87 protein-coding genes, 1 other RNA gene and 1 other annotated feature (1 of these 89 cut by a window edge) are annotated in these 91262 nt (G+C 59.5%); of the genes, 45 read left to right on the top strand and 43 right to left on the bottom strand.

All coding sequences use genetic code 11. The annotated features are described in order from the left end of the window. Positions 1-47: 47 nt before the first annotated feature. The gene (gene pckA, locus BHU62_RS16280; protein ID WP_073532924.1) at positions 48-1667 is read right to left on the bottom strand and encodes a phosphoenolpyruvate carboxykinase (ATP); all 1620 of its coding nucleotides are present in this window, start codon (positions 1665-1667) and stop codon (positions 48-50) included. A gap of 431 nt (positions 1668-2098) precedes the next feature. Here pckA and BHU62_RS16275 point away from each other — a divergent pair, with 431 nt between their 5' ends. Both BHU62_RS16275 and BHU62_RS16265 read left to right on the top strand, forming a co-directional pair. After that, complete coding sequence (locus BHU62_RS16275; RefSeq protein ID WP_073532923.1) at positions 2099-3442, top strand: 2-hydroxycarboxylate transporter family protein; 1344 nt, start codon at positions 2099-2101, stop codon at positions 3440-3442. 333 nt (positions 3443-3775) lie between these two features. After that, the gene (locus tag BHU62_RS16265) at positions 3776-5194 is read left to right on the top strand and encodes a serralysin family metalloprotease (protein ID WP_078062077.1); all 1419 of its coding nucleotides are present in this window, start codon (positions 3776-3778) and stop codon (positions 5192-5194) included. Between the two features lie 146 nt (positions 5195-5340). On the opposite strand, the gene BHU62_RS16260 is transcribed toward BHU62_RS16265, so the two are convergent. Further along, positions 5341-5550 (bottom strand): hypothetical protein, encoded by a 210-nt coding sequence (locus BHU62_RS16260; protein WP_073532920.1) that lies wholly within the window; start codon positions 5548-5550, stop codon positions 5341-5343. Between the two features lie 158 nt (positions 5551-5708). Here BHU62_RS16260 and BHU62_RS25270 point away from each other — a divergent pair, with 158 nt between their 5' ends. Further along, complete coding sequence (locus BHU62_RS25270; RefSeq protein WP_171971327.1) at positions 5709-5861, top strand: hypothetical protein; 153 nt, start codon at positions 5709-5711, stop codon at positions 5859-5861. A gap of 27 nt (positions 5862-5888) precedes the next feature. Here BHU62_RS25270 and yniD read toward each other — a convergent pair whose 3' ends face one another. Beyond that, the gene (gene yniD / locus BHU62_RS25450) at positions 5889-5981 is read right to left on the bottom strand and encodes a small membrane protein YniD (RefSeq protein ID WP_016928013.1); all 93 of its coding nucleotides are present in this window, start codon (positions 5979-5981) and stop codon (positions 5889-5891) included. 337 nt (positions 5982-6318) lie between these two features. Here yniD and BHU62_RS16255 point away from each other — a divergent pair, with 337 nt between their 5' ends. Beyond that, a complete protein-coding gene (locus BHU62_RS16255) occupies positions 6319-6711 on the top strand; it encodes an ASCH domain-containing protein (protein WP_019454863.1) in 393 nt (130 codons plus the stop codon). A 4-nt stretch (positions 6712-6715) separates the two neighbouring features. Continuing rightward, on the top strand, positions 6716-7315 hold the full coding sequence (locus tag BHU62_RS16250; RefSeq protein ID WP_073532919.1) for a hypothetical protein: 600 nt from the start codon (positions 6716-6718) through the stop codon (positions 7313-7315). 55 nt (positions 7316-7370) lie between these two features. Here BHU62_RS16250 and BHU62_RS16245 read toward each other — a convergent pair whose 3' ends face one another. The 11 genes from BHU62_RS16245 to yebS form a co-directional block, all read right to left on the bottom strand. Beyond that, entirely contained in the window at positions 7371-7610 is a 240-nt protein-coding gene (locus BHU62_RS16245; protein WP_073532918.1) for a DUF1480 family protein, read from the bottom strand. 135 nt (positions 7611-7745) lie between these two features. Further along, positions 7746-8678, bottom strand: coding sequence for a spore coat protein U domain-containing protein (locus BHU62_RS16240; protein WP_073532917.1), 933 nt, complete (start codon positions 8676-8678; stop codon positions 7746-7748). 19 nt (positions 8679-8697) lie between these two features. Continuing rightward, positions 8698-11181: a fimbria/pilus outer membrane usher protein gene (locus tag BHU62_RS16235; protein WP_415915715.1), complete on the bottom strand. Its 2484-nt coding sequence runs from the start codon at positions 11179-11181 to the stop codon at positions 8698-8700. Between the two features lie 22 nt (positions 11182-11203). Further along, on the bottom strand, positions 11204-11971 hold the full coding sequence (locus BHU62_RS16230) for a molecular chaperone (RefSeq protein WP_073532916.1): 768 nt from the start codon (positions 11969-11971) through the stop codon (positions 11204-11206). 20 nt (positions 11972-11991) lie between these two features. Then, positions 11992-12507 (bottom strand): spore coat U domain-containing protein, encoded by a 516-nt coding sequence (locus tag BHU62_RS16225; protein WP_236720683.1) that lies wholly within the window; start codon positions 12505-12507, stop codon positions 11992-11994. Positions 12508-12527: 20 nt separating this feature from the next. Further along, positions 12528-13040, bottom strand: coding sequence for a spore coat U domain-containing protein (locus BHU62_RS16220; protein ID WP_236720682.1), 513 nt, complete (start codon positions 13038-13040; stop codon positions 12528-12530). Beyond that, on the bottom strand, positions 13034-13570 hold the full coding sequence (locus BHU62_RS16215; RefSeq protein ID WP_073532913.1) for a spore coat U domain-containing protein: 537 nt from the start codon (positions 13568-13570) through the stop codon (positions 13034-13036). The genes BHU62_RS16220 and BHU62_RS16215 overlap by 7 nt, the downstream gene beginning before the upstream one ends. A gap of 297 nt (positions 13571-13867) precedes the next feature. Next, on the bottom strand, positions 13868-14404 hold the full coding sequence (locus tag BHU62_RS16210; protein WP_073532912.1) for a spore coat U domain-containing protein: 537 nt from the start codon (positions 14402-14404) through the stop codon (positions 13868-13870). A gap of 269 nt (positions 14405-14673) precedes the next feature. Further along, a complete protein-coding gene (gene rsmF / locus BHU62_RS16205; RefSeq protein ID WP_078062075.1) occupies positions 14674-16110 on the bottom strand; it encodes a 16S rRNA (cytosine(1407)-C(5))-methyltransferase RsmF in 1437 nt (478 codons plus the stop codon). Between the two features lie 102 nt (positions 16111-16212). After that, a complete protein-coding gene (locus BHU62_RS16200; RefSeq protein WP_073532931.1) occupies positions 16213-18843 on the bottom strand; it encodes a PqiB family protein in 2631 nt (876 codons plus the stop codon). Further along, a complete protein-coding gene (gene yebS, locus BHU62_RS16195; protein ID WP_073532911.1) occupies positions 18812-20059 on the bottom strand; it encodes a membrane integrity lipid transport subunit YebS in 1248 nt (415 codons plus the stop codon). Before yebS ends, BHU62_RS16200 begins: the two co-directional genes overlap by 32 nt. A gap of 255 nt (positions 20060-20314) precedes the next feature. Here yebS and BHU62_RS16190 point away from each other — a divergent pair, with 255 nt between their 5' ends. The 4 genes from BHU62_RS16190 (at position 20315) to htpX (ending at position 24883) form a co-directional block, all read left to right on the top strand. Further along, positions 20315-20812 (top strand): GAF domain-containing protein, encoded by a 498-nt coding sequence (locus BHU62_RS16190; RefSeq protein WP_073532910.1) that lies wholly within the window; start codon positions 20315-20317, stop codon positions 20810-20812. A 96-nt stretch (positions 20813-20908) separates the two neighbouring features. Continuing rightward, positions 20909-21619 carry an RNA chaperone ProQ gene (gene proQ, locus BHU62_RS16185; protein ID WP_073532909.1) on the top strand — a complete coding sequence of 237 codons (711 nt, stop codon included), beginning with the start codon at positions 20909-20911 and terminating at the stop codon, positions 21617-21619. Positions 21620-21638: 19 nt separating this feature from the next. After that, complete coding sequence (gene prc / locus BHU62_RS16180) at positions 21639-23687, top strand: carboxy terminal-processing peptidase (RefSeq protein ID WP_073532908.1); 2049 nt, start codon at positions 21639-21641, stop codon at positions 23685-23687. A 311-nt stretch (positions 23688-23998) separates the two neighbouring features. After that, positions 23999-24883, top strand: a complete 885-nt coding sequence (htpX, locus tag BHU62_RS16175; RefSeq protein WP_016927998.1) for a protease HtpX — start codon at positions 23999-24001, stop codon at positions 24881-24883. A 56-nt stretch (positions 24884-24939) separates the two neighbouring features. On the opposite strand, the gene BHU62_RS16170 is transcribed toward htpX, so the two are convergent. Beyond that, a complete protein-coding gene (locus BHU62_RS16170) occupies positions 24940-26328 on the bottom strand; it encodes an MFS transporter (RefSeq protein WP_073532930.1) in 1389 nt (462 codons plus the stop codon). 231 nt (positions 26329-26559) lie between these two features. Between BHU62_RS16170 and kdgR the strand changes: the two genes are divergently transcribed. Continuing rightward, complete coding sequence (gene kdgR, locus BHU62_RS16165; RefSeq protein ID WP_073532907.1) at positions 26560-27351, top strand: DNA-binding transcriptional regulator KdgR; 792 nt, start codon at positions 26560-26562, stop codon at positions 27349-27351. 46 nt (positions 27352-27397) lie between these two features. Here kdgR and BHU62_RS16160 read toward each other — a convergent pair whose 3' ends face one another. The 5 genes from BHU62_RS16160 to phnR all read right to left on the bottom strand — a co-directional run bounded on the left by BHU62_RS16160 (position 27398) and on the right by phnR (position 32115). Next, positions 27398-28201 (bottom strand): ABC transporter permease, encoded by an 804-nt coding sequence (locus tag BHU62_RS16160; RefSeq protein ID WP_073532906.1) that lies wholly within the window; start codon positions 28199-28201, stop codon positions 27398-27400. 2 nt (positions 28202-28203) lie between these two features. Then, positions 28204-29067 carry a 2-aminoethylphosphonate ABC transporter permease subunit gene (gene phnU, locus BHU62_RS16155; protein ID WP_073532905.1) on the bottom strand — a complete coding sequence of 288 codons (864 nt, stop codon included), beginning with the start codon at positions 29065-29067 and terminating at the stop codon, positions 28204-28206. 1 nt (position 29068) lies between these two features. Next, positions 29069-30193 (bottom strand): 2-aminoethylphosphonate ABC transport system ATP-binding subunit PhnT, encoded by a 1125-nt coding sequence (gene phnT / locus BHU62_RS16150; RefSeq protein ID WP_073532929.1) that lies wholly within the window; start codon positions 30191-30193, stop codon positions 29069-29071. An 8-nt stretch (positions 30194-30201) separates the two neighbouring features. Next, positions 30202-31218: a 2-aminoethylphosphonate ABC transporter substrate-binding protein gene (locus tag BHU62_RS16145; RefSeq protein WP_073532904.1), complete on the bottom strand. Its 1017-nt coding sequence runs from the start codon at positions 31216-31218 to the stop codon at positions 30202-30204. A gap of 177 nt (positions 31219-31395) precedes the next feature. After that, positions 31396-32115 (bottom strand): phosphonate utilization transcriptional regulator PhnR, encoded by a 720-nt coding sequence (gene phnR / locus BHU62_RS16140; protein WP_019454892.1) that lies wholly within the window; start codon positions 32113-32115, stop codon positions 31396-31398. Positions 32116-32269: 154 nt separating this feature from the next. Between phnR and phnW the strand changes: the two genes are divergently transcribed. Then, positions 32270-33373 carry a 2-aminoethylphosphonate--pyruvate transaminase gene (gene phnW, locus BHU62_RS16135; RefSeq protein WP_073532903.1) on the top strand — a complete coding sequence of 368 codons (1104 nt, stop codon included), beginning with the start codon at positions 32270-32272 and terminating at the stop codon, positions 33371-33373. Between the two features lie 9 nt (positions 33374-33382). Continuing rightward, positions 33383-34192: a phosphonoacetaldehyde hydrolase gene (gene phnX / locus BHU62_RS16130; RefSeq protein ID WP_073532902.1), complete on the top strand. Its 810-nt coding sequence runs from the start codon at positions 33383-33385 to the stop codon at positions 34190-34192. Positions 34193-34255: 63 nt separating this feature from the next. Here the strand turns inward: phnX and BHU62_RS16125 are convergent, their stop codons facing one another. The 3 genes from BHU62_RS16125 to hxpB form a co-directional block, all read right to left on the bottom strand. Further along, positions 34256-35647 (bottom strand): L-cystine transporter, encoded by a 1392-nt coding sequence (locus BHU62_RS16125; RefSeq protein ID WP_073532901.1) that lies wholly within the window; start codon positions 35645-35647, stop codon positions 34256-34258. 184 nt (positions 35648-35831) lie between these two features. Continuing rightward, positions 35832-36380 carry a metal-dependent hydrolase gene (locus BHU62_RS16120; RefSeq protein WP_049300228.1) on the bottom strand — a complete coding sequence of 183 codons (549 nt, stop codon included), beginning with the start codon at positions 36378-36380 and terminating at the stop codon, positions 35832-35834. A 425-nt stretch (positions 36381-36805) separates the two neighbouring features. Further along, on the bottom strand, positions 36806-37471 hold the full coding sequence (gene hxpB / locus BHU62_RS16115; protein ID WP_073532900.1) for a hexitol phosphatase HxpB: 666 nt from the start codon (positions 37469-37471) through the stop codon (positions 36806-36808). A 235-nt stretch (positions 37472-37706) separates the two neighbouring features. On the opposite strand from hxpB, the gene BHU62_RS16110 reads away from it, so the two are divergent. Further along, the gene (locus BHU62_RS16110) at positions 37707-38267 is read left to right on the top strand and encodes a YniB family protein (RefSeq protein WP_073532899.1); all 561 of its coding nucleotides are present in this window, start codon (positions 37707-37709) and stop codon (positions 38265-38267) included. A gap of 36 nt (positions 38268-38303) precedes the next feature. Here BHU62_RS16110 and BHU62_RS16105 read toward each other — a convergent pair whose 3' ends face one another. The 6 genes from BHU62_RS16105 to ghoS all read right to left on the bottom strand — a co-directional run bounded on the left by BHU62_RS16105 (position 38304) and on the right by ghoS (position 43390). Beyond that, a complete protein-coding gene (locus BHU62_RS16105; RefSeq protein ID WP_073532898.1) occupies positions 38304-39173 on the bottom strand; it encodes a fructosamine kinase family protein in 870 nt (289 codons plus the stop codon). Positions 39174-39412: 239 nt separating this feature from the next. After that, a complete protein-coding gene (locus BHU62_RS16100) occupies positions 39413-40267 on the bottom strand; it encodes a metal ABC transporter permease (RefSeq protein WP_073532897.1) in 855 nt (284 codons plus the stop codon). After that, the gene (gene yfeC / locus BHU62_RS16095; RefSeq protein ID WP_033638311.1) at positions 40267-41127 is read right to left on the bottom strand and encodes an iron/manganese ABC transporter permease subunit YfeC; all 861 of its coding nucleotides are present in this window, start codon (positions 41125-41127) and stop codon (positions 40267-40269) included. The genes BHU62_RS16100 and yfeC overlap by 1 nt, the downstream gene beginning before the upstream one ends. Further along, positions 41127-42017, bottom strand: coding sequence for a manganese/iron ABC transporter ATP-binding protein (locus tag BHU62_RS16090; RefSeq protein ID WP_073532896.1), 891 nt, complete (start codon positions 42015-42017; stop codon positions 41127-41129). Before BHU62_RS16090 ends, yfeC begins: the two co-directional genes overlap by 1 nt. Then, positions 42014-42958, bottom strand: coding sequence for a metal ABC transporter substrate-binding protein (locus tag BHU62_RS16085; RefSeq protein ID WP_073532895.1), 945 nt, complete (start codon positions 42956-42958; stop codon positions 42014-42016). Before BHU62_RS16085 ends, BHU62_RS16090 begins: the two co-directional genes overlap by 4 nt. A gap of 132 nt (positions 42959-43090) precedes the next feature. Then, the gene (gene ghoS / locus BHU62_RS16080; protein ID WP_073532894.1) at positions 43091-43390 is read right to left on the bottom strand and encodes a type V toxin-antitoxin system endoribonuclease antitoxin GhoS; all 300 of its coding nucleotides are present in this window, start codon (positions 43388-43390) and stop codon (positions 43091-43093) included. Positions 43391-43499: 109 nt separating this feature from the next. Here ghoS and BHU62_RS16075 point away from each other — a divergent pair, with 109 nt between their 5' ends. The 6 genes from BHU62_RS16075 to BHU62_RS16050 all read left to right on the top strand — a co-directional run bounded on the left by BHU62_RS16075 (position 43500) and on the right by BHU62_RS16050 (position 51156). After that, on the top strand, positions 43500-44165 hold the full coding sequence (locus BHU62_RS16075) for a transglycosylase SLT domain-containing protein (protein ID WP_025159924.1): 666 nt from the start codon (positions 43500-43502) through the stop codon (positions 44163-44165). A gap of 307 nt (positions 44166-44472) precedes the next feature. Further along, positions 44473-45198: a gluconate 2-dehydrogenase subunit 3 family protein gene (locus BHU62_RS16070; RefSeq protein WP_073532893.1), complete on the top strand. Its 726-nt coding sequence runs from the start codon at positions 44473-44475 to the stop codon at positions 45196-45198. A 2-nt stretch (positions 45199-45200) separates the two neighbouring features. Continuing rightward, positions 45201-46982: a GMC family oxidoreductase gene (locus tag BHU62_RS16065; protein WP_073532892.1), complete on the top strand. Its 1782-nt coding sequence runs from the start codon at positions 45201-45203 to the stop codon at positions 46980-46982. A gap of 12 nt (positions 46983-46994) precedes the next feature. Beyond that, complete coding sequence (locus BHU62_RS16060) at positions 46995-48332, top strand: c-type cytochrome (RefSeq protein ID WP_073532891.1); 1338 nt, start codon at positions 46995-46997, stop codon at positions 48330-48332. Between the two features lie 256 nt (positions 48333-48588). Further along, positions 48589-49872 carry an HAAAP family serine/threonine permease gene (locus tag BHU62_RS16055; RefSeq protein ID WP_073532890.1) on the top strand — a complete coding sequence of 428 codons (1284 nt, stop codon included), beginning with the start codon at positions 48589-48591 and terminating at the stop codon, positions 49870-49872. Positions 49873-50022: 150 nt separating this feature from the next. Further along, the gene (locus BHU62_RS16050; RefSeq protein ID WP_073532889.1) at positions 50023-51156 is read left to right on the top strand and encodes an ABC transporter substrate-binding protein; all 1134 of its coding nucleotides are present in this window, start codon (positions 50023-50025) and stop codon (positions 51154-51156) included. A 37-nt stretch (positions 51157-51193) separates the two neighbouring features. On the opposite strand, the gene BHU62_RS16045 is transcribed toward BHU62_RS16050, so the two are convergent. Together BHU62_RS16045 and BHU62_RS16040 are read right to left on the bottom strand one after the other, a co-directional pair. Next, positions 51194-51883, bottom strand: a complete 690-nt coding sequence (locus tag BHU62_RS16045) for a MarC family NAAT transporter (RefSeq protein ID WP_073532888.1) — start codon at positions 51881-51883, stop codon at positions 51194-51196. 102 nt (positions 51884-51985) lie between these two features. Continuing rightward, the gene (locus BHU62_RS16040) at positions 51986-52240 is read right to left on the bottom strand and encodes a hypothetical protein (RefSeq protein WP_236720681.1); all 255 of its coding nucleotides are present in this window, start codon (positions 52238-52240) and stop codon (positions 51986-51988) included. Between the two features lie 231 nt (positions 52241-52471). On the opposite strand from BHU62_RS16040, the gene BHU62_RS16035 reads away from it, so the two are divergent. From BHU62_RS16035 to ihfA, 9 genes are all read left to right on the top strand, one after another. Next, a complete protein-coding gene (locus tag BHU62_RS16035; protein WP_073532887.1) occupies positions 52472-53095 on the top strand; it encodes a hypothetical protein in 624 nt (207 codons plus the stop codon). 218 nt (positions 53096-53313) lie between these two features. Next, a complete protein-coding gene (gene thrS, locus BHU62_RS16030; protein WP_073532886.1) occupies positions 53314-55242 on the top strand; it encodes a threonine--tRNA ligase in 1929 nt (642 codons plus the stop codon). 3 nt (positions 55243-55245) lie between these two features. Then, entirely contained in the window at positions 55246-55797 is a 552-nt protein-coding gene (gene infC, locus BHU62_RS16025) for a translation initiation factor IF-3 (protein WP_048233542.1), read from the top strand. Between the two features lie 98 nt (positions 55798-55895). Then, positions 55896-56093 carry a 50S ribosomal protein L35 gene (gene rpmI / locus BHU62_RS16020; RefSeq protein ID WP_004931418.1) on the top strand — a complete coding sequence of 66 codons (198 nt, stop codon included), beginning with the start codon at positions 55896-55898 and terminating at the stop codon, positions 56091-56093. A gap of 44 nt (positions 56094-56137) precedes the next feature. Further along, positions 56138-56494 carry a 50S ribosomal protein L20 gene (gene rplT / locus BHU62_RS16015; RefSeq protein WP_004931417.1) on the top strand — a complete coding sequence of 119 codons (357 nt, stop codon included), beginning with the start codon at positions 56138-56140 and terminating at the stop codon, positions 56492-56494. Positions 56495-56607: 113 nt separating this feature from the next. After that, positions 56608-56730, top strand: a sequence feature (Phe leader region). Beyond that, a complete protein-coding gene (pheM, locus tag BHU62_RS25320) occupies positions 56612-56656 on the top strand; it encodes a pheST operon leader peptide PheM (RefSeq protein WP_121626058.1) in 45 nt (14 codons plus the stop codon). (Overlaps the previous feature by 45 nt.) Positions 56731-56896: 166 nt before the next feature. Then, a complete protein-coding gene (pheS, locus tag BHU62_RS16010; RefSeq protein ID WP_073532885.1) occupies positions 56897-57880 on the top strand; it encodes a phenylalanine--tRNA ligase subunit alpha in 984 nt (327 codons plus the stop codon). 14 nt (positions 57881-57894) lie between these two features. After that, a complete protein-coding gene (gene pheT, locus BHU62_RS16005; protein ID WP_073532884.1) occupies positions 57895-60282 on the top strand; it encodes a phenylalanine--tRNA ligase subunit beta in 2388 nt (795 codons plus the stop codon). Positions 60283-60286: 4 nt separating this feature from the next. After that, positions 60287-60583 (top strand): integration host factor subunit alpha, encoded by a 297-nt coding sequence (gene ihfA / locus BHU62_RS16000; RefSeq protein WP_004931414.1) that lies wholly within the window; start codon positions 60287-60289, stop codon positions 60581-60583. Positions 60584-60771: 188 nt separating this feature from the next. Here ihfA and BHU62_RS25530 read toward each other — a convergent pair whose 3' ends face one another. Next, a complete protein-coding gene (locus BHU62_RS25530) occupies positions 60772-60906 on the bottom strand; it encodes a hypothetical protein (protein WP_265341105.1) in 135 nt (44 codons plus the stop codon). Positions 60907-61136: 230 nt separating this feature from the next. On the opposite strand from BHU62_RS25530, the gene BHU62_RS15995 reads away from it, so the two are divergent. The 15 genes from BHU62_RS15995 (at position 61137) to BHU62_RS15925 (ending at position 76572) form a co-directional block, all read left to right on the top strand. Further along, a complete protein-coding gene (locus tag BHU62_RS15995) occupies positions 61137-61580 on the top strand; it encodes a DUF2502 domain-containing protein (RefSeq protein WP_073532883.1) in 444 nt (147 codons plus the stop codon). A gap of 178 nt (positions 61581-61758) precedes the next feature. Next, positions 61759-62766, top strand: coding sequence for a vitamin B12 ABC transporter permease BtuC (btuC, locus tag BHU62_RS15990; protein ID WP_073532882.1), 1008 nt, complete (start codon positions 61759-61761; stop codon positions 62764-62766). A 42-nt stretch (positions 62767-62808) separates the two neighbouring features. After that, positions 62809-63360: a glutathione peroxidase gene (locus BHU62_RS15985; RefSeq protein WP_073532881.1), complete on the top strand. Its 552-nt coding sequence runs from the start codon at positions 62809-62811 to the stop codon at positions 63358-63360. Between the two features lie 5 nt (positions 63361-63365). Beyond that, positions 63366-64121 carry a vitamin B12 ABC transporter ATP-binding protein BtuD gene (btuD, locus tag BHU62_RS15980; RefSeq protein ID WP_073532880.1) on the top strand — a complete coding sequence of 252 codons (756 nt, stop codon included), beginning with the start codon at positions 63366-63368 and terminating at the stop codon, positions 64119-64121. 401 nt (positions 64122-64522) lie between these two features. Further along, positions 64523-65677: a UDP-4-amino-4-deoxy-L-arabinose aminotransferase gene (arnB, locus tag BHU62_RS15975; protein ID WP_073532879.1), complete on the top strand. Its 1155-nt coding sequence runs from the start codon at positions 64523-64525 to the stop codon at positions 65675-65677. Next, a complete protein-coding gene (arnC, locus tag BHU62_RS15970) occupies positions 65664-66644 on the top strand; it encodes an undecaprenyl-phosphate 4-deoxy-4-formamido-L-arabinose transferase (protein WP_073532878.1) in 981 nt (326 codons plus the stop codon). The genes arnB and arnC overlap by 14 nt, the downstream gene beginning before the upstream one ends. Beyond that, positions 66644-68626 (top strand): bifunctional UDP-4-amino-4-deoxy-L-arabinose formyltransferase/UDP-glucuronic acid oxidase ArnA, encoded by a 1983-nt coding sequence (gene arnA, locus BHU62_RS15965; RefSeq protein ID WP_073532927.1) that lies wholly within the window; start codon positions 66644-66646, stop codon positions 68624-68626. The genes arnC and arnA overlap by 1 nt, the downstream gene beginning before the upstream one ends. Continuing rightward, positions 68623-69528, top strand: coding sequence for a 4-deoxy-4-formamido-L-arabinose-phosphoundecaprenol deformylase (gene arnD, locus BHU62_RS15960; protein ID WP_073532877.1), 906 nt, complete (start codon positions 68623-68625; stop codon positions 69526-69528). Before arnA ends, arnD begins: the two co-directional genes overlap by 4 nt. After that, positions 69525-71189 carry a lipid IV(A) 4-amino-4-deoxy-L-arabinosyltransferase gene (gene arnT, locus BHU62_RS15955; RefSeq protein ID WP_073532876.1) on the top strand — a complete coding sequence of 555 codons (1665 nt, stop codon included), beginning with the start codon at positions 69525-69527 and terminating at the stop codon, positions 71187-71189. Before arnD ends, arnT begins: the two co-directional genes overlap by 4 nt. Then, entirely contained in the window at positions 71186-71530 is a 345-nt protein-coding gene (gene arnE / locus BHU62_RS15950; protein WP_073532875.1) for a 4-amino-4-deoxy-L-arabinose-phosphoundecaprenol flippase subunit ArnE, read from the top strand. Before arnT ends, arnE begins: the two co-directional genes overlap by 4 nt. After that, entirely contained in the window at positions 71527-71919 is a 393-nt protein-coding gene (gene arnF, locus BHU62_RS15945) for a 4-amino-4-deoxy-L-arabinose-phosphoundecaprenol flippase subunit ArnF (RefSeq protein WP_073532874.1), read from the top strand. Before arnE ends, arnF begins: the two co-directional genes overlap by 4 nt. 176 nt (positions 71920-72095) lie before the next feature. Further along, positions 72096-72560, top strand: a complete 465-nt coding sequence (locus tag BHU62_RS15940; protein ID WP_016927954.1) for an NlpC/P60 family protein — start codon at positions 72096-72098, stop codon at positions 72558-72560. Between the two features lie 60 nt (positions 72561-72620). Next, positions 72621-73634, top strand: a complete 1014-nt coding sequence (locus BHU62_RS15935) for a lipoate--protein ligase A (RefSeq protein WP_073532926.1) — start codon at positions 72621-72623, stop codon at positions 73632-73634. A gap of 505 nt (positions 73635-74139) precedes the next feature. Next, positions 74140-74871, top strand: coding sequence for an EAL domain-containing protein (locus BHU62_RS15930; RefSeq protein WP_073532873.1), 732 nt, complete (start codon positions 74140-74142; stop codon positions 74869-74871). Positions 74872-75129: 258 nt separating this feature from the next. Further along, entirely contained in the window at positions 75130-76572 is a 1443-nt protein-coding gene (locus BHU62_RS15925) for a protein adenylyltransferase SelO (protein ID WP_073532872.1), read from the top strand. Positions 76573-77383: 811 nt separating this feature from the next. Here BHU62_RS15925 and BHU62_RS15920 read toward each other — a convergent pair. The 9 genes from BHU62_RS15920 to BHU62_RS15880 form a co-directional block, all read right to left on the bottom strand. Then, positions 77384-78169, bottom strand: a complete 786-nt coding sequence (locus BHU62_RS15920; protein WP_073532871.1) for a heme ABC transporter ATP-binding protein — start codon at positions 78167-78169, stop codon at positions 77384-77386. Continuing rightward, positions 78162-79166, bottom strand: a complete 1005-nt coding sequence (locus BHU62_RS15915; protein ID WP_073532870.1) for a FecCD family ABC transporter permease — start codon at positions 79164-79166, stop codon at positions 78162-78164. Before BHU62_RS15915 ends, BHU62_RS15920 begins: the two co-directional genes overlap by 8 nt. Beyond that, positions 79166-79996 (bottom strand): heme/hemin ABC transporter substrate-binding protein, encoded by an 831-nt coding sequence (locus BHU62_RS15910; RefSeq protein ID WP_073532869.1) that lies wholly within the window; start codon positions 79994-79996, stop codon positions 79166-79168. The genes BHU62_RS15915 and BHU62_RS15910 overlap by 1 nt, the downstream gene beginning before the upstream one ends. Continuing rightward, positions 79993-81030, bottom strand: a complete 1038-nt coding sequence (locus BHU62_RS15905) for a hemin-degrading factor (protein ID WP_073532868.1) — start codon at positions 81028-81030, stop codon at positions 79993-79995. Before BHU62_RS15905 ends, BHU62_RS15910 begins: the two co-directional genes overlap by 4 nt. A gap of 66 nt (positions 81031-81096) precedes the next feature. Beyond that, positions 81097-83178, bottom strand: coding sequence for a TonB-dependent hemoglobin/transferrin/lactoferrin family receptor (locus tag BHU62_RS15900; protein WP_073532867.1), 2082 nt, complete (start codon positions 83176-83178; stop codon positions 81097-81099). Between the two features lie 95 nt (positions 83179-83273). Continuing rightward, positions 83274-83456, bottom strand: coding sequence for a hemin uptake protein HemP (hemP, locus tag BHU62_RS15895; RefSeq protein ID WP_073532925.1), 183 nt, complete (start codon positions 83454-83456; stop codon positions 83274-83276). A 170-nt stretch (positions 83457-83626) separates the two neighbouring features. Then, on the bottom strand, positions 83627-84112 hold the full coding sequence (locus BHU62_RS15890) for a glutathione peroxidase (protein WP_073532866.1): 486 nt from the start codon (positions 84110-84112) through the stop codon (positions 83627-83629). Positions 84113-84217: 105 nt separating this feature from the next. Next, positions 84218-85264, bottom strand: a complete 1047-nt coding sequence (locus tag BHU62_RS15885; protein WP_073532865.1) for a 3-deoxy-7-phosphoheptulonate synthase — start codon at positions 85262-85264, stop codon at positions 84218-84220. A gap of 197 nt (positions 85265-85461) precedes the next feature. Then, positions 85462-86337 carry a pyruvate, water dikinase regulatory protein gene (locus BHU62_RS15880; protein ID WP_171971326.1) on the bottom strand — a complete coding sequence of 292 codons (876 nt, stop codon included), beginning with the start codon at positions 86335-86337 and terminating at the stop codon, positions 85462-85464. A gap of 446 nt (positions 86338-86783) precedes the next feature. Between BHU62_RS15880 and ppsA the strand changes: the two genes are divergently transcribed. Continuing rightward, positions 86784-89162: a phosphoenolpyruvate synthase gene (ppsA, locus tag BHU62_RS15870; protein ID WP_073532863.1), complete on the top strand. Its 2379-nt coding sequence runs from the start codon at positions 86784-86786 to the stop codon at positions 89160-89162. Positions 89163-89271: 109 nt separating this feature from the next. Here ppsA and rprA read toward each other — a convergent pair. Next, an RNA gene (rprA, locus tag BHU62_RS15865) (antisense sRNA RprA) lies at positions 89272-89367 on the bottom strand. A 274-nt stretch (positions 89368-89641) separates the two neighbouring features. Beyond that, a complete protein-coding gene (gene ydiK / locus BHU62_RS15860) occupies positions 89642-90742 on the bottom strand; it encodes an AI-2E family transporter YdiK (protein WP_073532862.1) in 1101 nt (366 codons plus the stop codon). 246 nt (positions 90743-90988) lie between these two features. On the opposite strand from ydiK, the gene BHU62_RS15855 reads away from it, so the two are divergent. Then, positions 90989-91262: the beginning of an FAD-binding and (Fe-S)-binding domain-containing protein gene (locus BHU62_RS15855; RefSeq protein WP_073532861.1), read on the top strand. The gene runs 2783 nt beyond the window's last position; the window shows 274 of its 3057 coding nt (coding positions 1-274); the start codon lies at positions 90989-90991; its stop codon lies beyond the right edge, outside the window.

Raw genomic sequence — 91262 nt, 5'->3', positions numbered from 1 at the left:
AGGGCCGAAGGTTCGGCCCTTGAATGACGACGCACAGCGCGCCGGCGTTACAGTTTAGGCCCGGCGTTCACCAGTTTTTCGCCCGCCTGGGTGACGGTGTATTTGGCGAAGTTGTCGATAAAGCGCTGCGCCAGATCCTGCGCTTTCTCCTGCCACAGCGATTCGTCGGCGTAGGTTTTACGCGGATCGAGGATCGACGGATCGACGCCCGGCAGCGCGGTCGGCACGGCCAGGCCGAAGATCGGCAGCGTGAAGGTCTCGGCCTGCTCAATGTCGCCATTCAGAATGGCGTCGATGATGCCGCGGGTGTCTTTGATCGAGATGCGTTTGCCGCTGCCGTTCCAGCCGGTATTGACCAGATAAGCCTGGGCGCCGGCGGCTTCCATGCGTTTCACCAGCACTTCGGCGTACTGCGTCGGGTGCAGCGTCAGGAACGCGGCGCCGAAGCAGGCGGAGAAGGTCGGCGTTGGGGCGGTGATGCCGCGCTCTGTGCCGGCCAGCTTGGCGGTGAAGCCGGACAGAAAGTGGTATTGGGTCTGTTCCGGCGTCAGGCGCGACACCGGCGGCAGCACGCCGAAAGCGTCGGCGGTCAGGAAGATGATCTTGCGCGCATGGCCGGCTTTGGACACCGGTTTGACGATGTTCTCGATGTGGCCGATCGGGTAAGAGACACGGGTGTTCTCGGTTTTGCTGGCGTCGTCGAAGTCGATGCTGCCGTCGGCCAGCACGGTGACGTTTTCCAGCAGCGCGTCGCGGCGGATCGCCTGATAGATTTCCGGCTCCGCCTGCGGTGACAGCTTGATGGTTTTGGCGTAGCAGCCGCCTTCGAAGTTGAACACGCCGTCGTCGTCCCAGCCGTGCTCGTCATCGCCGATCAGCTGGCGTTTCGGATCGGTGGAGAGGGTGGTTTTACCGGTGCCGGACAGGCCGAAGAATACCGCCACGTCACCTTGTTCGCCGACGTTGGCCGAGCAGTGCATCGAGGCGATGCCTTTCAGCGGCAGCAGGTAGTTCATGATGGAGAACAGGCCTTTCTTCATCTCGCCGCCGTACCAGGTGCCGCCGATCAGCTGCATGCGCTCGGTCAGGTTGAAGGCGACGAAGTTCTCCGAGTGCAGGCCTTGCTGCTGCCAGTCCGGGTTGGTGCATTTGGCGCCGTTCATCACCACGAAGTCCGGCTCAAAGTCCGTCAGCTCTTCGTCGCTCGGGCGAATAAACATGTTTTTCACGAAGTGCGCCTGCCAGGCCACCTCGGTGATAAAGCGCACTTTCAGGCGCGTGTCGGCGTTGGCGCCGCAGAAGGCGTCCACCACGAACAGACGTTTGCCGGAGAGCTGGTTGCCCACCAGCGTTTTCAAATGCTGCCAGACTTCCGGCGAGAGCGGTTGGTTGTCGTTCTTGCCGGTGCCGTTGTCTGACCACCAGACGGTGTCGCGTGTGGTGTCATCGCGCACGATGTACTTATCTTTCGGCGAACGGCCGGTGAATTCACCGGTCGCGACGTTGACCGCGCCCAGCTGGGTGAGGGTGCCGCGTTCCAGCGGCGGCAGGTCGGCGCGGGTCTCTTCGGCAAACAGCAATTCATAGCTGGGGTTATAGACAATCTCGGCGGCCTGATGGATGCCGTAACGAGTAAGGGATTGTGGGGTAACAGCGCGTGAAGACATATTCTACTTCCTTATGAGTCATATTATGCCTTTTCCCGCGCGGTGCCGCGCGCAGGATTAAGGTTCGGATCAAGCTGACCGGATTCAGCTAATGGCGTTTCCGGTTCTTTATTAATAACGCAGGGGCTTTTTCGCCCTCCTATAGCATAGCAGCGAATTTAAACCTGATTACTTTAATTACAAAATGCTGACGATAATTAATTAAAACTAACATTGGCTGAGGGTCACAATATTGAATTCCTACGGCGTAATTTAGTTTTGCATTTTTATTTTTTATCATATCGTCAGTGCTGTCTACTGTTTTATTTCTTATTAAAAAATGCGAAATCTGCAATGGGATTTTTCGTAATCGTTTGTTTTTTCTTGGCTGGGGCAGGGGTGTTGCGCCAGGCAAACCTAACCGTACTCTACGCTCGTCAGCAGGGTGAATAATGAAACAGATAAATGCAGAACTGGCCTGTGATAAAAATACGGCATCGTCCGATTCATCAGGATTAATTAATAAGTTTCGTCAAATAGATATCGGCGCGGTACCTATCGCCTTGTTTATCACAATTTGCGCGATTGTGGCGATTTCTGCCTACGCTAACTTCCTGCCGAAGAATATGATCGGCGGCCTGGCGGTGATCATGACATTGGGCTTTGCGCTGGCGCAGCTGGGAAAAAGCATTCCCGTGCTGCGTGATATTGGCGGCCCGGCCATTCTGTGCCTGATGGTGCCGTCGGTGCTGGTCTATTTCAATGTGTTCCAACCCAACGTCATGGGTACCGTTCATCTGCTGATGAAAGACGCCAACCTGCTTTACTTCGTCATCGCCAGCCTGGTGGTCGGCAGCATTCTCGGCATGAACCGGGTGATCCTTATCCAGGGCATGATCCGCATGTTCGTGCCGCTGGTGGTGGGCACGGTCACGGCGGTGATCACCGGGTTGCTGGTGGGCAAACTGTTCGGCTTTACCTTCTATCACACTTTCTTCTTCATTATCGTGCCGATCATTGGCGGCGGCATCGGCGAGGGCATTTTACCGTTGTCGCTGGCCTATTCGGCGATCCTGGGCGCGACGCCGGACGTCTACGTCGCGCAACTGGCGCCGGCGGCGGTGCTGGGCAACATCTTCGCCATCGTCACCGCCGGCGTGCTGGCGCGCATCGGCATGCAGCGCAAGGCATTGAGCGGCGACGGCATGCTGATCCGCTCGGCGCAGGAGAACGCGATGTTCGCCGTTAAGGAGCAAAGCGGCAACGTCGATTTCCAACTGATGGGGGGCGGGCTGCTGGTAATTTGTGCCTTCTTTATCGTCGGCGGCCTGTTCGAGCACATTGTGCATATTCCTGGTCCGGTGTTGATGATCCTGTTCGCGGTGCTGTGCAAATACTGCCGGGTGATCCCGGCGTCGATGGAAACCGGCGCGCACAGTTTCTACAAGTTCGTCTCCACGGCGCTGGTGTGGCCGCTGATGATCGGTCTGGGCATGCTGTATGTGCCGTTGGAAAGCGTGGTGGCGGTGTTTTCGGTCGGCTATGTGGTGGTCTGCGGCTCGGTGGTGCTGTCGATGGGCCTGGTCAGCTTCCTGATTGCGCCTTACCTGAAGATGTTCCCGGTGGAAGCGGCGATCGTCACCTGCTGTCACAGCGGCCTGGGCGGCACCGGCGACGTGGCGATCCTGTCGGCGTCGAACCGTATGGGTCTGATGCCGTTCGCCCAAATCGCCACGCGCATCGGCGGTGCTTCCACGGTCATTGGCGCTACGCTGTTGCTCGGTTGGTTAGTCTGAGTCCAGAATTTCTTATGGATAACCGGGGTCGGATTGCCCCGGTTTTTTTATGGTTTTTCTGCTGCCAATCGCGATAACGCTGATAATTACCATGAAAATCATTCAGGTGGCGGAAAAGCATTGCAACACTTTTTCTAAGAAAACTCTGTACTCGGCGAAAATGTGTCTATTCTTTTCTCTTAAGGGATTATCGTTCTCATTCAGAGTGCCGAGGGAAGGCGCCACCGCATTACCGATATCCCCGTATTGATTCAGCACCGGGCCGCTGCCGTTCAGGCAATCCGCCAGTCGGGGCACGCCCCGATTGAAATGAGGAATATGGAGATTAAGGTTATGTCATCAAGCAATGCTTCTGTTAAAGCCGAAGGCGTATTAGCTCTGCTGGGCGCTTATAAACCCGATGAAGACGACACCATTACCGTGCTTCATCCGTCGAAAACGTTCGAGAATGCCGGCCTGGAACTGGTGCGCGGCGATCGCAGCTGGCACGACAAGGGCGTGACCGACACGCCGGTTTCCCTGACCTTCAGCTTCTGGGAAAAGGCGCCGGGCAACATGTCGAGCATGGGCATCGGCGGCTTCAGCAGCTTTAACGCGGAACAGCGCGAGCAGGCCAAACTGTCGCTGCAGTCATGGTCAGACGTGGCCAACATCACCTTCACCGAGACCAGCAACGCCGCCGCCGCCAATATCAAATTCGGCCTGTTCGACTACAGTTCGCGCGGCTCCTATGCCTTCGCGTATAACCCGGACTCCTCGCCTTCGGTCGCCGGTCAAACCTGGTATAACGCCAAGAACCACACCTTCGTCAACAACCAGATCCATGAAAACGAATACGGTCGCCAGACCTTTACTCATGAGATCGGCCATGCGCTGGGGTTGCAGCACCCCGGCGACTATAACGCCGCGCCGGGCGTCAGCATCACCTACGGTAAGGACGCGACCTATTTCGAGGACAGCCGCGCCCACAGCGTGATGAGTTATTTCAGTGAAAGCAACACCGGGCAGGACTTTAAAGGCGCGTACTCTTCCGGGCCGCTGCTCAATGATATTACGGCGATCCAGCATTTCTACGGCGCCAACATGAACACCCGTACCGGCGATACGGTTTACGGTTTCAACTCCAACACCGATCGCGACTTCCTCACCGCTACCAGCGCCCAGGATAAAATCATCTTTACCGCCTGGGATGCCGGCGGCAACGACACCTTCGACTTCTCCGGCTTCAGCCAGAATCAGCGCATCAACCTGAATGAAAAAGCGTTCTCGGACGTCGGCGGCCTGAAAGGCAACGTGTCGATCGCCGCAGGCGTGACGATTGAAAACGCCATCGGCGGATCGGGCAACGATGTGCTGGTGGGCAACGCCGCCGATAACGTGCTGAAGGGCGGCGCGGGCGACGATGTGCTGTACGGCGGTAAAGGGGCAGATCAGCTGTGGGGCGGCGCCGGCAAGGACACCTTCGTCTATTTCGCGGCGGACGAGTCGACGGCGGCGGCGCCGGATTGGATCCGCGACTTCGTGCGCGGTGAGGACAAGATCGATCTGACGTTGTTCAATACCGGCAGCGCCGACGGCATCCGTTTCGTCGATCAGTTCAGCGGCAAGGCAGGCGAGGCGATGTTGAGCTATGACGCGCAGAATCACGTCAGCGACGTGGCGATCAACCTGGGCGGCGCCTTTGGCGGCAGCGATTTCCTGGTGAAAGTGGTCGGGCAGCCGCTGGATGCCGGCGATTTTGTCCTGGCGTAACGAGGGGCAACAAAATAGTGTGTTTTGGGCAAAAACCCGACAATTCCTATTAATTCCGTCATATTAGCGTGACATAGTAGCGCATAGAAGGCCGGGCTTGCATACCTCGGGCTTCTGTCGAATCGCCAACCCTTTCGGTTGGCGATTCATTTTCCACCTTTCAGCATGTTGATGGCGGCGCCGAGCAGGATGCGCCGTTCGATGTCGTTGCTGCCCGCCAACTGCTGCGCCAGATGTTTTTCCAGCGTTTCCACCGACAGCACCTCGCCGCGATGGCGCAGCTGCATCACGCCGTCGCCGATCAGGCGCGCGACCTCATCCCATACGGGTTTAATCTCCTGTTCCGAGAACGTCATGGCTTACCTCGGCTGGCTGATTTTCGCTCAATGTAGCAGCTGAACGGCGGCTTCGCTACCGCGTAGCCTAAAACCGGAAGCATAAAAAACAAGCCATCAGTATTTCTTCTGGTTTTTACGTTCAATACTTGTGGTGTCGAAAAGCAGGAGAACACATCATGAACTGGGTCGAAACCTTGGCGGAGTATTACCGCCTAAGCCGCGCGGGTGAAAAGCAGCATTGGCTGTGCCGCTGCTGGTTGCCGCAGGGGGAAGCGCGTCTGGCCTATCTGCGGGAACTGTTGGAACCGACCGCCACGCCGCGGCGGTGAATGGGGCGCCGGCGTCGTTTTACGGCATCAACCGAAGGCTATCGCCGCCCAACGCAACAGCAGCAGCGCCAGGCAGATCAGCAGCAGAACCACCACCATTTTACTGAGCTTGTTGCCCATGCGTTTTGTCGCCACGTCGTCCCCCTTTAACTGAAATACCACCCGCCGGCGATGGCAATGAGGAAAAGCGTCGCCAGCGCGACGCCGTTGAGTAAATCGCTGAAGGTATCGTCAGCATCGATGTCGTTTTGCCGCATGTTACCGCCTGGCGGTCGCCATTGGGTGAATAGTGTTCACAGTATGCGCCCGGCGCAGCAGAAGGCACAGCGAAGAACGGTAAAAACGCGTAAAGGCGGCGGTGGCGGAACGCGCAGTCGCGCAGGTGACGGATGCATACGGCCGGCATTACGTTGTACTATCCTGTCTGCATTGATGCATTTTTCAAAAAGGTATAATCATGGCGACGGCAATTCCGCAGAAATACGAACACCTTGAGCGCTGGGCGTTCGGTGATACCGAGCAGCAGGCCGATGAAGTGGTGCAATTGATCCTCAATGGCACCAAAACGGCGACCTGTTCCAACCTGGACGGCGAAGGGATCCCGCAGGCCGGCGATCTGTTCCTGGTGGTGGACGGCAAGGGCGAGCCGGTCTGCGCGGTCGAGTTGACCGCGGTGGAAATGAAAACCTACGATCAGGTGGATGAAGCGCACGCCTATGCCGAAGGCGAGGGCGACCGGTCGTTGGCGCATTGGCGTAAAGAGCTGCAGCGTTTCTTCGAAGAGTACGATCTGTTCTCGCCGGATATGACGCTGGTGTTGATGAATTTCAAAGTCGTCGACAAATTCTAGTGCCATGCGCGCCGTTCCCTACGAGTGCCAGTGGGCGAGCCCGGAGATGGCCGCCGATCTGATCGCCGGCCGCGCCACGCTGGCGCAAGACGACAACTGGGCGCGCAGCGGCGCCCGTGATCGGGCGGAGTACGTCGAGTGGGCCAACCACGTGTGCGGCATGGCCTGCCTGAAAATGGTGTTGGGGCATCGCGACGGCGAAGCGCCGCCGCTGCTGGAGCTGGCGCGCCGCAGCCTGCCTTACGGCGCCTATGTGCGCGAGGGCGAGCAGATCAAAGGGTTGATTTACGCGCCTTTTGTCGAGTATGTACGCGAGCAGTTCGCGCTGCGGGCGGAGGTTAAGGTAGGGCTGGAGGCCGCCGGCGTGCCGGCGCTGTTCAGCGAATGCCGCTACTTTATCGCCTCGGTGCATCCCTCTATTCGTCGGCCCGAGAGCTCGCCAGCGCAGCGGGGCGGGCATCTGGTGTTGATCACCGCTGCCGACGCGCAGAGCGTGACCTTCCACAATCCTTCGGGCGACAGCCCGGCGACGCGCGAGCGGGTGCAACTGCCGCTCCACCGTTTCGCCCATTTCTTTGCCGGCCGCGGCATCGCCATCGCATAAAAAAACGCGCTGTTTCCGATGAAAACAGCGCGTCGTCAGCGATCCTGGCGCATCTTCATGCCAGCCGCATCACCCAGGCGTCCGCCTGCCGGTCATAGTGTTGTTTGTACAACAACGACTGTTTGCCGTCGAGGATAGCCGGAATGCTGGTGTGTTCATCCCAGCCGTCCAGTTGCATGCACAGATCCGGGTCAGATTTGCAGGGAATGCTCAGGGTGCCGGCACGATCGGAAGTGGCGTGAAGATGCGCGTCATCGACCTCGAAGCTGCCAATTTTTACGACGGTTTTGCTCATGGGAACTCCTTGCTCAATGATGTGGTAGGAGGTTAGACCAGTAGGTCATCGCTATGAGCATAGCCAAATGAGCAAAAAATGCCACATAAAAAATACATTCTGGCAACAATTGCGTTTTACCGCTAGCGGCACCGCTCAGTATTCAACCACAAAGCTGACGTTATCCTGATAGCTGCCGACCGGTACCTCGGTCTGCGCTGGGTTGATTGCAGCGGTAAAGGGAATACTCTGCGCCAACCCGGTGCCGGTGCCACTCTGCATGTTGCTGCTGTTCCAGACGGTGGTGGTGTTGGGCAGATAGATTTGGTATTGCAGGAAGTTGCTGGTGCCGTTGATCATCTGCCGCCAGCCGGTGACCGGGTTGTTGCCGTTGGTAAAGTAGGTGTTGTAGGCCTGGGTTTTGGTACAGGTAAGGTTGATGCTCTGGTTAATCGGGTTAAATTGCCCCACCAGCGCCATGCTGCCGAAGTTGACGCTACCGGGGGGAGCGATCAGGCAGCTTTTGGTGATGGTGGCGGTGACCGCCACCGTGCCCGCCACGTTGGTGCCGGTCCAGGCCAGGCAGGCGCCCAACAGCCCGGCATAGCAGATGCTGTAGGTCCAGCTCAGGTTGATGGTGTCGGTATAGGTGCCAGCGCGCACGTTGGCGCCGGTAGTGGTCTGAATATACAGCGGAATGGAAACGTTGCTGGACACGAAGATCAGTGAGAGCAGGTTCAGCGAGTTGTAGTTGATGGTTTGCCCGGCGCTGAACGGATATTGATAGTTGGCATCCGGATAGATCAGATAGGGGATTTTATCACCCGAGCCGCCGGTGTCGCTCAGATACATGCTGTTGGTGGTGGAAACGATCTTTACCGACACCGTGTTCTCGGTTAGCAGGGTCAGGCCGATGCCGCTGCAGTTTAAGCCGCCGGTGCCCTGCGCTCTGGCCGACGTGCTGTATATGCTGTTGGAGGTCACGCTGCCCAGGCTGACGGCGCCGGCGGTGACGGCGCAGTTGGCCAGCGCCTGGTGGCCGCTCAGCAGCAGTGTGCCCAGCATGAGCGTTTTGATTCCCCAATTCATCGTTTTCTCCCTGTTACGGTTATCTGGCGGCCGACTGGCAAACCAGCGGGCCGACGCGCTGCAGACCTTGTGGGTTGGCCAGGCTGAAACTGACCTGACACGGCGGGCCGCCGTCGGCCGGGATCACGCTAAGCCGGTTGTGTTGCTGCACCGGATCGATGTAGGTCATGCCGTCCCAGCCGACGTAGCTTTGCTGATTGCTGCCGATCACCGCGACCTGACTGCCGTTGGCCAGCGGTTTGCCTTGCGCATCGACCAACTCAACGTCGGCGGCGGAAAGGCGCTGAACGGGGAAATCAACCAGGAAACCGCTGTGATCGCGAATGGCGACGGTTTTTTCTACCGCCGGCAGGTTGACATCCGCCGGTAGATTGAGCGGGTCGATCTGGAACTTGGCGTGGTAATACGAGGTGACGGTAGGCACCAGCAGGTAGCCTTTGTCGTTGGTGACGCCGATGCGCTGGTTCTCGTAGCTGACCGGAATACCGGCGTAACCGTTGGTCGAGATCAGGGCGAAGGCGTCGTTGATGGTGTTGGTGGCGTAAACGCCGCCGTTCATCGCTACCAATGAGCCGCTCACTTCGCCCCAGCGCGTGTAGTCGTTACGGTTGCCGTACAACCCCGCGCGGGTTTCCAGCAGCGAGGTGCGCCAGGTCAGGTCTGCCTGACGGTAATCGCTGTCGCTGCCCTGGCCGCCGGCATAGGCCAGGTTCCAACCGAAACCGCCGTCGGTCGGCGCGGCGCGGCTGTAACCGACGCGTTCGCTCCAACGGTTGCCGGCGTCGCGGGCGGTGCTGACGTTGGCGGTGCCCCAGGCATCGAACGGAATGCTGATCTGCAATTGCGAGCTGTAACCGTCGCCGCCGATCTCGCGGTTCGCCGAGGCGTAAAGGCTGATATTGCGCCACAGCGTCAGGCTGTACGACAGGTTGATCAGCCGGGTGCGCTGGCCGATGGCGTCGCGCACGTCGAAATAACCGGCGCCCAGGCTGCCGAAGCGGCTCAGGCCGATGCTGCCGGTCAGTTGATCGGTGCGGCGGCTCAGCCGGTAACTGCTTTTGTAGGTGGAGAGATCGCCAAAGTCCGCGCTGCGCAGCACCCGTTGCGCGTTAAGGCTGAAATACTGATTGCTGTAGGTATAGCTCAGGCTGGTCTGATCGCCGTGGCGGCCGGTGTACTGATACACCGGCCCGGCATCTGGCTGCTGCACCGGTTGACCGGTGATCGGATCGTAATAAAGGGGCGCGGTTTTCGGGGCGTTGAAGGCGTTGCTGCTCGCCTGGCTGTAGCTGTAGGAGGCGTTGAACACCCCCAGTTGCCACAGGCGCACACCGGCCCCGGCGCCGGTGACCGCCAGCTCCGCCGCACCTTCCGCCCGGCCTTCGAGCGTCAGCCAATCGGTGACGCCGTAACGCCCGCTGCCGCTGGCCACCCACTGCCCGTAGTCCGCGGAGCGGTAGCCGTAGTTTTGGCGCAGCGCGCCCGCCGAGAGGCTGAAATCACTTAACCCGGCCTGCAGCAGCGAGCTGGCGACATAGAACGGCACCGTGGTGCTTATCTGGCGGCCGAGCGCATCGGTAGTCACCACCGTCGCCTGACCGGCACCGTTGATATAGGGCACGGTATTCAGGGTGAAGGGGCCGGGATTCACGTTGGCGGAGGTATTCTTATAGCTGTTGATGTACAGATCGACGCTGCTTGGCACGGCGGCCTGGCCGGAGAACTGCGGCAGCGGATAGGTGATCAAATCCGGCCGCGTGGCGAAGTTGCGCGCCACTTGCAGGCCGCCGACGCGTACCGAGCTGGTCCAGGGTAACGCGCCGGTAGTGAAATCGCCCGCCGTATAGCTGAGCATGGTGTCGTCGTCGCTGTAGCGCCAGGTACTGTCGTAGCGGATATAGCGATTGTTCTGCTGCGTGCTGGCGCCGCCGTTGAAGCTGCTGCGGAAAATGCCGGTATTGGCAATGACGCCGAAGCCGTCGAACAGGCGCTGCTCGCTCCAGGCGGAGAAATAGCCCGGATTGCCGCGCCCGCCGCTTTGGCTGACGTAGGCGTCGTAATTCAGCAAAAAGCCCAGGCTGCTTTGCGCCGGCAGACGTTGCTCTGAACTGGCGTTGCCGAGGGTTTGCCTGGGCAGCCAGTCGTTGGGCACCGTGATCAGCAACTGCTGCGTTTCACCGCTGTAGGTGACCTCGACCTTGTCCCATTGATCGACGGCGATCTCTTTTGCCTGCTTGTCCGCCACCGGCAGACCGGCGTCGATCAGCTGCTGCGGCGTCAGGTAGTAGTGACCGCCGCGATAGATGACCGGCACCACTTTCCCGGTTTGGCGGCCGTTCACCACCGGCTCCAGATACAGTGTGGTATCCGGCATGCTGATGGCGCTGGGCGGCGGCGGCAGATCGTCGGCGGCGGCGAGCGTCGGCCACAGTTCTACCGCCATACAGAGTACGGCCAGGGCCAGCGGCTTAAGCTGCATGCCGCGGGTGGCCGGTGACGACATCCGCTTCACCTGCACTTCAGGCTCAGTAAGACGGAATGGTTACGGGTTGCTTGTTGTCGTTGATCATCGCCTGCAGCTTGCCGGCGGCGAAACTGCCCGACGACGGCAGGGCGAAACGCATTTGCGAGCCCGGCAGGACATAACCCAGCAACCCGCCGTTGAGCGATTTGCCCTGAATGCTGACCTGCGACAGGCGCGCATGCACGGTGCCGTCATTGCGCACGTCGAGCCAACGCTGGCTGTTTTGTTGCTGCAGCCGGTAGCTGAGTTTAGGCTGGTTGGCGGTGGCGTAGTCGCGCGGGTTGTCGAAGTCTTGTTTGGTCCAAACGCCTTTACCGCTGACGAACAGTGGCACCGAATAGCGCATCTGGAATTTCAGCCCCATCTGCGCGCCTTTGTCGGGCTCAGTGCCGTTCTTATCTTTGATCGGCACTTCGTCGACCAGTACCCGATAAGCCCGTTCCTGCCCAGCGGCGACCGGCATTTGTTTGAGCAGGCGGATCAACTGGCGTTTGCCGGGGAGAATAGTGGCGACCGGTGGGCTGGCGACCACGTCGCTCTGATTGCGGTAGTCGTCTTTGCCGCCGGTTTGCTGCCAGCCGAGGACGCGAATTTGCATATAAACCGGTTTGCTGTCGCGGTTTTCCAACCACAGGGCCGTCGCCTGCTGGTTGTCTTCAATCACCGGATCGATGGGCCAAATCAGAATAGAGGCGGCGGCGAAGGCCTGTGGTTGGCCGGCCAACAGCAATCCTGCCAACAGGGGCAGGCGAAGCAGAGAACTGCGCATGGTATGATCCTTTTAAAAGCTCAATAACTTACTGTCACTAAGACCGTATCGTTGTAGGTGCCGCTGGTGGGCAAGGTGCTGCTCGCCATTAAACTGGCGTAGATTTTTATTTCTTGCGTGCTGCCGGTGGATGAGACGGTTTGGACTGCACCGCCGTTGCCGCCGTCTCCCCATAAAACGGCGTAGTTGGCATCCTGATACAGTTGGTAAACCAACGTTTCCGCGGTGACTGAATTCAACAGCTTTCGCCCACTGGCGATGGAGCCGGTGACATTGTTGCCGACGTTCAGCCCCAGAGTGACGCTGAGCCCCGGATTGCAGCGGATCAGGATCGAGCCGGCGCCGGCGCTCGACACGATTTTTATCGGGCTGCTTAAAGACGCCACCTGGCCAAAGCTCATGCTGCCGAACGAAGTCACGTTGGTGACGCCGCTGCCGAGCACGCAGCCTTTGATGATGGAGGCATTGACCGTGAAGCTTTGGCTGGTGGTATCGGCATGAACTGCGTTGATGCCGATCAGCGCAGCCAACAGCAGGGAGCGCAGCGTTCCGTTAATCACCAATTTATCGTCACCTGCACCGTGTCCGTATAGGCTCCCGTCGCCGGCGTCGCCTGCACCGGGATCATGCCGTACACCGGCAGCCAAACGCTTTGGCCGGTGGCGGTTTGCGTCACGCCGGTGACGTTATCCCAGACGGTGGCGTAGCTGGCGCTGGTATACAGGTTGTAGTTCACCCGAGCGCCCGCCGCGCTTTGCAGATAGCGTGAAGCGGCATTGCCGCTTTGCCCGCCGCTGAGCAGCACCGTGTAGCTGGTGCCGTTGTTGCAGTTGATCTGCAGCGCGCCGGCGTTCGCCTGGCCGGTCACCTGTATCGCCGTATTAAGGAAATAGACCGTGCCGAAGTTGAAGGTGCCGAACGTGGTATTGCCGCCGCTGGTGGTGCCGGCGACGCAGGATTTGACCAGGGTGGCGCTGACGCCCACCGTCGCGGTGCTGACGTCGGCATGGCAAATGCCCGCCAGCGGCAGCAGTATGCAGGTGACGGCCAGGCGCACCAAACTTACCAAGTGACGGTCATGGTGACGGTATCGCTGTATGCACCGGCTGCCGGCGTGGTACCTGCGGCGGGAACCAGACCGTAGACGATCAGCGGCACGGCCGAACCGGTACCGGTGCCGGTCAGTACGCCGGTGGTGCTGTTCCACGGCAGCGCGTGGGCGCTGTCCTGATAGAGGTTGTAGCTGATGTAAGCGGGCACGCTGCTGGCCATACGCCGCTGGCTGCCGGTGGCGTTGAGACCGTTGTCCAGCGCCACGGTGTAGTTGGTGCCGGTGGTGCAGTTCAACCCCAGGGTGCCGGTGCCGCCGCTGCCGGTAGCGCTGGCGGTGATGACGTTAGCCAGCGACGAGTAGGTGCCGAAGCTGATGGCGCCGAAGTTGTTGGTGGTGCCTGAGCTGTTGCCGCCGCTGACCACGCAGCCGGCGCCGATGGTCAGGGTCACGCCCAGCGTGCCTTGAATGGTGCCCGCTGCATTGGCTGCGCCGTTGGCGCACAGCAGGGTTGCCGCCGAGGTCAAAGCCATCAGAGTTTTTTTCATATTGGTTCCTTGTGGTGTTAGATAAAGCCTGCAAAAACGCACCCGGAAACGAATCGAACGTATTCATTTTCTTTGCAATGTAATTAATAGAATAGGAATTCGGAGTTGTCGCGCTAAAACACTAAAAATTTTATTTATTTTTTGATGTCGATGGGATAGCGCGCTCGCGAAACGTTTTGATGGGGGTGGTGCGAGCGTGGTAATGATAATTGATGATAGGAATATTATTAATTTTAATTAATCTCGTGTTGATTGACGCTACCGCCGGAGTGCCCAGCGGTAGAGGAAGAGGGGGGCTTACCAGGTGACGGTCATGGTGACGGTATCGCTGTACGCGCCGGCCGCCGGCGTGGTACCTGCGGCAGGAACCAGGCCGTAGACGATCAGCGGCACGGCTGAACCGGTGCCGACGCCGGTTAATACGCCGCTGGTGCTGTTCCACGGCAGCGCGTGAGCGATGTCCTGGTAGAGGTTGTAGCTGATGTAGGCCGGTACGCTGCTGGCCATGCGCCGCTGGCTGCCGGAGGCGTAGAGGCCGTTGTCCAGCGCCACGGTGTAGTTGGTGCCATTGGTGCAGTTCAGCCCAAGGCTGCCGGTGCCGCCGCTGCCGGTAGCGGTGGCAGCGATGACGTTAGCCAGTGACGAGTAGGTGCCGAAGCTGATGGAGCCAAAATCGTTAGAGACACCGGCGCTGTTGCCGCCGGTGACCACACAGCCGGCACCGATGGTTATTGTGACGCCCAGAGTACCTTGAATGGTGCCCGCTGCATTGGCTGCGCCGTTGGCGCACAGCAGGCTTGCTACTGAAGCCAAAGCTATCAGAGTTTTTTTCATTTTGATTCCTTGCCGTGTTTAAAAGAAAGCCCGTAAAGCTGCTACCCAGAGCAGCGTAGAACGCGCTAATTCAGTTGCAGTTTAATTAATAGAATAGGAACTCGTAATTGTCTTGATCAAAGGAAAAAAACTTTATTTATGACGATGGTATTTTATTAATGGAGTGGGGTATTCGGAGGTGATGAAATAAATGATTGGAATAATAATTTATTTAGCGAGGGTTTTTCTATTTTATTGCCGGGAGGCGTGCCTCCCGGCTTTGCGCCTGGTTATAGATGAAAATCCAGCGCGCCATCGCGTACCAGCTCACGCGGCAGGTTGTTCTTGATACGGCTGCCGATGCGTTTGGCGATGCCCAACGGCTGCCCCTGGTAGGTGACGATGCACTCATCGCCGGCCGGCGGCTGCTCTGGGTAGAGATCGCGGCCGTGATACCACTCCTGCGCCAGCGCGGCGTTCAACTCGAACTGATGTTTACCGTCAGCGCCCGTCAGGGCGATCGCCGCCTCATGCTGCCAACGGAAACCTTTCGGGAAACGCTCCGCCAGTTTAAGGCCGATGCGCGAGAAGCGCACTTTGCCGAACAGCGGTTCCAGCTCCGCCGGAAACAGCCAGACCTCCTTGTCGCGCTCCCATAACCGGCTGTCATCGCCCCAGGTTAAGCCGGATGCGGCGGCGGCTTGGGCGACCAGCGCCGCCTCTTTACCGGACAGCGGGCTGAACGGGAATTTACCCACCTTGTAGGTCGGCTTCGCCAGCGGCGCCACGGCGCGGTGCTTGCGCAGGCGAGCGACGAAGAAGCCTTCGCTGTCGTATATCTGCGGGAAGACGTGCAGGAAGCCCTCGGCGGTCAGCGCCTTGTCGGCCCCGGAGAACAGCTCGCCCAACGGCTCGACGCTGACCGCGTCGCCATAGGTGTCCAGCAGCCATTGCACCACCTGCTGGTTCTCCTGTGCATTGAGGGTACAGGTGGAATAGACCATCACGCCGCCCGGGGCCAGCGCATGAAACGCGCTGTCGATCAGCTCGCGCTGGGTGGCGGCGATGTCGGCGACGCTCTGTGGCGACCAGTTGCTCATGGCGTCCGGATCCTTGCGCACCACGCCTTCGCCGGAGCAGGGGGCGTCGAGCAGAATGGCGTCGAAGCTTTCCGGCAACGCGGCGCCGAACACCCGGCCGTCGAAGTGGGTGAGCGCAGTGTTCTTCACGCCGCAGCGGCTGATATTGGCGTGCAGCACTTTCACCCGGCTGGCGGAGTATTCGTTGGCGACGATGCCGCCCTGATTATCCATCAACGCGGCGATCTGGGTGGTTTTGGATCCCGGCGCCGCCGCCACGTCCAGCACCCGATTCGGTGCCGTGCCGCCTGCGAACAGCGCGCTGACCGGCAGCATCGAACTGGCCTCCTGAATGTAGAACAGGCCGCTCAGGTGTTCGGCGGCGCTGCCCAAGCGCAATTCTTCATCGTCGCGTTCGATCCAGAAACCTTCTGCGCACCAGGGAATAGGCTCCAATCGCCAGTCGTAATCCTGCACCAGCGCCAGGAAATCGGCGACGCTGATTTTCAGCGTGTTGACGCGCAGGCTGCGGCGCAGCGGGCGTTGGCAGGCGGCGATAAAATCTTCCATCGCCAACTCGGCGGGCATGATGGCGCGGGTAGCGTCGAGGAACGCGGGGGGCAGAAAAACGGCGGTGGATTTGGCCACGGGACGAACTCTCAGGGTGCAATAAAGACAAGGGCGAGAGTTTATCACAAAGCGGAAAAAAACAGGGCCCGGCATGGCCGGGCCCAGAGGAAAACGCGAAATTTAATCGCGTGGAATGGCGGTGCCCCAGGTTTTCCAGTCCTTCGGCTCTTCCGGATTCAGCAGGAAGTGCTTGTTCGGCGTGGCCTTCGGCGCCAGCGGAGTGGTCGGCGGCGTGGCGAAGGCGATGCCGCCGCGGATGAACTGCTGGAAGGTGCCGCTCTTGATCACGCCACCGGTCAGGCCGAACTGCAGGTTGTAACCCGAAGCCAGCCAGAACACGCTATTGTTGCGCACCAGATGCTGGTACTTCTTGCTGATGCGCAGCGCGACGTGTACCCGATCGGACATGGCACCAAGGTAGAAACCGGTGATGGTGCCGACCTCCACGCCACGGAACAGCACCGGCGTGCCGACCTGCAGCGAGCCGGTTTCGGCGGCGTCGAGCACCACGCTCAGGCCGTCGAGATAACGCGAGTCGGTGATGCTGGCCAGCTGCAGCTCGAAGGTGCGCAGCTCGCGGCCACGCCCCGGCTCCACGTTGATATATGGCTGCAGCAGAGTATCAAGGTTGTTGACGCCGGCGGCGGAGATCTCCGGTGAAACGATCGAGAAACGGCTACCCAGGCGCGCGAAGGTTTGCACGTATTCCGGATACAGCACCGCTTTAGCCAGCACTTCGTTGCGCTCCGGCGCCAGCTGCAGCGACTCCACCTGGCCGACGTCGATGCCGAGGTAACGCAGCGGCATACCCGCCGACAGCTTGCTGGCGTCGTAGGTTTTCAGCGTAATTTGGCTGCCTACCGCGCGAGCGGCGGTTTCGCTGGCGTAAAGCTCGCGGTTGACGCCCTTGCTCAGCGTCACGCCCTGCAGGTTATCGAAGCTGATAGCGCCTTTCAGCGCGCGGTTGAGCGGCGAGGCCTGCACCGTCAACCCGCTGCCGTTGAGCTGCACCTTGGCGCCGCCCTCGGCCCAAAAGATGCTTTCGCGGGTCAGCAGCTTGCGGTATTCCGGGCTGATGTAAACATCGACTTCAAATTCGTTGGTCTTCGGCCGGACGTTGACGATCTCGCCCACCTGGAATTTGCGGTACAACACCACCGAACCCGCCTGCACGTCCGGCAGACTGGCGGCGCGGAGGGTCAGGGTAGGGGTAGGGGCGTTGCCGATGATGCCGGCCTCGGCTTTTTCGCTGTTGGCGTACAGCGGATATTGGCCGCCCGGTTCCCCTTTACTGCCGGGGATGATGCGCACGCCGCCGTCCACCCACTCCTGCGCGCTGGCGCCGAGCACTTCCATGCCGTCGATCCCCAGCTTGACGTCGAGGCGGCTGTTGACCACGAATTTGCTGTCTTTGTGCAGCAGACTGCGGTACTGGGCGTCGATGGCGGCGGTGAATACCACGCCGCCGGCGGTCAGGGTGCGGCTCAGGATCTGGCCGACTTTCACGCCATGCACCACCAGCGGTTGCCCGACGTCGATGCCGTAGCTTTGCGGCGCATTCAGCGTGACGGTCAACACCCCCGGCTGTTGCAGCAGCGTTTCGCTGCTGTCCAGCACGTTGAAGCGCTGCTGCGGTTCGCCTTCTCCCGGCACCAGCTCCAGCGTGGTACCGGTTAGCAGCTGGCTAAGTTTGGCGTCGTTGAGGCTGATACGTGGGCTGCGCATCACGATGCGGGTGCCGCTGCGCATCAAATCGACCACCGACGGATCGATGGTGAGTTCACCGACCACTTTGCTGTCTTGTTGCAGCGTCAGTTTGGTCAAGGTGCCGACCTGCAGCCCCTGATACATCAACGGCGTGCGGTTTTCACTCAGACTGTTGCCGCTCGGCAGATCCAGCAGGATATTGACGCCGCGCTGGCTGTGGGCCAAATCCGGATACAGGGCGTAGTTCTGGTCGGCCTTGGCCTGTTGGCCCTCTGCCGGCGAATCGAAGGCGATGGCGCCGTTGACCAGCGCCGCCAGGCTCTCCATCTGTACCGTGGCGCCGGACAGGCTGAAATCGCCTTTAAAGCCGGAGACGTTCCAGAAGCGGCTGTTATCCTTCACCAGGTTGGCGAAGCGGCGGTCGATCAGCACGTCGATGGTGACGCCCTTGTTGCCTTCGCTGATGGTGTAGTCATACACCTTGCCGACCGGAATTTTACGGTAGTAGACCAGCGAACCGCTGTTGAGCGAGCCCAGATCGTCGGCGTGCAGGTGGATCATCAGTTCGCCGGTGTTCAGACGGTACTTCGGCTGGGTATCGAGCGCGGCGAAGTGGGTTTGCGCCTTGCCGCTACCGGGCATCATGCCGATATAGTTGCCGCCGACCAGTGCGTCGAGCCCGGACACCCCGGCCAGTGAGGCTTTGGGCGTGACCAGCCAGAACTGGGTGCCTTCGCGCAGCGAATCTTCCAGATCGCTTTTGATACTGGCTTCCACCACGATGCTGCGCAGATCTTTGCTCAGGCTGATCTTCTGCACCGTGCCGACGTCAACGCCCTGGTAACGCACCGGCGTGCGGCCGGCGACGATGCCCGCCGCCGATTGGAAATCGATGGTGACCGTGGTGCCGCGTTCCTGGAAATTGTTGTAGACCAGCCACCCGGCGATCAGCAGGGCGATGAACGGCAGTAACCAGAACGGTGAAATGCGGCGCTTGTTCTTGACCCGCGCTTCAGTCGGTGTAGTCGGCGTTTCCTGTTGCATGTGCATCCCAAATCAATCGGCTATCCAGCCACTCAACGGCAAGAATAGTCAAAATGACCGCCGAGCCAAAGTAAAACGCGGCCGGTCCCATAGTAAAAGATAACAGCTGGTCGCGATTCACCAGCGACATCATCAAGGCGATAACGAACAGATCCAGCATCGACCAACGGCCGATCCAGGTGACCAGGCGCAGCAGACGAATGCGCGTCTTCAGGCTGTGCGAGGTTTTGAAATGAATGCTGAACAGCAGCGTGATCAGTACGATCACCTTGGTAAAGGGCACCAGCACGCTGGCGATGAACACGATGGCGGCGATCGGCACGTTGCCGGAGGTGGCCAGCGACACCACGCCGGAGAAGATGGTGTCTTCGAGCCGCGCACCGTTGGCGTAAATGATGGAAATCGGCAACAGGTTGGCCGGTATCAGCAGAATCATCGCCGCGATCAGCGCCGCCCAGGTTTTCTGCAGGCTGTAAGGTTGGCGGTGGCACATCGGTACATGGCAGCGCGGGCAGCGGCCGCGTGCGTCGGGATTGCCGGTATAGTGGCAGGACAGGCAAATGTGCAGCGCCGTCGGCGGGCCTTCCGGCTGTTCCTGCGGATAATAACGCTCCCACAGTTGCTCAAGGTTGGTGTGGATCAGCGTCAGTATGCTGAGCAGGGTGAGCGACAGGTAGGCGATCAGCGCGCTGCCCGCCTGAATGTCGGCGTAATCCTGCACCTTGATCGCCGCTACCGCCATGCCGACCAGATAGATGTCCAGCATCACCCACTCTTTCAGCCGCTCCAGCATCAACAGCACCGGGCGCAGGTTCATGCCGAGCGCGTGGCCGAAGCGCAGATACAGCAGCGACAGCGCCAGCGTCAGCGGCGCGCCGATGGTGCAGAACGCCACCATGCTGGCGGTGAGCGGATCGCCCTGACGGCTCATCTGCCAGATGCCTTCCAGCAGGCTGGCGTCGATGCGGGTGCCGAGCAGGCGAATGCTGATCAGCGGTTCGGCGAAGGCGAACGGCATCAGCAGCAGCATGGTGATCGCCATGGCGGTCAGGCGGGTCATCGACCAGTCGCGGCCGTGCACCACTTTAGCGTTGCAGCGCGGGCAATAGGCGGCCTGATTGCCGCTGAGCGGCGGCAACACGAACAACAGGTCGCACTCGCAGCAGCGCTGGTGGCGCGCTTTGGAAAGGGGGGCGGTGATCGCGTGTATCTTCATCTTTGACAAATAACTGCCCTTGAGCCCGCCGGAACTGTCAGCGTAGCTGAAAAATAGACCGGCCGCGCTACCGGCATTCGGGTGCCGGACGGTAAAACGAGGTAAACCGGGATTCAGAGCGGCAAACATACCCCGAGCGGCGGGGTTTTGTGAAGCAACAGATGATTAACCTTGTGGCTATACGCATTTAATGCTTATTTTATAGGGCCTAAGCTTTGGGCTTCTGGCCATCTTCATTGTTTCAATGGTTAACACATGACAAAAGAACAATTCTACGCGGAATTAAAACGTGACCTGAGCGCGTTGCTCGGCGGAGAGACCAACTTTATCGCCGCGTTGTCCAACGCCAGCGCGCTGATCAACGAGCGCCTGGATGACGTGAACTGGGCCGGTTTCTATCTGATGGATGGCGACCAGCTGGTGCTGGGACCGTTCCAGGGCAAGATCGCCTGCGTACGCATCCCGGTGGGCAAGGGCGTGTGCGGCACGGCGGTGGCGGAAAACTGCGTGCAACGCGTCGGCGACGTGCATGCGTTTCCGGGCCATATCGCCTGCGATGCGGCCAGCAACGCGGAAATCGTGCTGCCGCTGTCGGTCGGCGGCCGGGTGATCGGTGTTTTAGACATCGACAGCACGGTTTATCAACGCTTCGACGAACAGGACGAAGCGGGCCTGAAAGCAGTGGTGGCGGGGCTTTGCGAGCAACTGGAACAGTGTGACAGTGCGAAATACGTCACTGTGGCGGCAAGTTGATCGACGGTTAACGTGGCAATTACCGATGGCGTCATTATAATGACGCCTGTTCATGCCTGTGGCTTGTTGGCAATACCGTTGTAATCAGGAAATTTCATGGAAAATCAACCTAAGTTGAACTCTAGTAAAGAAGTCATTGCTTTTCTTGCCGAGCGTTTTCCGCTCTGCTTTAGCGCCGAAGGCGAAGCTCGTCCGCTGAAAATCGGTATTTTTCAGGATTTGGTAGAGCGCGTGCAGGGGGAAGAGAGTCTCAGCAAAACGCAGTTGCGTTCTGCCCTGCGCCTGTACACCTCAAGCTGGCGTTACCTGTACGGTGTCAAAGTTGGCGCGCAGCGCGTCGATTTGGACGGTAACCCGTGCGGTGAACTGGAACAGCAGCATGTCGATCATGCTCGCCAGCAGCTTGAAGAAGCCAAAGCGCGCGTTCAGGCACAGCGTGCCGAACAAAACGCCAAAAAACGTGAAGCCGCCGGTGAATCCGCCGATGCTGCGCCACGCCGTCCGCGTCCAGCCGGTAAAAAGCCCGCTGCACGTCGCGAAGGCGGAGCCGCGCCGGAAAACCGCAAGCCGCGCCCACAAACTCGCCCACAGCCAGCTCGTCAACCTCGTGCAGCAAAAGAGGAAAGCCAGCCGCGTTATGCGCCAGTCACGGATATCTCTAAACTGCAAATTGGCCAGGAAATCAAAGTCAGAGCAGGCAAGAGCGCGATGGATGCTACCGTACTCGAAATCGCTAAAGATGGCGTACGTGTGCAGCTCTCTTCCGGTCTGGCGATGATTGTGCGCGCAGAACACTTGCAGTTCTGATACGGAGGCCAACCAAGGCATGAACAAATTCGTCAGATTAACAGCGATTGCAGGGCTGCTGTGGGCGGGTGTCAGTTACGGCGCGGAAACAGCCAACATCCGCATCGGTCAACTGCCCCAACTGCAACAGGAACCCCAGCACGCTACGGTGAGTGAGCGCGTAACTTCGCGCTTCACTCGCTCTCATTACCGCCAGTTTGCCCTCGATGCGGAGTTTTCAGGCAAGATCTTCGATCGCTACCTGAATATGCTGGACTACAACCATAACGTGCTGTTGGCCTCCGACGTGGCGCAGTTCGCCGGCAAACGCAATCAGGTCGGCGAAGAGCTGAAAACCGGCAAGCTGGACACCTTCTACGCGCTGTTCAATCTGGCGCAGAAACGCCGTTTCGAGCGTTACACCTATGCGTTGTCGCTGCTGGAAAAGCCAATGAACTTTACCGGCAACGGCACTATCGATCTCGACCGCAGCAAAGCGCCGTGGCCGAAAGACAAGGCCGAGCTGGATAGCCTGTGGGATGCGAAAGTCACCTATGACGAGCTGAACCTCAAGCTGACCGGCAAAACCGACAAAGAAATCCGCGATACGCTGACCAAGCGTTATCAGTTCGCCATCAAGCGCCTGACGCAAAGCAACAGCGAAGACGTCTTCCAGCTGGCGATGAACGCCTTTGCGCATGAAATCGATCCGCACACCAACTACCTGTCTCCGCGTAACACCGAGCAGTTCAACACCGAGATGAGCCTGTCGCTGGAAGGCATCGGCGCGGTGCTGCAGATGGATGACGACTACACCCTGATCAACTCTATGGTGCCGGGCGGCCCGGCGGCGAAGAGCAAGGCGATCACCGTGGGCGATCGCATCGTCGGCGTCGGCCAGGCCGGCAAACCGATGGTGGACGTGATCGGCTGGCGTCTGGACGACGTGGTGTCGTTGATCAAAGGGCCGAAGGGCAGCAAAGTGCGCCTGGATATCCTTCCTGCCGGCAAGGGCACCAAAACCCGCGTGGTCACCTTGACTCGCGAGCGTATTCGCCTGGAAGACCGCGCGGTGAAAATGACCATCAAGACCGTCGGCAAAGAGAAGGTGGCGGTGTTCGACATCCCCGGCTTCTACGTCGGTCTGACCGATGACGTGAAAGTGCAGCTGCAGAAGATGGCCAAGCAGAACGTCAAGAGCGTGATCATCGATCTGCGCACCAACGGCGGCGGCGCGCTGACCGAAGCGGTGTCGCTGTCCGGCCTGTTCATTCCGAGCGGCCCGGTGGTGCAGGTGCGCGACAACAACGGCAAAGTGCGTGAAGACGCCGACACCGACGGCGTGACCTACTACAAAGGCCCGCTGGTGGTGCTGGTCGATCGCTTCAGCGCCTCCGCCTCCGAGATTTTCGCGGCGGCGATGCAGGATTATGGCCGCGCGCTGATCGTCGGCGAACCGACCTTCGGTAAAGGCACCGTGCAGCAGTACCGTTCGCTGAACCGCATCTACGACCAGATGTTGCGCCCTGAATGGCCGGCGCTCGGTTCGGTGCAGTACACCATTCAGAAGTTCTATCGCGTCAACGGCGGTAGCACCCAGCGTAAAGGGGTGACCCCGGACATTCTGATGCCGACCGGCGTCGATCCGGCGGAAACCGGCGAAGCGTTTGAAGATAACGCCATGCCGTGGGACAGCATCAATGCGGCAACCTACAGCAAGACCGGCGATCTGACGCCGTTCGAGCCGGAACTGCTGAAAGATCATCAGCAGCGCATCGCGCAAAATCCGGAGTTCCAGTACATCGCGCAGGATATCGCGCATTACAAGGCGCTGAAGGATAAACGCAACATTGTGTCCCTCAATCTGGCGGTGCGCGAGAAAGAGAACCACGATGACGACGCGACCCGTCTGAAACGCATCAATGAGCGTTTGGAGCGCGCCGGCAAGAAACCGCTGAAATCGCTCGACGATCTGCCGAAGGATTACCAGGAACCGGATCCGTACCTGGATGAAACCGTGCATATCGCGCTGGACCTGGCTCATCTGGACAAGGATCAGCCTGCACAGCAGCCGGCACCGGCCAAATAAGGTCGCGGCTCGCAGTATGAAAAACGCACCCTCGGGTGCGTTTTTTTATGGCTGCGATCAATCACGGTTTCTGTGAGAGGCGAATGGAGGGCATGCTGATGAATCACCTGGCAGATTTATCGTAAAAAACCCTCCGCCTTGCGCAACAATCGTTTACAATTTGCCAAATCCCGGTTGCGCGTCGTTTTTGTAAAGTTTCGTATTTTTAGTAGGTTAATGACGCGCAACTCTTGAAACTGTGACAAATGCCCATACGATCTAGGGTATCTTAGACAGCGTTTTGTTAACATTTATGAGGAAGTAAACATTTTATGATGCGTATAGCTCTGTTCCTGCTCACCAACCTGGCGGTGATGTTGGTTTTCGGGCTGGTGCTCAGCCTGACAGGAATCCAATCCAGTAGTGTTCAGGGTCTGATGATCATGGCCGGTCTGTTCGGCTTCGGCGGCGCCTTCGTGTCGTTGCTGATGTCCAAGTGGATGGCGCTGCGCTCCGTCGGCGGGGAAGTGATTGAACAACCGCGCAACGAAACCGAAAACTGGCTGCTGGAAACGGTGCGCCGCCAGTCGCAGCAGGCGGGCATCGCCATGCCGCAGGTCGCTATCTACCACGCGCCGGACATCAACGCCTTCGCCACCGGCGCACGCCGCGACGCCTCGCTGGTCGCCGTCAGCACCGGCCTGTTGCAAAGCATGAGCCGCGACGAAGCGGAAGCGGTCATCGCGCACGAAATCAGCCACGTCGCCAACGGCGATATGGTGACCATGACCCTGATCCAGGGCATCGTGAACACCTTCGTGATCTTCATTTCGCGCCTGATCGCGCAGGTCGCTGCCGGCTTCCTGGGCAACCGCGACGGTGATGGCGAAGGGGAAGGCAACGGCAACCCGATGATTTACTTCGCGGTGTCGATGGTGCTGGAACTGGTGTTCGGCATCCTGGCGAGCATTATCACCATGTGGTTCTCGCGCCACCGCGAGTTCTACGCTGACGCCGGCTCCGCCAAACTGGTGGGCCGCGAGAAGATGATCGCCGCTTTGCAACGCCTGAAAACCAGCTACGAACCGCAGGAAGCGGGCAGCATGATGGCGTTCTGCATCAACGGCAAATCCAAGTCGTTCAGCGAACTGTTCATGTCGCACCCACCGCTCGACAAGCGTATCGAAGCGCTGCGTTCCGGCCAGTACCTGAAGTAATCGGCTGAATGAAATGAAAAACCCCGGCTCGCCGGGGTTTTTTTATGCCTGCCATATCACTCGCGGCTCGGTTGCACCGCCGGTGACGTCGATTGGCTGATGCGCAGGCTGCTGACCGCCGCCGCCAGGGTGGCGAACACGCCGGCCAGGATCAGCGAAGCGTGGGTGCCGGAGGTGGGAAACAGGTTGAACATCAGCGCCACCAGTGCGGCCCCCGAGGTTTGCCCCAGCAGGCGAGCAGTGCCCAGCATGCCGCTGGCGCCGCCGCTGCGGTTGCGCGGCGCGGCGGAGATGATGGTGTGGTTGTTGGGCGACTGGAACAGACCGAAGCCGGCGCCGCACAGCACCATGCGCCAGATGATGTCTAAATTGGACGGGTTCGTGGGCAGCAGCGCCAGCGAAAACAGCCCGAGCGCGAACACCGCCAGCCCGATGCAGCCCAGCAGGCCGCCGTGCACGCGCTCCACCAGCCGGCCGGCGATCGGCGCCATCACTACGATCGCCAGCGGCCACGGCGTCAGCAGCAATCCGGTCGCCACCTCGTCGCGGCCCAGTGCGCTTTGCAGGAAGAACGGCAGCGACACCATTGCCAGCATTTGCGCGGCGAACGAGCAGATTGAGGTGCCCATCGACAGGGCGAAAATCGGAATACGCAGCAGATCGACCGGCAGCAGCGGAAATTCCTGGCGCAGCTGGCGGCGCACGAATACTGCACCAATCGCCAGCAACGCGGCGATCTCGCTGAAGATCAACGTCAGGCTCTGGCCCTGGGCGAAGCCGCTGATGGCGGTGATCAGCAGGCCGAAGGTCAACGCGTTGAGCACCGCGCTGGTGGGATCGAAACGGCGGTTATCGCTTTTTTGGCCGTTGGCAGGCAGGAATTTCATACCCAGCAGCAGCGCGACGATGCCGATCGGCAGGTTGATGGCGAACAGCCACTGCCAGGAAGCGACCGACAGGATCGCCGCCGCCACCGTCGGCCCGGCCGCCGAAGAGCAGGCGACGATCAGTGAGTTGATGCCCATGCCGCGGCCGAGAAAACGCTGCGGGTAGATGATGCGGATCAGCGCGGTGTTGACGCTCATGATGGCGGCGGCGCCAAAGCCTTGCAGCACGCGGGCAATGGTCAGGGTGAGCAGCGAGTCGGACAGGGCGCAAAACAGCGAGGTGACGCTGAACACCAACAGCCCGGCCTGATAGATACGGCGATAGCCGACCAGATCGCCGAGCGACGCCAGCGACAGCAGGGACACGGTGATCGCCAGCTGATAGGCGTTGACCACCCAGATGGAGCTGGCCGGGCTGGCGTTGAGATCGCGCGCGATGGTGGGCAGCGCCACGTTGGCGATCGCGCCGTCGAGCACGGATACGGTAATGCCGAGGGCGATGGCGAAGATCGCGCCATAACGTTGCGGGACGGGGAGTCCGTCGGAACAAGGACGCATGTTGGTCTCAGCGGTATTCATTCAGGGGAGTATTATCATGCTAATCATATTCAGTCGCGTTTGCATGCGCCTTGTCCGCTTAATTGTAAGCGGCGGTGAGCGGGCCGGCGGTTATTCATTTAGCTTCAATCGGTTAGCGCTAAGCTGCGTTGCGTGTCGCGATCTGTTCCGATTATACTGAAACCCTTGTTTAAATTTCCTGAAACAAAACCGTTAAGTAGGGTATTCACCATGGCTAACGCAGATTCAGACAAGCAACCGGATGCCGTCTCATCCGTGATGAAAGTGTTCGGCATTTTGCAGGCGCTTGGCGATGAGCGCGAGATTGGCATTACCGAGCTGTCCCAACGGGTGATGATGTCTAAAAGCACCGTCTACCGCTTTCTGCAGACCATGAAAGCGCTGGGCTACGTCTCGCAGGAAGGCGAAACGGAAAAATACGCGCTGACGCTCAAGCTGTTCGAACTGGGCGCCAAGTCGTTGCAGAACGTCGATCTGATCCGCAGCGCCGACGTGCAGATGCGCGAACTGTCGAACCGCACCCGCGAAACCATTCACCTCGGTGCCTTGGACGAGGACGGCATCGTCTATATCCACAAGATCGACGCAATGTACAACCTGCGCATGTATTCGCGCATCGGCCGCCGCAACCCGCTGCACAGCACCGCCATCGGTAAAGTGCTGCTGGCCTGGCGCGATCGGGATGAGGTGGCGCAAATCCTGTCGCAGATTGAATTTACCCGCAGCACCGAACATACCCTGGCCAGCGCCAGCGAACTGTTGCCGGTGCTGGATCGGGTGCGTGCGCAGGGATACGGCGAAGATGCCGAGGAGCAGGAGGCGGGGATCCGCTGCATTGCGGTGCCGGTATTCGATCGGTTCGGGGTGGCGCTCGCCGGGCTGAGCATCTCATTCCCGACGCTGCGCTTTTCCGACGCGGCGCGGGAGGAGTATGTGGCGTTGCTGCACGTCGCCGCTCGGCGTATCTCCGAACAGCAGGGCTATCACGACTATCCGTTTTGACCCTGCTCTAAAATGAACAAGGCGCTGCAATGGCAGCGCCTTGTTGCTATTTCACGCCCGGCGTCAGCCGTTGCGAGATCCGCTCTAACACCAACATCAGCAGCAGCGTGGCCGCCACCAGGATCATGGTCAGCGTCGCGCCGTTGGCGATGCTGCCGCGGTCGGTCAGGCTGAAGATGGTGACCGGCAGCGTCGCCCAGCTCGGCGGGTAGATCATCATGGTCGCGCCCAGCTCCCCCATCGACAGCGACAGGCTGAGGGCGAAGGCGGAGATCATGTAGGGGGCGATCATCGGCAGGGTGACGTGGCGCAGGCGGAACAGCGGCGAAGCGCCCAGGCTGGCGGCGACGTTCTCGTAGTCGCTCGATAACCGAGTCAGCCCGGCCATCACGTTGCCGAAGGTGAAGGCGGAAATCAGCGCGAAGTGGGCGGCGGGCACGATCAGGAAGGTGCCGTTCATCTGCAGCGGCCCCTGGCTGAATGCCACCAGCATGCCCAGACCGATCGACACCGAGGGCACCGCGCTGGGAATGAAGAACAGCGTGCTCAGCAGCCGCTGGCCACGCCCCTGATGGTGGCGCAGCGCCAGCGCCGCCCAGGTGCCGCACAGCAGTGCGAACAGGCTGGCGGTAAAGCCGATGGCCAGGCTGGCGACCAGCGCGTCCCAAGAGGCGCCGCTGAAGGCCTGGCGGAAATGGCCGAGGGTGAAGCCGCTCGGCAGCACGCCGTTCCACTGTTCGCTCAGGCTGGACATCAGGATCACCGCCAGCGGCAGGCAGAAGAACAGGGCGAACAGGGTGACCGCCAGCGTACAGGTCAGGGTGCGGCCGGTGCGAGACCAAATCAACATCGTCAGTTCCTCAGCCCGGCGCGCGCCGCGGCGTAGCGATAAAGGGAGAACAGCCCGAGCGACAGCGCGATATTCACCACGGCGATCGTGCAGGCGACGGCGTAATCCGATTCCAGAATCGCCTTGGAATAGACCATCATCGGCAGCGTAGTGACCCCCTTGGCGCCGATAAACAGTACGATGCCGAATTCATTGGTGGTCAACAGCAGGCACAGGCTGCCACCGGCCAGCAACGCCGGCAGCGCGGCGGGCAAAATCACCTGGCGCACCACGCGCCCCGGCCGGGCGCCGAGGATGCTGGCGGCCTCGAGTTGGCTGCGATCGATCTGCGACAGCGCCGCCATCAACGGGCGCATCACCAGCGGCGTAAACACGGTGATTTCCGCCAGGATCACGCCCCAAATGGAGTAAAGAAAGTCCACCGGCGGCAGGGTGAAACCGAAGGTCGCCATCAGCGTGCCGTTCAACAGGCCGGCGGAGCCGTAGATAAAGGTGAAGGCCAGCGTGATCAGGAAGGTCGGCATGGCGATAAAGGTGTCGATTACCCGGGCGATCAGCCGGCTGCCGGGGAACGGCGTAAACACCAGCAGCAGCGACAGCAGGGTGCCGAGCACCAGGCAGCCCAGCGTCGCCAGCAGCGCAATCTGCAGCGTGTTGAGCAGGGCGCCGATAAAGCGTCGGGATTCGAACACCTGTTGCAGCGCGGCGGCGCTGAACAACCCCTGATCGTCGGTAAACGCCTGTTTGACGATCAGCGCCAGCGGATAGAAAAACAGCGTCGCCAGCACCAGCAGCGGCAGCAGGATCCACAGCCGGCGCGGTAAGCGCAGCCGCAGGGCCGGGCGAATAAGCGTAGAGTCGGTCATGTCAGTCCTCGATCAGTACCGCGTCGTCGGGGGCGAAATAGAGCGGCACGCGCTCGCCGATCTGTGGCATCTGGCTACGATGGGTGGTAACCACACGCAGCGGATGGCCTTCCGCATCGAACTGCAGGTGCGTCAACTCCCCCTGCCAGTGAATATCGCGCAACGTGCCGATGATGCAGTTGCTGCGTTGGGCGTCGGCATCGAGCGCGATATGCTGCGGCCGAATGCACAGCAGTTTGTCGAAGCCGCGCTGCGCGCCGTAGGTGAAACAGCCAACGACCTTGCCGGCACAGCTGACGGTGGTCATACCTTGCCCGGTGGTGGTCTCCAGGGCAGTAGCCGGCAGCAGGTTAGCGCGGCCGAGGAACTCGGCGGCGAAACGGTTTGGCGGATGGTGGTACAGCGCACGGGTTTCGCCGTGGGCGATCAGGCGGCCGTCGCGCATGATGCCAATTTTGTCCGCCAGCGTCAGCGCTTCGCCCTGATCGTGGGTGACATACAGAATGGTCAGCTCCGGCAGCTCGCGGTGCAGGCGGGCGATCTCTTCCACCATGCTGTGGCGGATTTGCGCGTCCAGTGCCGACAATGGTTCATCCAGCAACAGCACTTTGGGGCGCACCGCAATGGCGCGGGCGATCGCCACCCGCTGTTGCTGCCCGCCGGAGAGCTGGCTGGGATAACGCTTGGCGTAGGCGGACATGCCGACGATGGCCAACGCCTCTTCGACGCGCTCGGCGGTAAGGCCGCGCGGTTTGCCCTGCGCGCGCAGGCCGAACGCCACATTGTCCTCGACGCGCATATGCGGAAACAGCGCGTAGTTCTGCACGACCATACCCAGACCGCGTTCATAGGGCGGCACGTCGGTGACATCGGCGTCACCGATGGCGATGCGTCCGGCTGAGGGCTGCACGAAGCCGGCAATCGCCCGTAACACGGTGGTTTTGCCCGAACCGGAGGGGCCGATCAGTGCCAGCACTTCGCCGGGGGCGATGGTAAGCGTCAGAGGTTTCAGTACTTCGGTGCCGCGATACGACACGCTGACGCGGTCGAGCTGAATGCCCGACGGGCCGGCGATGTCCAGGCTGTTATCCCGCGCCGAGGCGCGGGAGGAGAGGGGCGAGGGCATAATCAGAGTCATTCGCTTTCGGTCACCTTGTGCCAGCGGGAGATGTCGGCGGACAGGCTGCTCACCACCTGATTCCAGTCCGGTGCCCAGATGTCCACGCCCTGCAGCGCCGCCTGCGACTGCTTGAAGTTATCGTCGGTCGGGGTGACGTCCTTGCGCACCGGCATGCCGTAGGAAATGGCGCTGACGCTACTCTGCGCTTCTTTGCTCAGCAGGAAGTCGATCAGCTTTTTGCCGTTGGCGCTTTGCGGTGCACCTTGCACCAGGCCGACGTAGTAAGGCAGCACCAGCGTGCTGCGCTTGCCGTCCGGCCCGGCCGGCCAGAACACCTTCACGTTCGGGTTGCTGCGCATCTGCGCCAGGTTCATCTGCAGATCGCCGTTGGCCACCAGCAGCTCGCCTTTATTGACCAGCGCGGTCAGCTTGCCGGTGGAAGCGGAAGGGCCGACGTTGTTGCTTTGCAGCTTGCCGAGGTAGGCGAAACCGGCGTCTTTGCCGCCGAAGCTGTGAAACGCCTGCAGCATCACCGCGGTGCCGTCACCCGCCTGGCCTGGCGTGGAGTACTGCAGCTTGTTGCGGAACTGCGCGTCCAGCAGCTGTTGATAGCTGGCGGGCGCCTGCGGCAACAGTTTGGCGTTATAGATGAAGCTCAGGTAGTTGTTCACCAGCGGCACGAACTGCGGCTGGGCGTCGGCGATCTGCGCCGCATCCTGTGGGGTGAAGTCCTGCAGCAGCTTTTCCGCGGCGGCGCGCTGGATGAACGGCGGCAGCGTCACCAGCACGTCGGCCTGCGGGTTGCTGCGCTCTTTCGACAGCCGCTCTACGATGGCGCCGGAGCCGCCTTCGACGTACTGCACCTTGATGCCGGTCGCCTGAGTGAAGGCGTCGAACTGGGTTTGATACCAGCTGTGATCGCCGTCGTGCAGCCCATCGGCGGAATAGACGGTCACTACCGCATCGGCGGCCCAGGCCGGCGCGGCACCGAGTGCGATGGCGGTCATAACGACCAGACGAGAAAGTTTCATAGCTTCAGCCTCACTGTTGTGGGTTAATGCGAAACTGGTATACACCAGATATGCGGCCAAGCTAATCGGCGAATGTGACAAACAAATGAAAGCAGCAAAATATATTTGCTGGCAACGGGGGATTGGGCGTGGGAGAGGAAGGCGGGGCTGCGGGCGCAGCCCCCGTCATGCGTGGGGTTAAAGCGTATCGACTTCGATGCGCAGGCTGTCGTGGCGCCAGTATTCGATATCGAAATCGAGAATCCGGCCGTGCTGATCGTAATTCAGTCGGCGTAGCAGCAAAGCGGGCAGACCGACCATGGCACCGAGTGCGTTGGCGGCGCGGTAAGGCAGGGCCGTCGGGTAGAACGACAGATGCATGTTGCTGTAAATCAGCGAGTAATGTTGCTGATAGACCTCAGTCAGGCTGCCGTTGAGATCGTGGCTGAGCAATTCCGGCACCCGTTGCGGCAGGCAGTGGTTTTCGCAGTAGCAGATCGCGCGGCCGTCGGCGTAGCGTACGCGGCGCAGCAGATACACCTGATCGAACGGTTCGAGCGCCAGCGGCTGCATCACGTCGAGCGGCACCGTGGTTTTTTCGCCGGACAGCAGCGCGGTGCGCGGCGTGCGCCCTTGCTCCTGGCAGAGGCGGTGGAAGTTGGTGTTCTGCGTCGGATCCAGCCACAGCCGCTCCGGCGTGACGAACCAGCCGCGGCGATCGGCGCGGTAGATGGCGCCGGTGGCCTCCAACTGCGCCAGGCTCTCGCGAATGGTGACGCGAGTGGTGGAGAAGATGGCACACAGCTCGCGCTCCGAAGGCAGCTTGTCGCCTGCCTGCAGCGCGCCGCGGGTGATGCGCGCCTGAAGCTGATCCTTGATCTGCAGGTAGTGGGGCATATCGCCCTGATGTTCTTTCATTTCATCTCGCTATGGCATCGGCCCGACATTCCGGCACGCGCTTATTATACATAGCCAGATGAATTTTTTGTTTCACCGCGCTTTGTCGTTTGACCGGGGAAGGAATTTACCGCCACAATGCTTGCAATCTGGTATAGACCAATAGGTGAATAACATGTCCGATCGTAACTACCTGCTGTTGACCCCCGGCCCGTTGACCACGTCGAAAACGGTAAAAGAGGCGATGCTGTTCGACAGCTGCACCTGGGATGAAGATTACAACCTCGGCGTGGTGCAGCGCATCCGCCAACAATTGGTGGCGCTGGCGACGCCGTCCGCCGGTTACACCTCGGTGCTGCTGCAGGGCAGCGGCAGTTTTGCGGTGGAAGGCGTGCTGGGCACGGCCATCGGCCCGCAGAACAAGCTGCTGATCGTCAACAACGGCGCCTACGGGGCGCGGATGATCGAAATGGCGCGGCTGATGGATATCGACCACCACGCTTTCGATTGCGGTGAGGTGAATGAGCCGGACGTGGCGGCAATGGAGGCGGTGCTGAAAAGCGACGCGCGCATCAGCCATATCGCTATGGTGCACTGTGAAACCACCACCGGCATGCTCAACCCGCTGCAGAAGGTCGCCGGCCTGGCGGCGCGCAACGGCAAGACCTTTATCGTCGACGCCATGAGCAGCTTCGGCGGCATCCCGTTGGATGTTGACGCGCTGGGTATCGATTTTCTCATCAGCTCCGCCAACAAATGCATTCAGGGCGTGCCGGGCTTCGCTTTCGTCATCGCCCGGCGCAGCGAACTGGAGAAATGCGCCGGCCGTTCACGCTCGCTGTCGCTGGATCTGTATGCCCAGTGGCGCTGTATGGAAGACCAGGCCGGCAAATGGCGCTTTACGTCGCCGACCCACACCGTGCTGGCCTTCGCACAGGCGCTGAAAGAGCTGGAACAGGAGGGCGGTATCGCCGCGCGCCACCGCCGTTATCAGACCAATCAGCACCGGCTGGTGGCGGGCATGCGCGAGCTGGGCTTTGAGACCCTGCTCGATGATGCGTTGCATTCGCCGATCATCACCGCCTTCTATTCGCCGAAGGCGGACACTTACCGCTTCGCCGAGTTTTATCAGCGTCTGAAGCAGCAAGGGTTTGTGATCTATCCCGGCAAGGTGTCGCAGAGCGACTGTTTCCGTATCGGCAACATCGGGGAAATTTATCCGCAAGATATCGAACGTTTGCTGGCGGCAGTCGGGCAGGCGATGTACTGGAATCAATAAGGATTGACCATGAAACAGATCAACGCAGTGATCCTCGACTGGGCCGGCACCACGGTGGACTTCGGCTCCTTCGCACCGACGCAACTTTTTGTCGAGGCGTTCAAACAAACCTTCGATATCGACATCAGCCTGGCGGAAGCGCGTATTCCGATGGGGCTGGGTAAATGGCAGCACATCGAGGCGCTAGGCAAGCTGCCGGCGGTCGACGCGCGCTGGCGGCAGAAGCTGGGCCGCTCGATGAGCCACCAGGACATCGACGCGCTGTATCAGGCATTTATGCCGCTGCAAATCGCCAAAGTGATCGACTTCGCCGATCCGATCGAGGGCGTACCGCAGGTGATTGCCGGGTTGCGCGAGCAGGGCATCAAAATCGGTTCCTGTTCCGGTTATCCACGTGCGGTGATGGAAGTGCTGGTGCCTGCCGCTGCGGAGCGTGGCTATGCACCGGACTACTGGGTCGCCACTGACGATCTCGCGGCCGGTGGTCGGCCGGGACCGTGGATGGCGTTGCAGAACGCGATCGCGCTGGGCATCGATGCGGTGGCGCACTGTGTGAAGGTCGATGACGCGGTGCCGGGCATTGCCGAAGGGTTGAACGCCGGGATGTGGAGCGTCGGGCTGGCGCTGTCCGGCAACGAGTTCGGCGCGACCTGGCCGGAGTACCGCCGGATGGCGGCGGGAGAGATCGAGCAGCGCCGCACGGCGGCCGCCGATAAGCTGTATGCGGCGGGCGCACATTATGTGGTAGACACGTTGGCGCAATTGCCGGGGGTGATCGCCGACATCAACCGGCGGTTGGCGAACGGCGAGCGGCCGTAACGACCGAACGCGGGGCATAAAAAAACCGGGGAGGATCCCCGGTTTTTTCGTTTTGAGACGGCGTTAACGGTGAGCCAATTCGACTTCGTCTTCGCTGTCCATCACGGTTTTGTCGGTTTGCTTCATCAGCTGGCTGGTGATGGTGCCCGCCGCCATGGAGCCGTTGACGTTCAGCGCGGTACGGCCCATGTCGATCAGCGGTTCGACCGAGATCAGCAGCGCGACCAGCGTTACCGGCAGGCCCATCGCCGGCAGCACGATCAGCGCGGCGAAGGTAGCGCCGCCGCCCACGCCCGCCACACCGGCGGAGCTGATGGTGACGATGCCGACCAGGGTGGCGATCCACACCGGATCCAGCGGGTTGATGCCGACGGTTGGTGCAACCATCACCGCCAGCATCGCCGGGTAGAGGCCCGCACAGCCGTTCTGGCCGATGGTGGCGCCGAACGAAGCCGAGAAGCTGGCGATGGATTCCGGCACGCCCAAACGACGGGTCTGCGCTTCCACGTTCAGCGGAATGCTGGCGGCGCTGGAACGGCTGGTGAAGGCGAAGGTGATTACCGGCCAAACCTTGCGGAAGAACTTCAGCGGGTTAACGCCGGTGAAGGCCAGCAGGACAGCGTGGACCACGAACATGATGGCCAGACCGATGTACGAGGCCACCACGAAGCCGCCGAGCTTGACGATGTCGTGAATGTTGGAACCGGCGACCACTTTGGTCATCAGCGCCAGCACGCCGTATGGCGTCAGCTTCATGACCAAACGCACCAGCTTCATCACCCAGGCCTGCAGGGTATCGATAGCCACCAGCACGCGCTCGCCTTTCGGCTTGTCGTCTTTCAGCAGCTGCAGCGACGCCACGCCGAGGAAGGTGGCGAAAATCACCACGCTGATGATCGAGGTCGGGCTGGCACCGGTCAGATCGGCGAACGGGTTTTTCGGGATGAACGACAGTACCATCTGCGGCACGGTCAGGTCGGCCAGCTTACCTACGTAGTTGGTTTGGATCGCCGTCAGACGCGCGCTTTCCTGCGCGCCTTGCACCAGGCCTTCGGCGGTCAGGCCGAACAGGTTGGTGACCAGCACGCCCACCAGCGCCGAGATCAGCGTGGTGAACAGCAGCGTGCCGATGGTCAGGACGCTGATTTTGCCCAGAGAAGAGGCGTTATGCAGTTTGGCCACCGCGCTCAGGATCGAGGCGAACACCAGCGGCATGACGATCATTTGCAGCAGTTGCACATAGCCGTTGCCGACGATGTTGAACCAGCTGATGGACTCTTTCAGTACCGGGTTGTCGGAGCCGTACACCAACTGCAGACCCAAACCGAACACCACGCCGACCACCAGGCCGACCAGTACTTTTTTCGCCAGGCTCCATTGCTTGTGGCGGGTTTGCGCCAACAGCAAAAGGAGGGCGACAAACACCAGCACGTTAATCACGAGCGGAAGATTCATCCCCAATGTCTCCAATAATCTTTCTTATATTAAAACGACTACGCACCACGATATGTAGCGATGTAAATATCGTAACAGTTTGCCGAGCGGCTCACTTATATCCAAATGGAATTTGATATAGCTTTTTGTGTATATTCGTTCGTTTTATATACATAAGGGTGATTGGTTGAGCGACTTTGTGTGATCAGAGTCTAATATTTCTGATTTGCTCTACGTAGGATTGCACCGGGAGGGTGAAATCACCTTGCCAGCAGATGGCAAACGCTACCAGACAGAGGCACAGCACGCGCTCCAGCTGATTGCCTTTTTGCGAATTGAGCAGCGGCAGGCGAAAACGCCAGCGGCACGGCCACAGCAGCGGGACGCCGGCGGGAGTGAGCATGTCGGCCAGCAGATGGCTGAAATAACCGATGATCATGGCGTGCAGTACGTCGGCCGGGATCGGCCAACTGCGCGGCACGTCCAGCTGAAACAGCGCCATGCCGCCGGCGATCGCCAGCAGGCTGTGGGTGAAGCCGCGGTGGCCGAAGGCGCGGGCGATGGGAATGGCGATCCAGCGCAGGCGCTGACCGAGCACCGACTTCGGATGGTCGATGTCTGGCAGCAGCGAGGTCAGCAGCGCGGCGGGTATGATGTGCCACCAGTCGCCGGTAGCCAGCTCTGGCGTGACTTCCGCCTTCTTGGCGAAGATCGCGCAAGCGACAGAGAATATAAGGTGTCCTTCCGCGGTCATGCTGTTGCGATTCCGGCTGGTAAACTGTTAATTTATCCAGTATATGGGAAAATTCCCAGTAGTGGAAGCAGTTACCCTGTAACCAATTGTTTATTTTTCCCTGTTTTACAACGGCTTGTTACGTCAGCGCGCAACAAATCATCGGTTTAGAGGGGCGGGGGTAAAAATTGAGCAGTTCGTCATGTCGGGGAAAGATACGATAGCGGTTCTTCGCAGGTTAACGACGGGCATCAGCGGCGGCCGCAAAGAGCGCTGCGTGGTAGTGACAGCGCCTCGCAGGCCGTCGTTTCCCCTGCCGCGCAGCATAAAGATAACAGCACGGTAACTCAATAATCATGAAGCACCGTTTCGCTTACTTTGCCGCATGGTTCCCTTTCATCACGGATGTCAGGGGAAACAGAGGCGCCGGGGCCGGCGCCGCAGGATCAGGCCAAGTGCGCGGGGGTGAGCTGTTCCAGGGTGTCCAACTTATGGTCCGCCAGTGCCCAGCGCGGATCGTGGCGATATTCGGCGGCCGGGATCACGATGGAGCGCATACGCGCGGCCTTGGTGGCGATCATACCGTTAAAAGAGTCCTCCAGCGTGATGCAGCGCAACGGATCGCTGCCCAGGCGCTCGGCGGCGATCAAGTAGACCTCAGGATGCGGTTTGCTGTATGGCAGATACTCGGCGGAAACCAGCTGATCGAAGTAACCCTCAAGATCGAACATCTTCAGCACCTGCTGCTGCATGTGCAGCGGCGAGGCGGAGGCCAGGCCGATGTTCAGCCCCTGGCTGCGGCACAGCGCCAGCGCCTGCTGGACGCCCGGCAGCAGCGGGCGCGTCTCGTGCACCAGCTCGATGGCGCGCTCGATAATCCGCGCCGACACTTCATCGAGCGAAACCCCGTGCCAAGGCATTGCCTGATGCCACATCTTCACCACCAGATCGATGCGCAAGCCCAGGGTGTCCGGCAGCTTGTGACGATCGGACAGATCCAGGCCCAGCGTGCCGAAGATATCCAGCTCGGCCTGCAGCCATAGCGGTTCCGAGTCGATCAACAGGCCGTCCATATCAAAAATTGCGGTTTCAATGCGTTGCGAATAAGCCATTAGCGGGTAACTCCTGCCGGCGCGGGTGGGTGAATGTCCCGCTACTGTAACATTGCCGACGGGCCGCTTCAAAATGGGGGGCAGCGGCGAAGGGCGCGTGGTAGCAGGTAAACTGTTGATTTCGGCGAATTCGGCTAAGCTTGTAGCACAGCGGGAATGAAGAAAACGGTGGGCGAGTTTCGCCAACTGCAGGTAGACTTAGCCGATTCGGTTACGTCGCTAACAAGGGGAACACATGACGTATCAACAGGCCGGGCGTATCGCCATTTTGAAACGCATTCTCGGATGGGGGGTTTTTATCCCGGCGTTGCTGTCGACGCTGATTTCCGTGCTGGGCTTTATCTATCAGCACAGTGAAAAAACCAAGGGCATCAACGCGGTGATGCTGGATTTTGTCCACGTGATGGTGGATATGGTGCGCTTCAACACGCCGTTCTTGAACCTCTTCTGGTACAACTCACCGGTGCCTGACGTGGATAAAAGCCTGTTCAGCGGCGCCAATCTGATGTTCATCATCATCTATATATTGATCTTCGTCGGGCTGGCGCTGCAGGCCTCCGGCGCGCGCATGTCGCGCCAGGTCAAGTTCATCCGCGAAGGGTTGGAAGACCAGATGATCCTGGAGCAGGCCAAGGGCAGCGAAGGGCACACGCGCCAGCAGCTGGAAGAGCGCATTACGTTGCCACACCACACCATCTTCCTGCAGTACTTCCCGCTGTATGTCTTGCCGATCGTGATTGCGGTGATCGCCTGGTTTGTGATCCGTCTGTTGGGTCAGTTGGCCGGCGCGGCTTGATGAAATGAACGGGGCGCCGAGGGGCGCCCCGCAACGTTATGACGTTTCGCGTTGCAACAACGCTTCCACTGCGCGTTGCGCGGCTACCAGATGCTGGCCGCCAAACAGGTTGCTGCGGTTGAGCAGGTAGTACAGCTGATACAGCGGCTGGCGTTCGATAAATCCTGCCTCCAGCGGCCACACGCTCTGATAGCCGTCGTAGATCTGCGGCGGCAGCTCGGGATACAGCGGCAGCATCGCCAAATCGCACTCTCGGTCGCCCCAGTAGCTGGCCGGGTCGAACAGGATCGGCCCGTGGGCGGTCATTGCGCAATTGCCTGGCCACAGGTTGCCGTGCAGCAGGGAAGGCTGCGGCTGGTGGTGCTGCAAGCGCAGATACACCCGATCGACAATGTCGTCGATGTCGCCGAAGGTCATGCCTTTCTCCGCCGCCAGCTGCAGCTGCCAGCCGATACGCTGCTCGGCGAAGAATTCCGACCAGCGGCGCTGCCAGGCGTTGGGTTGCGGGGTGGTGGTTAGATCGCTGTCGAAGTCGAGACCGAACTGCGGTTGCTCGCTCCACTGGTGCAAATGCGCCAGCTGCTGGCCCAGGCAGTAGGCGCCGTGGGCGTCGAGGGGTTTCAGCTGCTGATACTCCAGCAGCAGGAAGCTGTAGTCGCGATCGCTGCCGACGCCGTACACTTCCGGTACCCGCACGCTCTTGCTGCGCGCCAGCAACGCCAGCTGATCGGCCTCGGCGGTGAATATCGGCAGTTGTTCACGGGCGTCGCATTTCACGAACACCTCGTTATCTCCGTAACTCACGCGCCATGCCGGGTGAATGTCGCCCCCGGGCAGTTCAGTCCTTTCGCGTATCTCTGCGCTGCCAAGATGTTCACTTAACAGACGGCTAACGGCTTGCCACATGGTATTTCCCCCTCTGTGCTGCCTGATAATTCATTAGGTTAGCGTCTTTCCCTTGGTGAAAACACGACGCGGCGCACAGCCGGCGTCAAAGGCTGCGATTTTTTCAGCACCTCGCCAGCTCAAAGTATATACCCTATTGATTAATTTAAGCGCAATACTGGTTGCAACTTGATGACAAAGGACGGGAGAACGGCGGAAAATCCGATGCGGCGCTGGGGCGCGCCGCATCGGCAGCGGGGTTAAGCGTTGGTGAGCGTGGATGGGTTACGCTGTAACGGACGTAACTTGCTGTACAACAAGGCGATGATGAACAACACCGCCTGCACGATGACGATGCAGGGCCCGGTGGCGCCGTCGATGTGAAAGCTGATCAGGGTGCCGAGTACGCAGGAGAATACCGACACCAGCGTCGCCACCATCAGCATGCGATCGAAGCGGCGGCACAGCATAAAGGCGATGATGCCGGGGGCGATCAGCATGGCGATCACCAATATCACCCCCACGGCCTGCAGCGAGGCGACGATGGTCATCGCCAGCAGGCACAGCAGCCCATAGTGCAGCAGTTTGACCGGCAGGCCGATCACCCGCGCATGGTGCGGATCGAAACAGTACAGCATGAAGTCTTTGCGTTTGAGCAGCACCACCGCCAGGGTGATGCCGGCGATCAGCAGGGTTTGCTTCAGCTCGCCGTCGGTAATGCCCAGCATGTTGCCGAACAGAATGTGGCTCAGGTGCTGGTCGGTGTCGATGCGTGAGAACAGCACCAGGCCGAAGGCGAACATGCCGGAAAAGACGATGCCCATCACCGTATCTTCCTTTACCCGACTGTTTTCTTTCAGGTAGCCGGTGGCGACCGCGCAGAAGATGCCGGACAGGAATGCGCCGATCGCCAGCGGAATGCCGACGACGAACGCCACCACGATGCCGGGCAGCACCGCGTGCGAGATGGCGTCGCCCATCAGCGACCAGCCTTTGAGCACCAGATAGCAGGAAAGTACGGCACATACCACGCCAGTGACGATGGCGGCGACGATCGCCCGCTGCATGAACGGGTAGGCGAACGGTTCACTGAGCAGTTGATACAGGGTGTCCATCAGCGGCCTCCGGTTTGCGAATGCGCCACGCGGCGCCTGGACGCCAGCAGGCCGTGTTTCGGCGCGAAGAAGAACGCGGCCAGGAACACCAGCGTTTGCAAGGTGACGATCACCCCGCCGGTGGCGCCGTCGAGGAAGAAGCTCAGGTAGGCGCCGATGCCGCTGGTCAGGGCGCCGATAATGATGGCGATGATCACCAGCCGGCTGAAGCGGTCGGTCAGCAGATAGGCGGTGGCGCCCGGCGTGATCACCATGGCGATCACCAGAATGGCGCCGACGGTTTGCAGCGCAGCGACGGTGCAGGCGCTGAGCAGGGTGAAGAACAGGATCTTCAACCGCAGCGGCGACAGGCCGATCGACACCGCGTGGCTCTCGTCGAAGAACACTGCCAGCAGGTCTTTCCACACCAGGCACAGGATCAGCAGCGAAACGCCGATGATGATTTCCACCTGCAACACGTCTTCGTCGGCGATGCCGAGGATATTGCCGAAGATGATCGACTGCACGTTGACCGAAGTGGGGTTGAGCGACACGATCAGCAGGCCGACGGCGAAGAAGGTGGAGAAGATAAAGCCGATGATGGCGTCTTCGCGCAGTCGGGTGATGTGGCGCACCAGCGTCATCGCCAGCGCCGCCAGCATGCCGGTGAAAAAGGCGCCGGCGGCGTAGGGTAGGCCGAGAGCGTAGGCGCCGGCCACGCCGGGCACTACCGAGTGCGACAGCGCGTCGCCCATCAGCGACCATCCCTTCAACATCAGGTAGGCGGACAGGAACGCGCAGGCGGCACCGACGATGGCGCTGACCCAGATGGCCTTCACCATGTAGTTATAACTGAAGGGTTGCAACAGAAGGTCCAGCATCAGGATTGTCTCTCCCTGGCCTGGCTGTTGGCCGGCGGATCGCTCTTGGTGTGGCCGTAGAACACCGCCGGGCGCTCATCATCGGTCAACACCGTGACGGTGCGCGGATCGTTGTCGTCGTGCAGATCCGGCCCGGAGAGGTTGATATGGCGCAGCACGCCGCCGAACGCCAGTTCCAGATTGCTCTGAGTGAAGGTGGTTTCGGTCGGGCCGGCGGCCAGCACCGTGCGGTTGATGAGGATCACGCGATCGCAGAACTCCGGCACGCTGCCGAGGTTGTGGGTGGACACCAGGATCAGGTGCCCCTCGTCGCGCAACGCGCGCAGCAGCTCGATGATGGCGTTTTCGGTTTTCACGTCCACGCCGGTGAACGGTTCGTCCAGCAGCAGCACCGTACCCTGTTGTGCCAGCGCGCGCGCCAGAAACACGCGCTTCTTCTGGCCGCCGGACAGCTCGCCGATCTGCCGCCCGCGCAGTTCGCTCAGGCCGACGCGCTCCAGCGCTTTGTCGACCCGTAGCCGATCCTCGCGCGACGGAATGCGCAGAAAGTTCATCTTGCCGTAGCGGCCCATCATCACCACGTCTTCCACCAGCACCGGGAAGTTCCAGTCGACGTCCTCGGTCTGGGGCACATAGGCGATCAGGTTCTTTTTCAGCGCGTCCGCCACCGGTTTGTCGTTCAGCGATACCTGGCCGGCAGTGGGCCTGACCAGGCCCATGATGCTTTTGAATAACGTCGACTTGCCGCTGCCGTTGACGCCGACCAGCGCACAGATCGACCCGCCGCTCAGCGTGAAGCCGGCATTGTGAATGGCGGTATGGCCGTTGTTGTAGGTCACTGTTACATCGTCCACGTTCAATTCAGGGCGGACAAACAGCTCGTTGGTCATTGATCGAATCCTTTGGCGATGGTTTGTACGGTGGTGTTGAGTAAATCGATATAGGTCGGCACCGGGCCGTCGCGAGTGGACAGGGAGTCCACATACAGTACGCCGCCGTATTTGGCGCCGGTCTCTTTCGCCACCTGTTTGGCCGGCTTGTCGGAAATAGTGCTCTCGCTGAACACCACCGGAATATGCTGGGCGCGCACCGCGTCGATCACCCGGCGCACCTGCTGCGGTGAGCCTTGCTCATCGGCGTTGATCGGCCACAGGTAGACCTCTTTCAGCTGGTAGTCTTGCGCCAGATAGCTGAAGGCGCCTTCACTGGTCACCAGCCAGCGCTGCGCGGCCGGAATGCGGGCCAGGCGTTCGCGCAGCGGGGCGTCCAGCGCGCCGATTTTCTCGGCGTAGGCTTTGGCGTTGCGGTTGTAGGTTTCCGCATTGGCCGGGTCGTGCGCCACCAGCGCTTTGCGGATGTTCTCGATATACACCAGCGCGTTGCTCGGCGACATCCAGGCATGCGGGTTCGGGTTGCCGTTATACGGCCCTTCGCGGATCGGCAGTGGGGTGATGCCTTCGGTCACCACCGCCGCCGGCACCTGCTTGATGTTCTCGAAGAAGCGCTGGAACCAGCGTTCCAGGTTCATGCCGTTCCACAGGATCAGGTCGGCGTGCTGCGCCTTGACGATATCGCGCGGGGTGGGTTGATAGTCGTGGATCTCGGCACCCGGCTTGGTGATGGATTCCACCACGGCGGCGTCACCCGCCACGTTCTGGGCGATGTCCTGAATGATGGTGAAGGTGGTCACCACACGCAGCTTCTTTTCCGCCAGCGCGTTTTGGCTGACCAGCACGGCGCCGAGCAGCAGGCAAAAGAGGGTGACGGGGCGTAACAGTGCGGCAGCGCGGGGAAGGCGACCGCGGCGAAAAGCGCAATTTATCAATGGCATGATGACGTCTCCTGGCTCAAATGAAAATGATTATCAATATCAATTGAAGCAAAGTCAAGCGTCACCAGTCCGTCGCCGGCGGGTTATTTCTCCAACTGAAAAAAATAATACCGTCCGCAGAGTTATAGCATTTTATGTATCAGTATGTAACCGCTGCAGATAGTCCTTACAGGTGTCGATCGCCACCTCCGGTTGTTTTCCCAACGCCAGCCGCCCGAACCCCTGCGCCAGCTGCAGTACATCTCCTTGATCCAATGTGGTTATGAAGGCAAAACTATTACTGCCGAGCTCATGATGTACACCCTTTTCGTCTGTCACCGACGTGACAAATCCCTCGCGCGTCAATTGTCCGGTCAGCTTGGCCAGGTCGGTTAATCCCTCTTCCTGATAGCGAAAAGTCACCACAAAGCAGCCTGTTGCAGATTGACTCATAAATCACCTCTTGGTATATGGGTAGCTTGAGATTAGCCCAAAAAATTACTGCAGGTGTCCTTACAAGTTGTATATGCTACGCAACTCATTGAAAGGAGTGAGGGATTCTGTGAAAACAAAAATAGGTTGCCTTACGGCAATTTTGCTTTTGTCGGGATGCGCCAAAGATCCGCAAACGGCAAGCAATATTTCAGGCAGTGGCACAACGCGCGGCGGTTGGTTAAAACCCCCTCCGCAGGCACCGGTAAACCGCACAGGCACTCCGGTTGTCTACAACGATTACATTCGTCAGGCCGCCAGCAACTATGGCGTTGACGAAACGCTGATTAAAGCGATTATTCAGGTGGAGTCCGGGTTTAACCCGAACGTGGTCAGCACCTCGAACGCAGTGGGATTGATGCAGCTTAAGGCTTCTACCGCCGGCCGCGACGCCTATCGCATGAAAGGACGAAGCGGGCAGCCCAGCTCGCGTGAGCTGAAGGATCCGGCGGTCAATATTGATCTGGGAACGGCCTATATCAATATTCTTCAAAGCCAGCAGCTAGCCGGGATCAACAACCCACAGACTTTGCGTTACGCCACCATCGTTTCATACGTGAACGGGGCGGGTGCCATGTTGCGCACCTTCTCCTCGGACAAGCGCGTGGCGGTCAATCGCATCAATCAGATGAGCCCGGATGAGTTTTATCAGCACATCCAGAAAAAGCACCCGGCGCCGCAGGCACCGCGCTACTTGTGGAAGGTGACCACCGCCTATCAGGCGATGTCGCAGTAACCCTCAATCCTGTCAAATCGGCCGCTAAACGCGGCCGATTTTGTTTCCGGTGCGGGTTCAGATCGCGACCGGCCTCTCATTTTTCGTTATTTCCCTTCCGATTACTGAAAAAACCGCACAAAAAGTTAAATTTACGTTAGCAGATAAATCTTTACGTTCATTCAATAAGTTACCGGTAACATCTTTGCGTTTGCTCGCATCTTGACCTTCAATAAACATACAAATAAGTAACAAATTATTTTAAAAACCCGTATCGAACGAAAGGTTGCGGTTAAATAGTTGTGACTATCTTTGGATGGAATGTGACATGTCGAATCATAAAACCAACAATTCGCGGCGCGATTTCTTATTGAAATCGATGACCTTAATTCCTGCGGCGGTGATTGGTGGCAGCGGCGTTGGCGCGCTGACGGCACCGACACCGGCGGTCGCTGCCACGAACACCTCAACGCAGAACGATTACCAACCGACCTTTTTCACCCCGGAAGAGTGGGCCTTCGTCAAGGCCGCCGTCGCGCGCCTGATCCCGGCCGACGAACGCGGCCCCGGCGCATTGGAAGCCGGCGTGCCGGAGTTTATCGATCGTCAGATGAACACGCCTTACGCGACCGGCTCCATCTGGTACATGCAGGGGCCGTTCAATCCCGATGTGCCGAAGGAAATGGGCTATCAGCTGCCGCTGGTGCCCAAGCAGATCTACAACCTCGGCATCAGTGACGCCGACGCCTACAGCAAGAAAACCGCCGGCAAGCCTTTCGCCGAATTGGATGGCGCCCAGCAAGACGCCATGCTGCAAAAATTCGAGTCCGGCGAGGCCGAGTTCCAGCAACTGCCATCGAAACTGTTCTTCTCCTATCTGCTGCAAAACACCCGTGAAGGTTTCTTCAGCGATCCGATCCATGGCGGTAACAAAGACATGGTCGGTTGGAAGCTGATTAATTTTCCGGGCGCGCGCGCCGATTTTATGGACTGGGTTGAGCGAGGGGAGCGTTATCCCTTCCCGCCGGTATCGATTCGAGGGGAGAGGGGCTAATCATGGCAACGGTAATGAAAAAAGTAGACGCGGTGATCGTCGGCTTCGGCTGGGTGGGCGCGATCATGGCCAAAGAGCTGACCGAGGCCGGCCTCAACGTGGTGGCGCTGGAGCGTGGCCCGATGCGCGACACCTACCCGGACGGTTCTTATCCGCAGGTGATCGACGAGCTGACCTATAACATCCGCCGCAAGCTGTTCCAGGATCTGTCTAAAAGCACCGTCACCATTCGCCACAACAGCAGCCAGACCGCGGTGCCTTACCGCCAGCTGGCGGCGTTTCTGCCGGGTACCGGCGTTGGCGGCGCCGGTCTGCACTGGTCGGGGGTGCATTTCCGCGTCGATCCGATCGAACTGCGCATGCGCAGCCACTATGAAGAGCGCTACGGCAAAAACTTCATTCCGAAGGACATGACCATCCAGGACTTCGGCGTGACCTACGACGAGCTGGAGCCGTTCTTTGACAAGGCGGAGAAAGTGTTCGGTACCTCCGGCACCGCCTGGACCATCAAGGGGCAGAAAGTGGCGCAGAAGGGCGGCAACCGCTTTGCGCCGGATCGCTCCGACGACTTCCCGCTGCCGGCGCAGAAAAACACCTACTCCGCCCAGCTGTTCGAGAAAGCGGCGCTGGAGGTGGGCTACCACCCTTACAACCTGCCGTCCGCCAACACCTCGGACTCTTACACCAACCCGTATGGCGCGCAGATGGGCCCGTGCAACTTCTGCGGTTTCTGCAGCGGCTACGCCTGCTACATGTATTCCAAAGCCTCGCCGAACGTCAACATCTTGCCGGCGCTGCGCATGGAAAAACGCTTTGAGCTGCGCACCAACGCCAACGTGCTGAAGGTCAACCTGACCGACGACAAGTCCCGCGCCACCGGCGTGAACTACGTCGATGCGCAGGGCCGCGAGATTGAACAGCCGGCCGATCTGGTGATCCTGGGCGCGTTCCAGTTCCACAATGTGCACCTGATGCTGCTGTCCGGCATCGGCAAGCCTTACGATCCGGTGACCGGCGAAGGCGTGGTTGGGCGCAACTTCGCTTACCAGAACATGACCACCATCAAGGCGTTCTTCGATAAAGACGTGTTCACCAACCCGTTCATCGGCGCCGGCGGCAACGGCGTGGGCGTGGACGATTTCAACGCCGATAACTTCGACCATGCCAAAGAAGGCTTCGTCGGCGGTTCGCCGTTCTGGGTCAACCAGGCGGGCACCAAGCCGATCTCCGGCCTGCCGACCCCGCCGGGCACCCCGGCCTGGGGCAGCAAGTGGAAAGCGGCGGTGGCGGATGCCTATACCCACCATGTGTCGATGGACGCCCACGGCGCGCACCAGTCGTACCGCAACAACTATCTGGATCTCGATCCCAACTACAAGAACGTGTTCGGCCAGCCGTTGCTGCGCATGACGTTCGACTGGCAGGAAAACGACATCAAGATGGCGCAGTTCATGTACGACAAGATGGCGCCGATCGCCAAGGCGATGAACCCGAAACTGATCGCCGGCAGCCCGAAAAACGCCAACAGCCACTTCGATACCACCAACTACCAGACCACCCATATGAACGGCGGCGCGGTGATGGGGGAAGATCCGAATACCAGCGCGGTCAACCGCTATCTGCAGAGCTGGGATGTGCACAACGTGTTCTCGATCGGCGCATCGGCCTTCCCGCAGGGGCTGGGCTACAACCCGACCGGCACCGTGGCGGCGCTGGCTTACTGGTCTGCCCGCGCCATTCGCGAGCAGTATCTGAAAAACCCAGGCCCATTGGTGCAGGCATAAGGACGGCGAACGATGAAAGCATTTGTACCGGCACTGGTTCTCAGTGCAGTGAGTTTCTCCGTTTGGGCGCAGGACGCCACCGTCAGCAGCGAGCTGATCAAGCGCGGTGAATACCTGGCGCGCGCCGGCGATTGCGTGGCCTGCCACACCGACGGCAAGAACGGCAAAACCTTCGCCGGCGGCCTGGCGATGGAGACGCCGATCGGCACCATCTACTCCACCAACATCACGCCGGACAAGAAAACCGGCATCGGCGATTACAGCTTCGAGGATTTCGACAACGCGGTGCGTAAGGGCGTAGCCAAAAACGGCAGCACCCTGTACCCGGCGATGCCGTACCCGTCGTTCGCGCTGGTGAAAGAGGACGACATGCGCGCCATGTACGCCTATTTCATGCACGGCGTGCAGCCGGTGGAGCAGGCCAACAAGGACTCCGACATCCCGTGGCCGCTGTCGATGCGCTGGCCGCTGAGCATCTGGCGCGGCATGTTCGCGCCGACGCCGGCGGACTTCGTGGCTGACGCCAAGGCCGATCCGGTGATTGAACGCGGCCGCTACCTGGTGGAAGGCCTGGGCCACTGCGGCGCTTGCCATACCCCGCGCAGCATCACCATGCAGGAAAAAGCGCTGAGCGACAGCGAAAGCAACGACTACCTGTCCGGCAGCAACGCGCCGATCGACGGCTGGGTCGCGTCCAGCCTGCGCGGCGATCGTAAAGACGGCCTGGGCAGCTGGAGCGAAGCGGAGCTGACCGAGTTCCTGAAAACCGGCCGCAATGACAAGGCGATCGTGTTTGGCGGCATGAGCGATGTGGTGGAACACAGCCTGCAATACCTGAGTGACGACGATCTGACCGCCATCGCGCGCTACCTGAAATCGCTGCCGCCGAAAGACGGCAAGCAACAGACGGCGCCGGTCGAAGACAGCGTGGCCAAGGATCTGTGGCGCGGCGACGACAGCAAGCCCGGCGCGGCGCTCTATGTCGATAACTGCGCGGCCTGCCACCGCACCGACGGCGTGGGCTACAAGCGCGCCTTCCCGTCGCTGAAGGGCAACCCGGTGGTGCAAACCGAGGATGCGACCTCGCTGATCCACATCGTGCTGACCGGCAACACCACGCCGGCGGTGCAGGGGGCGGTATCCAACATCACCATGCCGCCGTTCGGCTGGCGTCTGAACGATCAGCAGGTGGCGGACGTGGTGAACTTCATCCGCTCCAGCTGGGGCAACAGCGCCAAACCGGTGAGCGCCTCCGACGTGGCCAGCGTGCGTAAAGACCGCTCGATGATCCGTGACGAGAAGGAGATGGGCAGCGCCGAGGTGCCGGACCATCCGGACGCGAAGAAGTAAACCGCTTAAGGGCTCCGCAGGGGGCCCTTCGTTTTTCCTGCGCGCGCCGATTTTTTCAGCATTATCCGGTCACAAATCGCCCGCTCGGCCGATAAAACATAGACCCGCAGGGGATTTTTCATTATCCTTTGCCGTCCTTTCATCAGGCGCAAGTATGAAATATCGCTTTAATTTACTGATTACTATTAAAAATTCGCGGAGAAGGATATCCCGTTAGGCGCAATCGTTAGCGCCGCAGATTAAGGTAGACTGTCTCATGAGTACGATTTCTCCCGATTCAGGCACGCTGACGGCCGCTCAGCCTGCCAAATGGAACAAAACCGACACCGTCTGGATGTTCGGTCTCTATGCCACTGCGGTGGGTGCCGGCACGTTGTTCTTGCCGATCAATGCCGGGCTGAACGGCCCCCTGGTGCTGCTGTTGATGGCGCTGTTCGCTTTCCCGCTGACCTATTTGCCGCACCGTGCGCTCAGCCGCTTCGTGCTTTCCGGCTCCAGCCGCGACGGCAACATTCACGATGTGGTGGTGGAACACTTCGGCGTGTTGGCCGGCAAAATCATCATGATGCTGTACCTGATGGCGTTCTTCCCGATCGTGCTGGTGTACAGCATTTCGATCACCAACGCGCTGGACAGTTTCCTGATCCATCAGTTCCACGTGGCGCCGTTGCCGCGCGTCTGGCTGAGCCTGGCGGTGGTGGTGGTGCTCAATCTGGTGCTGCTGCGCGGCAAAGACAGCATCGTGGCGGCGATGGGCATGCTGGTGTTCCCGCTGTTGGTGTTCCTGATGGGCATTTCGCTGTATCTGATGCCGACCTGGAATACCGCCAACTTCGTTCACGGTCTGGCCGCTACGCGCTTTGACACGCCGGGGCTGTGGCATTCGCTGTGGTTGGCGGTGCCGGTGATGGTGTTCTCCTTTAGCCATGCGCCGATCATCTCTTCTTTCGCTTCGACCCAAAAAAGCCTGTACGGTGACAAAGCGGAACGCCGCTGCGCGCGCATCATGCGCTACAGCTACGTGCTGATCTGCGTCACCGTGTTGTTCTTCGTGTTCAGCTGCGTGCTGAGCCTGTCGCATGAAGACATGCTGCAGGCGAAAGAACAGAACATCACGGTGTTGACCACGTTGGCCAACAAGTTCTCCAACCCGCTGATCGCCTATCTCGGCCCGGTGATGGCGATGCTGGCGATGGCCAAATCCTATCTCGGCACCTCGCTGGGCGTGACGGAAGGGGCGACCAGCCTGATCGACGGCGTTACGCGCGCGGTCGGCAAGCCGCTCAGTTCGCGCATGACGCACCGCATCTCGGCGGTGTCGCTGTTCCTGCTCACCTGGGCGGCGACGGTGTGGAACCCGAGCGCGCTGCACATCATCGAAACCATCAGTGGCCCGCTGATTGCGGCGATCCTGTTCATCCTGCCGATGTACGCCGTGCGCGCGGTGCCGGCGATGCGCAAATACCGTGCGGCAAGCAACGTATTCGTGCTGGTGATGGGGTTGATCGCGCTGTCGGCGCTGATCTACGGCCTGGTGTGATCCTCTGGGCGCGCCGTTTCCGGCGCGCCTCTTAACGTCGTTTTACACATCCCTTTGCAATTAATCGCCGGGTGATGCGGCGTTATCTTTGATAATGCTAGCCATTCTCATTACTATTCCCGGATTGAATTATTTACCAAGGAGCTTTTCGTGCACCGTCGAATCACTCTGTCGGCGCTGGTTTGCGCCGCCGCGCTTTCCGCCCCGGCGATGGCTACCACCTATCCGCTGACCCTGACCGACACCTCCGGCCAGACGCTTACCCTCCAGCAAGAGCCAAAACGCATCGTGGTGCAGGACGGGCGCGACATTCTCACGCTGGCGCTGCTGGATCGCGCCAACCCGTTCGATCGGCTGGTGGCCTGGAACAACCTGCTGAAGAAAAGCGACGCGGCGACCTGGGACATCTTGCAAAGCAAATGGCCGGCAGCGAAAAACATTATCGATATGGGGTTCAGCGACAAGGGCGAAGTCAACCTGGAGAGCGTGATCGCCAAGCGGCCAGATCTGATGATCGCCCAGCTGCGTTCCAAACCTTCGCTGAGCCAAACCGGTGTGCTGGATAAGCTGAAGGCGCTGAACGTGCCGGTGCTGTTTATCGACACCATGCTCAAGCCGGTGGAAAACACGCCGAAAAGCGTGACGCTGCTGGGGGAAACCCTCAACCGCGAAAGCGAGGCCAAGCAATATACCGATTATTATCAGCAGCACTACCAGGCCATTCTGGCCAAGACGCAGGCGGTGGAACCCAAACCGCTGGTGTTCTTTGAAGCCAAGGCCGGCCTGAACGGACTGGAGTCCTGCTGCTATACCCACTCTCACGTCGGCTGGGGTGCGTTGGTGGAAGCGGTCGGCGCGCGCAACATCGGCTCTGCGCTGCTGCCGGGCGCGACCGGCGACGTGGCGCTGGAAAAAGTGATCAGCCTGAAACCGGACGCCTACATCGTCTCCGGCTCGCAGTGGGCCAGCAAGACCAACGCCGCGGTGCCGTTTGGCTATGGCGTGACGCAGCAGCAGGTGGATGAGGCTTTCAACCGCATGAAGCAGCGCCCGGGGTTCGCGCAGGTGTCGGCGGTGAAGGAAGGGCGGTTCTACGGCATCTACCATAACTTCTACAACCACCCGTACAACATTGTCGGGCTGGAGTATTTGGCGAAATTTATCTATCCGTCGCAGTTCCCGGATCTGGACCCGGCCAAGACCTATAGCGAGATCCTCAACCGCTTTACCGAAGTGCCGGAAGGCAAGGGCATTTTGGGCGCGCAGGCGCCGGCGGGGAAATAACGGCAACGGGCGCGGTCATCGCGCCCATGTTTAACGGTCAGGCGGCGTGCGGCGTATAAGTGGAGATGATCTCCAGCACGCCGTTGATGATGAACTGCACGCCCATACACACCAGCAGGAAGCCCATCAGGCGCGAGATCGCCTCGATGCCGCTTTTCCCCACCAAGCGCATGATGGCACCGGAACTGAGCAGGCAGCCCCACAGGATCACCGCTACCGTCAGGAAGATGGCGACCGGCGCCACGGCCAGCACCCAAGGTTCGAAACCCAGCGTGTTGTCTTTGATGCTCGACGCCGAGCTGATGATCATCGCGATGGTACCCGGCCCGGCGGTGCTCGGCATCGCCAGCGGCACGAAGGCGATGTTGGCCGAGGTTTTATGGCGCAGCTCGTGCGACTTGGTTTCCACTTCCGGCGCCTCTTCGGCGCTTTGCTGCGGGAACAGCATGCGGAAACCGATGAAGGCGACGATCAGGCCGCCGGCGATGCGCAGGCCGGGGATCGAAATACCGAAGGTGTTCATCACCACTTGCCCGGCGTAAAACGCCACTGTCATGATGCAGAACACATAAACCGAGGCCATCAGCGATTGCTGATTGCGCTCTTCGCGCGTCATATTGCCGGACAACCCGAGCAGCAGCGCCACCGTGGTCAGCGGGTTGGCCAGCGGCAACAGCAGCACCAAACCCAGTCCGATGGCCTGGAATAACTGCAAAATACCCGTCATAAAATAGACTCCCTGTGCAACGTTTAAGCCGCCAAACGGCGGCCAATGAGTGAACAGCCTAGCCCGCCGCGTGCCTGGCGGCAATGGGAAGCAACCGTAAGGCTAGCCGTCGGCTTGCGCGTTCAGCGCGCCAGACTGGCGAAACTCGTCGGCGGGAGCGTCGTCTTCGCCGCTGCAATCGTTGGCGAGTTCAGGTTCATCTTCACATCCCAATTGCATTTCGGTGACCGCAATCGCCCGCGGCACCGAACGCGCGCCAAAGTGCACCAGCCCATACAACGTCGCTAACACCGCGCACAGAACAACGAGGACAGCGAGTAACCGGTTCATCTTCTGAATAAGTCTCGGTTGGGTCATGACTGGTTTCAGGATAGCGGTTGCCGCCGGAGATCGCCAAATAGCGCGGGCACATCGCCGAACGGTGGTGGCAAAAGGGGCCGCGCTTGAGATGTGGCGTACAAATTTTGTGTTTTATGGCCTTTTTCGCCGCAGTTGTCCGGCAAAGGCCGACGTTTCGCACCAATTGCTACACCCCGCAGGCTCAGCTGCCTACCATAGGCGCGCTTTAAAACGATAATGAGATTGATTATGCAAGACGAACTGAAACTTTTACTGGGGAAAATTGGCGCGTTCGCGCTTTCCGGTGCTTTTTTGGCGGCGTTGGTCGGCCTGGTGTTTTTCGACGTACACTGGCTGCATAACTTCGTGCATGAAACCTCGCTGACCGAAACGACGCAGGCGCTGTTGCTGGTCGCCATCGCCGGCGGTTTTTTCGCCGCGGCCCGGCGACAGGCTGAACGCCGCTACGCCTGGATGCTGGTAGGCGGCTTCTTTCTCTGCATGCTGATCCGCGAGATGGACTTCGCCTTCGATGCGCTGTGGCACGGCGCCTGGGTGTGGTTCGCGCTGTCGGTCGCCTTGGCTTGCCTGTGGCAGGCAGCAAGGCACATCGCGGCGACGGTGCGCGGCCTGGCCTATGTCGTGACGCATCCCGGTTACGGCATGATGTGCGCCGGCCTGTTGTGTATTCTGGTGTTTTCACGCCTGTTCGGCATGAGTGCGCTGTGGCAAACGCTGATGCTGGACGGTTACAACCGGGTGGTGAAAAACATGGTGGAAGAGGGCTGCGAACTGCTGGGCTACGGCCTGTGTTTGCTGGCCACCGCCAGCTACATGAAAACCGTTTTTGCGCCGGATGGGGCGAAAGCGTGAGGGCGGCGGCGCTTTATTTATCCGGAACAATTTTAGTGATACTATTCGCTTAGCCGAATGCGGCTGAGAAGGTATGCGTTCCATTCTGTGTACCCAGTGAGGTTTCAATCTGGCAATTGTGGGCGAGATCTGAAACCTGGCTGACCAAACCCAAAACCCAATTTTCGTACTGCATGTGATCTGTCGTGTGGGTCACCACTGTAGATAAGGAATTATTAATGCCTGTTATTACTCTTCCTGACGGTAGTCAGCGTCATTTCGACCACCCCGTTTCCCCGATGGATGTCGCGCGCGATATCGGCCCTGGCCTGGCGAAAGCCTGTATTGCCGGCCGCGTCAACGGCGAGCTGGTTGACGCCGGCGATCTGATCGAATCAGATGCGCAGCTGGCCATCATCACCATCAAAGATGAAGACGGTCTGGAAATCATGCGCCACTCCTGCGCGCACCTGCTGGGTCATGCGATCAAGCAGCTGTGGCCGGATACCAAAATGGCGATCGGTCCAGTGATCGACAACGGTTTCTATTATGACGTGGATATCGACCGTACCCTGACGCAGGAAGACCTGGATCTGCTGGAAAAGCGGATGCACGAGTTGGCCGATAAGGATTACGACGTCATCAAGAAGAAGGTCAGCTGGCAAGAAGCCCGCGACGCCTTCGCTGAGCGCGGCGAAATCTACAAAGTGGCGATCCTGGATGAGAACATCAGCCATGACGATCGTCCTGGCCTGTATCACCACGAAGAATACATCGACATGTGCCGCGGCCCGCACGTGCCGAACATGCGTTTCTGCCACCATTTCAAACTGCAGAAAACCTCCGGCGCCTACTGGCGCGGCGACAGCAAGAACAAAATGCTGCAGCGTATCTACGGTACCGCCTGGGCAGACAAGAAGCAGCTGAACGCCTACCTGCAGCGTCTGGAAGAAGCGGCCAAGCGCGATCACCGCAAGATCGGCAAGCAGCTCGACCTGTATCACATGCAGGAAGAAGCGCCGGGCATGGTGTTCTGGCACAACGACGGCTGGACTATCTTCCGCGAGCTGGAAGCCTTCGTGCGCATGAAGCTCAAAGAGTACCAGTACCAGGAAGTGAAAGGTCCGTTTATGATGGACCGTGTGCTGTGGGAAAAAACCGGCCACTGGGAAAACTACAAAGACGCGATGTTCACCACCGCGTCGGAAAACCGCGAATACTGCATCAAGCCGATGAACTGCCCGGGTCACGTGCAGATCTTCAACCAGGGCCTGAAATCGTACCGCGATTTGCCGCTGCGCATGGGTGAGTTCGGCAGTTGCCACCGCAACGAGCCGTCGGGTTCCCTGCACGGCCTGATGCGCGTGCGCGGCTTCACTCAGGACGATGCCCACATCTTCTGTACCGAAGAGCAGGTGCGTGCCGAAGTGAACGAATGCATTCGCATGGTCTATGATGTGTACGGCACTTTCGGCTTCGACAAGATCGCCGTCAAGCTGTCCACTCGCCCGGAAAAACGCATCGGCACCGACGACATGTGGACCCGAGCGGAAGAAGACCTGGCCGCCGCGCTGACCGAGAACGGCATTCCGTTTGAATATCAGCCGGGTGAGGGCGCCTTCTACGGACCGAAAATTGAATTTACCCTGCATGATTGTTTGGATCGCGCATGGCAATGTGGTACCGTGCAGCTCGATTTCTTCTTGCCGGGCCGTTTGGGCGCCTCGTACGTTGGCGAAAACAACGATCGCGTCGTGCCGGTAATGATTCACCGCGCCATTTTGGGCTCCATGGAACGTTTCATCGGTATCCTTACCGAAGAATACGCCGGGTTCTACCCGACCTGGATCGCTCCGGTGCAGGTGGTGGTGATGAATATCACCGACAGCCAGTCTGATTACGTCCAGCAATTGACCAAAAAACTGCAGGATGCAGGTATTCGCGTTAAAGCGGACTTGAGAAATGAGAAGATTGGCTTTAAAATTCGCGAACATACTTTACGTCGAGTCCCTTACATGTTGGTGTGCGGCGACAAAGAGGTCGAAGCAGGCAAAGTTGCCGTTCGTACCCGCCGTGGTAAAGACCTGGGAAGCCTGGACGTAAATGAAGTCGTAGACAAGCTGCTGAAAGAGATTCGCAGCCGTAGTCTTCATCAACTGGAGGAATAAAGTATTAAAGGCGGAAAACGAGTTCAACCGGCGCGTCCTAATCGCATTAACAGAGAAATTCGCGCGCAAGAAGTTCGCCTAACCGGCGTCGATGGCGAGCAGATTGGTATTGTCAGTCTGAATGAAGCTCTTGAAAAAGCTGAGGAAGCGGGCGTTGATTTAGTAGAAATCAGCCCAAATGCCGAACCGCCAGTTTGCCGAATCATGGATTACGGCAAATTCCTCTACGAGAAGAGCAAGTCGACGAAAGAACAGAAGAAGAAGCAAAAAGTTATTCAGGTCAAGGAAATCAAATTCCGTCCTGGTACCGATGATGGCGACTATCAGGTCAAACTACGCAACCTGATTCGCTTTCTGGAAGATGGCGATAAAGCCAAAATCACCCTGCGTTTCCGTGGGCGTGAAATGGCGCACCAGCAGATCGGCATGGAAGTGCTTAACCGCGTCCGTAAAGACCTGTGTGAAGATATGGATCTGGCAGTGGTCGAGTCCTTCCCTACGAAGATCGAAGGCCGCCAGATGATTATGGTGCTCGCTCCTAAGAAGAAACAGTAAGGCTTCCAAGTAATCGAACCCGCGCAGCGCTTGCGCTGTGTGGGTTTTATTCGCCCAACTGATTCGTTGTTTAACAATGCGAAGTGGATTTAATTAAAATGCCAAAGATTAAAACTGTACGTGGTGCAGCCAAGCGCTTCAAAAAAACCGGCAGCGGTGGTTTTAAGCGTAAACATGCCAACCTGCGTCATATTCTGACCAAAAAAGCAACCAAGCGTAAACGTCACCTGCGTCCGAAAGGCATGGTGTCTAAAAACGATCTGGTCCTGGTTACCGCGTGCCTGCCGTACGCATAAGCCATTTTTTTTTGAATTTAGAATAAGACTTTAGGAGAGAGCATATGGCTCGCGTAAAACGTGGTGTAATTGCACGCGCACGTCACAAGAAAATTATGAAGCAGGCGAAAGGTTACTACGGTGCCCGTTCGCGCGTATATCGTGTTGCCTTCCAGGCAGTGATCAAAGCAGGTCAGTATGCTTACCGTGACCGTCGTCAACGTAAGCGTCAGTTCCGTCAGCTGTGGATTGCACGTATCAACGCAGCTGCTCGTCAGAACGGTCTGTCTTACAGCAAGTTCATCAACGGCTTGAAAAAAGCTTCGATCGAAATTGACCGTAAGATCCTGGCTGACATCGCAGTCTTCGACAAAGTGGCCTTCGGCGCACTGGTTGAGAAAGCGAAAGCAGCTCTGGCGTAAGTCAGTAGAAGAGGGAGCTTGCTCCCTCTTTTAATCTTTGTTTTCAGCGACAAATATTGACTTTTATTGGCCGCCGCTATATCACTGGTGGACAATCATCGACAAGGTACCGCAATCATGCACGCAGCTATTTTTCGTTTCTTTTTTTACTTTAGCGCCTGATTTCAGGAGGCTTTGCGCGTAAGAAAAGAAACGAAAAGTAGCGCCTAAGCCTCCCTCGTGGAGGCTTTTTTGTTTTTGGTCGTCTTCTTCGCCTTGCAAACCATCGCGGTATGGGCGGCAGGCGCAGCCGAGTCGTCCATTCGGCAACGTATTGAAAGTCTTTGAAGATCGGTCAAAGGCGTGTTCGAATAATAGATAACAATTACTTAGGGCCATCCCGGCCAGAGGAAGAGGAAAGCAATGCCACATCTCGCAGAGCTGGTTGCCAATGCCAAGGCAGCCGTAGAAGATGCCCAGGATGTTGCCGCGTTGGATTTGGTACGCGTCGAATATTTTGGCAAGAAAGGTCATTTCACCTTGCAGATGCAGTCTCTGCGTGACGTACCGGCGGAAGACCGTCCGGCGGCCGGCGCGGTGATCAACCAGGCCAAGCAAGAGGTGCAAGATGCCCTGAATGCGCGTAAGAACGCGCTGGAGACCGCGGCGTTGAACGCGCGTCTGGCGGCGGAAACCATCGATGTTTCCCTGCCAGGCCGTCGCATGGAAAACGGCGGGCTGCACCCGGTGACCCGCACCATCGACCGTATCGAAACCTTCTTCGGCGAGCTGGGCTTCTCCGTCGCCACTGGCCCGGAGATTGAAGACGATTACCATAACTTCGACGCGTTGAACATCCCAGGGCACCATCCGGCGCGCGCCGATCACGATACCTTCTGGTTCGACGCCACGCGCCTGCTGCGCACCCAGACTTCAGGCGTGCAGATCCGTACCATGAAGAACCAGCAGCCGCCGATTCGCATCATTGCGCCGGGCCGTGTTTACCGCAACGATTACGATCAGACTCATACCCCGATGTTCCACCAGATGGAAGGGCTGATCGTCGATAAAGACATCAGCTTCACCAACTTGAAGGGCACGCTGCACGATTTCCTGAACAACTTCTTTGAAGAAGATCTGCAGGTTCGTTTCCGTCCGTCCTACTTCCCGTTCACCGAACCGTCTGCTGAAGTGGACGTGATGGGCAAGAACGGTAAATGGCTGGAAGTGCTGGGCTGCGGCATGGTGCATCCGAACGTGCTGCGCAACGTCGGCATCGATCCGGAAGTTTACTCCGGCTTCGCCTTCGGCATGGGCATGGAGCGCCTGACGATGCTGCGTTACGGCGTCACCGACCTGCGCGCATTCTTCGAAAACGATCTGCGTTTCCTCAAACAGTTTAAGTAAGGCGGGAATATCACATGAAATTCAGTGAACTCTGGTTGCGCGAGTGGGTAAACCCGGCCATCAGCAGCGAAGCATTATCCGATCAAATCACCATGGCCGGCCTGGAAGTGGACGGTGTGGATCCGGTTGCCGGTGCTTTTAACGGCGTAGTGGTGGGCGAAGTGGTCGAGTGCGGTCAGCACCCGAACGCCGACAAGCTGCGCGTCACCAAGGTCAATGTGGGCGGCGATCGCCTGTTGGACATCGTCTGTGGCGCGCCGAACTGCCGCACCGGCCTGAAAGTGGCGGTCGCCACCGTGGGCGCGGTGCTGCCGGGCGACTTCAAAATCAAGGCCGCCAAGCTGCGTGGCGAACCTTCTGAAGGCATGCTGTGCTCGTTCTCCGAGCTGGGTATTTCAGACGATCATGACGGCATCATTGAGCTGCCGCTGGATGCGCCGATCGGCACCGATATCCGTGACTATCTGAAACTGAACGACAATACCATCGAGATCAGCGTCACGCCGAACCGCGCCGACTGCCTGGGCATCATCGGCGTCGCGCGCGACGTGGGCGTATTGAACCAGGTTGCGCTGACCGAGCCGGACATGAGCCCGGTGGCCGCCACCATCGACGCCACGCTGCCGATCCGCGTTGACGCGCCGCAGGCGTGCCCGCGCTATCTGGGCCGCGTGGTGAAAGGCATCGACGTCAAAGCGCCAACCCCGCTGTGGATGCGTGAAAAACTGCGTCGCTGCGGCATCCGCTCTATCGATGCGGTGGTGGACGTCACCAACTATGTGCTGCTGGAACTTGGCCAGCCGATGCACGCCTTCGATCTGAGCCGCATCGACGGTGGCATCGTGGTGCGCATGGCGGAAGAAGGGGAAACCCTGACGCTGCTGGACGGCAACGAAGCCAAACTGAACGCCGACACCTTAGTGATCGCCGATCATCAAAAAGCGTTGGCGATGGGGGGTATCTTCGGCGGCGAGCATTCCGGCGTCAATGGGGAAACTCAGGACGTGCTGCTGGAGTGCGCCTTCTTCAGCCCGCTGTCGATCACCGGGCGCGCGCGTCGTCAGGGCCTGCACACCGATGCCTCTCACCGCTATGAGCGCGGTGTCGATCCGGCGCTGCAGTATAAAGCGATGGAACGCGCTACGCGCCTGCTGCTCGACATCTGCGGCGGCCAGGCCGGCCCGGTTATCGACGTGACCGATGAAAACGAACTGCCGAAGCGCGCTACCATCACGCTGCGCCGCGAGAAGCTGGATCGCCTGATCGGCCACGTGGTGCCGAGCGAGCAGGTTAGCGACATTCTGCGTCGCCTGGGTTGCCAGGTGACCGAGCAGGGCGACAGCTGGCAAGCGGTCGCGCCGAGCTGGCGTTTCGATATGGAGATCGAAGAGGATCTGGTGGAAGAAGTGGCGCGCGTTTACGGCTACGACAATATCCCGGATGTGCCGGTTCGCGCCGATCTGGTGATGACCCAGCATCGCGAAGCCGATCTGACGCTGAAACGCGTGAAGACCATGCTGGTCGATCACGGTTACCAGGAAGCGATTACCTACAGCTTCGTCGATCCGAAAGTGCAGGCGCTGCTGCATCCTAATGAAGAAGCGCTGATCCTGCCAAGCCCGATTTCGGTAGAAATGTCGGCGATGCGTCTGTCGCTGTGGACCGGCCTGCTGTCTGCGGTGGTGTATAACCAGAATCGCCAGCAGACGCGTCTGCGCCTGTTCGAAAGCGGCCTGCGCTTTGTGCCTGATAGTGCGGCAGATCTGGGTATCCGTCAGGACGTCATGCTGGCAGGCGTGATCGCCGGCCATACGCACGATGAACATTGGGATCTGGCGCGCAAGCCCGTCGACTTCTATGATTTAAAAGGGGATCTGGAGTCTGTCCTCGAGCTGACCGGTAAATTGTCCGAAATTCAGTTCCGGGCGGAGGCCAATCCGGCCCTGCATCCAGGGCAAAGTGCGGCGATTTATTTGCACGGTGAACGCGTAGGTTTCATCGGTGTGGTTCACCCGGAACTTGAGCGTAAACTGGATCTTAACGGCCGCACCGTGGTGTTTGAACTTGAGTGGAACAAGCTTGCGAGCCGCGCCGTGCCTCAGGCGCGGGAGATTTCGCGCTTCCCGGCAAACCGCCGTGATATCGCCGTTGTGGTGGCTGAAAACGTCCCCGCAGAAGATATTTTGGCCGAGTGTAAGAAAGTTGGCGCAAATCAGGTAGTTGGCGTAAACTTGTTTGACGTGTACCGTGGCAAGGGCGTGGCAGAAGGTGACAAGAGCCTGGCTATCAGTCTGGTATTGCAGGATACCGCTCGTACACTGGAAGAAGAGGAGATAGCCGCTACCGTTGCAAAATGCGTAGAGGCTCTAAAACAGCGATTCCAAGCATCCTTGAGGGATTGAACCTATGGCGCTTACTAAAGCTGAAATGTCAGAACACCTGTTTGAGAAGCTTGGGCTTAGCAAACGGGACGCCAAAGACCTGGTGGAACTGTTCTTTGAAGAGGTCCGTCGGGCCCTTGAGAATGGTGAACAGGTAAAACTGTCGGGTTTTGGCAACTTTGATCTGCGTGACAAGAACCAACGTCCGGGGCGCAACCCGAAGACCGGCGAAGACATTCCGATTACGGCGCGCCGCGTGGTGACCTTCCGTCCGGGGCAGAAGCTGAAAAGCCGGGTAGAAAACGCCAGCCCGAAAGGGTGAGTGACGTGACATCAAAAAAGGCCGCTTGCGCGGCCTTTTTCTTTTCTGGCGTAAAATTCAGTTTATTCCTAAGCGATAATGTTGAGATTAAATTTTTTCATAAAGCGGCACGGTGTTAATTTATTTTAATCTTAATTGCGGAATATTCTTATATCTTATTTGATATATTCCACTCGTCTTTTATTGCCTCAATAACGGTTGTAATAATGGCCCGGGCCGCCGCCCCGGTGACCGCCGTCCCAGTGCGGGCCCCAGCAACAGGCGCTGAGCGTCGAGGCCAGCGCCACAACGGCCAGCAACATTCCAATGCGTTTGATCATCATATTATCCTCCAGTGGGAATCAGATTAATTATAATTGCTGCGCCGCCTGTGGTGCGTCAGTTATTCGTTAAGCCTTGTCAGCGGCTATGATTATTAAAGGCGTCGGCAAACCGTGTCGGGATTGTGTAAGGGGGCCGAAAACGATCTGAAAATAGGCACCGGTGAGATAGTCGATAAATAAGCGTGCTGATATAACCACTACAGCAAGAAAATAGAGAGCGAGAAGGCGAAATGAAAAAGATCCTGTTGCTGGTGTGTTTACCGCTGCTGCTGCCGCTGGCGGCGCAGGCCGATGTGTCCGTCGATATCAACGTGCCGGGTGTTTCCCTGCATCTGGGGGATCAGGATCGGCGCGGCTATTACTGGGATGGTTATGACTGGCGTCCGCCGCAGTGGTGGCACGCGCATCAAGGCCGTGGCCTGGGTGAGCGCAATGCGCGCGGCATGTACTGGGACGGCGGGCGCTGGCAACCTGCACCGCCGCGAGGTTATGAGCATCGTGAGCCGGAACGCAACGGCAATCCGTTCCATGGCGATCGTGATAATCGCGACCACGAGCGCCGCCATGACGATCGCGGCGACGATGGCCGTCGTGACGATCGTGGCGACAATGGCCGTCGTGACGACGGTCGCGGTCAGCCTTACCCACAAGATAATGCGGGCCCGCATCGTTAACCCCTGAGTTTACCGGCGGCTGGTTTTGCCATCATCGTGCGATGACGGGCAGGGCCAGCCGCTGCTTTCCTGCTCCATCGCATACGCAAGGCTTCCCCTTGTGGCGTTAACCCCCTAATATTCGACTCAGACGTCAATTATCCGGCCACGAAAGCGGCCGGCAGGGAACCGCCGCGCCATGCCAACCAGCCGCACCTTCACCTTACTGCTGCAACATCAGCGTCACCGCGATAAACGCCACGTCACTCTATTGGCGTTGGGCGTGGCGGTGGCATTGCTGTTCAGCCTCTGCGCCGGCGATCAATGGATATGGCCATCAGAGTGGTTCAGCGATCGGGCGCAGCTGTTCGTCTGGCAACTGCGTTTGCCGCGCGCGCTGGCGGTGATGCTGGTCGGCGCCAGTCTGGCGGTGGCGGGCGCGGTGATGCAGGCGCTGTTTGAAAATCCGCTGGCGGAGCCCGGCCTGTTGGGCGTGGCAAACGGCGCCGGCGTAGCGCTGGTGCTGACGGTGTTGTTGGGGCACGGTCTGTTGCCGGTGGCGCTGATGAGCGCTGCCGCGATAGCCGGCGCGCTGGCGATGACCTTTTTGTTGCTGGGCTTCGCTCGCCGTCGGCGGTTGACCAATGCGCGGCTGTTGCTGGTCGGCGTCGCGCTGGGCATCGTGTGCAGCGCGCTGATGACCTGGGCGGTCTATTTCAGCACCAGCCTCGATCTGCGGCAGCTGATGTACTGGATGATGGGCGGATTCGGCGGCGTTGACTGGCGCCAGAAGTGGCTGGTGTTGGCTCTGTTGCCGGTACTGCTGTGGCTGTGCGGCCAGGGCCGAACGCTCAACCTGATGGCGTTGGGCGAGGTCCAGGCGCGGCAGCTTGGGCTGTCGCTGCACCTGTGGCGCAACTTGCTGGTGTTGGCGATAGGCTGGCTGGTCGGCGTCAGCGTGGCGCTGGCCGGCGTGATCGGCTTCATCGGGCTGGTGATCCCGCATATTTTGCGTCTCACCGGCTTGACCGACCAACGCTATCTACTGCCGGCCTGCGCGTTGGCCGGCGCCGGCGTATTGCTGGTGGCCGACGTGGTCGCTCGCGTTGCGCTGCTGGCGGCGGAGCTGCCGATCGGTGTCGTGACCGCCACGCTGGGGGCGCCGCTATTTATCTGGTTACTGACCCGAGCAAAAGGCGTAAGGTAGTTTTCTCATTCACCTGCCACTCAAACCAAAGGATAACAACCGATGAGCAAGCCAATTTACAACCTGCCGTTGCAAACCATCGAAGATCAGGCCACCACGCTGGGTGCCCATCGGGGCAAGGTGTTGCTGGTGGTCAACGTGGCGTCGGAATGCGGCCTGACCAAGCAGTACGAAGGCCTGGAAGCGCTGTACGAGGCCTATCGCGCACAGGGGCTGGACGTCTTGGGGTTCCCATCCAATGAATTCCTGGGCCAGGAGCCGGGCAGCAATGAAGAGATCCTGGCGTTTTGCCGCGGCACCTTCGGCGTGCAATTCCCGATGTTCGCCAAAATTGAGGTGAACGGTGAGCATCGTCACCCGCTGTACCAGGCGCTGATCGCCGCACAGCCGAACGCCGTCGCGCCGGAGGGCAGCGAGTTTCTGGCGCGCATGACCGGCAAAGGGCGTGGGCCAAAGCACGCCGGCGATATTCTGTGGAACTTCGAGAAGTTTCTCATCGCGCGCGACGGCACGGTGATCCAGCGCTTCTCGCCGGATACCACGCCGGAAGATCCGGCGCTGGTAGCGGCGGTTAAACAAGCGCTGGCAGGATAATGCGGATGCTGCAACTCGTTGAGGTTGGGGTGGCGGGGCGCCTGGCGCCTTTTTCGACACAGATTGACGGCGGGTTGCAGGTTCATCTGATCGGCCCAAACGGCGCAGGGAAGAGCACCCTGCTGGCGCGGGTGGCGGGTATGCTGCCGGGGCTGGGCGAAGTCAGCCTGGCCGGGCGTGCGCTGTCCGATTATCCGGGGAGCGAGCTGGCGCGCCGGCGCGCTTATCTCAGCCAGCAGCAGCCGCCGGTATCGCTGATGCCGGTGTTTCAGTATTTGGCATTGCACCGGCCCGCCGGGGCGGCGGAAGCTGACGTGGAGCACGCCATCCTCTATCTGTGCCAGCGTCTGAAGCTGGTGGATAAGCTGCCGCGCATGTTGACGCAGCTCTCCGGCGGTGAATGGCAGCGAGTGCGGTTGGCAGCGGTATTGCTGCAGGTCTGGCCCAGCGTCAACCCATACAGCCGGCTGCTGCTGCTGGATGAGCCGACCAACAGTTTGGACGTGGCGCAGAAGGTGGCGTTGGACCGCTTGCTGCGCGAGTTTTGTCAAAGTGGGCGCAGCGCCCTGGTGTGTGCGCACGACCTGAACCACACCCTACAGCAGGCCGATCGGGTGTGGTTGCTGCATGCCGGGCGGTTGGTGGCGCAGGGCGTCACGCGTGAGGTGATGGCGCCTGCGTTGCTGTCGCAGATCTATGAAGTGGATTTCCACCTGCAATGGGTAGGGGACCAACGTTGGATCATGACCCGCACGGCTTAAGTTTCTCCGTTGGCGTTTTACAAGGTAAACGAAAACTAAACGCAGTGAATATAAATAGCCGGGTAATCATCGGCTAATATTGTGCTGCCTCTCATTTTCTTACCGATTTCCTTGAAAAACGTCGACGACGTGCTACGCTTGATTCGGCAAAAATAAAACATGTTAATAATTATTAATAAATATAATACATTGATTTTCATAAAAAATTTTAATCGATGATGACGGCACCCACCAATCAGTTCACCCACTGATGACAAGTCTCGTCTTAAGGTTTAGTTAAGCTTGCGGCCTTACATTGGCAGTTAATCCACGGAAACGATTCTTCTCTGGCGTTTAATATTCGTTAAACGAAAGGGATTTACAGTGTCATCAAAAGCAGTTCGATACGTTTGGGGTTAACTATGGATCAATTTTTACCTTTCTCTCGTCCGGCCATTGGCGATGAAGAAATCGCCGCGGTAGAGAAGGTGTTGCGTTCCGGCTGGATCACCACCGGGCCGCAAAATCAGCAACTGGAAAGCGACTTCTGTTCCACCTTCGGCTGTAAGCACGCCATTGCCGTCTGTTCCGCGACCGCGGGCATGCACATCACTCTGATGGCGCTGGGCATCGGTCCCGGCGATGAAGTCATCACCCCTTCGCAAACCTGGGTTTCCACCCTCAACATGATCGAGCTGCTGGGCGCCACGCCGGTGATGATCGACGTTGATCGTGATACGTTGATGGTCAGCGCCGCCGATGTCGAGGCCGCCATCACCCCGAAAACCAAAGCGATTGTTCCGGTGCATTACGCCGGTGCCCCGTTGCAGATGGATGCGCTGCGCGCCGTGGCCGAACGCCACCGCCTGCCGTTGATCGAAGACGCCGCCCATGCGGTCGGCACGCGTTACAACGGTGAGTGGGTCGGCGCGCGCGGCACGGCGATCTTCTCTTTCCACGCGATTAAAAACGTGACCTGCGCCGAAGGTGGCCTGATCGCCACCGACGACGATGCGCTGGCGGATCGCCTGCGTTGCCTGAAGTTCCACGGCCTGGCCGTCGATGCCTTCGACCGCCAGCAGCTCGGCCGCAAGCCGCAGGCCGAAGTGGTGGAGCCGGGTTACAAATACAACCTTTCCGACATTCATGCGGCGATCGCCGTGGTGCAACTGTCGCGCTTCACCGAGCTGAACGCGCGCCGTAAAGCGCTGGCGCAGCGCTATTTGAGTGCCCTCGAAGGCTCACCGTTCCAGCCGTTGGGGTTGCCGGATTATCCGCACGATCACGCCTGGCACCTGTTTATGGTGCGTGTTGATCCAGAACGTTGCGGCATCGATCGCGACCAGCTGATGGAACGTTTGAAAGAGGTGGGCGTCGGTACCGGGCTGCATTTCCGCGCCGCGCATACCCAGAAATTCTACCGTGAGCGTTACCCGCAGCTGTCGCTGCCGAATACCGAATGGAACTCGGCGCGGCTGTGCACCTTACCGCTATTCCCTGACATGACCGACGCCGATGTCGATCGCGTGGTCAATGCCTTGTCTTCTGTTGTGGAGTCTTTACGTGTCTCGCGTTGAACCGATCAAAAAAGTATCGGTAGTGATCCCGGTATACAACGAGCAGGAAAGCCTGCCTGCGTTGCTGGAGCGCACTACCGCCGCTTGTAAGCAGTTATCTCAACCTTATGAAATCATCCTTGTCGATGATGGCAGCAGCGACAACTCCGCTGAAATGCTGACCGCCGCGGCGGAAAAGCCGGACAGCCATGTGATTGCCGTCTTGTTGAACCGCAACTATGGCCAGCACTCGGCGATCATGGCCGGTTTCAACCAGGTGACCGGCGATCTGGTGATTACGCTGGACGCCGATCTGCAGAACCCGCCGGAGGAGATCCCTCGGCTGGTCAGCGTAGCGGAAGAAGGCTACGACGTAGTGGGCACCGTGCGCGCCAACCGTCAGGATTCCTGGTTCCGCAAAAGCGCCTCACGCGTGATTAACATGATGATTCAACGCGCCACCGGCAAGTCGATGGGGGACTACGGTTGCATGCTGCGCGCCTACCGTCGCCATATCGTCGAAGCGATGCTGCACTGCCATGAGCGCAGCACCTTTATTCCGATTCTGGCGAACACCTTCGCTCGGCGCACGACCGAAATCGAAGTTCGTCACGCAGAACGCGAGTTTGGCGACTCCAAGTACAGCTTGATGAAGCTGATCAACCTGATGTACGACCTGATCACCTGCCTGACCACCACGCCGCTGCGTTTGCTCAGCGTGGTCGGCAGCATCGTGGCGCTGTCCGGATTTGTGCTGGCGCTGGTGCTGATTGCGCTGCGTCTGCTGCTGGGGCCTGAATGGGCCGCCGGCGGCGTGTTCACCCTATTCGCCGTACTGTTCACCTTTATCGGCGCCCAGTTTGTTGGCATGGGGTTGCTGGGTGAATACATCGGCCGCATCTATACCGACGTGCGTGCGCGTCCTCGCTATTTTGTTCAGAAAGTGGTCGGCGTACAGCAGGACCACAATACTCAGGAAGAAGAATGATGAAAGCTATTGTATTTGCTTACCATGATATTGGCTGCGCAGGTCTGAAAGCGCTGACTGAGGCGGGTTATGATGTGCAAGCCGTATTCACGCACACCGACGACCCTGGTGAGAACAACTTCTTCTCCTCCGTGGCCCGTTTGGGCGCCGAATTGGATCTGCCGGTCTACGCACCGGAAGACGTGAACCACCCGCTGTGGGTTGACCGCATTCGCGAACTGCAGCCGGACGTGATCTTCTCGTTCTACTACCGCCACATGCTGAGCGACGAGATCCTGTCGCTGGCGCCGCAGGGCGGTTTCAACCTGCACGGCTCTCTGCTGCCGCGTTACCGTGGCCGCGCGCCGGTGAATTGGGCGCTGGTGAATGGCGAAACCGAAACCGGCGCCACGCTGCACAAGATGGTGAAACGCCCGGACGCCGGCGACATCGTCGGTCAGCAGAAAGTGACCATCGCCGACAATGACACCGCGCTGACGCTGCACAAAAAAGTGCTGGAAGCCGCGCAGGCGGTATTGAAAGAGCAACTGCCAAAGCTGAAGAACGGCACTGCCACCTTCACTAAGCAGGATGAGTCCCAGGCTAGCTACTTCGGCCGCCGCACCGCGGCGGATGGTGAGATCCTGTGGCACAAATCCGCTAAAGAGATCAACAACCTGGTGCGCGCCGTCACCGAGCCGTACCCGGGTGCGTTCAGCTACCTCGGCCAGCGCAAGCTGATCGTCTGGCGTTCTCGCGTGGTGGATACCCAACACGACAAGCAGCCGGGCACCGTGCTGAGCACTGCGCCGCTGGTCATCGCCTGCGGTGAAGGCGCGCTGGAGATCGTCGCCGGTCAGAACGACAACGGTCTGTACGTGCAGGGCAGCCGCCTGGCGCAGGAAATGGGCATCGTCACCGACGTGCGTCTGGCCGCCAAGCCGAACGCCGTGATGAAGCGCCGTACCCGCGTGCTGATCCTCGGGGTCAACGGTTTCATCGGTAACCACCTGACCGAGCGCCTGCTGCGCGACGATCGCTACGACATTTACGGTCTGGACATCGGTTCTGACGCCATCAGCCGCTTCCTCGACAACCCGCGTTTCCACTTCGTGGAAGGCGACATCAGCATCCACTCCGAGTGGATCGAGTATCACATCAAGAAATGCGACGTGGTGCTGCCGCTGGTGGCGATCGCGACGCCGATCGAATACACCCGTAACCCGCTGCGCGTGTTCGAGCTGGATTTCGAAGAGAACCTGAAGATCGTTCGCGACTGCGTGAAATACAACAAGCGCATCATCTTCCCGTCCACCTCTGAAGTGTACGGCATGTGCGACGACAAAGAGTTCGACGAAGACCATTCGCGTCTGATCGTCGGGCCGATCAACAAACAGCGTTGGATCTACTCGGTATCCAAACAGCTGCTGGATCGGGTGATCTGGGCTTACGGCGCTAAAGAAGGCCTGAAGTTCACGCTGTTCCGTCCGTTCAACTGGATGGGGCCACGCCTGGACAATCTGGACGCCGCGCGCATCGGTTCTTCCCGTGCCATCACTCAGCTGATCCTCAACCTGGTGGAAGGTTCGCCGATCAAACTGATGGACGGCGGCGCGCAGAAACGTTGCTTCACCGACATCAATGACGGTATCGAAGCGCTGTTCCGCATCATCGAAAACCGCGACGGCCTGTGCGACGGCCAGATCGTCAACATCGGTAACCCGACCAACGAAGCGAGCATTCGCGAGCTGGCGGAAATGCTGCTGGAAAGCTTCAACAACCACCCGCTGCGCGATCGCTTCCCGCCGTTTGCCGGCTTCAAGGATGTGGAGAGCAGCAGCTACTACGGTAAAGGCTACCAGGACGTTGAGCACCGCACGCCGAGCATCAAAAACGCTCACCGCCTGCTGGGCTGGCAGCCGACCATCGAGATGAAGCAAACCGTCGCCGATACGCTGGACTACTTCCTGCGCACTACCGTTCAGGAAGGGAACGATGCATGAAGAAAGTCGGTCTGCGGGTTGATGTAGATACCTTCAGCGGCACCCGTGAAGGGGTGCCGCAGTTGCTGGACCTGTTTGAAAAGTACGACATTCAGGCCAGCTTCTTCTTCAGCGTGGGACCGGACAACATGGGGCGCCATCTTTGGCGCCTTTTGCGTCCGAAATTTCTGTGGAAAATGCTGCGCTCGAACGCCGCTTCGCTGTACGGCATGGACATTCTGCTGGCCGGCACCGCCTGGCCGGGGCGCAACATCTCGCGCGCCTTGGGGCCGTTGATGAAGCGCACCGCCGAAGCCGGCCATGAAGTCGGGCTGCACGCCTGGGATCACCAGGGGTGGCAGGCCAAGGTCGGCAAGTGGAGCGAGGCGCAACTGACCGAACAGGTGCAGCTGGGCGTCGATGCCCTGAGCGCCTGCACCGGGCAGCCGGTCAAATGTTCCGCCGTGGCGGGCTGGCGCGCTGATACGCGCGTGCTGGAAGTCAAGCAGCGCTTCGGTTTCCATTACAACAGCGATTGCCGCGGCACCCATCCGTTCCGGCCGGTGCTGAGCGACGGGCGTCATGGCACGGTGCAGATCCCGGTGACGCTGCCCACCTTCGACGAAGTGATCGGCAGCGAAGTCAGCATGGCCGATTTCAACGACTATATTCTGCGCGCCATCGAGAACGATCGCGGCGTACCGGTGTATACCATTCACACCGAAGTGGAAGGTATGTCGCAGGCGGCGATGTTTGAACAGTTATTACAACGCGCGCAACAGCAGGGCATCGAATTCTGCCCGTTGAGCGCGCTGTTACCGCAAGATTTGGCGTCACTGCCGTTGGGCCGCATCAAGCGTGCTCCTTTCCCTGGCCGCGAAGGTTGGCTGGGCTGTCAAACCGATGTGAAGGACGTTACATGAAGGCGCTAAAAGGATCCTGGGCCATTCTGCTGGCCATTTTTTTTGCTCTGGTTTACCTGATCCCGCTTAACGGTCGCCTGCTGTGGCAGCCGGATGAGACGCGTTATGCCGAGATTAGCCGTGAAATGCTGCAACGCGGCGATTGGGTCGTGCCGCACCTGCTGGGGCTGCGCTACTTCGAAAAGCCGGTGGCGGGCTACTGGTTCAATAACATCAGCCAATGGCTGTTCGGCGAAAATAACTTCGCAGTGCGTTTCGGCTCGGTGTTCAGCACCGGTATGACCGCACTGCTGGTGTTCGCGCTGGCGATGTTGATGTGGCGCAATGCGCGCCGCGCCAGCCTGGCGACGCTGATGTTCCTGTCGATGGTATTGGTGTTCAGCATCGGTACTTACAGCGTGCTCGATCCGATGATCTCGCTGTGGCTGGCGGCGGCGATGGTCAGCTATTACCTGACGCTAAAAGCCTCCTCGGTCAAAGGCAAACTGGGTGCTTACGCGCTGCTGGGACTGGCCTGCGGCATGGGCTTTATGACCAAAGGTTTTCTGGCGCTGGCGGTGCCGGTGATTGCGGTGCTCCCGATCGCCATCCAACAACGTCGGATCAAGGATTTGCTGTTCTACGGCCCGGTGGCGATTGTGACCGCCACGCTGCTCAGCCTGCCGTGGGCGCTGGCGATCGCGCAACGCGAACCCGACTACTGGAATTACTTCTTCTGGGTCGAGCATATTCAGCGATTTGCCGAAGATAACGCCCAGCACAAGGCGCCGTTCTGGTATTACCTGCCGATTCTGTTGGGGGCGGTGCTGCCGTGGCTGGCGCTGCTGCCCGGCGCGCTGCTCAAAGGTTGGCGTGAACGCGTGCAACGCCCGGAGCTGTTCTTCCTGTTGAGCTGGGCGATGATGCCGTTGATCTTCTTCAGCATCGCCAAAGGCAAGCTGCCGACCTATATTCTGCCGTGCATGGCGCCGCTGGCGTTGCTGATGACCGCCTATGCGGAAGACTACGCCGCCACGCTGCGCGCCAAACTGTTCAAGGCCAACGCCTGGCTGAACGGCCTGTTCGGGCTGATCGGCATCGTGGCGCTGGTGGTATTGAGCTCCGGTCTGCTGCCGAAAGCGCATCTGTTTACCGCGCAGGAGTGGCCGAAGGTGGTGCTCGGCCTGGTCGCCTTCGGCGGCTGGCTGCTGTTCGCACTGGTCTCCGCCCGCGATAACGGCCGCCAGTGGCGCTGGGCGGCGGCTTGTCCGGTGCTGCTGTGCCTGGTGATCGGTTACGCCATCCCGCAACAGGTGACGGATTCCAAACTGCCGCAGAACTTCGCGCGTGTGAATATGGCCGAACTGGGCGACAGCCGTTACGTGCTGACCGACAGCGTCGGGGTGGCGGCCGGCCTGGCCTGGGAGCTGAAGCGCAGTGATGTGCTGATGTTCAGCCAGAAAGGCGAAGTTGCCTATGGTCTGGAGTATCCGGATGCCAAGGGGCATTTGATCAGCGACGCTGACTTCCCGCAGTGGCTGGCTCAGGCGCGCAAGCAGGGGAATGTGTCGCTGGTGTTGCAGCTGTCCCGTGGCGAAGCGCTGCCGCAGGAGTTGCCTGCCGCGGACAAGGTAGAGCGCATGAACCGTCTGGTGCTGATGTGGTATAAACAGCAGCCATGATCGGTTTTCTGTTGGTGATTGTGGTCAGTCTGCTCACCTGTGGTGGGCAGCTGTGCCAAAAACAGGCGGCGCATTGTTGGGAACGGTCGGACGAGGCGCGGTTGAAGAAGACGCTGCGTTGGCTGGGGTTGGCGGTGCTGCTGTTGGGGCTGGGCATGGCGGTGTGGCTCTATGTGCTGCAGCGCTTGCCGCTCAGCCTGGCCTATCCGATGCTCAGTCTGAACTTCGTGATGGTGACGCTGGCTGCGCGCTGGGTGTTTCATGAACCGACGACCGCTCGCCATTGGTGCGGCGTGGCGTCGATTATGTTGGGGATCCTGCTGATGAGCGTGCATTCATGAGGGGCTATGCCTGGGGCGCCGCCAGCGTACTGTTGGTGACGCTGGCGCAGTTGCTGATGAAGTGGGGCATGGTGCAAATCCCACTGATGTCGTTCGCCGATGTCTCGTTGGCACTGATCGCCGATTACTGGCTACCGCTGCTGGCGGTGGGCTGCGGCATCTTCGGCTATGCGCTGTCGATGCTGTGTTGGTTCTTCGCGCTGCGCCACCTACCGTTAAATCGCGCTTATCCTCTGCTCAGCGTCAGCTATGCGCTGGTCTATTTAGCGGCGGTGATACTGCCGTGGTTCAACGAATCCGCTACGCTGCTGAAAACATTGGGCACGTTGTTTATTCTGTTCGGCGTCTGGCTGATTAACAGCAAATCCGACACAAAATCGCCGGAATAGGGTCAAAACCGGCGCTCCTGCTATTATCTCCCTCATGGCGCTTGCCTTTTTCCCCATGCGGGAGATAAATTAACGCCAAATAGCGCTCTCCTTACACGGTGCCGGCTTTACCTCGCAGGCGGTGTTGTGGCGTACCGGACGGCATGATACGGCAACGTGTTCAATGAAGGGATATTATACGGATGCGTGTATGGTTTTTATTAGCCAGTTTGATCCTCGCCGGTTGCAGCAGCCATGCGCCGCCGCCCAGCGGCCGTCTGGCGGATTCGATCGTGGTGGTGGCCCAGCTCAATGAGCAACTGCGCCAGTGGTACGGCACGCCATACCGCTACGGCGGCCTGGATCGCGGCGGTGTAGATTGCTCCGGCTTTGTCTACCGCACGTTCCGCGACCGCTTCGACATGCAGCTGCCGCGCTCGACCGAAGAACAAACTTCGCTGGGTACCAAGGTATCACGCGATGAGCTGATGCCGGGCGATCTGGTATTTTTCAAAACCGGCGGCGGTGAGAACGGTCTGCACGTCGGCATTTACGATACCAACGACCAATTTATCCACGCATCGACCAGCCGAGGGGTGATCCGCTCCTCGCTCGATAACGTCTATTGGAAACGGGTGTACTGGCAGGCGCGGCGCATTTAGTCTTAACCCGTTGAATTTGGTGTATCATGGCGGCATCACGTGTTTAAAACGGTGTCTGCCATGAACAGCCTGCGTTTACTTATCTCCGACTCCTACGACCCCTGGTTCAATCTCGCGGTGGAAGAGTGCATCTTCCGTGAAATGACCACGCAAAAAATCCTTTTCCTGTGGCGTAATGCCGAAACGGTGGTCATTGGCCAGTCGCAGAACCCCTGGAAAGAGTGCAATACCCGGCGCATGGAGCTGGATGGCATTCGGCTGGCGCGGCGCAGCAGCGGCGGCGGGGCGGTGTTTCACGACCTGGGCAATACCTGTTTCACCTTTATGGCCGGCAAACCGGGTTACGACAAAACCGTCTCGACCGACATCATTCTACAGGCGCTGCGGCAGTTGGGCGTGACGGCCGGTGCCTCGGGGCGCAACGATCTGGTGATGGAAACCGCCGACGGATTGCGCAAAATATCCGGTTCAGCCTATCGCGAAACGCAGGATCGCGGTTTTCATCACGGCACGCTGCTGCTGAACGCCAATTTGGAGCGGCTGGCGGACTATCTCAACCCGGATCCTAAAAAACTGCAGGCCAAGGGCATTACTTCGGTACGTTCGCGCGTCGCCAATCTGGCGGAGTTTCTGCCGGGCATCAGCCATGAACAGGTGTGCGAGGCGATTGTACAGGCCTTCTTCGCTCACTATGGCGAGACGGCCGAACCGGAGATCATATCGCCGGACGTGTTTCCCGATCTGCCCGATTTTGCCGCGCAGTTTGCCAAGCAGAGCAGCTGGGAATGGAATTTCGGCAAGGCGCCGGCGTTCAGCCATCTGCTTAACGAACGTTTCGCCTGGGGCGGCGTGGACCTGTTCTTCGATGTGGAGAAAGGAACGATTGTTCGCGCGCAGGTGTTTACCGACAGTCTGAATCCCGCCCCGTTGCAGCGGTTGGCAGAAGTGCTGGCGGGCTGCGCCTACCGCAGCGAGACCGTTGCCGCCTGCTGCGACCGTCTGATGGCGGACTATCCGCAACAAATGGCCGAGTTGACCGAGCTGCGGCAATGGCTGAGCGAAACGATCCGCTAGCCGGCCGCCGCGGTGGAGGGATGAGCGCGCTCATCCCTTTTTATGCCTAAAGCCCCGTTGAAAGGCGCGTAGCGCAGATTTCCTGAAAATCAAGCTGGGCACTTTTTTACATTTTCAATGCCGCGAATAGCGGGGTGAATTGATGCGTTATTAAATTTAATCAGTCATCGTTAACGGTAGGAAAAATCGGCGTTACGACGGAAAGATTATTTTACTTTATTTAAGATTTTTCTTAATTAAAACAAAGGAGATAAGTCAAATTTACGCCCTCATCCATTCCACTTAAGCCAAATATCTTTTTCCAAAACGCGTTGGCCGAGAAATCTGGCATAAGTTCGGCTGCTTTTCTTTGCGCCTTTCGCGATTGTCGTATAGCTTTAATCTATCAATTAAATGATATTTCATGGGCATTTACATTGATATTTCCGATTAATCCCAGAAGGATTGATCGATAAAATATATTGATATACGATGATACGCTAGCCATTCATCCTGTGGCATTAAAATGAACATCCAACTCGAAGCTGACTTTATTAGTAGCTATGTTTTTCAACCTGTTTACTCAATGGAGGGTGGGCTGTTGGCGGTGGAGATGTTGAGCCGTTTCAACAGTCTTGACGGTGATTTGGTCATGCCGGCCGAAATTGGGATTAATTTATTGGCCCCCGAACAAAGGATTGAGTTATTTAATGAGCAATTGAAACTTGCGGAGCGGCACGCGGCCTGGTTTACCGGTAACAGTGTGCAGTTGACCATCAATATTGAAGAAACCATCGTCGAGCTTATTCTTTCCGATCCGGCACTGTGTGAATGGATCAGGCAATATCCTTTTATTGCATTTGAAATGAGTGAGAGTTTTCCGAATCTTTCGGCCGGGAAGAACAACCCGAGCGTGCGTCGATTAAGCGAAATGTTTACGCTGTGGCTCGATGATTTCGGGTCAGGTAAAGCGACGCTGACCGCGTTGTATGATGGTTTGTTCGACTATGTAAAGATAGACAAGCGTTTTTACTGGCAGTTGTTTACCCATCAGGGGTATGACGTAGTCATCGACTCGTTGTTAAAGAATATCAACCTGTTGTGTAAAGGCGTGATCGTCGGAGGAATAGAGAAAAAAGAGTATTTTAATAAACTCAGATACGCCGGTGTTTTAGGCCTGCAAGGTTTTTTATGGCCCAGCGTTGGTGTGGATAATCTGCAAAGTTTGCTGGCAACGCCCAGCGAGTTCAATAATTAAGAAGTGATATAAAAAACTACACACAATGGGGTAAATAATGGACGGGGTGATGTTTGCCGTGATTCCGTTACCGTTATTCACCGTCGTTTCTCGCTGATAAAAATGTTTATCGGCCCGCATGAAACCGCGTTTACCCCGCATGACGAAAACGCGATACCTCCCGCATCCGTCCTGGCGACAGGCGGATGCGTTCTCCCTGCATTCCTTCGGTGTTAATCCGTCCGCACAGGCTCTACACTACGCTGAAACGGAGGGCCTATGCCGCAGTTCGATAACGCTTACTACCAACAGTTACCCGGTTTCTACACCGCCTTGAACCCGACGCCGCTCAAGGATGCGCGCCTGCTGTATCACAGCGAGCCGCTGGCGCGTGAGCTGGGGCTGGATGAAAGCTGGTTTACGCAGGATAAAACCCCGATTTGGGCGGGAGAAACGCTGCTGCCGGGCATGCAGCCGCTGGCGCAGGTGTACAGCGGCCACCAGTTCGGCGTTTGGGCCGGGCAGCTAGGCGATGGCCGTGGTATTCTGCTCGGCGAGCAGGTCCTGGCGGACGGCAGCCATCGCGACTGGCACCTGAAGGGCGCCGGGCTGACGCCGTATTCGCGCATGGGGGATGGCCGCGCGGTGCTGCGTTCGGTGATCCGCGAGTTTCTGGCCTCTGAAGCGATGCACCATTTGGGGATCCCCACCACCCGGGCGCTGACTATTGTCACCAGCCGGCAGCCGGTCTTCCGCGAACAGCCGGAGCGCGGCGCGATGCTGCTGCGGGTGGCGGAAAGCCATGTACGCTTCGGCCACTTCGAACACTTTTACTATCGCCAACAGCAGGAACAGGTGCGGCAGCTGGCGGATTTCGTCATCGCCCGCCACTGGCCGCAGTTAGACGATCAGGCTGAGCGCTATGTTTTGTGGTTCACCGACGTGGTCGAACGCACGGCGCGTCTGATCGCCCGTTGGCAAACCGTCGGTTTCGCCCACGGCGTGATGAACACCGACAACATGTCGATCCTCGGCATCACCATCGATTACGGCCCCTACGGTTTCCTTGACGACTACCAACCCGGCTATATCTGCAATCACTCCGATCATCAGGGGCGTTACGCCTTCGACAATCAGCCGGCGGTGGCGTTGTGGAACCTGCATCGTCTGGCGCAAACCCTGTCGGGGTTGATGACCACCGAACAGTTGCAGCAGGCGCTGGCGGCGTATGAACCGGCGCTGATGCGCGCCTACGGCGAACAGATGCGCGCCAAACTCGGCTTCTTCACGCCGACGGCGCAGGATAATGACCTGCTCACCGGTCTGTTGCGCCTGATGGCACAGGAAGGGCGGGATTACACCCGTACGTTCCGCCTGTTGAGCGCAACCGAGCAGCAACAGGCGCAGTCGCCGCTGCGGGACGAGTTTATCGATCGCGCGGCGTTTGATGCCTGGTATCAGCAGTATCGTCAGCGTTTGCAGCAGGAGCAGGTGAGCGATGCGGAGCGGCAACGGGCGATGAAGGCAGTGAACCCGCGCCTGGTTCTGCGCAATTATCTGGCGCAGCAGGCGATTGAAGATGCGGAGAAAGACGACGTCGGCCGTTTGCAGCGGTTGCATCAGGCCTTGCTGCGGCCGTTCGACGATGCGCCGGAGTATGACGATCTCGCCGCGCTGCCGCCGGACTGGGGCAAACATCTGGAGATTTCCTGCTCCAGCTGAGATGAAAAAAGGGCGCTTAATGGCGTAATGCTTGTCAGTTAGCGTGTTTTTGAAGTACTCGTGACGTTTTCGGTCGATAAAAGCGAGATGCCACATGTGGCTCACGCACCTCGACCGAGCCAGGGGCCGAGGCGCGGCCCCTGGCAACCCGCGCCTTCGGCCTATCAGACGGTTGGCTTTGCCAACGTTACTCGGCCCATCCCTGGGCCTCGCCCCTTCGGGGCCGCTGCAAGCAGCGTTCAAATCTGCTCCTGGCAGATTTTTCCTCCCTCCGCCATACCGCATTGAGGCCGGTTGCGACAGGCGTCCCTGCCTGTCTTACCTGAAACCGCCGTCCATGGCGGTTTCGCCTAATGCGCTATGCCTGTGTTCGGCGTCTTCAAGGGCGCCCAACATCGCGCTCATCTCCAACTTATCTACCGTAACCTCATAAGCGACAGGTTGCCCGGTAGCCGCCAGCGCGGGTGTTGACCTTTGGCGCGCATCTCCGGCTGCCGAGCAAGACAGCGTTGTCAGGGGCAACCGGCCAGGGAAGGCCGGTTGAGGCGAGACTAACAGGGACGTTTGTCGTAGCCGACCCGCCCGACAATGCAGACGCGGCGAGGGTATCCGCACAGCGGACAGACGGTGTTAAGCGAAGGCGCGGGTGAAGGGGCCGCGCCTTCGGCCTCTTCAATTGCCGTTCATTGCAGTAACAGAGAAATTCGGGGTTTTTACGGCAATTCATCCTGCATGTCACGTACAGAGACTGGATAAAAAAAAGCCAGTCAGGATTAACTGACAAGCATTACGCTTAATGGCGCCCTTGACGTTATTGACGCAGGTAGACCTGCGGCAGCGACACTTCGGGATGATGCACCACGCCGAGATCGGCCTGATACCAGCGGGTGAGGATCTCCGTTTGCAGCACCTCCTGCGGCGTGCCGCTCGCCACCAGTCGCCCCTGATGTAACAGCAGGATGCGATCGGCGTACAGCGCGGCCAGATTGAGATCGTGCAGCACGCAGCAGACGCCCAGCGGTTGTTGCCGCGTCAGCGAACGCAGCAGGCGCAGGGTCTGTTGCTGGTGGTAAAGATCCAGCGCCGAGGTCGGCTCGTCGAGGAACAGCCAGGCGGGGGACGGTTGCGGTTGCCACAGCTGCGCCAACACCCGCGCCAGCTGCACCCGCTGCTGCTCACCGCCGGAAAGCTGGCGATAGTCGCGCTGCGCCAGCGCCAGGCAATCGGTCTGCGCCATCACCTGTTGGATCGCCTGGCGTTCGTCGCGTTTGCCGTGCGGCGCCCGCCCCATACTGACCACTTCTTCCACGCTGAACGGGAAGGCCAGATCGCTGTATTGGCGCATCACGGCCCGGACTTTGGCCAGTTGCTGCGGCGCCCAGTGTTCCAGCGGGCGCTCAAGCAGCCGACACTCGCCGCAGTCCGGCGTCAAATAGCCGGTCAGCAAGCGCAGCAGTGTCGATTTACCGGCGCCGTTGGGGCCGATAATCGCCACCATTTCGCCGCCGGCGAGGCTGAGCGAAATGTCGTTGATCAAGCGGCGCGCGCCGAGGCTGTAGCGCAGCGCATGGGCCGTCAGGCAGGCGGCGTTATCCACCGGTTCGCTCCCGCTGGCGTATCACCAGCCATAAGAAGTAAGGGCCGCCGATCAGGCTGGTCATCAACCCGACCGGCATTTCGGCCGGCGCCACCAGGGTGCGCGCCAGCGTGTCGCTGACCAACAGTAGGCAGGCGCCGCCCAGTGCGGAGCAGGGCAACAGCCAGCGGTGATCGCCGCCGAGGCGCATGCGCACCAGGTGCGGCACGACCAGACCGACGAAGCCGATCACGCCGCTGATCGCCACCGCGGCGCCGATCAGCAGGGCGCTCAGCAACAGCAGTTGCAGTTTGGCGCGCTGAACGTTCACCCCGAGGTAGTGGGCCTCTTCGTCCCCCAGCTGCAGCAGGTTCAGCCGGCGCGCCTGCAACAACGTCAACAGCGCCGCAGGCAGGATCAGCGAAGCGGAAACGGTCAGCGTCGGCCACTGTGACTGGCTGAGGCTGCCCATCATCCACAGTGAGAACTGACGCAGCTGTTGATCGCTGCTGACGTAAGAGAGCACACCGATGGCCGCCATGCACAGGGCGTTGATGGCGATGCCCGCCAGCAGCAGCCGCGACAGATTGCCGTGCCCGCTGCGGCTGATACCGTAGATCAATAACGACACCAGCAGGCTGCCGAGGAACGCCGCCAGCATATGGCCGTACAGCGCGATCGTCACCGGCAACGCCAGCGGCATGACGATGAACAGCGCGACAAACAGCGCGCCGCCGCTGCTGATGCCCAGCAGGCTCGGATCCGCCAGCGGGTTGCGGAACAACCCCTGCATGACCGCGCCGGACACCGCCAGCGCGCAACCGACCACCACCGCCAGCAGCACGCGCGGCAGACGGATGTTCAGCCAGATGTGCCAGGTGGCGTCGCTGAAAGGTTCGCGCCACAGGGTGCCAAACGACAGCGTCAGCGCGCCCAGGTTGGCGGCGATCAGTGCCAGCAGCGTCAGCAACACCAGCAAACCGACGATGGCCAGCTGCGGCGAGGTACGACAACGCATTACTTTTGCTCCGCCGCGTGGCGCAGCTTGGCCAGCGCCGCCGGCGTTTCCAGGCCGAAGCCCAGCAGCGCCATGTCATCGACGATCAGCACGCGGCGTTGTTTGCCCGCCGGCGTTAGCGCCAGGCCCGGCAGCGTCCAGAGCCGCTGTTCGCCGCCGAGGGTGCGTACGCCGTCGGTGGTGACCAGCAGCAGATCCGGCGCGCTGGCGATCACCCCTTCCTGCGACAGCGGACGGTAGCGGTCAAAGCCCTGCATGGCGTTTTTCAATCCGGCGGCGGCGATCACCGCGTCGGCGGCGGTGTGCTGCCCGGCGGCCATTGGCGTGATGCCGCCGTGGCTCATCACGAACAGCACCTTGACCGGCAGCGGGGTGGTATCGACCGCCGCCAACTGTTGTTGATAGCGTTCGCTCAACTGTTTACCTTGCTCCACGCGCTGCAGCGCGGCGGCGATCGCGGCGATTTTCTGCGGCACCGCCTGCAGGGTGGTGTCACCCGGCACGCTGACCACCTTGACGCCGCTGTCCGCCAACTGTTTGAGCACCAGCGCCGGTTGCGCCAGTTCGGTGACCAGCACCAGCGTCGGTTTCAGCGCCAGAATGCCTTCGGCGTTCAGCTGGCGCATATAGCCGACGTCCGGCAGCTTGGTCACCGCTTCCGGATGCAGGCTGGTGCTGTCGCGAGCGATCACGTCTTCTCCGGCACCGAGCGCGAAGGCGATCTCCGTCACGTCGCCACCGATCGAGACGATGCGCTGCGCCGCCGCGGCGGTGAGCGGCAGCGCCAGCGTCATCATCAGCGCCAGGCGGCGGATCAAGGATGATTTCATGCGGCGATGTCCTTGGCGGCGATCGCGGCGACCTGTTCGCGCCACTGGGTTTGCTCAGGGTGGCCTTCGGTGCGCTGGCCGTACAGCTGCGCGATCTGCGTACCGTCTGCGGCGAACAGTTCCAGGCTGGTGACGACGCCGTCCTTGGTCGGTTTGCGAGTGATCCAGCTTTCGGCGATGGCGTCTTCGATCAGGTGCAGGGTGAAGCGGCGGTTGAACACATTGATCCAGCCTTCCTGCGGCATCAAGCGTTCTATCTGGCCGGTAAAGATCTGCACGCAGCCACGGTTGCCGACGAAGATCATGATCTCGTTTTGTTGCTGCTGCGCGGCTTCCAGCAGCTGCGACAGCGCGCGGTTATCCACCCGATAGGCCAGATCGTCGCCGACGGCGCGGAACGCCTGCTGGCGCGTCAGTTTGTTGCGGCTCAGCAGCTGGAAAAACTGGTGAACGTCGGTCATCGCGCGCCATTCACCGTCGATTTTGGCATTATCCTGCGTCGTTTCATCGGCGCTGCTCGCCTCGGCGGGTTGCAGCGCCAGCGCCGGATTTGCTTCGCTCAGGTGGCGTTCCACCAGCGCCATCCAGGCCGGCAGATCGGTTTCCTCGGTGGTATAGACCTTGTGCAGCGCATCGCCCTGTTGATCGAAGAACTGAATGCTGTGGCGCACGCCGCGCTTATTGGTTTCGCTCATGGCGAAAGCGCTGGTCCAGTGGTTGAGGAACAGACGCAGATCCAGCTCGCGCGGGTTGAGGATCAACCCGGCGTGGCCGTTGAGGTGCTGGTTGCGGTAGCGGCCCATTTGCTCATGCACCGCATAGCTGTTGCGGGTGATGGACTTGGTGACGCCCACTTGGTCGAGCTCGGTCAGCAGGGTGCGGGCGTCGGCCTGCAGGCGGTGGGCGTCGTGGCCGACGCGGGCGTGCGTCAGCTCCGCTTCGCTGACGCCGAGGATCGCCGCCAGATCGCGGGCGTATTTGCCGGGGTGATCGATTTTAGCCTGTTGGTAGCGTTCGTATAGGGTGTTGCTCATGCGGGATTCTCCTGCGCTGTGATGCGAACGGCGGACACCCCGGGTGTCCGCCAGATAGTCAAATGATTACCACTGGTAGCTGACCAGCAGTTTGGCGTTGCGGCCATCCTGCGGGATGCCCGGCGGCGAGTAATATTCTTTGTCGAAAGCGTTGCCCAGCACTACGGTGGTGGTCACGCCCTGCAAACGATCGCGGCCCTTATAGCTCAGATAGAAGTCGTTGACGCCGTAACCGCCTTGTTCCGAGTAGGTGGCGGGCACTCGCTTGGCGCGCTCGGCGAAGGTGGCGACCCAGCCGACGGACAGACCGGTTTCGCCCAGCGGCACGTCCAGCGAGCTGGTGACGGTGTCCGGGTTGATGTCGGCCAGCCAATCGCCGGTCGCTTCATTTTTGCCACGGGTGCGGTTATAGACCAAGTCCCAGCCAAACCACGGTGTTTTATAACTGAGTGCCGTGTCCCATCCCCAGATCTTGGCGCGATCGACGTTGGTTGAAAATGTGGTGCAGCTGATGCAGTAAGGCCCGCGTGGCCCACGCCCTATCTCCATGGTGTAATCGGGAGTGATGTAATCCTTAGCCTTGGTATCGAAGTAGCTGGCTTTGAACTGCAAACTATCATCAGCCAGCAGCACTTCATCGAATCGCAGACCAAAACCGTACTCTTGGGTTTCGTTGGTCTCCGGTTTCAAATTGGGGTTGGGTACCCAATAGTTGGTGAGGGTGGTGGGCCCCATGGGTATCGAGAAATGTTTGGAGTCGTTGTACATCTCGCCCATCGTCGGCGCGCGGAACGCCTGTGAGTAAGAGCCGAACAGCATCAACCAGTCGGTTGGCGTAATGCTGACTGCACCGCGTGACGACCACTTGTCGGCATTGACGTCGGCATAGCCGTCGCTTGAGCCTTTGTAATTGTCATAGCGGGTGCCGGCGAGCAGCGTGATGGGCAGATCGCGCAGCGTGATTTCATCCTGCAGCCAGCCGGAGGCGAAGTTGATTTTCGCGCGAGGGAAACTTTCGGCGGCACCGCCCGGTTTTTGTTCCTGTTTGTAGGCCTCGGTGCCGTAGGTCAACAGGTGTGAAGCGAAGCTGTCGGCGAACAGGCGCGTACGGTTTTCCAGCTTGGCGCCGTTGGTGGTTTGCTTGCGGAATTCGTCGGTCGCACCGGCGTTGTGCGCATTGATTTTGACTTCCGAGGTGTACAGCTTGGCGGTGGCGTCCAGCCAATCCTGGCCGACCGGCTTCAGTTTGTAGCTTAGGGCGGCGTCGCGCTGGATGGTGGCGCGGTGGGTCATCGGGTTGCCGCTCGAGCTGCCCGGCGTCTGCGGGTTTTTCGGTTCCTGGGCGCTGTTGTTGTAGTAGCGCAGATCGCCGCTCAATGACTGGTTGTCATCGATTTTCCAAGTGCCTTTGGCCAGCACGTTGCTGATGGTTTCGTCGTTTGGCGCATCGAAGCCGTTGCCCTGACGTAAATCGCCGACGTCGCGGGTGCCGAACGACAGCAGGCCGTCGAGATTATCGGTCTTGCCGTAGGCGCTGGCGCCCATGCCCAAACTGTGATCGCCGGTGCCGGCGGTGCCGTAGACGCGGAAGCCGCTATCGCGGCCCGGCAGCAACAGGTCGGCGGCATCGACGGTCTCGTAGGCGATCACGCCACCCAGCGCGCCGCTGCCGTACAGCAGCGCAGCGGGGCCGCGCACGATTTCAATGCGTTTCACCAGCGCCGGATCGAGGAAGGTGCCGCCGATGTGGCCGGTATCGGTACCCTGGCGGATGCCGTCGACCAGCGTCAGCACGCCGTTTTTGCCGTAGCCGCGCATCGTCACGTTCTGACCGTTGCTGCGGCCGGTGCCGTTGACGGTGATGCCCGGTACGCGGCGCAGCATATCGGCGGCGGTGCCGGCAGTCTGGCTTTCCGGCGAGTTGCCGTCGATCACCGTCACCATCATCGGCGCTTCAAAACTGCTGCGCTGGTTGCCGGTGGCGACCACGGTCATGGTTTCGTCGGCGGCGTTGGCTTTTTTCGCCGTCGTCGCGTTGGAAGAGGATGTTGTGCTGGTGTTTTGTGCCAAGGCCACCGTAGGCAGAGCGCAGGCAATCGCCAGACTCAAAGCGGAAAAACGCAGCCGGGTGGAAACTGTCAGAGGCATGGGGCAACTCTCCGTATGTAATAAAACATATCAATAGATTTGCTGGCTGCCTGGATCAAACCGATCGGGGTGGCTGGCGTTTGAGGGTTCTGTGGTTATTTGGTCAGGATCAATTTCCCGGCCTTAGTCTGCCGCAGCTGATAGCGCTGGCCCTGATGAGTAATGAACGCGATGCCGTCGGCACCGAGCAGTTGCGCGCTGTCGTAACTGGGCGGCGCGTTTGCGCTGTGCTTGGTCGGGGCCGCGGCGGCGGGGGTAGGCGTGTTGGCAGTATCCATCATCATTGTGCTTATAGAACAGGCTATTAAATAGAAATCAATATCAAATTGATAATCATTATCATGTGAAGGAAAGGTTACATCAAGGAAAATTTTCTTACCGATGGAACCTTTTTGTCGAACGGGCATCTTGCGACGGGCCAGGCGAACCCGGCCCATTCAGAAGAGGGTTATTTCAGCAGGGTTTCGATGCGGTCAAACAGACGTTCGGGCTTGGTGATCGGCGCAAAGCGCGTTACGCGCTGGCCATCGGCGGTGAGCAGAAACTTGGTGAAGTTCCACTTGATGCGGCGGCTGCCCAGAATGCCTGGCGCCAGACGCTTCAGCTCGTTGAACAGCGGATGGGCGCCGGGGCCGTTGACCTCGATTTTGCTGAACAGCGGAAAGCTGACGCCATAGTTGAGGCTGCAAAAGTCGGCGATCTCCTGTGGGCTGCCCGGTTCCTGGGCACCGAACTGATTGCAGGGGAAGCCAAGCACCATCAGGCCGCGCTCGCGATAGTATTGCCACAGGTTTTCCAGCCCGCGGTATTGCGGAGTAAAGCCGCACTTGCTGGCGGTGTTGACCACCAGGTAGGCGCGCGCCGGAAAATCGCCCAGCGTTTTTTGTTCGCCCTGCAGCGTGACGCAGGGGATGGATAACAGAGAGTGAATCATGCCGGGGCTCCCAATGCGGTTCGGCGGGTGCTAAAGCGTTGCGATCAGTATAGATGAGCTGGACAGGATGGATAAAGCCGGGGCGAAACCCCGGCTTGTGGAGCGTCAGAAACGGCTGTCGACCGCATCCGCCAACATCGCCAGCAGCTGTTCGCTGTCGGACCAGCTCAGGCAAGGATCGGTGATCGACTGGCCATAGGTCAGCGGTTGGCCGGCGACGATCTTCTGCGTGCCTTCCACCAGGAAACTTTCCGCCATCACGCCGGTGATGGCGGTGGAGCCGGCGCGGATCTGCTGGCAGACATTGTCGGCCACTTCCAACTGACGGCGGTGCAGCTTTTGGCAGTTGCCGTGGCTGAAGTCGATCACCAGGTGTTCCGGCAAATCGAACTCGCGCAGACTTTCGCAGGCGGCGACGATGTCGGTGGCGTGGTAATTCGGCGTTTTGCCGCCGCGCATGATGACATGGCCGTACGGGTTGCCGCTGGTCTGGTAGATGGTCATCTGGCCGTTTTTGTCCGGCGACAGGAACATGTGCCCGGCGCGCGCCGCGCGAATGGCGTCGATGGCGATGCGGGTGTTGCCGTCGGTGCCGTTTTTGAAGCCGACCGGGCAAGAGAGCGCCGAAGCCATTTCACGGTGGATCTGGCTTTCGGTGGTGCGTGCGCCGATAGCGCCCCAGCTGATCAGATCGGCAATGTATTGGCCGACCACCATGTCCAGGAACTCGGTGGCGGTCGGCAGGCCGAGCTGATTCACTTCCAGCAACAGGCGGCGTGCCATTTCAATGCCGCGGTTGACCTGGAAGGTGCCGTCCAGCGCCGGATCGGAGATCAGGCCTTTCCAGCCGACGACGGTGCGCGGTTTTTCGAAGTAGGTGCGCATCACGATCTCCAGGCGGTCCTGGTAGCGTTCGCGCAGGGCGTTCAGCCGGCCGGCGTAATCGACGGCGGCGTCGAGATCGTGGATGGAGCAGGGGCCGATCACCACCAGCAGGCGGCGGTCTTCACCGGTGAGGATTTTCTCAATGCGTTTACGTGACGCGGTCACGTTATCTGCGATGGCCGCCGAGATCGGCAGCTTGTCCGCCAACGCTTGCGGCGTGACGAGGCTGTCGATGCGCGCGGTCCGCAGTTCATCTGTTTTGTGCATGTTATTCCCTGGAAACTGTTCTTCTCTGCGGCAGGAGTGCCGGGAAGTGATGGCGATCACAATAACGCAAAAAGCGCTGAATTCAACCGTAGATATGGTGTTCTGTTGATCAAAGCCGCGAAAAAAAGCACAAAAAAATCAGCCGGTGCTGAAATAAACGTCAGGTGGCGGGGCGCAGCGGCCCCGTCATGAAAGGCTCAGAACATGCGGCGGCTCATGCCGAGGATGTCGAGGATTTTGGTGGAGATCTCTTCGACCGAATAGTTGGTGGTGTTGAGATAGCGGATCTGGTTTTTGCGGAACAGCGCCTCGACCTCGGCGATCTCCATCCGGCACTGGCGCAATGAGGCGTAACGGCTATTTTCGCGCCGCTCTTCGCGGATCGCCGCCAGGCGTTCCGGGTCGATGGTCAAACCGAAAAGTTTATGCTGAAACGGTTTAAGTGAGGCGGGAAGGTGCAAATTGTCCATATCGTCGGCGATAAACGGGTAGTTGGCGGCGCGGATGCCGAACTGCATCGCCAGATAGAGGCTGGTGGGGGTTTTGCCGCAGCGCGACACGCCGAGTAGGATCACCTGTGCCTGATCGAGGTTGCGCAGCGAAATGCCGTCGTCGTGTGCCAGGGTATAGTCGATGGCGGCGATGCGCGCGTCATACTTGCCGAGGTTGCTGGCGGTCAGGCCGTGGGTGCGGTTCGGCACCGGCGTCGGCTCCACTTCCAGCTCCCCTTGCAGTGGGCCGACCAGTGCCTGCACGATATCCTGGCAGAAGCCTTCGCTCTGCACGATCACATCGCGCACTTCCGGCGAAATGATGGAGTAAAACACCAGTGGGCGAACACCAGTTTCGTTATAAATATCATTGATTTGCTGGCGAACTGCGCGCGCGCGCGCCTCGGTTTCGACAAAGGGTAAGGTGTAGGTGGTCGCCGTGACCGGAAACTGCGACAGCACCGCATGTCCCAGCACTTCGGCGGTGATCGCCGTGCCATCCGAAATATAAAAAACGCTTCTTTCCACCTGAGGCTCCTTACCTGAAAACGGTGTTCCTGCTGTTATCACTGCCGATATCATGAGCCGCAGACGATCCGTCGGTAAAGGGGCGAGGGAAAAAATTGTGACGGCGGGGCGGTAAACCGAGCTGCCGCGGCCTGCGGATGAAACGGCGCTTTACCGGGTGTGAAAATCGCGTCTCAACGGCGCATTTCTGCCTGAACCGCAAATTTGCCGCTATTTTCATCAAAAACGGTAGCGTTTGCGTGGTCATTAAAACGGAAGTTTAAAAAATACGTAATTTGTTGAGAATTAAGCTTTTCGTGCGATTGGGAACGGTTCCCAGGCAAATCAGCCGGTTAGGACATTCTCTTAAAAACCACTTTCTTCAGTGGGTTGATCGATTCACCTTTCCATTTTCCCCGGATCAGTGTGCTAGTCTGATTCGGCTCCGTTGTTTAGCGGCGCCGTAAAGCAAGCGAATTAAATCCGTCTTTACCCTACTGATAGCAATAAGGATTGTCTCGATGTCCAACAATGGCCCAGACTTGCGTAATGTGCTTTGGTACAACCAGCTTGGCATGCACGACGTTGACCGTGTCGGCGGCAAAAACGCCTCCCTCGGTGAAATGATCACCAATCTTTCCGATTTGGGCGTGGCCGTGCCGAACGGTTTTGCCACCACCGCGCAGGCGTTTAACGATTTCCTCGAACAAAGCGGTGTTAACCAGCGCATCTATCAGTTACTGGATCAGACTGACGTTGACGACGTTGCACAATTGGCCAAGGCCGGCGCCCAGATCCGCCAGTGGGTGATCGACACGCCGTTCCACGCCGAGTTCGAACGTGAAATTCATCAGGCTTACCAACAGCTCGCCGACGGCGAACCGGAAGCCTCCTTTGCGGTGCGCTCCTCCGCCACGGCGGAAGATATGCCGGACGCCTCCTTCGCCGGCCAGCAGGAAACCTTCCTCAACGTGCAGGGTATCGACGCCGTGATGGTGGCGATCAAGCACGTGTTCGCGTCGCTGTTCAACGACCGCGCCATCTCTTATCGCGTGCACCAGGGCTACGACCACCGCGGCGTGGCGCTGTCGGCAGGCGTGCAGCGCATGGTGCGCTCCGATCTGGCCTCCTCGGGCGTGATGTTTACCATCGACACCGAGTCCGGCTTCGATCAGGTGGTGTTCATCACTTCCGCCTTCGGCCTGGGCGAAATGGTGGTGCAGGGCGCGGTGAACCCGGATGAGTTTTACGTGCACAAACCGACGCTGCAAAAGGGCAAGCCGGCGATCGTCCGCCGCAACCTGGGCTCGAAGAAAATCCGTATGGTGTACGCGCCGTCGCAGGATCACGGCAAGCAGGTGCGCATCGAAGACGTGCCGGAAGCGCAGCGCAGCCGTTTCTCGTTGACGGATGACGAAGTGCAGGCGCTGGCGCACCAGGCGATCCTGATCGAAAAACATTACGGCCGCCCGATGGATATCGAGTGGGCGAAAGACGGCCACACCGGCAAGCTGCTGATCGTGCAGGCGCGCCCGGAGACCGTCCGCTCCAACGAGCAGACCATGGAACGCTACCAGCTGAACGGCTCCAGCCCGGTGCTGGTGGAAGGCCGTGCCATCGGCCACCGCATCGGCGCTGGTCCGGTGAAAGTGATCCACGACATCAGCGAAATGGATCGCATCCTGCCGGGCGACGTGCTGGTGACCGACATGACCGACCCGGACTGGGAACCGATCATGAAAAAGGCCGCCGCGATCGTCACCAACCGTGGCGGGCGCACCTGCCATGCGGCGATCATCGCCCGTGAGCTGGGTATTCCGGCGGTGGTGGGCTGCGGCCATGCCACCGACGTGCTGAAAGACGGCCAGAAAGTCACCGTGTCCTGCGCGGAAGGCGACACCGGCTTCGTTTACAGCGATATGCTGGATTTCAGCGTGCAGAGCTCTGAAGTGACCGAATTGCCGGATCTGCCGCTGAAGATCATGATGAACGTCGGCAACCCGGATCGCGCCTTCGACTTCGCGCGTTTGCCGAATGAGGGCGTGGGCCTGGCGCGGTTGGAATTTATCATCAACCGCATGATCGGCGTGCACCCGCGCGCGCTGCTGGAGTTCGACCAGCAGACGCCGGCGCTGCAAAATGAGATCCGTGCGCTGATGCAGGGTTATGATCACCCGGTCGAGTTCTACGTCGGCCGCCTGACTGAAGGCATCGCGACGCTGGGCGCCGCCTTCTGGCCGAAGCGCGTGATCGTGCGCCTGTCCGACTTCAAATCCAACGAGTACGCCAACCTGGTGGGCGGCGACAAGTATGAGCCGCACGAAGAGAACCCGATGCTGGGCTTCCGCGGCGCCGGTCGCTACGTGGCCGACAGTTTCCGCGATTGCTTCGCGCTGGAGTGCGAGGCGGTGAAACGCGTGCGTAACGAAATGGGGCTGACCAACGTCGAGATCATGGTGCCGTTCGTGCGCACCGTGGCGCAGGCGGAAGCGGTGGTGGCCGAGCTGGCGCGTCAGGGCCTGAAGCGTGGTGAAAACGGGCTGAAAGTGATCATGATGTGCGAGATCCCGTCCAATGCGCTGTTGGCGGATCAGTTCCTGGAGCACTTCGACGGTTTCTCCATCGGTTCCAACGACATGACTCAGCTGGCGCTGGGGCTGGATCGCGATTCCGGCGTGGTGTCGGAACTGTTCGACGAGCGCAACGAGGCGGTAAAAGCGCTGCTGTCGATGGCGATTCAGGCGGCCAAGCGCCACGGCAAATATGTCGGCATCTGCGGCCAGGGGCCATCCGACCACGAAGACTTCGCCGAGTGGCTGATGGAGCAGGGCATCGACAGCCTGTCGCTCAATCCGGATACCGTGGTGCAAACTTGGATCAATTTGTCGAACAAGAAATAATGCCACGGCGTTGCTAAGGTATTAACGCAAGGCCGCAGTTTACGCTGCGGCCTTTTTATTTCTGAATGTAAATAACGGCGTGCAAAATAATCAATTTGGCGAAAAAAGAATAAAAAAAAGCCCATCGTAGGAGATGGGCAAAGACTACACACAGCAATTCACATGTATGGCATTACATTGTTCCGAAAGGTTGCTTTAAAATCAGTGATTTGAAGCAATAGATGCCCATAATACTAGATATTTGAACGCGACTAGTCATTAAGAATCATCCTAATCGATAGCGGCATCACATTTTATTTACAGAAGTTATCTCTTTTAGCGTCTCGCGGCAAACACGGATTGACATTGCATCTTTAATTTGTCGTTCTGCTAATCAGCAAACCACGGCAATATAATTGGCGAAGATATTACCCGAATTAGGTAGATATAAACGACGGCGGGGAAATATTCCGCCCGACGATGCGGGCGGAAGGGGGAGATTAGCGTTTTTCCAACTCTTCGATGACGTGCTCCGGCGCGTTCGTGGGCTCCGGTGCTTCATTCATCCAGGCGGTCAGCAGACGGTAAGACACCGCCAACACCACCGGGCCGATGAACAGGCCGATCATGCCGAAGGCCAGCAAACCGCCAATAACGCCGGAGAGGATCAGCAACAGCGGCAGATCGGCGCCCATGCGGATCAGCACCGGGCGCAACACGTTATCCAGCGTGGCCACGACGCAGCTCCAGACCAGCAGCACGGTGCCCCAGGTGGTGTCGCCGTGCCAGTACAGCCAGATGATGGCCGGCACCAGCACCAACAGCGGCCCCAGTTGTGCCACGCAGCAGATGAAGATCAGCATCGTCAGCAGGGTCGCGGCCGGAATGCCGCTCACCGCCAGACCGATGCCGCCCAGCACCGATTGCACCAATGCCGTCACCACCACGCCCAGCGCCACCGCGCGGATCGCCTGGCCGCCCAGCAGCACCGCCGCGTCGCCGCGTTCGGAACCGAGGCGCACCGCAAAGTGGCGAATACCCAGCGCTACTTGCTCGCCGCGTGCGTACAACAAGGCGCTGAACAGCAGCATCAGCGCGCAGTGCAGCAGCAGACGGCCGATATGCGCCGCCTGCGCCACGAACCAGGTGGCGGTCTGGCCGAAATACGGCTGCACCTTCGCCAGCAGCGCGGCGCCGCCGGCGTTAATCAGCGTATGGTAACTGGTGTAAAGCTTGTCGCCGATCATCGGGAGGGACTGGAGCCAGGCGAGATCGGGAATATGCAGTTTGCCCGGCGAACTGGCCCAGGCGATCAGCGGCGCGCTGTTATCCACCACGCTGCTGATCAGCAAAGAGATCGGCAGAATGAACAGCAGGATCAGCAGCAGGGTCATGACCAGCACCGCCAGCGAGCGGCGCCCCCATAACAACTTTTGCAGTTTGAGCAGCAGTGGCCAGGTGGCGATCACCACCATGCCGGCCCAGGCGAAGCCGAGAATAAACGGTTGGATCACCCAAAAACAGGCGACGATCATGATGGCGATAAACAGCACGCCGAAGATAATTCGCGGTAAGTCGTAACGCGATTGCGGAAGTGGCATCAATGGGCTCTCATCCTGGTCAATTAAATCCCTGGCACCGGCGAATCGGGGGTGCCTGTCGGTCGGTTTCTCACCGCCGGGCGGCCGCCTGTGGCGGCGCTCGCAGGGCGGTAATAATGTGAATGCCTTCACTAAACGAGTATGTTAGTTTTTAGTGTCACTAAAAAATAGGGTGGGTCTGAATTAAAGGCCCGATTCAGCGTACATCAGCGCATAAAAAATAGACGGACAGGGTCAAAAAAGCGAATGATCCCACAGATTTCTCAGGCGCCCGGCCTCGTTCAACGGGTGCTCGACTTTTTGGAAGCACTGAAGCAAAACGGGTTCAACGGCGATACCGCCACCAGCTACGCCGACCGGCTGACAATGGCTACCGACAACAGCATCTATCAGCTGTTGCCCGATGCGGTGGTGTTCCCCCGTTCCACCGCCGACGTGGCGCTGATTGCCCGCCTGGCGGGGGAAGAGCGTTTCAATACGCTGACCTTCAGCCCGCGCGGCGGTGGCACCGGCACCAACG

The sequence above is a fragment of the Serratia marcescens genome (genome assembly GCF_001902635.1).
GTDB classification, from domain to species: domain Bacteria; phylum Pseudomonadota; class Gammaproteobacteria; order Enterobacterales; family Enterobacteriaceae; genus Serratia; species Serratia marcescens_F.
The sequence above is the reverse complement of the archived record's forward strand: the minus strand, read 5'-3'. Positions and strand labels throughout refer to the sequence as shown.

What these genes read in the sequence shown, in the direction of transcription:
- pckA (WP_073532924.1), bottom strand. Translation starts at nt 1,667, where the DNA reads ATGTCTTCACGCGCTGTTACCCCACAATCCCTTACTCGTTACGGCATC.
- BHU62_RS16275 (WP_073532923.1), top strand. Translation starts at nt 2,099, where the DNA reads ATGAAACAGATAAATGCAGAACTGGCCTGTGATAAAAATACGGCATCG.
- BHU62_RS16265 (WP_078062077.1), top strand. Translation starts at nt 3,776, where the DNA reads ATGTCATCAAGCAATGCTTCTGTTAAAGCCGAAGGCGTATTAGCTCTG.
- BHU62_RS16260 (WP_073532920.1), bottom strand. Translation starts at nt 5,550, where the DNA reads ATGACGTTCTCGGAACAGGAGATTAAACCCGTATGGGATGAGGTCGCG.
- BHU62_RS25270 (WP_171971327.1), top strand. Translation starts at nt 5,709, where the DNA reads ATGAACTGGGTCGAAACCTTGGCGGAGTATTACCGCCTAAGCCGCGCG.
- yniD (WP_016928013.1), bottom strand. Translation starts at nt 5,981, where the DNA reads ATGGGCAACAAGCTCAGTAAAATGGTGGTGGTTCTGCTGCTGATCTGC.
- BHU62_RS16255 (WP_019454863.1), top strand. Translation starts at nt 6,319, where the DNA reads ATGGCGACGGCAATTCCGCAGAAATACGAACACCTTGAGCGCTGGGCG.
- BHU62_RS16250 (WP_073532919.1), top strand. Translation starts at nt 6,716, where the DNA reads ATGCGCGCCGTTCCCTACGAGTGCCAGTGGGCGAGCCCGGAGATGGCC.
- BHU62_RS16245 (WP_073532918.1), bottom strand. Translation starts at nt 7,610, where the DNA reads ATGAGCAAAACCGTCGTAAAAATTGGCAGCTTCGAGGTCGATGACGCG.
- BHU62_RS16240 (WP_073532917.1), bottom strand. Translation starts at nt 8,678, where the DNA reads ATGAATTGGGGAATCAAAACGCTCATGCTGGGCACACTGCTGCTGAGC.
- BHU62_RS16235 (WP_415915715.1), bottom strand. Translation starts at nt 11,181, where the DNA reads ATGTCGTCACCGGCCACCCGCGGCATGCAGCTTAAGCCGCTGGCCCTG.
- BHU62_RS16230 (WP_073532916.1), bottom strand. Translation starts at nt 11,971, where the DNA reads ATGCGCAGTTCTCTGCTTCGCCTGCCCCTGTTGGCAGGATTGCTGTTG.
- BHU62_RS16215 (WP_073532913.1), bottom strand. Translation starts at nt 13,570, where the DNA reads ATGAAAAAAACTCTGATGGCTTTGACCTCGGCGGCAACCCTGCTGTGC.
- BHU62_RS16210 (WP_073532912.1), bottom strand. Translation starts at nt 14,404, where the DNA reads ATGAAAAAAACTCTGATAGCTTTGGCTTCAGTAGCAAGCCTGCTGTGC.
- BHU62_RS16200 (WP_073532931.1), bottom strand. Translation starts at nt 18,843, where the DNA reads ATGCAACAGGAAACGCCGACTACACCGACTGAAGCGCGGGTCAAGAAC.
- yebS (WP_073532911.1), bottom strand. Translation starts at nt 20,059, where the DNA reads ATGAAGATACACGCGATCACCGCCCCCCTTTCCAAAGCGCGCCACCAG.
- BHU62_RS16190 (WP_073532910.1), top strand. Translation starts at nt 20,315, where the DNA reads ATGACAAAAGAACAATTCTACGCGGAATTAAAACGTGACCTGAGCGCG.
- proQ (WP_073532909.1), top strand. Translation starts at nt 20,909, where the DNA reads ATGGAAAATCAACCTAAGTTGAACTCTAGTAAAGAAGTCATTGCTTTT.
- prc (WP_073532908.1), top strand. Translation starts at nt 21,639, where the DNA reads ATGAACAAATTCGTCAGATTAACAGCGATTGCAGGGCTGCTGTGGGCG.
- htpX (WP_016927998.1), top strand. Translation starts at nt 23,999, where the DNA reads ATGATGCGTATAGCTCTGTTCCTGCTCACCAACCTGGCGGTGATGTTG.
- BHU62_RS16170 (WP_073532930.1), bottom strand. Translation starts at nt 26,328, where the DNA reads ATGCGTCCTTGTTCCGACGGACTCCCCGTCCCGCAACGTTATGGCGCG.
- kdgR (WP_073532907.1), top strand. Translation starts at nt 26,560, where the DNA reads ATGGCTAACGCAGATTCAGACAAGCAACCGGATGCCGTCTCATCCGTG.
- BHU62_RS16160 (WP_073532906.1), bottom strand. Translation starts at nt 28,201, where the DNA reads ATGTTGATTTGGTCTCGCACCGGCCGCACCCTGACCTGTACGCTGGCG.
- phnU (WP_073532905.1), bottom strand. Translation starts at nt 29,067, where the DNA reads ATGACCGACTCTACGCTTATTCGCCCGGCCCTGCGGCTGCGCTTACCG.
- phnT (WP_073532929.1), bottom strand. Translation starts at nt 30,193, where the DNA reads ATGCCCTCGCCCCTCTCCTCCCGCGCCTCGGCGCGGGATAACAGCCTG.
- BHU62_RS16145 (WP_073532904.1), bottom strand. Translation starts at nt 31,218, where the DNA reads ATGAAACTTTCTCGTCTGGTCGTTATGACCGCCATCGCACTCGGTGCC.
- phnR (WP_019454892.1), bottom strand. Translation starts at nt 32,115, where the DNA reads ATGAAAGAACATCAGGGCGATATGCCCCACTACCTGCAGATCAAGGAT.
- phnW (WP_073532903.1), top strand. Translation starts at nt 32,270, where the DNA reads ATGTCCGATCGTAACTACCTGCTGTTGACCCCCGGCCCGTTGACCACG.
- phnX (WP_073532902.1), top strand. Translation starts at nt 33,383, where the DNA reads ATGAAACAGATCAACGCAGTGATCCTCGACTGGGCCGGCACCACGGTG.
- BHU62_RS16125 (WP_073532901.1), bottom strand. Translation starts at nt 35,647, where the DNA reads ATGAATCTTCCGCTCGTGATTAACGTGCTGGTGTTTGTCGCCCTCCTT.
- BHU62_RS16120 (WP_049300228.1), bottom strand. Translation starts at nt 36,380, where the DNA reads ATGACCGCGGAAGGACACCTTATATTCTCTGTCGCTTGCGCGATCTTC.
- hxpB (WP_073532900.1), bottom strand. Translation starts at nt 37,471, where the DNA reads ATGGCTTATTCGCAACGCATTGAAACCGCAATTTTTGATATGGACGGC.
- BHU62_RS16110 (WP_073532899.1), top strand. Translation starts at nt 37,707, where the DNA reads ATGACGTATCAACAGGCCGGGCGTATCGCCATTTTGAAACGCATTCTC.
- BHU62_RS16105 (WP_073532898.1), bottom strand. Translation starts at nt 39,173, where the DNA reads ATGTGGCAAGCCGTTAGCCGTCTGTTAAGTGAACATCTTGGCAGCGCA.
- BHU62_RS16100 (WP_073532897.1), bottom strand. Translation starts at nt 40,267, where the DNA reads ATGGACACCCTGTATCAACTGCTCAGTGAACCGTTCGCCTACCCGTTC.
- yfeC (WP_033638311.1), bottom strand. Translation starts at nt 41,127, where the DNA reads ATGCTGGACCTTCTGTTGCAACCCTTCAGTTATAACTACATGGTGAAG.
- BHU62_RS16090 (WP_073532896.1), bottom strand. Translation starts at nt 42,017, where the DNA reads ATGACCAACGAGCTGTTTGTCCGCCCTGAATTGAACGTGGACGATGTA.
- BHU62_RS16085 (WP_073532895.1), bottom strand. Translation starts at nt 42,958, where the DNA reads ATGCCATTGATAAATTGCGCTTTTCGCCGCGGTCGCCTTCCCCGCGCT.
- ghoS (WP_073532894.1), bottom strand. Translation starts at nt 43,390, where the DNA reads ATGAGTCAATCTGCAACAGGCTGCTTTGTGGTGACTTTTCGCTATCAG.
- BHU62_RS16070 (WP_073532893.1), top strand. Translation starts at nt 44,473, where the DNA reads ATGTCGAATCATAAAACCAACAATTCGCGGCGCGATTTCTTATTGAAA.
- BHU62_RS16065 (WP_073532892.1), top strand. Translation starts at nt 45,201, where the DNA reads ATGGCAACGGTAATGAAAAAAGTAGACGCGGTGATCGTCGGCTTCGGC.
- BHU62_RS16060 (WP_073532891.1), top strand. Translation starts at nt 46,995, where the DNA reads ATGAAAGCATTTGTACCGGCACTGGTTCTCAGTGCAGTGAGTTTCTCC.
- BHU62_RS16055 (WP_073532890.1), top strand. Translation starts at nt 48,589, where the DNA reads ATGAGTACGATTTCTCCCGATTCAGGCACGCTGACGGCCGCTCAGCCT.
- BHU62_RS16045 (WP_073532888.1), bottom strand. Translation starts at nt 51,883, where the DNA reads ATGACGGGTATTTTGCAGTTATTCCAGGCCATCGGACTGGGTTTGGTG.
- BHU62_RS16040 (WP_236720681.1), bottom strand. Translation starts at nt 52,240, where the DNA reads ATGACCCAACCGAGACTTATTCAGAAGATGAACCGGTTACTCGCTGTC.
- BHU62_RS16035 (WP_073532887.1), top strand. Translation starts at nt 52,472, where the DNA reads ATGCAAGACGAACTGAAACTTTTACTGGGGAAAATTGGCGCGTTCGCG.
- thrS (WP_073532886.1), top strand. Translation starts at nt 53,314, where the DNA reads ATGCCTGTTATTACTCTTCCTGACGGTAGTCAGCGTCATTTCGACCAC.
- rpmI (WP_004931418.1), top strand. Translation starts at nt 55,896, where the DNA reads ATGCCAAAGATTAAAACTGTACGTGGTGCAGCCAAGCGCTTCAAAAAA.
- rplT (WP_004931417.1), top strand. Translation starts at nt 56,138, where the DNA reads ATGGCTCGCGTAAAACGTGGTGTAATTGCACGCGCACGTCACAAGAAA.
- pheS (WP_073532885.1), top strand. Translation starts at nt 56,897, where the DNA reads ATGCCACATCTCGCAGAGCTGGTTGCCAATGCCAAGGCAGCCGTAGAA.
- pheT (WP_073532884.1), top strand. Translation starts at nt 57,895, where the DNA reads ATGAAATTCAGTGAACTCTGGTTGCGCGAGTGGGTAAACCCGGCCATC.
- ihfA (WP_004931414.1), top strand. Translation starts at nt 60,287, where the DNA reads ATGGCGCTTACTAAAGCTGAAATGTCAGAACACCTGTTTGAGAAGCTT.
- BHU62_RS25530 (WP_265341105.1), bottom strand. Translation starts at nt 60,906, where the DNA reads ATGATGATCAAACGCATTGGAATGTTGCTGGCCGTTGTGGCGCTGGCC.
- BHU62_RS15995 (WP_073532883.1), top strand. Translation starts at nt 61,137, where the DNA reads ATGAAAAAGATCCTGTTGCTGGTGTGTTTACCGCTGCTGCTGCCGCTG.
- btuC (WP_073532882.1), top strand. Translation starts at nt 61,759, where the DNA reads ATGCCAACCAGCCGCACCTTCACCTTACTGCTGCAACATCAGCGTCAC.
- BHU62_RS15985 (WP_073532881.1), top strand. Translation starts at nt 62,809, where the DNA reads ATGAGCAAGCCAATTTACAACCTGCCGTTGCAAACCATCGAAGATCAG.
- btuD (WP_073532880.1), top strand. Translation starts at nt 63,366, where the DNA reads ATGCTGCAACTCGTTGAGGTTGGGGTGGCGGGGCGCCTGGCGCCTTTT.
- arnB (WP_073532879.1), top strand. Translation starts at nt 64,523, where the DNA reads ATGGATCAATTTTTACCTTTCTCTCGTCCGGCCATTGGCGATGAAGAA.
- arnA (WP_073532927.1), top strand. Translation starts at nt 66,644, where the DNA reads ATGAAAGCTATTGTATTTGCTTACCATGATATTGGCTGCGCAGGTCTG.
- arnD (WP_073532877.1), top strand. Translation starts at nt 68,623, where the DNA reads ATGAAGAAAGTCGGTCTGCGGGTTGATGTAGATACCTTCAGCGGCACC.
- arnT (WP_073532876.1), top strand. Translation starts at nt 69,525, where the DNA reads ATGAAGGCGCTAAAAGGATCCTGGGCCATTCTGCTGGCCATTTTTTTT.
- arnE (WP_073532875.1), top strand. Translation starts at nt 71,186, where the DNA reads ATGATCGGTTTTCTGTTGGTGATTGTGGTCAGTCTGCTCACCTGTGGT.
- arnF (WP_073532874.1), top strand. Translation starts at nt 71,527, where the DNA reads ATGAGGGGCTATGCCTGGGGCGCCGCCAGCGTACTGTTGGTGACGCTG.
- BHU62_RS15935 (WP_073532926.1), top strand. Translation starts at nt 72,621, where the DNA reads ATGAACAGCCTGCGTTTACTTATCTCCGACTCCTACGACCCCTGGTTC.
- BHU62_RS15930 (WP_073532873.1), top strand. Translation starts at nt 74,140, where the DNA reads ATGAACATCCAACTCGAAGCTGACTTTATTAGTAGCTATGTTTTTCAA.
- BHU62_RS15925 (WP_073532872.1), top strand. Translation starts at nt 75,130, where the DNA reads ATGCCGCAGTTCGATAACGCTTACTACCAACAGTTACCCGGTTTCTAC.
- BHU62_RS15915 (WP_073532870.1), bottom strand. Translation starts at nt 79,166, where the DNA reads ATGCGTTGTCGTACCTCGCCGCAGCTGGCCATCGTCGGTTTGCTGGTG.
- BHU62_RS15910 (WP_073532869.1), bottom strand. Translation starts at nt 79,996, where the DNA reads ATGAAATCATCCTTGATCCGCCGCCTGGCGCTGATGATGACGCTGGCG.
- BHU62_RS15905 (WP_073532868.1), bottom strand. Translation starts at nt 81,030, where the DNA reads ATGAGCAACACCCTATACGAACGCTACCAACAGGCTAAAATCGATCAC.
- BHU62_RS15900 (WP_073532867.1), bottom strand. Translation starts at nt 83,178, where the DNA reads ATGCCTCTGACAGTTTCCACCCGGCTGCGTTTTTCCGCTTTGAGTCTG.
- hemP (WP_073532925.1), bottom strand. Translation starts at nt 83,456, where the DNA reads ATGGATACTGCCAACACGCCTACCCCCGCCGCCGCGGCCCCGACCAAG.
- BHU62_RS15890 (WP_073532866.1), bottom strand. Translation starts at nt 84,112, where the DNA reads ATGATTCACTCTCTGTTATCCATCCCCTGCGTCACGCTGCAGGGCGAA.
- BHU62_RS15885 (WP_073532865.1), bottom strand. Translation starts at nt 85,264, where the DNA reads ATGCACAAAACAGATGAACTGCGGACCGCGCGCATCGACAGCCTCGTC.
- BHU62_RS15880 (WP_171971326.1), bottom strand. Translation starts at nt 86,337, where the DNA reads ATGATATCGGCAGTGATAACAGCAGGAACACCGTTTTCAGGTAAGGAG.
- ppsA (WP_073532863.1), top strand. Translation starts at nt 86,784, where the DNA reads ATGTCCAACAATGGCCCAGACTTGCGTAATGTGCTTTGGTACAACCAG.
- ydiK (WP_073532862.1), bottom strand. Translation starts at nt 90,742, where the DNA reads ATGCCACTTCCGCAATCGCGTTACGACTTACCGCGAATTATCTTCGGC.